Below are 106977 nucleotides of genomic sequence, written 5' to 3' on the forward strand. Positions count from 1 at the left end.
TTTTCCATAAAGTTACAAGATTGGTCATTTAAGAATCCTTTTGCGGGGATATGGGGCAGGGGGCGTTGTTTTTCAAGCTTCTATGCATGTTATGCCGCTGCGATTGCGCTTAAGAGTATCTCATTGATTTTTGGCTGTACCCTTGGAAGGTTGCCGTAATTACAATCGACAAAGCCGCATTTTTGGGTTTTGGGATAATAAATAAACTCGGCATACCATAAAGTGTTCGAGCCATTGTGCCATATGCCGCCATCATCACGCTTAATAACACCCAAGGCATAATTGCCGCCAAATGGTGGGTTTTCAAGCTTTTCCCAGCTTTGGAGGCCCAAAATATTATTGCGCCCCATGCGTGCCTTTAGGTATTTTATCATATCTTGGGCATTCATATTTAAGGTTCCGGCGGGGCCAAGAACCAACGGGTTATCGGAAATTATATCCTGCGGCTCAACGGCGACCCGTTTATTCACGCTGTCATCGAAATAATGCCCCATTGGTTCATCTTTTACATCGCGCCCGCGTGGTGCGCCAAAGTCTGCAGATGTGATATTAAGGGGGCGAAAGATAAATTCTTTTACAAGGGTTTCCCAAGAGCGCCCCATTTTATATTCGGCAATATGCCCCGCGATTACAAAACCACTATTGGAATAAAGAAAAGTTTTGCCCATTTCTCCGGCCGGACTTTGGGCAAAAACATTTGTGACATAATCCTTGCGCTGGCTCATGATGGGGGATTTGTTTTCTTTATATTCAAGCAATTTATCAATATCTAAATTGGCCTGTAACCCCGCGCGGTGGGATAAGAGATGCAAAAGAGTAATATTTTTATAGGCATCGGGAACATCGATATAATTGCCAAAAGTTTTTGAAATTGGCTCATCCCATTTAAGGATATTCTTCTCGACCAATATGGCAATCAAAAGCGCAGTAAAAGATTTGGTGATTGAACCCAAATGCCATTTATCGTCAAGCTCTGCCTTAATATCGTTATTGACCGAACGTATGCCAGAAACCATTGCCTTTGGCTGTGCTTCGGCTGCTGCACTAATGGCGATTATTGCGGGTGCGCCCGATTTTGCGACGGCTTCATCAAGCATGCCTTGTGTAAGTGGGGGCGGTGGCGGTGCGGATTCGGCAGCATTACGACTGAAAACAAGGTCAAATTGTGCGCCTTGGGTGAATTTGCCGATTATCTTTCCATTTTGAAGTTTACCTTCATATTTTGCATTTATCGTTGCAAATTCGGCATAAATATTATCGCCCTTGATTTTAAATTCAGACGCGGGGATTTTGGCGTTTTTTTGGGATATTGAATATAGGTTGGCGCTATCGGATGCCAATATTTCAAGCCGTAGCTTAAGCGTGGTAATACCAACATCAAGATTGCCGTACCAATCGCCAATAATGGCATCTTGCGCCCGTAGCGGAAGCGGTACCATACAAGAGGCAACAAAAATCCCCGCATATTTTGTAAAATCACGACGTTTCATGAATGCCTCCGAAAAATGCTGCATAGTCTAAAAGCACTTATCAATCTGGTCAATATTATATGAAAAAGACAAAATTATGCACGGTCTTATACACGCTGCATTACAATTTTGAAATCCGCAGCCTTGGCAGAGCTTTGCGAGAATATACCAACAATTTTATTGCCTTTTAATTTGCCGACAAAGGTTGCGTTGATTTCATCAAAGCGAAGCATGATTTGATTATTATGGATTTGAAGTTCATTAGAAACAATGGCGCGATTTGCCTGTGAAGTTGAATATAGGCTTGCGCTTTCTGTGCCGATGACAAGTTTTATTGGGTATTTCACATTGCTGGTAACGATTTCGCCAACCCAATCACCATCCAATTTTGTCGCCGCAAATGAAAGGCTAGGGACAAGAGATGAAATAATCAAAGCACCTGAAAGCTGAAATAAACCACGTCTTTGCAAAACCATCTCCTGAAAATTAGGTTCACTTTAATTCAGTCTTCCAACAAATCAACATCATCTTTGATATATTCGAATAAATCAGATGGTTGGCAGTCAAGATGATAACAAATTTTGCAAATTGTTGAAAAACGCACACCTTTTATTTTCCCATTGCGCAATTGCGACATTTGGGTTTCGGAGATTCCGATTGTTTGCGCCAAATCTTTTGCCCGAACTTTACGTTTGGCAAGCATGACATCAAGGGTAACATTGATAGGCATTATACTATTTCATCCAATTCAACTCTAAGTTTCTGCCCAATTTTTCCTATGGTAAATAATAATGCCCCCATAACTCCTGCCAAAAGGTTTTGATTATCAAATCCAATTCGACAGCAATGAAAAACGCCGCGAAATAGGTCAATTAAAAATGGTTGTATGAATGCTGCTGCGATAAAACCAAAGAATAAATTTGAACCAATTGCTTCGAGTTGAATTACCATTGAATTAGTAAATTTTTCGCCAGTTGAGATTTTTTCAAACAAGGTTGCGCAATTGAAAATCGCAATTGCAAAAAAGACCTGTGAGATTAACTCGACCCAATAATTTGGATTTAAAAGTGAAGATATTATGCCATTCTCATTAGGAATTAATTTCAAGTGTATATCTATTAAGCCTAGTTTGTATGCTCTTTCAGTCACCGCGCATAACATGAAATATAGACTTGCAAAAATCGAAAAATATTTTGCAAATTTTGCAAATTTTTTGACACCATATTTTTCCAAAAGTGAATCTAACATTTGAATTGGCACTTTCTTGCTAAATACTAACTTGCGTTATGTGAACTTTGTGAAGGCTTGCATTTTTAAATATCAGACAAAACTTTCAAGTTCGGCATTCAATTTTTTGCCAATATCGGCAATGAAATATAATGCACCGCCAACAATAAGAATTACGAACGCTTCGGTAGATGCGGCAAATTTAATTCCGCCTTTAAAGCTAAACCAGTTTAGTAATGTCGGGGTTATGAAAATCGCCCCACACGCCCCAAATAATAGATTTGCCCCCATTTTTTCCAAACCTTTTAAAAGTGTCGGGCTGAAATCATTTCCTTTATTTATTGCGCGAAATACGGAAACAGCGGCAATAATTGCCATGGCATAAGAGGCGGGCGCAATAATTGATACCCAAAAAACAGGGCTTAAAAGCGACAGGAAGAAAATTGACAATTGTTGTGTCAAATTCATGTCTGGCAATATCCCTGATGTAGCTACAAACCGATCACGAATTAGATAGATAATCAAAAGAAACGCCACCATAGTGCTTAAGGCTTCCCACAGCATGGCTTGCTTTTGCAAATTTGTTTTTGCTTCTTTCATACTATTTGCTCCCTGACAAAATATGTCAAAGGCAAATTAATTTAAGTATTACTTAAAGTCAAGTAGGTTTTAGTTTAACTTTCCAAATCTTCTAATTTTTCCAATGCTTCCAAATATTCCGCCTCAAATTTATCAAGGCGTTTTTGGTGCCAATTTTGCGTTTTGGTTAAATCCATTGCCGCATGATGGTCTTTGTTATAACTGCCGGGGTCGGCAAGTTGGTTTTCAATTTGCGCGATTTTATCTTGTTCAATCGCGATATCTTTTTCACACGCCGCAATTTTGCGTTTAAGGGTTTGAATTTGGTTATTGCCTGCTTTTGGCTTGCCCCATTTTTCTTTGCCGTCTTTTGCGGGTTTGCTATCCGGGCGATCGGCGGTCAAAACCATTTGGCGATAATCGGACAAGTCACCGTCATATTGGCTGGCGCGGCCATTAAATACCAACCACAAACTATCGGCACAGGCCTCCGCCAAATAAACGTCGTGGGTAATAAGCAAAATTGCACCACTAAAATCATTTAGCGCGTGGATTAATGCCTCACGGCTATCGATATCCAAGTGGGATGTCGGCTCATCGAGGATTAAAATATGCGGGCGGGCATAGGCAGTAATGCCAAGAAGTAATCGCACTTTTTCACCACCCGAAAGTTTTTCAACCTTGGTGCCGATTTTATCCTGTCCAAAGCCGATATTGGCGGCAATGGCGCGGTGTTTGGATTCGCCTGCTTCGGGTTCAAGGTCTTTGATATGTTGTAAAACCGTGTCGCCTTCGCGCAATTCATCCATTGAATCTTGGGAGAAATAGCCGATTTTGATTTTATTGCTGGCGCGCCTTTCACCATTCAATAGCTTGAGGCGTTCACCGATTGATTTCACAAGCGTGGTTTTACCCTGACCATTTGGTCCGATAATTACGATGCGGTCCTCATTATCAAGCCTGAAATTGACATTCTTTAGAACCGGTTGCCCCTTGATATAACCCAAATCGGCATCTTCAAGCTGAATGAGGGGGGAGGCAAGTTCGGGTGCATCGTAAAAATGGAATGGCATTGCCCGATCTTCAATCGGAACCTGAATATCCTGCATTTTTTCCATCATTTTGATGCGGGCTTGGGCTTGGCGTGCTTTTGATGCCTTGGCACGGAAACGATCAACAAAGGCCTGAAGGTGCGCCTTGGCGGCATCTTGCTTTGCCTTTTGCCCGGTTAAATTTGCCATACGTTCGGCGCGGCGTTTCAAATAAATATCATAGCCACCGGTCGAAATCTCAAGCTTTTGGTTTTCAAGCGCCAAAACGTGGGTAACTGAACGGTTCAAAACCTCACGGTCGTGGGAAACCACCAAAACCGTGTGCGGGTATTTCACCAAATAGCTTTCAAGCCATGCCGCACCCTCTAAATCCAAATAGTTGGTCGGCTCATCTAGGATTAACAAATCAGGTTGTGAAACCAAAACCCCGGCCAATGCGGCGCGCATCCGCCAACCACCAGAAAATTCACCGGCGGGTTTGTATAAATCATCCTGCTTAAAGCCAAGACCAACCATGATTTCGGCGGCGCGTGCTTCGGCGCTATATGCATCAATATCAAGCAGGCGGGAGTGGATATAGCCAATACGATCGGGGTCGGTTGCGGTTTCGGCCTCGGTCATTAATGCGTGGCGTTCAAGGTCTTGTTCAAGAACCATTTCCATCATTGGCGTTTCGTTGGCGGGAACTTCTTGGGCAACAAAGCCCATGCGCGCGCCACGTTTTAATTTAATGGGGGAATTGGGTTTGCCAACTTCTTCACGGATTAATTTCAAAAGCGTTGATTTGCCCGTGCCATTTTTACCAATGACACCAACTTTCCAGCCATCGGCAATAAATGCACTGGCATTATCAAATAGGATTCGTTTGCCAAAGGCGTGGGATAGTTCGGTGATTTCTAACATGGCGCGCTTTTAGCGGATTTTAGAAACCTAAGTAAACCGTCCCACAGGCAAAAAAGCACTAATTAGGCTTTTTTGGGTTTTAACTTGGCATTTAGCCATTTTCTAACCGGTGCATCATAATATTTATTGGCAAAATACGACAAAATAATCATGAATATTTGCAAGCCAACTTGCCCCCACGGCGCAATTGCATGGGGAACAATATGCATGACCTTAAGCTGATGCATCAACATTGCGATAATCGCATATTGCAAAACATAAATTGTATAAGAAAGATTGGATAGAAACTCCGCAATTTTTGCCAAAGTTCCACCGAAATCAATTTTTGTCGCAATAATTACCAAAACAGGGAAAACCACAATGGTTAAAACCAATGAAATAAGGGCATTGGAGTCGTGATTGATATTTTGGATGCACAGACAAATCGCCAAAATAAGGCTTAGTGAGAACCCAATTAAAGGCTTGTTATATTGCTTTTCAAAAAAGCCATTTCGCATAACACGATATAGTAACATGCCCAAAGTGAATGAGAACCCAAAGCGGCAGAAACCAAATTGCCAATTATAATTGGCATAGCCCAAATCAAGCCCACCCGCAGGGTTCATATGATATGCCGCCCAAACAAGCACAATTGCACTAATGATGCTTATGACCGCCAATGCAATGTTATTGAGATATTTATAAACGAATGAAAGAATAATTACGCCCGCAATATCAACGAATAAATACCATGCCAAGCCGTTGATTTGGAACCAAAACATTGGCGCGGTTAAATTCGGCCCCATAGTCAAGCTGATAAGCCATGCCTGCCAAAATGGCTGATAAGTTATGCCAAATGAGGTTGCAGCACCAGTAAAGAAGCATAATCCCGCCAATAAAACCGACAAAAAGTAAAGCGGATAGAGGCGAATAAAGCGGTTTATAATTGCGCCCTTGGCATCCATTTTGCCACTAACAAGTTTATCACCCGCAGAAGGGACAAAAACAAAGCCACTTATGAGGAAAAATAAATCAACCGCAAGATATGAAACATAGGGGTCAAAGCCCGCGATTGGCACAGAATGGCGCATAAGAATGATTAAAGCCGCAATCCCACGAAACAAATCCAAAGTAATAAAGCGCTTCATCATTCCCCCTAATAGCTTTGCGGAAATATTATTATCATTTGAATTGCGCTCGTAAAACCGCAAAGCGCATGAAGTATGGCACTAAATACACTAAATTACAGTTGGTTTTGGAGGGCGGTGGCTTGTGAATTTCATTTGCGAACCTATATTTTTGTTGTCCCAATAATTCTACTAATCCCTAAGGAGCTTTTATGCCTAATAGCGCGCTTTTCAAACCATTTGAATTTAAATCAATAAAATCAAAAAACCGTATTGCTATGGCGCCAATGACGCGCACCATGGCGCCAAATGGCATCCCTGGTGAGGCCAATGCCGCATATTATGAACGCCGTGCCAAGGGTGGGGTCGGCCTTATTATTACCGAAGGCACGGTTATTGACCGCCCTGGTTCAAAAATGGCGCCTGATGTACCTAATTTCTTTGGCGCGGCAATGGATGGCTGGAAAAATGTTGTTGAAAAGGTTCACGCTGCGGGCGGGCAAATTGTTCCGCAGATTTGGCATGTTGGCAATGTTGGTATGGCAAAGGGGTGGGAGCCATCAAAAATTGATAGCCCATCAGGCTATATCATGCCAGACAAACAAAACACCGAGCCAATGACCGAAGAAGACATTGCCGACACAATCGCAAAATTTGCAGAATCTGCAAAAGCCGCCAAAGATGTTGGCTTTGACGGTATCGAGTTACACGGCGCGCACGGCTATTTGATTGATCAATTCTTCTGGAAAGAATTGAATAAACGCACCGACAAATGGGGCGGCGCAACCATTAAAGAACGCAATGCCTTTGCCGAAGCTGTTATCAAGGCGTGTCGTGCGGCGGTGGGCGATGATTTTGCCATCATTATCCGCATAAGCCAATGGAAACAACAAGATTACGAGGCACGCCTTGCAACAACCCCTGATGAAATGACCGAATGGCTTGGTGGTTTGGTTGATGCCGGTGCGGATATTTTGCATTGTTCGCAACGTCGTTTTTGGACGCCTGAATTTGAAGGGTCTGATTTAAACTTTGCCGGTTGGGCAAAGAAACTATTGGGCGTGCCGACAATTTCGGTTGGCTCGGTTGGTCTTGACGGCGAATTCTTGGGCGCATTCCGTGGCCAAGGTTCAGAGGTTGCACCAATTGACGGCCTTATCAAACGCATTGAAAATGATGAGTTTGACATGATTGCCGTTGGTCGCGCGCTTCTAAGTGATCCTGAATGGGTTGCAAAAATCAAAGAAAACCGCGCAGAAGAACTTCAAGCCTTTGATCGTAGAGACTTGGCAGTATTGAAATAATCTTTTCTTCCCTTTGTGACGGGGGGGTATCTACTTCCCCCGTTGCCAATGAGGCTGTCACCACGCATTTATTGCGGGGTCTCATATTGCCTATAATCCTGCAACAAGTGCTAGATGATATGACTGATTGAAATCATATACTTTGCAACCATTTTAATCTTGTGATAGTAATTTTGATTATGGGGTATTTTTATAGGGTACAAACATGGTTATGAAAACTTTTAGCATTAACATATGTACCGAAGTAAGAATGCAATCGCTACCAGCGTATCCTGGACAACAAGCTCACATGATGCCAATGCCAATAATGACTTCCATCCCATTGAATTCGGGACAGCTTCTTTTTATTGTTGGGGCAAATGGCACTGGTAAATCAACCCTAATGGGTTCAATCGGTCAAATGAATTTTGGCAATTCTAAGCGAGTATTAGCAAACAGGACACTATGTTTTGATAATGAACAAATTGGCATGGCTTCTTCAGAAGTGAAAAACCAATCAGCAAATTTAAAAAACAATGAAAATAATCCTGATTCACGGTGGCAAATTAATAATTTTCAAAATTACCGAGCTAAGATTGATGTCAATGAAGTTATTTTAGCTGAAGCAAATCTTAATAGTGAAATTTCTCAAATTGCTAGAGAAGGAAACGTTGAGGTTCTAAACAATTTCATAAAACAAAACCCCTCATTAATAAAAATAATTAATGAGGTTTTTGAGGCATCTAACTTAAAAATAAAATTAAAACTCAATGGTATTGAGAATATTTCAGCCTTACGTGAAGAAAATTTTGAGTATAGTATAGCAAGAATGTCGGATGGCGAAAGAAATGCTTTTATTATTGCTTCAAATATTTTGACCGCTGAAAAAGACACTTTAATATTATTAGACGAGCCTGAACGGCATTTACATAAATCGATAGTAGTGCCATTGTTAGCTAATTTGATGAATTTACGTAAAGATTGTGCGTTTGTTATTTCAACTCATGAGCTTGACCTTCCACTTGAGTTTGCAGATTCTAAAATATTAATAACAAGGAATTGCAATAGAGTACCTATGGCACTAGGAGGCTATACATTTGAGATTGAAATGCTTGAAACAGCAGAAGAACTACCAGATAGTCTAAAACTTGACATCATTGGAAGCCGAAAAAAGGTGCTATTTATTGAAGGCGAAGTACATAGAAGTTTGGATAGCCCGCTTTATTCACTGCTATTTCCAAATATATCAATAATACCAAAAGGTTCTTCAAAGAATGTTTTTCAGTCAGTTATAGGAATACGAAGTAATCTTAAGCTAAATTGGGTCGAAGCATTTGGATTAATAGATAGAGATGGTTTTGAAGGTGATGACGAAATATCTTCACAAGAAGAAAAGGGCATATTTAGATTAGATGTGTATTCATCAGAAGCAATTTATTATAACCCAAAAATCATGGAAAAAGTAGCCGCACGTAATGATCTCAACTATAAAAAACTAGTTGAAAATGCAATAAAATCTGGATTGACTGCCATAGAAAAACATAAGGAAAATATAGTCAGTTATTCTGTTGAAAGACATATATGGAATCAAATTGATAGAGAAGTTCCCAAACGTTCCTGTTTATTAAAAGATAATGCACTTAAGCTAACCATAGATATAGCCTCTATTAGGGGTGCTGATTTGACTAAACTAAGTGAACTTGTTAGCAAAAATAACTTTGTTGAAATACTTAAATGTTACCCAGTCCGTGAATCATCAGCACTTTCCGAAATTTCGAAAAATCTAGGATTTGCCAGCAGGAAGGCGTATGAGGCTGCTGTTATTAATTTAATAAGCCAAGATGAAGATGCAAAACAAATAGCACTGTCACTCACAGGAAATTTAATGGCTCAGCTATCTTAAAATCAAAGTAGTTAAATTAAATATACATTGTTGTTATAGCTGCCCGTTGTTTCATTTCTGTGCGCCACAATTCTTTCAATCGCTTTGTCACTTAATTTAATGTTATGCAGCATGCGCCCCCTCCGCCGCCTATGGCGACAACTTCCTTAATAACGGGGGAAGCAAAGAGTGCAAAATCTACCCGCCCCTTGCGGGAAGGTCGGGTGCGAAGCACACGGGGTGGGGTTGGCGACGGTTGGTTTTATGGCAAGCGTTGCAGGTAATTATATATTGCTAACCCCCTTCACCCCTTCGGGGAGCTTCCTTAGCAACGGGGGAAGCAAAGATTGACGCAAACCCGCTATCACCGCCCAAGAATTTCCCCTTATAATATCAAAATCCTATTCCTGATGTTCTTTGAAAAATGTCAGGAATTGTCAGGGTTTTTGGCGATGTGCAGGATATTGGTGGAAATTATGCGCCTTTTTAATGTCAACAAATGTCAACATTTTTGGGAAATAGGCAGAATGAACGCCATTATGTGATGCAAGTAGTTGATTAATAATGATTATTTTAAAATTTTTGCAAAAAACATATTGTTACAAACGGTTAAAAGGGGGGGTAAATTGTTACAAAGGTGAATGGGTGCTTGGTTAATAATTTATCCCCATCATAATTTATCGCCCCAATTGCGCAGTATGAATGTTCATGATATGTTCTCATTATTATGAGCTATGCCAATAAATTTATGCACGGCGATAGTGCCGATAAAACAAGCCTTATTCACAGAATTCTTGCCGATAAACGTTGGGAAGATGGGGGCGGGCTTTTGTGGCTTTATGCCGATATGAATTCGTTTTTTGCCTCCTGTGAGCAGCAGGATAATAAGGCGTATCGCTATCGCCCGCTCATTGTTGTGCCGACCATGACCGATTATACCGGCGCAATTGCCGCTTCACGCGAAGCGAAATTATACGGCATCAAAACCGGCACTTCGGTGATTGAGGCCAAACAAAAATACCCCGACGTTATTATCGTCGAGGCGCGACCAAATCGTTATGTCGAATTGCACCACCAAATTATTGCGGCGGTTGATAAGGTCATTCCTATTGATAGCATTTGTTCGGTTGATGAATTTGCCTGCCTCTTGATGGGACCCCAAAGGTTTGAAGCGAATGCACGGCAAATCGGCATGAGTTTACAACGAATTATCCTAAGTGAGGTTGGGGAATATTTAACCGCATCGGTCGGGATTGCACCGTCCAAACTTTTGGCAAAAACTGCGGCCGATATCATAAAGCCGTTGGGGCTTACGGTTTTGCGGGCCGATGAGTTGCCGGGACGCCTACTTGATCTTGAAATTGAAGATTTTGCGGGAATTGGCAAGGCGATGGGATTTCGCCTGCGGCGTGCGGGTATCGCAAATGTAAAACAATTATGGGACCTAAGTCCTGGGCGGATGCGGGCATTATGGGGCGGAATAATGGGGGAAAATTTTTGGTATGCTTTGCACGGTAAAGACCCACCTGAACTTGTGACTACGCGCTCATCAATAAGTCATTCGCATATTTTAGCGCCAGAGCTTCGTCCGCCAGAGGCCGCACATGGTGTGGCGCGCCGCCTTGTTGCCAAATGCGGGTCGCGTTTGCGGCGGATGGAATATAAAACCCCGCGCCTTATGCTTTCGGTGCGTACCGATGATAAGCAAAACGCGGGGGCGGAGGCGCATTTTCCCGCCACCTCAGACAGCTTTAAATTAATGCGCACCACCGATGAATTATGGAAAAAATCTCTGTCTCGTCTTCGCGGTAAACGCATACGTATTAAAAAAGTTTCGGTGGTTTGTATGTCTTTGATAAAAGAAAATAGTGAGGAGGATTTATTTGGTTGGTCGGTTAATCAGCTTGATGACCCTGTTAATATCGGGCTTTTGAAATCGCTTGATAAATTAAACCAACGCTATGGCAAGGATACGATAACCATTGGTCCAAGAACCAAAATTCATAATTTTGTCGGCGCAAAAATTGCCTTTAACCGCGTTCCCGAAAAGAATGAATTTAGGGAATAGGCAATAAAAAAGCGGTGAGGGGGTTCACCGCTTGTTTTAATATCAATGTGGAAAGCAGAAATTACGCTGCTTTTACGTCCTGTGTTGGATCGCGAAGAACATATCCACGTCCCCAAACAGTTTCGATATAATTCGCACCACCCGCAGCAGCAGCAAGTTTTTTGCGCAATTTACAGATGAATACGTCAATGATTTTAAGTTCTGGCTCGTCAAGGCCGCCATAAAGGTGGTTAAGGAACATTTCTTTGGTAAGGGTTGTGCCTTTGCGCAAAGAAAGAAGTTCAAGCATTTGGTACTCTTTGCCAGTAAGGTGAACACGAACTTGGTTAACTTCAACAGTTTTTTGGTCAAGGTTAACAATAACGTCGCCAGTTTGAATAGTTGCTTGAGAGTGACCTTTAGAGCGGCGAACCACAGCGTTAATACGTGCAACAAGTTCGTCTTTGTGGAAAGGTTTTGTAACATAATCATCGGCGCCAACGCCAAAGCCACGAACTTTGGTATCAATATCAGCAGAGCCGGAAAGAATTAGAATAGGTGTGCCAACGCGTGAATTACGAAGTGTGCGAAGAACGTCAAAGCCGTTCATGTCTGGAAGGTTAAGGTCAAGAAGAATGATATCATAATCAAACAATTTACCTAAATCGACACCTTCTTCACCCAAATCAGTAGTATAGACGTTAAAACCTTCTGACTTAAGCATAAGCTCGATCGCCTGTGATGTCGCACGATCATCTTCAATTAAAAGAACACGCATTTATAACCCCCTAGGTACATAAAACGAAAACAAATCAACCCATGACGCAGTCTAAACTGATTTGCTAATAAAAGGTTAACAACATTTTGCAGTTAACCAGATTTTTTTACTTTTTAACGTAATCGGTTTAAGAAAGGTTAATTTTTTCGGCTTAAGTGACAAAAAAATGTTATTTTTTTAAGAATCATGAATTTTATTAAGATTCGTGGCTTATGATATAAGAATCAGGGGGTTTTGCCCCATTTGAAACGGCGAAATTATCAATGCGTCTTAATATTCTTGCTAAAAAAATTAATAATTTAGAGCTTGTCGAATATGAAGGTCGGGTCGCGGCTGTTAACGGTTTGATTATAGAGGCATTTGGTCCACCACAGGCAATGTCACTTGGGGCGCGTGCCTATGTTGAAAACCAGCAAAATACCCGTCTTGAAGTGGTTGGCTATCGTGATGGACGTGCATTATTAATGCCTTTTGACAGTGTGGAAGGTTTGCGCGCCGGTACAAAATTAATTTTTAGACCTTCGCAACCAGTGATTAATCCATCTAATTCGTGGTTGGGGCGGATTATTAATTCATTTGCCGAACCCATTGATAATAAAGGGCCATTAATAGAGGGTACGGATCCGGTTTTTGTAAAAAACACCCCACCACCAGCGCAAGATCGTGTTCGCGTTGGGGATAGGATTGAAACCGGTGTGCGCGCCTTGGATGCGTTTTGCGCGATATGTCGCGGACAAAGGATGGGTATTTTTGCAGGTTCGGGCGTTGGTAAATCGGTTTTAATGTCGATGTTGGCACGCGGCGCGGAATCTGATGTGATTGTTATCGGTCTTATTGGTGAGCGCGGGCGTGAAGTGCGCGAATTTATCGAAGATTCATTGGGCGAAGAAGGTTTGAAACGTTCTGTCCTTGTGGTGGCGACATCTGATGAATCTTCCTTAAAAAGGCGGCAGGCGGCATATACAACAATGGCGGTTGCCGAATATTTCCGTGACCAAGGTAAACAGGTTTTCTGCCTTATGGATAGTGTGACCCGCTTTGCTATGGCGCAACGTGAAATCGGCCTAGCCGCGGGCGAACCCCCAACCACAAAAGGTTATACCCCAACCGTATTTGCCGAATTGCCAAAGCTATTGGAACGCTCTGGCCCTGGTGCGCCGCTTGAGGATGGTTCGGCGGGGGCGATTACCGGTCTTTTTACGGTTCTTGTTGACGGTGGTGACCATGATGAACCCGTTGCCGATGCTGTGCGTGGTATTTTGGATGGTCACTTGGTTTTGGAACGCGCCATTGCCGATAGGGGGCGATATCCGGCAATTAATATTTTGAAGTCTGTTTCACGTCTTATGCCTGAATGCCATTCGCCAGAAGAACAAGTTTTAATTAAAGAAGCCAAAAATGCGATGGCGAACTTTTCGGATATGGAAGAATTAATCAGGCTTGGGGCATACCGTATTGGGGCCGATGCCAAAACAGATCGTGCAATTGCACTTAGTGAACCGCTTGAGGCTTTCCTTTCACAGGGCAAGCATGAGCGTTCAACCTTTCCCGAAACCTTTGAAAAACTGGAAAATATTCTAACTAATTAAAATTTGTACACAAAACTGTAAAGTTTTTTAACTTTCACTTGTTATCATGTCCGAAATTAACGGGAATGGTTTAATGCGTTCAGGTGAAACACTTATAAAATTGGCGAAACACAAGGTTGATAGCGTGCAAAAATTACTTGCTGCTGCCCAAAAGATTCATGCTGATTTGATTAAAAAACAAGAGGATTTGAAAAACAACCTCGATCGTGAACGTGTGATTGCAGAAAATAACCCTGCGATGGCATCTGACTTTGCGCAATATAAAATTTCTATGGATGGGCAACAGGCGAACCTTTTGGCATCATTAACCGGTGTTGAAGAAGAAATTCGTACCCTAGGCGAAGAATTACGTATTGCCTTTGAAGAACAAAAGAAATTCGAAACCCTTGAAGAGCGTCGCCAGGCACATGCCGCCGAACAAAAAAAGGCACGCGAACAAAAGGCAATGGACGAGTTTGCGATAATTCGTTCTAAACGGGCATAAAAGAACATTTAACCGATGCATTAAACCCCGCGATTGCGGGGTTTTTTGTTATTTGGCTTCTTCTTTTGGCGTTACATTCACCACCCGTATTTCATTTTTAGAATAAGGAATATGTATGTTATTCTCTTTGAATTTATGAAGAATACGCAGCATTACATCACTTTGCGGTCCGGCGCGTCCTTCGGTTACGTCATTAACCCAGAAATTAAGGCTTAGCCTAATTGCATTATCGGCAAATTCTTTAACAAATGCAGTTGGTGCAGGTGATTTAAGGCATTTGTCATTTTCCAATGCTGCTTCATACATAATTTTTAGTGCTGTTTCTGCGCTATCCTCGTATGAAATTGCAACGTTAATATCTACCCGTGCTTTGCGGTTGCGGTAAGTCCAGTTGACAACTTGGTTGGTTATGAAACTTTCGTTGGGAACCATAATTTTTTTGCCATTGGTTGCCTCAATAAGAATATATCTTGCCCCCATGCGGCGAACATAACCAAATGTGCCATCACTAAGTTCAATTAAATCATTGGTTTCCAGTGATTTCTCAAATAATAAAATTAAGCCGGAAATAAAATTTGATGTGATTTTTTGTAAACCAAAGCCAAGGCCAATACCTATCGCACCAGAAAATATTGCAAAGGAGGTTAAATCAATCCCAAGGATTTCAATGCCAATCAAAAAGCCAATCGCGTAAACAGCAATACGATATAATTTAATAGTAAGTGCTTTATTTGCGGCTTTTAAGGTTTTGATATTATCAATCCTTGCCGAGCCAAAATCAGAAATTAATCCAGCAAGCCAAAAGAAAACCACCATTATTATTAATGATTTTAAAATCAAATAAAGTGTGATTTTGCTTTTGCCAACTTCAAGAATAAATGGCGGAGAAGTCAAAAGCTCTTTAAAATCAGCATAATATGGTGTGGCCGAAAAATAAAAAAGCCCACCCATTATTGCAATTATTAGGATTATTGAAACGAATGCTTTTGGTTTTAAAAGTGAAGAGATAAATTTACTCATGAAATAAACCTATAAACATTGCGGTTAAAATTAAAAAAGATTGCGCCGTTTAAAAATAAAAAGGCTATAAATTATCAAATGGTTCTAAAATTAAACTTGCAAGGCGTTGCGGCGAAGCCATGACAATTCCACCCGCGATGAACGGGCTTGCAGAGATTAATGATGTTTTCATTCCGTGGTTTAAAAGTCCAACTAATGGGCCGGCACGGCGGTTGGTAATATCAGAACGGGTCAAAATATTTCGGACAACACCAAGTGATTTATATTCGCCAATTAAATCTTCTATATCATCGCTTCTTAGGTCACACGGAAGACATAAAATTGGTTCGGCTTGGGTTTCTTCGATTATGCGTTCTGTAACCCTTAACGATGCCGGTTCGATGTGCGATGCGGCGGCACAATCAATAATTACCACTTTTCCGGCATCAAGCCCGCCACGAACCAAGTGTGCTGCCTCGGTTACATTGTCGGCAAAATTAAATGATGCACCAAGTTTTTTGGCAAAGCCTTTTAATTGTTCAACACCACCTTGTCTTTCCGTGTCGGTTGAAATTAGTAAAACCTCTACACCGGAGCTTAGGGCGCGGGCAGCAAGTTTGGCGGCAGTAATTGTTTTACCGCAACCAGCCGGGCCAATTAATGCAATTGCATGATCTGGTGCGGCTTCTAATGGTTCAAAATCATATTTTTCTTCTAAGATTTTGACCAAAATATCGTGGGGGCTACTTTCGGCACCATATTCAAGGAAACTTGCAAATGGTTTTATTTCTTTAAGGTTAAGACCGGCCTTTACTAATAATGGCACAAGTGGATGAAGGGACGGCTTTTTCTTTTCTTCAACTTGTTCGGTTGGCGTTGGCGCAGTTGCCTCGGTATTAGCATTAACATTTTGCGCTTTAACGGCTTTTTGTTTTGTGCCAACTAAAACGCCGACCCCGCCTTTGTCGGATTTTGTCTCTTTGGTTGCCTTGCCGCCATAGGCACGTAAAGCACGCTGCCGCTCCGCGAGTTCTTTTTGGCGCAACGCTTCTTCATGTTCAAAAACATCGTAACGCGGTGCGGTTCCGCCTTTGGTTTGAAATTCACCAAGTGGCTGCGCGGGTTGCTGGTTTTGTGGCTTTCCGGCATGGGCAACAACTTCGATAGCATCACCAAGGTTATTCCATGAAATAATGGTCGCATTCTCCCCAAGCTCGGCCTTAACTTTTGCCATAGCATCCTGAAGGTTAGGGGCGATAATGCGAACGTTTTCCATTCAGTCTATATAATACTTTCTTTATACAGTTACCAATTATACGGTACAGAGTTTATACGGTACCAAGTGTTTTAAGTTTTGCTTTGGGGTGGATTTCATTTTGGCTCATAACAACAGTTTGCGCGCGGAATCTTTCAACCAATGAGCGCACAAACGGTCTGATACCTCCCGAAGTCAGAACAACCGGAACTTCACCCAATTGCGCCGCTTTATCCAAGGCAACCCTTATATCATTTACAAATTCATGCACTTGAGATGGCGCAAGCGCAAGTTGTTTGTCACCTTTTTCGCCGATAATTGCCTCTGCAAATGCAGTTTCCCAACGCGGTGAAAGGGCAACAAGTGGCAATGAGCCATCAACGCCACGATTTTGCCAGCATAATTGGCGGGCAAGGCGGGCGCGAACATGTTCCACAAGTGAAATAGCATCAAGACCTGCGCCTTCCATAATGGCTTCAACAATTGTTGAAAGGTCACGAATAGAAACACGTTCTTTAAGAAGTGATTGCAATACGCGTTGGAACAATGCCCAAGAAACTTGCGATGGAACCATTTCTTCAACCAATTTTTGGTTTTCAGCTGATAATTGTTTAACCAATTTCTGAACTTCTGAAATCGACAATAGTTCGGCCATATTGTCTTTGATAACTTCAGTAAGGTGTGTGGTAAGCACGGTTGCAGGATCAACCACGGTAAAGCCTTTGAATAATGCTTCTTCGCGCAAATCTTCAGTAATCCATTTTGCGACCAAACCAAATGCAGGTTCAGTTGTGTTTTCGCCGTGAATTGATGGGGTATTACCGGTTGGATCCATAACCAATAGATGGCTTAGGCGTAATTCACCTTCGCCGGCATCCATTTCCTTAACGCGGATTGCATAGCCATTATTTGGTAATGCCATATTGTCAAGGATACGTACGCTTGGCATGATAAAGCCCAATTCCTGTGCCATCTGGCGGCGAAGTGCCTTGATCTGATCGGTTACACGTTTGCCGTGAACATCATTCACCATGCTTAGAAGGCCGTAGCCAAGCTCGATTTTAAGTTCATCAATTGCAAGGGTTTCATTAATTGGTTCTTCAACCTCTTTGGTTTCGGCGGCCATCTCAGCTTGATGAACTTTGTCTGCGGCATCGAGCAGTTTTTGTTGATTATTGCGCCAAGTTTTATAGGCAAGATATCCAACTCCACCACCAATCGCCCAGAATGCAATAATTGGCATCCCTGGTAAAAGACCGGCGATGATTGCTGTTGCTGAAACCATGCCTAAAGCTTGTGGTGAGCCCGCCATTTGGCGAACAAGTGCGTCTTCAACTGGCTCGTCAACGCCCGCTTTTGAAACCAATAAACCTGCGGCAACTGAAATGATGAGTGCGGGGATTTGTGAAACAAGACCATCACCGACGGTTAATTGTGTATATGATGCGCCCGCTTCGCCAAGTGATAAATGGTTTTGTGCCACACCGATAATGATGCCGCCAATAACGTTAATTGCAGTAATCAAAAGCCCGGCGATTGCATCACCGCGTACGAATTTAGACGCACCGTCCATTGCGCCGTAAAAATTGCTTTCGCCTTCTAATTCTTTACGTTTTGCGCGGGCCTGATCTTCATTGATTAGACCAGATGACAAATCGGCATCAATTGCCATTTGTTTCCCCGGCATGGCATCCAAGCTGAAACGTGCGGCAACTTCTGCGATACGAGTTGAACCTTTGGTGATAACGACAAAGTTAACGATAATCAAAATGATAAATACAATCAAACCGATTACGAAATTACCCTGCATGATGAAATTACCAAAAGCTTGGATAATTTCACCGGCCGCATTTAAACCTTCGTGTCCGTGACCTAAAATTAGGCGGGTTGAGGCAATGTTAAGGCCAAGGCGGAAAAGGGTTGCTACCAACAAAATTGACGGGAATGCAGAAAACTCAAGTGGCTTTTTAATAAAAAGCGCCGTCATCAAGATTAAAACTGATGATGTAACTGAAATCGCCAGAAAGAAATCAAGCATAAAAGGTGGTAATGGCACGATAAGCAGTACGATAAGTAATACCACGCCAATACCCACGGCAATATCACCGCGCATCATACCTTTTAAAACATCATTTAGTTTTAATACCGGCACATTCTGTGCCACTTGTTCAGTCATTTATTTAACCTAGTGCAAATTTGCCTTCAGAAGCATGTGGGGCAGGGATGTCGATACCGGCATCCTGATACTGTTTTAGTTTATTGCGTAATGTACGGATTGAAATTCCCAAAATCACTGCAGCATGGGTACGATTACCAAGACAATGTTTAAGGGTTTCCAAAATCATTTCCTGTTCAACGTTTTCAATTGTTCTTCCGACTAATGAAACCGAGGCATTTGAAACCGCAATTTGTGCGTTGGTTAGGGCATCTTGTGAAATTCCGCCGCCAGTAACTGGGCTTGCGGTATTGACCACTTGTGAACCTAAATCCACTGCTTCAATTTGATTTTCACGCGATAAAAGTACGGCACGGTGAATGGTATTTTCAAGTTCGCGAACGTTTCCACGCCAGCCGTTTTGTAACAATGCGTCTTTGGCGTTTTGCGAAAATGCTTTTGGAGGCTGACCATTGGCAACCGCAAATTTTTTGGCAAAAAATTCAGCTAATGGAACAATATCAGATTGTCTTGTTCTAAGTGGCGGAATTTCAAGATTGATAACGTTCAAACGGTAATACAAGTCTTCGCGGAAATTGCCTTCATTAACTTCTTTGATTAATTCGCGGTTGGTTGTGGCAATTATGCGAATGTCAACCGGAACCGGTTTTGAACCACCAACTCGGTCAATTACACGTTCTTGGATAGCGCGTAAAAGTTTTGCCTGAAGCTTTAGATCCATTTCTGAAATCTCGTCCAGAAGTAGGGTTCCGCCATTAGCTTCTTCAAATTTACCGATACGACGGGCAATAGCGCCAGTAAACGCACCTTTTTCATGACCAAACAATTCGCTTTCAAGAAGATTATCTGGAATAGCGGCACAGTTTACTGAAATGAATGGCTTATCCGCACGGCGTGATTTAGAATGAAGAAAGCGTGCCATAACCTCTTTACCCACGCCAGATTCACCTGAAATCATGATTGATGCGTCTGATGGGGCAACCTGTTCGGCAAGTTTCAATGCGGCAATCATTGCAGGATCTTTGGCAATCATTGGCTTGCTGTCATCGGATACGGCGGCAATAACAGCGGCAATCAACTCAGGATCAGGAGGTAAAGGAATGAATTCTTTTGCGCCTGCACGAATTGCCATTGCGGCGGTGCGGGCGTCGGTTGAAATACCACAAGCAACCACGGGAACAAAAATATGCTCAACTTCATTTTGGCGAATAAGTGCTTCAATGTCATGGCTAACTTCAACCATAAGCAAATCTGCACCGCGTCCAGAACGCAAAGCATTGGTCGCAGCGTCAATATTATCAACCTGCATCACTTTTGCGCCGCGATCCATGGCAATTTTTGATGCCATTGCCAAGGGACCGGTAATAGATCCAACAATCATTAAACGCATATTATTCTCCTAATTACCCGTATCGCCGTCTTTGATGATTTCAGTCATGGTTACACCCAAATGATCCTCAACCACCACTAATTCGCCCCGCGCAACAAGGCGGTTATTAATATAAATGTCGATTGCTTCACCAACCTTACGGTCAAGTTCAATTACCGAGCCAGCATTAAGTTCCAAAATTGAACTAACATTCATTGAAGCGCGTCCTAAAACGGCTTTAACATGGACCGGAACATCGAAAACCGGTGCAAGTTCGCTTGCAGAGCGCTCTATTCCTGAAACATCGCCAAGCGTAAGTTCGTTATTGACACTTTGCTCATTGGTAAGGTCAGGAAGATCTAAATTGTCATTTTCGTCTGTCATGCTTTTGTCCAATTTGGTTTAATTTTTAAATTGTGTCGAACAAATTTAATTGTACTTCAGTTTGTTCGGCACTTTTTAGCCAGCTGTTTGCAGCTGCCTCAATTTTTTCAATGGTTTCATCATGGTTGTAGCTAATTGATCCGTCTTGCCATTCGATTGAACAATCGCCAAGGCGGGCGTTATCATCGCCACGAACTTCGATTTGTCCATCAAAACCGGTATCGCGGGCGGTGGTGTATATTGGTTCTTCAACGGCACTAATTAGGTCGTGCGGAACTTTGATGATAATGCGTGGCACATTACGTAAATTTGCGGTGGCTTCTTTGATATAATCAAGGATGGTTTCTTTACCGCATTTTTCAAGCGCAGCGCCAGCAATCGCTTTGGCAGCAGCCATAGAGACCTCTACGGCATCTTCACGCAATTGTTTTGATTCAGTGTTTAATTTACCCAAAATCATTTGCATCATTGATGCAATTGCTCGTAGGCTTTCAGCGGTTTGTTTTTGTGAAATCGCGATTTGTGAAACTTCGCCTTCTTTAAAACCTTCATTACGGGCGATATTCAAATCCTGCTCGTTTAAAACTTTTTTACGTTTTATCGGCGTGAAATCACCATTAGGGTCGTGAATTGGGCTAAAGTCAAATTTTTGATATGCGCTCATGATATAGCCCCTAATAAATTAGTTCATCGTCAGAGCTTCCAGAAGCAAGGACGATTTCACCGCTTTGGGCAAGGTCTTTCGCAACCTGCACCATAGACATTTGCGCTGTATCAACGTCTTTAAGACGTACGGGCCCCATTGCTGCCATATCCTCTTTAAGGATTTTAGAAGCACGTTCGGACATATTAGAGAAGAATAAGTTGCGTAATTCATCAGAGGCACCCTTAAGCGCCAAGCCAAGTTGATCTTTATCAATAGCGCGTAACAAGGTTTGCACGCCGCCCGGATCAAGTTTTTTGAGGTCTTCAAACACAAACATTAATGCACGAATACGTTCGGCAGATTCACGATTTCTTTCTTCCAGCGATGACAAGAAACGGTTTTCCGTTGCGCGGTCAAAGTTGTTGAAAATATCTGCCATTAATTCGTGGCTATCGCGTTTTGAAGTTCTGGCAAGGTTCGACATAAACTCAACACGCAAGGTATCTTCAATTTTTTCCAAGATTTCGCGTTGGATTGGTTCCATGTTCAACATGCGGTTAATGCATTCAAGCGCAAATTCTTCTGGTAAAGTTGATAAAACCCGTGACGCATGGTCTGCCTTGATTTTGGTAAGTACAACGGCAACAGTTTGCGGGTATTCATTTTTAAGATAGTTTGCTAATGTTTGTTCAGAGACGTTGCCCAATTTATCCCACATGGTACGACCGGCAGGGCCGCGAATTTCTTCCATGATGGAATTCACTTTGTCGGGAGGTAGTATTGACGACAATAGTCTTTGGGTTTGTTCATAAGAACCCATAACTGCGCCAGTGGTTGACATTTTCCCAATGAATTCAACAACTAATTCTTCTACCATAGAGGCGTTTACTGTGCCAAGGGTGGACATAGCGGCAGAAATTTCTTTAATTTCTTCCTCGTCAAGATGTTCCCAAATGCTGGCATGATCTTCCCCCAAGGCCAGAAGGAAAATTGCGGCTTTTTCGGCACCATTTAATTCATTTAGCGAAGCAGGCATTTGTTATTTTTTCTCCTGAAGCCAATTTCTTATTACGCTTACGGTTTGTTCTGGATGATCATTCACAACATCGGAAACTTGTTTCATTGCATTTGCGTTCACAGAGCCTGAAATGCGGGCTATATCGACAGTTTCCACAGAGGTCGTATGTCCCTGATCACCAGATGTTGGAAGACCTGCAACCATATTCTCACCTGATGGCATGCCGGCAACCATTGGCGGCATAGAGCCACCACCAGCAAGTGCAGGTTTTCTACCACCCGCCGCAGGTACGCCTTCTGAAAAGATGCCAGTTATAAGAGGACGGGCAACAAAGAAGATCATGGCAATTGCAATTAGGCTCATGGCAAGAATTTCAACGCCGCGCATAATTTCATTTTTACCAAAATCAAATTTGCTAGGTGCTTTTGAGCCGGTATCTGTGGCAGAGCGGGCGAATTTTACGTTGGCAACCTCAAGTTTGTCGCCACGTGTATCGTCAATGCCTGCTGCTGAACGTACAAGAGTTGTGATTTTGTCTATATCTTCTTGTGAACGCGGTGCCCATTTTGGTTGCTCGCCAGCTTTTGCGGCAGGTGTGGTAATGCCATCAACCGCAACAGCAACCGATAATTTGGTAACTGTTCCCGGTGATGAAACCTGAACTTTAGTGGTTTTTGAAATTTCGTTGTTTACGGTTTCTTCGGTGCGGCTAGTTGCGTTTGATGAACCATTTGCATTAGTTTGCGAATTGGTTCCATCGGGAACATTTTGACCTTGGGTAACGGCACCACCATCTGATGATTTTTCATTGCCACTTTCTTCAACGGTTTGGGTAGAGCGTGGAACAACTTTATCAGGGTCAAAGTCTTCGGTGGTAGTGTTGGTTTGCGAAAAGTCCATATCAGCAGAAACCTGTACGCGAACCGCACCAGGGCCAGTAACACCTTCTACAATATCTTGAATTCTTTTACGCAGGCGCTCTTCATATTGTGCTTTGCGGTCATCCGCCGCGCTTGCAGATGCATCAGCAGAGTTTTGCGCACTTGCCAAAAGCTCACCGCGCTCATCAAGAATTGTGATTTTATCGGGGCTTAGACCTTTTACGGCAGAGGCAACAAGATTGCGGATTGCGTTTACTTCTTTATCTGAAAGCGAACCTTTTTCAAGGCCAACAACAATTGATGCAGTTGGCGGGTCATTATCAGTCTCGAATAGTTGTTTTTCAGGGATAACCAAATGCACGCGGGTGTTTTTAACAGTATCAAGACTGTCGATAGAACGTGCAAGTTCGCCTTCTAAGGCGCGTAATTTATTTATGTTTTGAACAAAACTAGTTTGTCCCATTGCATCTTGTTTATCAAAGATTTCATAGCCGATGGAGCCTTGTCCAGGAAGTCCTTCTGATGCAAGTTGCATACGTGCTTCTGCAACTTTTGAACGCGGTACGAAAACCGAGCTGCCATCAGATGAAACCTCATATTTTACTTTGGATTTTTCAAGCTGTTGCGTGATAGATGATGCGTCTTTCGGAGAAAGACCTGAATAGAGCAATGCTTTGTCTTCAGTACCAACGCGGAACATGATTGCAAACAAGGTTGCAGCAACCAAGCCAGTTACACCCAAGGCGGCAATAAGTCTTCCTGGGCCAGCCTGAGCTAAAGTTTGTAAAAAGCGATCCAAAACAAAAAATCTCCCTACCGGAAACAAATCACATGTGATTCATCCCCGCTAGGCAGATTTTTCCCAGTAAAGCGTAAACTTTCTTTTAATTTTTGCCTCAGGTGTGCAAAAATTACCTATATGATTGCAGTCGGGTGACTCTTAGACCGCGAAGTCCGTGTTTATCAACCTGACGCTGCCATGAAAGAAACTCTTCCATCGTAAGTTTGTAGCGGTTGCAAACGTCTTCAAGACTTAATAGACCGCCCCGTACGGCTGCTACTAATTCTGCTTTACGTCTTGCGACCCAGCGTTCAGTTTCAGGAGGGGGGAGGGTTGCCAATGTTAATGGAATTCCTTCCGGTCCGATTACTGATGGTTCTTTTATTAGTGGTTGTACCATTTTTCCCATTCTCCATATCCTCATGAAAGGATAATAGAAACACTTTAAACTCACGCTAAATTTTATGTTTAATAACTCATTAGTAACACCGAGAAGATTGAAACTAATTTTTGTATAAACTTTTAGAATTTAGCCCCTTAACGCTTCATGCTGATTAGCTCATCGAGCATTTGGTCAGCGGTTGTGATAATTTTTGAAGACGCGCTATAAGCACGCTGGGTAATTATCATGTTTGAAAATTCACGTGCTAAATCCACTGTGGATGCTTCTAGTGCAGAAGATGTAAGTGTACCTGCACGCCCAGAACCTGCCTGCTGCAAAGTTGGGTCACCAGATTGTTGTGTGGTTTTGTAAACCCCACCAGAATATTTCTTTAAACCGTCAGGGTTGGTGAAAGTTACCAATGGAATTTGGAAAATTTTCTTTTTTGCACCTGATTTAAATGTTGCGGTTACAAATCCTTCCTCATCGATAGACAGTGTATCAAGTTTGCTTGCAGTTGTGCCATCAGTTGTGGTTGAGGTAAGTGTGGTGTTATCAGCGTGTTGTGTAACTGCACCAGTACTAGTCGGTGTTTGGCCTAATTCAAGCTGAATAGATTGTGATGCAAGGCCAGTTGAAGCCGCCCACGGGATATTGATTGCAGATAAAAGCCCGGCAGAAGTATTTGTAGTGTCTATTTCGCCACTTGTGGTAAAGGCCAAAGTGCCAGAAGTAATAAGACCGTTTGCACCGGTAACATTTGATGCGGGAGATGAATATACTTCAACGTTCCATTGGTTTGCTGTTGCAGATTTTAACAATGCGATATTTAGGGTTTTTGTTCCACCTAATGAATCGACAATCTGAACTGGCCAAGTTGCATCGGCGGTTACTGTTCCTGCTGCCATGTTACCAGCGGTATATGTACCAGAAGACGCTGCGGCAGAGATTGTGGTATCGGAATTTAGGTTACCGGTAAGTGCAACGTTGGTACTTGCGGTAACGCTATCAGATATACCATTAATGTTAACCGGAACCAAAGCAGGAATGCTTGCGGTAGGTCCAGAAATAGCACCATTTGCATCAAGTGGCCATCCGCGCAAAACGTTTCTTGCGCTATTAACAAGATAGCCTTCTTCATCCGGATAAAAAGTTCCGTTTCGTGTATATGCAATTTCTGGAGTGGTTGAATCAATATTTGAAATGGGCGAAACCACAAAAAAACCATCGCCCTGAATTGCCAAGTCAGTGGTTGCAGTTGTGCTCGCAATATTGCCTTGCGAACTAATAAGTTGTCTTGTCACAGCCCGTGTGCCGCCCGCATTATAGGTGGTTCTTGAACTTTGTGAGTTCACTAAATCTTCAAAATCAGATCTATCTGCTTTATACGCAGTTGTATTAACATTGGCGATGTTATCAGAAATCACCGCCATTGCAGATGAGTTCGCATTTAGCCCAGATACGCCCGCCAGCATTGCGCTATATATTGACATTTTAAGCTCCTAATTATTTGTATTTTTTGTTGAAGCATTCTGCCTGACACCACACCCTTCTTCGAAAGGTAATTTATTGGATAATTATTTTATCCTTGGTCTCAACTACCTGATGATTGCGCAAGATACGTAATAGCAGACAAAGAGACATATGTGCCTCCAATGAGGACTTTTGGTTCAGAACCAGACATATCAACTGCTGATATTGTTCCGGATCTGGTAACTTTTGCATCAAGGTCGGTACCACTTGAATTTTTTGCTTCGACCTCAAGTTTAAAATTGCCACTGGTTAGTTTAACACCATTTGATTTTGTGCCGTCCCAGTTCAATTCGTGCGTGCCAGCGGTTTTTGTACCGTCAATTGTCTGCACGAGATTGTCGTTTTCGTCATATATTTTAAGGGATACGCTGCTTGCGCCTGATGGAATATTATAATTCCAATTTGCACTGCCATTTGAAAGTGCGGCAGTGGGGTCGGTTGTAGTTGCGGTTTTTCCCAAATATGAAACTGCATATGAGCCACTGCTTGCTGTGACTAATTTATTTAACCCTTCAAGCAAGCTGTTGGTTTTCATGCTTTGCTCAACTTCTGAATATTGCACCAATTGATTAGTGAATTCGGTTGAATCCATTGGTGAAAGCGGGTCTTGGTTCTTTAATTGCGCAGTTAGAAGCGTCATGAACGTCTCAAAATTCGCAGTAAGAGTTTTATACGAACTCGAAGTTGTACCAGAGTTTGTATTTGTGGATGTTGACGAGTTTACTGTGGTCATGTCACTCTCACGCTATTAAAGACACACGGACATTATGCCAAACTTGGGTCCGGTTTATGTCACGATTAATTTGATTTATAACTTCGGGTTGAACCTCTTCTGATGTATTTTTATCTGAAGATTTGTCGTTGCTTTGCGATTTTGCATTTTGTGCAAATTCGTTATCATTGGATTGCTGATTAAGGTTAAATTCAAAATCTTCTTCGTTAATATCCACGCCGCCATCTTTTAGTGATTGGGCGAGTTCTTTTACAGATTTTGTCAAATCGCCTAATGCCTCGTGGTTTGAAGCAGATATTACGGCCTTTGCCCTTTTATCTTTGTCAATCTTTAACTCAACCTTGATTTCGCCCAATTCTGGTGGATCAAGGCGAATAGTAAAGGTTTTTTCACCACTAAAATGTTTGCGAACCATAATCGCAGCAAGTGATTGGATGTTATCAAGATTAATGCGGAGGCCAGTGTTTTGATCTACAGGGCTTTTATTAATGTCTGTGGTTGTTTGGCTATTTGATGTTGTACTATTTTCGGCAACTGCAAGAGTATTTGTATTGGCCGAAGATAAATCCTGTGTTTTTATACCCGCATCAAAGGTTTGCGCTGTTTGGTGCGCGTTATTGGTTTTAATCAAAGGATTATTTAAATTTTGATCATGATTTTGGTTTGCAACATTATTTGCAGGATTATTATTTTGGGTTCCATCATTTGGAATAATATTTGGGTTAGATGTTTTTAATGAAAAATCTAATTTCCCATTTTTGCCATCGTCGGTTTTGCCGTTTTCTTTTGGTGGCATAGCAATTTTTAATTCGGTGGCGGCATTATCACCATTTTGTGCAAGTGCCGCAAGCAACGCAGGATTATTATTGCCCTGTTTGTTATCAATTAAGGCTGCTACATCATTTGCGCTTACTGTGGAGGCATCACTTGTTAAGTTAGTTGTAGCATTTTCAACAGGCTGCTGCCCCTGATTTAATATCAAGGCCAACATTGCTTGTTGGGCGTCAATCAATGGATTTTTTTCACCATCTATATTTTCTGCATTTTTGACGCCATTGTTTTCAATATTGGCATTAGAATTTTCAATCGCAGTATCGTCATCTGCTACAACAGTTGGTGCTGCATCTTGGGAAGTTACGTTTTTAATATTAGCGCTATCTTGGGCATCACTATTTTGAACGTCTTTAGTGGCACTATTATCTGAATTAGAGGCAGACTTTTTTGCGCTAGTTGTGTCTTGTAGATTGTTTTTATTTGAATTTTTGTCGGTAACGGTGGAGAGCAGGTCGGCAAAATTGTCCACCTTGGCGTCTTTGCCATAAGCGGTATTATCCACTTTAGGGATACTTTTTGCGCTGTAACTGCTATTAATTTCCATAGTTATTTTTATTTCCCGATTGCAATACTAGGTTTGCAATTTTATTGAGCAATAATCGTGCCGCGATTTTCTTGTGGTTAACTTATTGAAAATATTATGAAAAATTAAATTGATGCACCGTGCAGCCTCTGCCGATAGGAATCGATTGCCCATCAACAAGGTAAAGATTGCAGCATAAAATTCGTTAAGTTTTAACCAATCTAAAAATTACGCCATCTCGAAAATTTTGAAGGTGATAAGTTTGGCAAGCGCTTTGCATTAATAATTATATGTAAAGTAAAGCTGAAATTTTGTGTTTGAATAAATGCAATAAATTCAGTTGGTTATTAATAAAATGCGAGAATGAAGCAAATAAAATAATAATAATTAAGGCAATTATTTCCATTTAATCGGTAATTATTGCCTATTTGGATATGGTTTAAAAAGAACGGTATAAGAATATGTCATCTTTAAGTTCGATTATGAATATTGCCACTTCTGGATTGTATACAGCGCAATCTGGTCTGAATGTCGTTTCGAAGAATGTCGCAAACGCAAATACAGAAGGCTATGTGCGGCTTGAACAACAACAATCAAACCTAAACTATGGTGGAATTAACGGTGGTGTTACTGTTGATGCAATAAGACGCGCAACAAATACATTTCTTGAAGCGACTGCATTGAACGCAAACTCTGCTGAAGCTGGCGCTAGTGTAAAATCCCAATATCTTGATTCATTGCAATCAATATTTGGCGACCCGTCTGAAGATACTTCTATATTCTCGACCCTTAATAATGCATTGGCAAGTTTTGAAACCGCGGCGTCAAATCCAACTTCAACAATTATAAAAAGCCAGATTATCGCAAATTTACAAAGCGCCTTAAGTCAATTAGGGCAGGCGTCCCAACAGATAAAAAACACCCAAAACCAAGTTGATAAAGATATTTCAAGTAAAGTTGACACTGTAAACAATTTACTGAAAAATATTGTTGAAGCCAACTCAAAAGTGGTTAGTGCATCAATCACAGGTGATGCAACAGGGGCACAAGAAACCCTATCAGGATTTATCAACCAACTTTCTGATCTTGTTGATATTAATGTTGATTATGGCAATGATGGCTCGGCAAAAATTTATACAACCAATGGCATGTTCCTTGCCGGTACAACTGCGTCAACGTTAAGTTATTCATCGCTTGATGGAAATTCTGATCCAAGCATAAATATAAAGATTACCCCAAATTCCACCCCTATGAACATCGAAAGCTCGGTTCAAAGTGGATCTTTGCGTGGCTTACTTGACTTACGTAATGTTGATTTGCCAAAAATTTCTGAAGCAGTGAACCAATTTGCCGGAAAGTATGCTGATGCGGTGAATAGTGTTTATAACCTTAATTCAACACTTCCGGCATTATCATCAACAACTGGCAGTGATACTGGATTGTTGGCAACAGATTCACTTGGCTTTACCGGAAATACTTCAATCGGTATTGTTGATTCATCTGGCACATTGGTTTCAAAGATTGCAATTGATTTTGATAATTTGACAATGTCTGTAAATGGCGGCGCTGCAACTTCGTTTGCAAATACTGTTGGTGGATTCACTTCAGCGCTTAATACTGCGCTTGGTGCAAATGGGACAGCAAGTTTTGCAAATGGTAAACTTAGTTTAACTGCATCAACAAGCGGAAATGGTTTAGTTTTTGACGAACCAGCTGCTGGCGGCTCTTTACGTGGTGACAAGGCTTTTGCCCATTTCTTTGGCTTGAATAATCTTATCAGCTCAACAACACCTACTTCCCCTGCGAGTGGAATTAAAGGAACTGATGCGAATGGCTTTACCGCAGGTGATACTTTTACCCTTGCACTAAGTGATGGCAACGGAAAACCGCTTTCAACAAAAACCATATCCATACCTTCTGGCACTTTTGACGATATCATTAGCGCAATGAATGATAATTCTACAGGTTTTGGTATTTATGGAACTTTCGCATTAAATTCTGATGGCTCATTAAAATTTACCCAGTCAAACGGCGGAACTGATTATAGTTTTAATATGATTGATGACAGTGAAAACCGTGGTACTACATCGGTTTCATTAGGAGAAATGTTGGGCTTTTCAGATGAGGCAAGGAATTCAATTGCGCAAAGCCTTAGCGTTAATTCAAAAATTGCAACAAACCCATCAGCGCTTGCACTTGCTACAACTGATTTGACCTCCACCAATGTTGGATCAATTGCATTAGGAAAAAGCGATTCAAGTGGTGCACAAGCACTATTTAATGCAAGTGCGGTTAAATTAAACTTTTCAACGTCACCGCTTTCTGGCTCAAAAAGCACTATGACATTGTCTGATTATATGTCATCGGTGGCAGGTGACATTGGTACACGGGCATCAAATGCCGAGACTGCGGCAACTGCGGCGGCCAGTTTTAAAACTGATGCTAAAACCCGTCTTGCTAATACAGTAGGCGTCAATCTTGATGAAGAGTTGGTAAAAATGACGCAATTCCAACAAGCATATTCGGCATCGGCAAGAATGCTAAAAGCCGCAGATGAAATGTTTCAAACTTTATTAGATGCAGCAGGGTAGGGAGATTAATAAATGACAAGAATTTCTACTTTAACCATGCTAAACAGCAATACTAGTGGGCTTATTAATGCCCAAAATGCTGTATATGAAGCACAAACACAACAATCGAGTGAGAAAGTCGCAACTGATTTAAAAGGTTATGGCAATTCAGCTGGGATTTTGGTTGATTCAAAATCATTATTGCAAAAATTAGATGTGCGTAATGATAATCTTAAGACCCTTTCTTCGCGCTCTGATATTGAATCTATCGCTTATGAGGGTTTTACGGATGCGATTTCATCAGTTCGTGATGCCTTGACTAATGCGCTTGCAAATAAAAACGGTTCAGGACTTTCAACCGCGATTGAGGGTGCATTAGCAGATGCTATGTCCGCCGCAAATACACAATTTGATGGACAATATATTTTCGGTGGCGTTCGTGGTGATACCCAACCGGTTACAACTGCAACACTTGATGCGCTTGCTGCCCAACCAAATACTGATGCCAATTGGACCGCAACCGGCGATACACGTAAAATCACCCTAAGCGATGGTAATACAATAGAGCTTAGCAAAAATGCAGAGGAAGTTTTCCGACCATTTGTTGATTTCCTTCGCGGAATTCGTGCATGGGAAAACTCTAATACTTCTCTTGAGGGCAAGCTTGACGATACATCCTCGGCATATATTTCAAGCCTATTGACCAATATAAAAACTATTCAATCGGATGCGATTAATTATCAATCTGGTGCAGGTTTGGTGCAAAAGCAAATTGAAAACAAAATGACCGAAAACAGTAATCAACAAACTGTGATAAAAACTGCAATCGGTAATGTTGTTGATGTTAATTTAGCAGAAGTGGCGGCAAAGCTTGTTGCAGCACAAACTCAATACCAAGCAATGGCATCAATTTTTGCACAGGTAAAAGGGCTTAACTTATTACCATATTTAAGCTAAAGAGCATTTTTAAATTTTGCTGTGGACCTTGACTCCACTGGAGAATAAAATGTTATCAAGTTTTAATGACCCCGTTGTTTTGGGGGATGTTTCTTCTATTCCAGATATTGATTTAGGCTTTGATAAGCCAAGAGATAAAACCCGCGTTGTTGTTGCAATGTCGGGTGGCGTGGATTCGTCTGTTTGTGCGGCATTGGTAAAGCTTGCCGGATATGAAACCATTGGCATAACTTTGCAATTATACGATCATGGTGCCGCAATAAAAAAGAAAAATGCCTGCTGCGCTGGACAAGATATTTATGATGCAAAAATAATTGCCGATAAAATGGGTTTCCCGCATTATACACTTGATTACGAAAGCCGCTTTAAACAATCCGTTATCGAAGATTTTGCAGATACATATGTTTCTGGGGCAACGCCAATTCCATGTGTACGGTGCAATCAATCAGTTAAATTCCAAGACTTATTAAAAACTGCGAAGGCACTTGGTGCCGATTGTATGGTTACCGGGCACTATGTTGCGCGGGTTGGTGGAATTGTTGATGCGAAAATGTATCGCGCAAAAGATAGGGGGCGCGATCAATCATATTTCCTGTTTGCAACAACCCAAGACCAACTTGATTATTTGCGTTTTCCTTTGATGGATATTGATAAAGACGAAGTGCGTCGCATTGCAAATATAATCGGCCTTGATGTAGCAAATAAGCCAGACTCCCAAGATATTTGCTTTGTTCCTGAGGGGAAATATCAAGATATTGTTCTTGGCCTTCGTCCACAAGCCGGTCGTGGTGGCGATGTGGTTCATATTGATGGGCGCGTGCTTGGTAAACATAATGGTATAATTAATTACACGGTTGGTCAAAGGCGTGGTCTTGGCATTGCAACCGGTGAGCCAATTTATGTGGTTGCGCTTGATGCCAAAAATGCGCGCGTAATTGTTGGCCCGCCAGAGGCATTGGCCGTTAAATCATTGACCTTGAAAGAAGTAAATTGGTTGGGTGAAAAGCCAGAAACTGAAGATTCGCTTGATGGTCTAAAAGTTCTTGCCCGTGTGCGTTCAACCCGCCCACCTATTCCTGCTACACTTTCTACTAAAGAGGGATGGAAGATAATTTTTGAAAACCCCGAAACCGGTGTTGCGCCGGGGCAGGCTTGTGTTTTCTATGAACCCAATAGTTCAATTGGCGAATTGGGTGAACGTGTCCTTGGTGGCGGGTTTATTGCCCAAACCATAAAAGTTTGGGAATAAAAAAGGCGGCTTAAAAGCCGCCTTTTCAAATTATTTCTTTTTCGGAGTTGTTGTCTTTTTGACAGGTGCTGCCGGTTTTGAATCTTTGAATTTAATTGGAATAGTAACCGAAGTTGCACTCTTTTCTTTTTTAACAAGTGGTTTTGGATAACCAACAGCTTCGGCAAAGCAATTTTTCATTTCGTTTTGACCATGCTCAGAAATACAGAATGCGTGTTCAAATGGGAATTTGGTTGCCGCCATACACATTCTTGAGTTTAAATAGGCGCGGTATGCACATGATTGGCCCGAGCCAATTTTCATAGTTGAAAGCACTTCACGATCCGCGCGCAAGATGCGCAAAGCCGCAGCAGCCATAATATCATCATTAACTTCGGCAATTGGTGTTGCAGTAACAACATCACCAGCAGCATTTGCGGTTTGTGTTGGATTATAGCTTATAGTTTTTGGATCAAAATCAGATTGTGCGAGTGGAACTTCCCAATTTGAAGCCATTTTATTTAGATGGATTTGTTTGTCTTGTGGAACTTTTGCCCATGAAGTCAGCTGCAAATCATAAGCGGCTTTTTTTACAATTGCTGATGCACTATCAATTTTTGCGAACTGCTCACCAACTGCGGCACCAGCATAGGTTTTTGCCTCTGAGTAACCAGGTATAGAGCGAACCATTGATGGGTTGGCAGTGATTTTGGCAATCATGCCATCGCGGCCATAAGATGCACCAATTTGTTCAATACCATTACGGAACGCTTGTGAATTTGCGGCAGCAAGAATTGCATATGCTTTTGCGCCGTCAATTGTTTCGGTGCGGCCTAGAAGAGGTGCGTTATCAATTGAATTACCAATATTTACAGCTGTTGAAAGATTAGGCGAAGTTGCTGAATTGGTTGCGGCATTGGCAAATTTTGGCAAATAGCCAGCAATATTAACCAAGCTAGTTGAAGATGGTGTTTCAGGCATATTTGCAGGAATAACACTTGGTTTTTCGACCACTTTTGGCGGTGGGGCAGGAGACGCGCCATCATCACATCCCGTAAGCGCCGCAACAGATACTGTTAAAACTAAACCAATTAACTTCTTCATTACAATACCTTCCAAATGTGATTCAAAGCAGACCACAAGTAAAACTCAAATCAACCTATAAAATAATTCTTCATAAATGATAATATTAAAAATTCACTACGCTTTTTCATTACTTTTTGCTAATAATGCAATTCCAATAATACCTGAAATGATTGAGCCTAAGAATACACCCATTTTCAATTCATTGCTTATTATTTCTCCTTTATCAGCATAACTAAGACCACCTAAAAATAGGCTCATGGTAAAGCCGATGCCGCATAATGCCCCGACACCTAATAATTGCCTCATGGTGATATTTTCCGGAATGCGTGCAATCCCAATTATTTTTGAAAAATAAACCATGCCCAAAACCCCCAAAGGCTTGCCGATAGAAAGGCCGCAAACAATTGCCACAACTAACGGGCTTAGAATTGTTGAAATTCCCATACCGCTGAATGAAAATCCAGCGTGGGTTAATGCGAATAAAGGCATAATTGCATATTTTACCCATGCAGAAAAATCATCATGCAAATCTTCTAATGGGCTTTCAAAAGCATCGCTGTTTGATTTTAGGGGAACGGTAATTGCTGTCATTACCCCTGCTAAGGTTGGGTGAAAACCACTTTGTAACATGAATGCCCACATCACAAGCCCACCCATAACAAAAACCCAAGGACGGCGAATGCCAAGACGTGGTAGTGCTAGTAAAACAACAAAAATCCCCAAAGACCATGAAAGCGCAACATAATCGATATTGCTGCTATATAATGCCGCAATTAGAACTACGGCCCCCAAATCATCAACAACGGCAAGTGTTAATAGGAATATTTTAAGGCTTGAGGGAATGTTTTTTGCCACGACGGCAATTGCCGCAACGGCAAAGGCGATATCTGTTGCAACCGGGATTGTCCATCCTTTTATTAAATCCTGATGACCTTCAAGCATTATAACTGCAATGAAGATAAGTGCCGGCATAATCATTCCGCCCAATGCACCAAAGACGGGTAACGCTAGTTTTTTGGCATCCGATAATTCGCCTTCCATAATTTCTTTTTTAATTTCCAACCCGACATGAAAAAAGAAAATCGCCATTAGGCCGTCTTTAACCCAATGCTTAACATCCGCAGTATGCGACCATGTGCCGATTTGTACAGGTATTTCATAATGCAACCAATTATCAAATGCCCCAGAAAGTGGGGAGTTGGCAATGATAATTGCAATCAGCGCGCTAATGCCAAGTGTAATACCGGCGGCGGCTTCTAGTTCAAAAAAATTACGGATTTTTTGTAAAGGCATAATATCTCTTTGGCATGAACATAACTCAATTAGCCAAAGAATTATTATAGCTTGCGGTCAACTAATGCAACCAAAACCGAACGCAATTTTATGCTATTTTAATGCCTCGATTGAACACGCATTGGTTTCGCTATATGCATGTTTTGCAAGGCAATAAGTGTGTTCATATGGATAACGACTTGCTGCAAGACACATTTTTACATTTAAAAATGCACGCTTTGCACATGGTTTACCAGACCCCAATGAAAGGGTTTCAAGCGCGCTTGAATTGTCTTTCAATTGCATCATAACTGCCGAAGCCATAATTCTATCATTAATGATAATTTTATCGCTGCCGCTATTATTGAACATATCACCGTTTATATCAGAATATACCAATGGCTTTTCTAAACTGGCATCAACTTCTAAAAGATGGCGTTCTTTATCTTGCGGCAATTGTGACCATTTATACTTTTGGATATCGTATGACGATTGCAAGATAGTCTGGCTTGAGGTGTCAATTTTATTGAATACAGTTTCCAGTGAATTTGCCGCATAAGACTTGGCTTCAGCATAGCCTTCAATATTACGTACCCATGATGGATTATACTTTAAGATTTGTACAAGGTTATTTGCGCCAACCTCTTGTGCCATTTTTGAAATACCAAACACAAAATTTTGATTTCTTGTGGCAACAATTGCGGCAAAAGCTTTTGAGCCATCAATAATTTCTGGACGGGTATAATATGATGAATGGTCAATTGATGTGGCTATGGTTTCGGGTGAAGAAAGATTTTCAGAACGTGCAGCCCGACTGGTTTCGGCAAAAAATGCGGCAAAATTACCTGCAAGGCTATATATAGCGTCTTGTGTGACATTATTTTGTTCAATTGGCGAAGAATTAACGGAATTGGCGATGATATTCATAGGTTTTTGCACATTTGTAAGTGCGGCCATTTGCGTAGTGGTTGGCGAAAAAATATCGGAAGTTTGATTTACATTCTGCGCGATTGTGAGTTGTGACATAGCAGTTGCAACAGCCAAGGTTCCGAAGAAGTAAAATATATTCTTGCCCATCCCAACAATCCCCCAAATAATCCAAATGTTGTTGAATGATTGAAAAAGACTAGCCGCAAAGATTTGCCACGAATTTAAATAAAATCATGAAAATTTATGATAATTTTATTAAATTTTACAGAGCCAAAAATGCCTTTGTATTTAGTGCTATTTTTGAAAATATATTTGAATAAAAAGGCCAAAGGAGTTTATCCTTTGGCCATTGTATTTGGGTGGTATTTTGGGTTTTATGAATTATGAAGCCCGCAAGAATTGCGTGAAGCTTGCAACTTCTTTGTTAAGTTCATCGGTTTGCCTTGACAAGTGATCCGCCAATTGCATCATATCTGCTGAAGCGGCGCCTGTTAGTTCTGCAGCGCGGCCAACCCCGGAAATGTTTTCGGTAACTTCTTGGGTTCCATTTGCGGCCATTGACGTATTGCTGGCAATTTCACTGGTCGCAGTTCCTTGTTGTTCAACAGATGCGGCAACACTTGAAGATACGCTTCTGATTTCACCAATGGTTCTAACAATCTTTTCAATAGATGCCACAGAGCGATTGGTTGCATTTTGAATGCTTGTAATTGCCGTGCTAATTTCTTCGGTTGCCTTGGTGGTTTGTCCCGCGAGGGTTTTAACCTCTTGGGCAACAACAGCAAAACCTTTCCCAGCTTCACCGGCACGCGCCGCCTCAATTGTTGCGTTAAGGGCAAGAAGGTTGGTTTGTTCTGCAATCTGATTAATCAAGCTAATTACATCACCGATTTTTGTTGCAAGTTTTGCAAGTTCTGTAATTTCGCGTTCTGAAATATCGGCCTCCATGGAGGCTTCATCAGATACTTTTGCAGCAAGTCGCATTTGCTCTGAAATTTCTTTAACCGAGATTGATAATTCTTCGGTTGCAGACGCAACATTTTGAACATTTTGCGACGATTCTTCTGCTGCAGAAGAAACCGCCATTGACTGTCTTGAGGTTTCTTCTGCGGTGGCAGATAGATTGTTTGATGCTTCGGTAAGTTCTGCAGAAGACTTCACAAATGCTTCGGTAATTCTTCCCATTTTGGCTTGGAACTGGTCAGCGATTGCATGGCGTTCTTGAATAATTTTTTGTGCGTTTAACTCTTCTTGACGCGCCGCATCTTTACGAAGTTGTTCTGCTTCTTTTAAATTGTCGCGGAAAACCAATAATGTTTTCGCCATGTCGCCAATTTCATTATTATTTTCAGTATATTCAACCTTGGTATCAAGTTCACCACTGGAAATCTTTTGCATAGAATTCTTGGTAACATCCAACGCATTGATAACTTGTTTATTGACGAATATGATTGAAATAATTGTTAATAACGCGCCAACAATTGATACACCCAAGACAGTAATTATTGCCGTAATGAATGATTTTTGCGCAGTTTTATAATCGTCAGCGGCGCCTTCTTTATTTAAGTTTACGAGTTTCAACAAGGTTGCAGAATAATTGTCAAATTCATTGCGTAATTGGGTTTTATATTGTGCCGCTGCTTGTTCGTTCATGTTTTGGCGTGAAAGAACCAAAACTTGTTGTTCTGCTTTAAGATAATTTGAATAATCTTTTTTAAATGAATTATATAATTCGCGTTCTTTATCAGATGAAATCAAAGGCTCATATTTTTCCATCAATGTTTTGATATCAGCTTTTCTGGCCTTTATGTCGTCTTCTGCACGCTGCATATCTTCTGCTGTTGTGCTCATGATATGGGTGCTTTCCGCAATTCTGAGGTCAGAGGTTGCGGTATTTATTTCTTCTGTAAGTTGGATTGATGGCAACCAGTTATTTGAAATATTTTTAACGTTATTATTAGTATTATTAACCAAATAAAGGCCAACGGCGCCCGTGATTATAATCATCATCAGTAGCGCCGACATGATGGTGAAAAGTGTTTTCTTAATTGTGAAACTCATAATTCTGCCCTTGTACAAAATAATGGACAAAAGTGAGTATATAAGAAACATTTAATAATAGATGAAATACATACGTAAAAATCGTAATATATACTATAAAATATAGTTTTTTGTCAGATTTTATACTTTTGTATATATATGGTTACCAATGAGAAACTATAAACTCATGGTAAATGAATTAATTAAAATTGTGGTTCAAAATATTCGTATAAATATCTTTGTTAATATTCCCACCTGACAGGATCACTCCGCACTTTTTGCCTTTGTTTTTGTCTTTGTGTTTTATTGCAGCAGCAAGTGGGGCAGCCCCTGCGCCTTCCGCAACATTATGGGTCGTTGAAAAATAAAGACGGATTGCATCGGCAATTTCTGTTTCGGAAACCGATACCACATCTTCTGCACCATTTTGTATAATTGCAAAGGCTTCTTCATGTGGCGTACCAACTGCCAAGCCGTCAGCAAAAGTATCGGTGGTTTTTGTGGGAATTATTTTACCAGATTTATAACTTTGTTCATAGGCATTGGCTTTTTCGGCCACGACCCCAATAATTTTGGTCTTTAGGCCCAACATGTCGCGCACCAAAATATTGGCACAAATGCCACTGCCAAGGCCGATTGGAACATAGACAACGTCAAGCCCTTCAACAGTTTTCATAAATTCATAGGCATAGGTTGCAACGCCAATTACCAAATCATCGTGATAGGATGGCACAAAGTGATAATTATTCTCGCACGAATGGCGCGCACAGTTTGCCTTGGCTTCATCAAACGTTTTGCCAGATTTAAAAACCGCAGCGCCAAAACCTTCCATTGCAGCGTTTTTATCCGGGCAATTACATTCTGGCACAAAAATATGCGCCTTTTTACCGAAAATGCGGCTGGCAAAGGCGATTGATTGCCCATGATTGCCGCGAGTAGCAGAAATAAAATCTTCAGCGTCTTTTTTATGGTTGTTTAAATATACAATCCCACCACGAATTTTAAACGCGCCAGTGGGTGTATGGTTTTCATGCTTTACCCAAATTTCATTGCCTGCCGCCTCATTCAAAAGCGACCAAGAATATTGTGGGGTAGGGGACATGAATTTATAGATTAAATCTTGCGCCGAATTTATGTGATGTTCTTGTATTCTGTTCATTGTGCTAACCAAATCAATGATTAAACGTAACAGAATATTATTACTGTTGTAAAGTTAGTAAATGGAACTGTATTCTATTTTAACTGGCGATTAAAGAACAAAAATCTATTTTTCGATTTTGCTCTTTGTTTTTGCTGGCAAGGGCTTTTCGTCAAATAGATCAGCCAATTGGTCAACCATTGCACCACCTAATTGTTCTGCATCGGTGATGGTTACGGCACGTTTATAATAGCGTGTTACATCATGCCCGATACCAATTGCAATAAGTTCAACATCTTTACGCTTTTCAATCATGGCAATCACTTCTTTAAGGTGATTTTCAAGATATGGGCCAGAGTTTACAGAAAGTGTAGAATCATCGACCGGCGCACCATCGGAAATAACCATTAAGATTCGCCGTTGTTCAGGGCGATGGCGAAGGCGTGAATATGCCCATTCCAACGCCTCACCATCAATGTTTTCTTTTAACAAGCCTTCACGCATCATAAGGCCTAGGTTGCGTTTTGCACGACGCCATGGGGCATCTGCGGCTTTGTAAATTATGTGACGAAGATCATTTAAGCGACCTGGTTGAGGCGGTTTGTTTTCGGCAAGCCACTTTTCGCGTGATTGCCCGCCTTTCCAAGCCTTTGTAGTAAAGCCCAAGATTTCAGTTTTAACTGCACAGCGTTCTAGGGTGCGCGCCAAAATATCGCCACACGTTGCCGCAATCATAATTGGACGACCACGCATAGAACCCGAATTATCAATCAAAATCGTGACCACAGTATCACGGAATTCAATATCGCTTTCCATTTTAAAAGATAATGGTGCAGATGGATCTGTAACAACGCGTGAAAGTTTTGCGGCGTCAAGCATACCTTCTTCAAGGTCAAACATCCATGACCGGCTTTGTTGTGCCATTAATTTACGTTGCAAACGGTTGGCAAGTTTTCCAACCGCCCCTTGAAGCCGTGAAAGTTGTTGATCAAGATACATACGAAGACGTTCAAGCTCATCATGCTCGCATAATTCTTCCGCCCCGATTATTTCGTCAAACTCACGAGTGAAAACCCTGTATTCATTGGCTTTACCTGCTTGTGGAACAGGCGGTTGTGAAAATGGGCTTTCAGCATTTTCAAGTTCATCATCAGAAACCTCATTGGGGTCATAATCGGTTTCTCCAGTGGTGGTTTCTTCGGTTGAATCTTCACCTTCAGGAGTTTCAGATTTATCGGGCTCTTGTTCTTCCTGTTCCTGATTATCCTGTTGCTCGTTGTCGCCTTCGGGCGGGGCCTCTTGATTTTCATTGCCGTTTTCTTGGTCTTCAGGGTCGTCGCCAAGTTCATCGGCATAATCAAGGTCGCGGATTACATCACGGATTTTTTTTGCAAAGGCATCCTGATTGTCAAGATTGTCCAAAAGCCCATCAATATCTTTGCCGGCCTTGGTAATGATTTCACCACGCCAGAAGTCGGCAACATGTTTTGTGCCATCTGGTGGTGCTTTACCTTGTAAAATCTCTCGCAATACCAAACCCAACCCCTCAACCATTGGGGTGGTTTCTTTGGAAAGCATACGGTTGTAACCCTTGCGGGCAGCTTTTTCGACTAATAAATGCTCAAGATTCTGTCCAACGCCATCCATATTGCGTGCGCCAATGGCGGCAACGCGGGCATCTTCGGCAATGTCGTAAATTGCCTGAGCATTTGGGCCAATTGGTCGATGCTTTTGGTGGGCAATTTCATTGTGATGTGCAAGTTTTAAGCCCGCAAAATCCGATTGCCCGCGAACTTTTGAAACTTCTTCAAAGTTTAAAAGCCTTGCGGGGTGGGGCAGGTTTACATTTTTCCCATCGACAGATGGATCATTAGCGGTAAAATTAACCTCGACACCTTCTTCACGTGCAAATGCACGGGTGACATTTGAAATCGCCCGTTTGAAAATATCTGCCTGTGTCGCTTTTTGTGTCAATTAATTTTACCAAATATTTTGCAAAGCAAAAAAACTAAAATGTAAAAGAAAATCGTCGAAATGCTTCATGATTTTCTTTTCCTTCATTGTTCACATTGCTAAGTGAGCCCGAAGGGCGAAGGTGCAATGTGATATACTATGTCACCTTCAACAAATGTGCCGCTTCTGGTAAGTCTTCACCAAAGCAACGCTGATAGAATTCGGCAATTGTTGGGCGTTCCAATTCATCACATTTATTTAGGAATGAAAGGCGGAATGCCAAACCAACATCTTCAAAAATCTCGGCATTTTGCGCCCATGAAATCACGGTTCTTGGTGACATTACGGTTGAAATATCGCCATTAATAAAAGCGTTACGCGTCATATCGGCAACGCGCACCATTTTCGCAAGAACTTGTTTTTCTTCTGGGGCCGATACTTCCATTTTTGCGGCAACAATGTCGGTTTCGGTGTCATGGTCAAGATAGTTAAGGGTGGTTACGATTGACCATCTATCCATTTGCCCTTGGTTGATTTGTTGTGTGCCGTGATAAAGACCAGTTGTGTCGCCAAGACCAATGGTATTGGTTGTTGCAAACAGGCGGAAATAATCATGTGGTTTAATAACACGGTTTTGGTCAAGCAGGGTCAAATTACCCGATGCCTCCAAAACCCTTTGGATAACAAACATAACGTCAGGGCGACCTGCGTCATATTCATCAAACAAAAGCGCCACAGAGCGTTGTAATGCCCATGGCAAAATCCCTTCACGGAATTCTGTGATTTGTTTGCCATCTTTTAAAACAATCGCGTCTTTGCCTACCAAATCAATCCGCGAAATGTGACCATCAAGGTTTACGCGGATAAGTGGGTAATTTAGGCGTGCCGCAATCTGTTCGATGTGCGTTGATTTACCAGTGCCGTGATAACCTTGTACAATAACGCGGCGGTTAAATTCAAAACCCGCAAGCACGGCGCGTGTTGTAAGAGGATCGAATTTATAGGTGCTGTCAATCTCTGGCACGTATGAATTTGCTTGTGAGAATGCTTTTACTTTGCGGGTTGATGCAAAGCCAAAAGTTTCTTCAACAGAGATTTCTTTATCTGGTGCGGCGGATAATAATTGTTCTGATAAATCGGTCATTTTCGTTTTCTAAAATTTTGCGGCGCAATAAGCCCGTAAATACCTACTATTAGCGAGGGGCGAAAACGTCAATCATTTTCGAGTGTGGGTTGCAGTTTGGTAAATTATGATTTGGCTTCACCATTTAATTTGCAAAATGTATAAGTCGCGACATATCCAGAAATAAAATATACCAGTATCATGTTAAAATGAATTTCTGGAATCAATTTATTATTGAAACGAACAATTTGTGAAAAGAAAACAATTGGTGTTATTGTTAAGTATAAATTTATTGCACTAACCCGCTTCAATGCTTTCATTAAAAGGTTTAGGTTAAGAATATTGCGTATGATGCTAATTTCAAGCCAAGCGCCCAATATACCAATTGAAATAAAAATAATTGCAATAAAAAATGACGAATAACCCTGAAGTTTCGCAGTCAATCCATAGCTGTTTTCAGCAATTATCGGGGCTTTGAAAAAAGTGTAAATCCCTGCAAGGAAAACCAGAAAATATATAGCTGCTAGGGATAAATGGAACGCAAGTGTTACCCATTTTGCGGCATTAGAAATGGACTGCCTTTTTAAAAATGGATTTACCTTGAAAATGCTATTCATGAATGCCCTAGTTTAATATTTAAGTAAATCACTTTACAAAATAATTTGCTTATAGCAATTGAATTTTGACACTTTTTGCATTTGCAATGCTAAGGTTGTGTATATTGAAGCAAGGAAAAATTATGACCGAACATTATATCGCCCCCGATGGTCAGCCGCGTTGCAAGTGGTGTGGTTTTGCGCCGGAATTTTTGGATTATCATGACAAGGAATGGGGCTTTCCAGTACGCGATGATTTAAGGCTATTTGAGAAGCTTTGCCTAGAGGGCTTTCAATCAGGGCTTAGTTGGCGGATAATTTTAAACAAACGTGAAAATTTCCGCGCCGCCTTTGCTGGCTTTGATTTTGAAAAAGTTGCTAAATTTGATGAAAAAGATATCGAACGGCTTGTAAATGATGCGGGCATTGTACGCCACCGCGGCAAAATCGAAGCCGTGATAAACAACGCCAAACGTGCGGTTGAGATGGTTACGGAACATGGCTCACTTGCCGAATTTTTTTGGCAATATGAACCCAAAGAAGAAAATACCAAACCGCAAACCCGCTCAACATCGGACATTTCAATACAGATTTCAAAAGCCCTAAAGAAAAAGGGGTGGAAATTCGTTGGCCCTACGACAATTTATGCTTTTATGCAGGCAATGGGGCTTATAAACGACCACTCAGAAGGGTGTGTAATCCGTGCAGAGGTTGAAAAGGCAAGAAGTGCATGATTTGACGGCAGAGCATTAAAAAGATCTATTACTGTGGAGATAATGTTTTAATTATTACAATTTATGATACTGTTACGCCTTGTATTCAATCGAGGCGGTCGTGAAGTATAATTCATTACTTAATTTCCTTTTATTGGCATTTATTCTGAACTCAAACTTCGCTTTTGCCAAAACCAGTAGCTTGACCAAAACGGGCGCGGGGGATTTGCCGGGTTGCGCTGATTTCAAATGGGCAAAAGGACCAGGTGGCGAAGATAAGGCGGGAATTCTCGTTCCTGTAAAAATAAATGGTAAACAGGAAATGTTTCAGCTCGATACCGGTGCGCCGTCTGTTTATCTATACTCCACAAAGCCGCACGATAAAAAAGAAGCTTTAGTAAATATTGAAATTGGCGGCATCAAAATTAATAAATTTCAGGCACAGTTTCACAGTCAAAACGGTGATGAAGGCGGGACAATCGGTCTTGATCCATTCTTGGGAAATATTTTGGTGATTGATTTTGTACAAACCAAAATTTGCGCCTTTAAACCAAGCGAAGCACCGGAAAATTTTGGCAAAGGTTCAAACCGAATTAGCGGAAATATGCTCAATAATAAATTCTATGTTCCTGTAAATATTAACGGACAAGTCGAACAACATATATTTTATGACACTGGCTCAAGCCTTTTGCCATTGTTGGTTTATTTGCCGCTTTGGCAACAATTAACAGGGTTACAAAAGGTTGAGGATGCTACAAAAGTAATAAAAGGAAATTCATGGGGTACTGAAGTTTCCATTTATGGCGCGCCAATTAAAGGCAGTTTTGCAATTGGGAAAATAAATCTTGAAAATGATTTGGTTTATTATACCCCTAATTTGGGTCTTTATGAAGTTGAACAACATGGTCTATTTGGTAATCAGCCATTCTTTGACAAAACTATTGCCCTTGATTTGACATCAAATATGCAGCTTTTAATTTTTCACAAATAAAAATGGAAAATCCCAAAAACAGATTCATAAAAATAAATGCTCTTGATTAATTGCAATAAATGGTGATGCTGTCCATCAAAAAGGGATGGAAATGAAAAAGAGTATAATCGCACTTGGGATATGCGGGATTATTTTAATCGGTGCCGGTGCATTTTGGTTTGGTCTTGATGATGAGACGCGTGGCGTTTTAAAAACCCTTCCTACCAATAAAGATGTATTATTGTGGTCGCAGCAACAGCGTGACGCAACCTTTCGTGCCTTTGACCGCCTTACCATACTTGCCGACCACCACACCATGAAGGCATCAAGCGCGCCAATGCCTTTGCCAATCGGCAAGCCGCTTAATATCCCCAATATTGACGAATATATGAAGGAACAGCGCACGGCGGGAATTGTAATTATCCAAGACGGCAAAATAAGATTTGAAAAATATGGTCTTGGTTTTGATGCAAAAGGGCGTTGGACCAGTTTTTCGGTTGCGAAATCCTTTACATCCACCCTTGTCGGGGCGGCAATTAAGGATGGCTATATCAAAAGCCTTGATGATAATATTACCGATTATATGCCTGATTTAAAAGGCTCTGCCTATGAAGGTGTAAGTGTGCGCCAATTATTGACCATGTCATCAGGTGCGGCATGGAATGAGGATTATGAGGATAAAAACTCGGACGTAAATAAATTCAATAATGCCAAACCACAAAAGGGTGTTGATGCAACCATATCTTATCTAAAAACCCTAAAACGCGCGCATGAACCAGGGACAGTTTGGCATTATAACACGGGTGAAACCAATCTGATTGGAGTTTTAGTGGCTTCGGCGACCCATAAAAACCTAGCAGACTATTTGCACGAAAAAATCTGGCAACCATATGGCATGGAAGCCGATGGAACATGGCTTTTGGGGGCAACGGGACGCGAAATCGCAGGGTGTTGTATCCAAGCTGCTACGCGTGATTTTGCCCGCTTTGGGCAATTCGTTATGGGCAATGGTGTGGCGGGCGGCAAACAAGTCGTACCCGAAGATTGGTTTAAGCAAGCAACCGTCAAGCAAATGGATATTGGCAAAGCTGGGCATGGTTATGGTTTTCAGTGGTGGACATACGATGACGGATCATTCGCCGCCAAAGGCATTTTTGGGCAAGGCATTTTTATTGACCCCAAACGCAAATTGGTAATTGCCAGCAATTCATCATGGCCCCGCGCAAGCCTTGGTGAACAACCCAAAGCCCGCGAAGAATTTTATAAACAGATACAGGAATTGGTGGATAGGGGAGAGTAATATTACGCCCTTATGTAAACCCATGCATTTTTGCCGGATTTAAGCGTGGTTTCGACACGCTTATAATCTGATACTTCATATTCATCGGCGGCAAGTAATTCTTGATGGGTGATTTTAAACACCATGCCTTTGACCTCGTCTGAAATATCATCCGATTGGGTGACTATGGGGTGAAAACGTTCGCCACTTTTGGCAATTACATCGGGATCGGTAATTTCAATTTTGTCGTTTTTAAAGCCAACAAGAAAATCTTCTTCACCTTCTAACAGGCGACCGAATGAAGCCAACTGAACTTCGTCAAATTGCAAAGTGCCATATGAAAACAAATAAATATCAGACATAATTTACTCCAATAAAAAAGCCCACATAAAGTGGGCTTTGTTTTAATTATGCACGTTTTCCGGTCTTAAGGACTTTGTATGCCTTGACCACGGCTTGTAACCTTGCCTCCGCAGAGCGATCACCATCGTTGCTATCGGGGTGATAACGGCGAACAAGTTCGGCATATGCCTTGCGCACTTCTGCCGGGCTTGCGGTATGGTCAAGCCCCAAATCCTCATAGGCGCGGCGAATAGGGTGGTTGGAGTTTGATGGAACCTCCATCGGGCCAACGCGACGCGTGCGTCCGGTACGGGTTTTGAAACTTTGTCCAACTTTTTCTTTGTTGCGGAAAGTCGCAGACTCACGAGAGCCACCTTTTGCGCCAAAGTTCCAAGTTGGGCGGTGCCCGTGCTTTTCAGCAAGCTGGAAAGCGGCATATTCGGCGGCCGTCATATTGCCAAAAAAGTCCCAATTTTTGTTATATTCTGCGGCATGCTTTTGGCAAAACCACCAGAATTCATTGGGCGTATGCGGCGATTTTGGTGCCTTGCATTTACCTTCTTCGGTGCAACCTTCTGCCTCACAGATTTTTGGTTCTTCTTTTGCGGCAGAAATTGACATTGGTTTGCGAATACGAATGTCGGTAAATTTAGGTCGGTAATTATAATTATCGGTCATTCGGCACTAAATAATATTATTTTGGAAAAAATCAAAGCGGAATGTGAAAAAACTATCCAAAATTTAACAAGTATTTGTACACAATTCTTGAAAACTATTGTTTATCAACTTGTTCTAGCGCTGCTTTAAAATCGCCGATAATAAGATAATCCATTGAATGTATAAGCATTAAGTTAAGCGAGTGCCCAAAGTCTTCGATAATCATGCCATTTTCATCACGGTCGATGTTTTTACCGTCTGCAATTTTTTCAAGCATGGATTTGCCATCATTGCGATAGCCAATTATCCTTTTGCCAAGTGCATGGGCAAAGCCAACTTCCCACGCAGTTCCTGAATCAGGTTCATGACCCCTGAAATCATCAAGATTGGCAAGAACAACATCACATTCTTTTATCATCGCGACATTGGCATCAAAAATTTGTTTTGATAAGTCAGGTGCATTTTCTGGGAATTTATTGTCGGATGGAAAAAGTGGTACATGCCCCGCCGCGCGCACCATATCGGAAAGGCTTTTGCCATATTCCACGGCATCGGGACGAAATACATCTGGCCCAGCGAGATAGATTTTATAGATTTTTTTATTCATTATATCCGTTCCATTCGGCATTGAATTTGGGGGAGTGAGTGCCTATTATCCTAATAAATTTAGAAAGATAATAAAAAATGCGCCCAATCGAACAAAAATTGCACGACAAATTGACGCAAGCATTCGCACCATCTTCGCTTGAAATCATCAACGAAAGCCATAAACACGCCAAACACAAGGGCTTTAAGGAAATGGATGCCGCCAATCCTGAAACCGCAAATAATTCGGAAGAAAGCCATTTCAGGATTTTTATTCAATCAGATAAATTTGACGGTGTGTCCCGCCTTAATCGTCAAAGAATGGTTTTAGATGTTATCGCCGATGAAATGAAAGTAATTCATGCCATGGCAATGAATGTGCGTGGAAGCGGGGAATAAGGATTAAGTGCGTAATTTTCGTAAACGTGCCTTTATTGCTGGACTGCTTGTTTCAGCTAAAGTTTCCGCCACATGTTTGAATAAATCTTTTGCCTTTTCGTTGTTTTTCGAAAATTGAAACAGGGCATCAATAGTAAATGCCACCACAATTTTGCTTCTGTCGCTAAGATAATTTTGCAAGATTGGAACAATCACTTCGATTTGCTTTTTATTTAATTTAAGGCGTGGAAGAATTTGAACTATATGCCACCGAACTTCCTTTTGTGTTGCTCTTTTGGCGAAGGCAATAAAATTATCGGTATATGGCATTAAAATCTCTGGTTCCGCGGCAGAAATTTTTTCGAGCGCATCAGATGAACGCATTTGAAAAACTTTATTTCCTGATTCAACCAGTGTCATTAACTGTGTGATAGTAGTTGGGTTTTTTAAAACAAAATCTGCCGCTTCTGCCGCGCCTTTGGGCGAACGCATATCAGAACCAGAAAATAAAGCCCTAAAATCCATATAAAAAAGTTAGAAGAAATTTTATTTCTGTCAATAAAAATCGGAAACCGTGTTTTTCGATTTTTAATGTCCTTATGGAACTAAATTCCTGAGTGACGAACGAAGTGAGGAGGGGGGTAGAGGGGGCGATGAGATAGGAAAAGTTGCAGACTTTTCCGTAGAATCGAAGAGTAAATTTGTTATGGCAAATTTTTAAATAATGGAGCGGGTAGACGGGATCGAACCGACATCCTCAGCTTGGAAGGCTGCTGCACTACCATTGTGCTATACCCGCGCAATAAATATGTCCGCCTTTGTTAAAACTATGGCGAGACATTTTTGCCAAATTGGCAAAAATGGTGGTGAGGGCTGGATTCGAACCAGCGTACGCTCTCGCGGGCAGATTTACAGTCTGCTGCCATTAACCACTCGGCCACCTCACCACTGAGATTTCAGTAAATTACACAAAGTAATTTTACCCGAGGGCGCATCCTTTAAATCCCATTTTGCAAATTGGCAATATGCCAAGCGCAACCAATTGCACAAGGAACTGAAAAATAATTAGCGACAAGGTGCTAATATTGGTCTATGAGGGCGTATGAAAATCACAAAACCTAGAAATACTAAGAAATCCGAGTTTAATGCCGACAAAACCGCCGGCAGACCAAACGCAAAATCATTTAACCGCTCCTTTGGAAAATCTGAAGGCAAATCAGAGGGTAAATTCTCTGGCAAGCCAGATGGAAAATTCTCAAATCGCACAGATGGACGTTCTGAGGGGCGTTCGGGTGGACGTTCCGAAGGGCGCTTTGAAAGTCGTGGCGAAGGCCGTAGCGATGCAAAGCCTGAAAGAAAATATGCACCAAAAGGCGAAAGAAGATACGTTCCAAAGCCTGAAAATCAATACCCACCAAGAACCGAAGGTCAATTTTCACCGCGCTCAGAAGGTAGAAGTGAAGGAAGATCAGAGGGAAGATCAGAGGGAAGATCAGAGGGCAGATTCCCTCCACGTTCAGAAGGCAGAAGCGAAGGAAGATTCCCACCACGTTCAGAGGGTAGATTTAACTCAAGACCAGAAGGTCGTGGCAATTCACGCCCATTTGATAGAGATAGAGATTCTAATTCAGAAAGATCTTTTGGTTCAGAAAGATCTTTTGGCAAAAAACCTTTCCACCGTGGTGAAAAACGTCACAGTGAGAAAAATACAACCCGTCCTGATGGCAATTCAATGTGGCTTTGGGGTATCCATGCGGTTGAGGCGGCGATTAATAACCCAAATCGTGAGATTTATGAAGTTATCGCGACCAAAAACTCGGCTTCTCACCTTCCTGAAGGTGTAAAGGTTCGTGTAGTAGAGCCAGAAGATTTGACCTATATCTTGCCGCCAAACAGCGTGCATCAAGGGCTTGCGGCGCGGGTAAAACCTTTGCCAGAGCCTGATTATGATGCGGTATTAAAAGACGGAAAACTTGTATTCATTCTTGATCAATTGACCGACCCACAAAATATCGGTTCAATTTTCCGTACTGCGGCGGCGTTTGGCGCAAGTGCGATTATCCAGCAAGACCGTAAAGCCCCAACCATCACTGGCGCACTTGCCAAGGCGGCACAGGGTGGCGTTGAAATCGTGCCTGATTTGCGCGTGGTCAATATCTCACAAACTTTGGTTGAATTATCTGAACAAGGCTGGCTTTGTGTTGGCCTTGATATGGAAGGTTCTGCGGGGCCATTGTCCAAAGTTCTTGAGGGTGAAACCCGCCCAGTAGCAATTGTTTTGGGTGCAGAAGGCAAGGGCATACGTTCACTGGTTGCCGAACGTTGCGACACCATCGCCCACATCCCAATGCCTGGTAATATGGAAAGCCTTAATGTCTCTAATGCGGCGGCAATCGCGGCATACGAGGTTATTCGGGGTAAATAAGCCTGATAAAAATTATCTTATGACCAAAAATAAAGCCCGTAGAATTTTTCTGCGGGCTTTATTTATGAAAAATGAAATTTAAAACCATCGCGGTATTTTCTCTAAATATTCCTCATAAACCGTGCCAAATTTTGCCCGCAATATTTCTTCTTCGGGTTTGATTTGAAAGGTTTCGATATATTTTATAAAGGCAGGAACAAGGATAAAACCATAACAAGACAGGTTTATCACACACCATCCTACAAGATTAAGGCATAGACCAAGATATTGTGGGTTGCGGGTGTATTTATAAATTCCGTCCGTAACAATCGCCGAAGCATTTTTTGGCGCCATTGGATTCATGGTTGTGTGGTGCTTTTGAAATGCCAAAAGCCCCATTAAATCAAGCGATAAACCAAGAAAAATAAACCCGCCGCCGATTAAAGCCTTAAAAGTATAATTAAGTGGCAGACGTGGCTCGAACCCGCGCAAAAGGAAAATCGCAATTGCGCAAGTAATCAACACCACGGGCGGCGGTATCTTAAGTTCCAAAAACTTCATGATGTGGTTTCATTAAACTTTTCGATTTTTTCGCTGGTTTCGGTGTCTAATTGCCCCTCTAATTTGGCAATAACCGCACTGGCAACGCTATTGCCAACGACGTTGGTTGCAGAACGACCCATATCAAGCAATTGATCAACCCCGATTACAAGGGCAATCCATTCAGTTGGTAGGCCAAAATATGCCAGTGTCGCCATAATAACCACCAATGATGCACGCGGCACGCCAGCAATCCCTTTTGACGTAATCAAAAGCAGGAATAGCATCATAACTTTTTGCATCAATGTAAACTCAACGCCATATGCCTGCGCAATGAAGAGAGTTGCAAAGGTGCAATAAAGCATTGAGCCATCAAGGTTAAAAGAATAGCCAAGCGGCAAAACAAATGACGTGATTTTACGTGAAATACCAATGGTTGGCAGGCCGGCAAGAAGCTTTGGATATGCGGCCTCTGATGATGCGGTTGAGAATGAAAGTAAAAGCGGGTCGGCAATAACTTTCAAAAGTTTTTTAATCATATCTTTGCCAAGGAAGGCAAGACCAGCCAAAAGAATGATTACCCATAAAATCACCATTGCCAAATAGAATTCCAGCATGAATTCGCCGTATTTTATAAGGATTGGCGCGCCCTGTTGCGAAACCACTTTTGCCAAGGCACCAAAAATTGCGAATGGCGCAAATTGCATAACCATTTCAGTAACTTTTAGCATGATACTTGCGGCTTCTTCGGCAAGCTCCATAACCTTTGGTGATTTGTCGTCAAGTGCCGCAATCGCAGTGCCCACAAATACCGAGAATACAACGATTTGCAGGATTTCATTTTCCGCCATTGCTTTGATAATCGAGGTTGGGATTACGTGTTCAATGAATTTTTCAAAGGTAAAGCCATCGGTTGATGGTGCTTTGGCGGCTTCGCCCGCTAAAAGGTGCAAATCCATGCCAACGCCGGGTTTGAAAAATTCCACCATAACCATACCAAGGGTAAGAGAGATTATAGAGGCCGAAATAAACCAAATCATCGCTTTTACGCCAACACGCCCAACCTGCGCGGCATCTTCCATGTGACCGATACCGGCAATTAGTGTGAATAACACCAATGGCGCGATAATCATTTTAATCAACATAATAAAGATTTTTGGCAACAAGCCAAAGAATGTAATTGCGCCTTTGATTTGATCTGGCTCAAAAAAGCTATTGCAAATAAGGCCAACTATAACCCCAAGAACCATGGCTGCGGTAATAAAATAAGCAAATTTTTTATTCATTCTTGCCCCGAGTTAAAAAATAATTGTTATGACAATAAGGCATTTATTCCAAAACAAAAGATATTTTGGTGATAAAAATAAAATATTGTAAAATTAAAGCTGCAAGATGCGAAAAGGGGCGGAATTTTCCGCCCCCTTGATTGCCATAATTACATTCCCGGTGGTGGACCACCGCCGCCGCCCGGGCCATGTGGTGGACGTGGGAATACATCATCCGATTGCCCTTTTGGTCTTGCCCCCATCATCATGCGGAAACCGACATAGAATACACGTGGCTCAGTGTTCATGACTGTAGTGCTGTTGAATGTCGATGAATTAATCACGCTTTTGGTTTTTTCCATATCGAATGGATTGGTGACATTAGCCATTAAGGTGATTGCAGGGTTTATTTGGTGGCTATATGAAATCATGCTCATGGAACGGCCACCATTATAGCCCTGCGCAGTATAGGTTTTGCCCATGCCGCCCATCATGAATTGTAGCTTGTCAGCTTTGGTGATGTCATAGCTAACACGCATACGCCCTTGCATAGTTGTGCCAGAGATTTTGCTTTTGGTGCTATTGATTGCGTCCAATTCAACATAAGACAAATTAGTGTTTAGGTTGACCGCCAATTTATTATCAAGGAATTTCTTATCAAGATTAACCTCAAGTCCACCTGATTGCCCGTTGCCAGAGTTTATTTTGGTGGTTTGCAAAATGTTTCCGGTCAAATATTCGCTATAGGATGTGATTACATTGTCATTATAGCGATAATATCCGCGAACTTGATATGAAACGGGACCTTTTGCATATTCATAACCAACTTCTAGTGAATCAGTGGTTTGTGGACGTAGGTTTGGATTACCAACCTTTACATTCTCAGCATCAGAATAAACCGGTGTTGCGTTCAAATCCTGCGCATTTGGGCGCTGGATACGACGAGAATATGAAAAGCGTAATTTGCCATTATCAGAAACATCATATGTCAAAAACGCAGATGGGCTGACATTGGTGTAAATTGATGAAGATGCAATATTTGATGTTGGGTTAAAGGTGTTTACATCAGTATTTTCGACACGAACGCCCAATTGCCCCGCCCATTTATCACCCAGATATTGTTGATAGGTAAAATATGCGGCATTCACAATTTGATATGAATCAAAGGTATTAGTGCGGTTTGGATTGGGAACCACAATACCATCTGCATCATTTATACGTACCGCATAGTTTTTAATACTATTGTCATTCACTTCAATTTGCAAACCAGAAGTAACTTTACCTTGCCCGACCGGTTGTTCAACATCGATTGAATAAAGGTAGTTTTTCAAATCCGATTTTGTATCAAGAACATCGTGATAGTGATTAATGCTTGGCAAATCATATTGATAATAATCATCGGCATCGCCATTGCCATCCGAAACGCTGTAACGCAAATCAGTTTTAAATTTGCCGCCATTGCCATTATTATGATCATAGCTTAGGGCAATTCCATAATCGTCACGATTATCGGTTTTAAGTGAATTTAGATTGTAATTAGTGATTATGTTTCCCGCGCTATCAAGGCCGATATATTTACGGTTTGATAATGACGTGGTGTCACGCGTTGCGTAATTTGCCTGAAAGCCAAGTGTATCCTTATCGCTAAGGAAATATTCAAGACCAATGTTGCCGCCAACACTTTTACGATTTGTATTTGCATTTCCACTTTGTTCGGAATGGGCAAGTGCGCCGCTTAATGGATTAATGGTATCACGCGTCATTCTTGATGTAGAGCTTCTGCCATCATCACGATAATTTAGCCCACCAGTAAGGCTGAATTTGCTGGTAGTATAAGAACCAGTCATATTGCCATTAAGGCGACCTTTTTCGCCCGCGCTCATCATAAGGGTGCCGAATTTACCTGGTTTACGGTTCTTTTTCATAACCAAATTAATGATGCCAGAGCTTCCTTCAGAAGAGAAACCCGCGCCAGGGTTATTCATAACTTCGATAGATTCAATATCGGATCCCGCGATTGATAATATACTAGCTGCACGATTATCGCCCTTCAGCATTGCAGAATCACGACCGTTCATAAGAACCTTAACATTCGATTGCCCGCGCAGAGTGATATTGCCTTCACTGTCAACATTTACAGATGGGACTTGGTTTAATGCGTCGGCCGCGGTTCCGGTTTGGGCGGCAATGTTATCTTTTAAATTATAAGACTGACGGTCAATTTGGTTTTGTGGCTTGGTGCCGGTGACGACAACGGTGTTTTTATCAGTTGCTGGTGAGTCATCTTTTTTTGTTTGTTCATCCGCTGGTTTTGCATCTTGTGCAAATGAAAGAGATGGTAATGCCAATACTGCTGCTAGAACCAATATAGATATACTATTTTTGGTTTTTAAGTTCGCATTTTTCATAATTTGGTAGGCCTCTGTATATTATTTTAAACCTTATACGGTAGAGAATCTTAATTCCGTCACAATCATGGCATGAATTAGCTGCAAATTTAAATTACATATTTTTCACGACGGAAACCAAAAATTATAGCGTAGAATTAATTGGTTGAGGCGGATGGGCAAAAGAGTGGTAACACCACAAAAGGTGGATTATATGATTATAAACACACAAGACACCAATTTTATAAAACGATTTGGCTATGGCAAAGGGCTTAATAATTTAAATTTTGCCAATAATACCAAGCCATATTTACCAGAAATTGATGAAAGCTATTCATCTGATTTTCCCAATATGATTGCCAATTATTTTGCGGCACAAAAAGCAAATGACAAAGATAAAATTGGCGAAATTGTAAAAACATCTTATGGCAATTTCATTGCCAAAAGGGTGGGGCTTGCGCTTGCAGCACCAATTGGTTTTCACGAAAGATTGGTTCATTTTTGGTCAAACCATTTTGCAATATCGGTTGACAAAAGGGTTGTGACATTTTTGGCTGGTGATTACGAATTTTCGGCAATTCGCCACAATATTAATGGAAATTTTTATCAATTATTGATGGCGGCAATTACCCATCCGGCAATGCTTGAATATCTTGATCAGGAAAAATCAATTGGTCCGGATTCAATTGCTGCGGCACGAGCCGCTGATAAGGGTAAGAAAATTGGTCTGAATGAAAATTTGGCGCGTGAAATTCTTGAACTCCATACTTTGGGGGTTGATGGTGGGTATAGCCAAAAAGACGTAACCGAATTTGCCAAGGCATTAACTGGCTTTGCGTATATAAAGCCCAAACAAGATACGACTGATTTTTCTAATGTTGGCAAATTCAATTTTATCCCGCAATGGCATCAAAAAGGTAGTGTGGTTTTTATGGGCCGCGAATATTCGCAAAATGGCTATAATCAACCTGATGCAATATTAAAATATATCGCAAGCCACCCTGCAACCGCAAAACATATTGCAACCAAATTGGCGCGCCACTTTTGTGCGGATGATCCACCCCAAGCATTGGTTGAGAGGCTGAAAAACACATTTTTAACAACAAATGGCGATTTGAACCAAATGTATGAGGTTCTATTAAACTCGCCGGAGTGTATGGACGCAAAATACACCAAATTTAAGACACCTTGGGATTGGTTTATTTCTAGTTTGCGGGCCATTGGCGTTGAAAATTTGGATGCAAGATTAATCAACCGTGCCATGAAAACATTGGGGCAAGAAATTTTAAAGCCCGAAGCCCCCAAAGGTTATGATGATATTCAAAGTGCATGGGCGGCACCAGATGCCATTGAAAAGCGTGCCGAGATTTCATCATTGATGGTGGCGAAATTTATGCCGCCAGCCACACCAGTAGATATTGCAAAAGCGATTTTTGGCGACACCCTAAGCGAGAATACGCTTAAAATTGTTTCGCGTGCCGAAAGTAAACAATCCGCACTCGCATTATTATTAATTTCACCAGAAAATATGAGGCGCTAAGAAAATGAAAATTCAAAGACGCGATTTCATAAAATACGCTGGCGGTCTTGGGCTGTCTGGCTTTATTCCTTCCATAAGTTTTGCCAATGCCGCAACCGAAACCCGTTTTATATTCATTATCCAACGTGGTGCGGCAGATGGGCTTGATATTATAAACCCGCGATTTGACAAGAATTACTTTTCTTTGCGTGGTGATATGGCCTTGAAAGATGATGAAGTAACCATGCTTGATAATGGCTTTGCGCTTCACAATTCTTTGACAAATATTGGGCAATTATACAAAGACAAACAGGCCGCGTTTATTCACGCCATTGCAACACCATATCGTGAAAGGTCGCATTTTGACGCCCAAAACATCCTAGAGCTTGGTTCGGGGAGGGCATATGAATTTAATGCCGGTTGGATGAACCGTTTGATGGGGCTTTTGCCACAAAATAAATCAACCGAAGCAATCGCAATTTCCGAGACAATACCTGCGGCATTACGTGGTAATAATAAGGTTACAAGCTATTATCCATCTAATATCAAAGCACCTTCTGATGATTTGATGGTGCGGGTGGCAAGCCTTTATGAAAACGACCCGCTTTTGTATGATTTGTGGCTTCAGGCACAGCAGACAAGCAAACTTGCAACCGGTGATGAAATGGAAAATGCAAAAGAGATTGGCAAAATCACTGCCAAGCTTTTGAATGCGCCAAATGGACCACGCATTGCCATGCTTGAGACGACGGGTTGGGATACACACTCGGCGCAAACCGCACGACTTAAAAACAATTTGAAACAGATTGATGCCCTTGTGGGGCAAATAAAAGATGGCCTGGGTGATAATTGGTCAAACACTGTTGTGGTTGTTGCCACTGAATTTGGCCGAACCGCTGCTGCCAATGGCACACAAGGAACAGATCATGGCACGGCATCTTGTGCTATGGTTCTTGGTGGCAAGGTAAAGGGTGGCAGAATTATTGCCGATTGGGCAGGGTTATCACAAGCCAATCTTTATCAAAACCGCGATTTAATGCCGACCGCACAAATGTACGGATTATTATCAGGGGTTTTGGGTGAAACATATGGAATTGAACCCGAAAAAGTCGCGGCAAATTTATTTGCGGCTGCAAAACCTGATAAAATTATAAAGGGAATTATGATTTAACCCCAATATGCAGAATCGAACCCCCAAAAAGCAAAACTTGCTAAAAAATTTGTTTTTCATAACCGTCGCAATCGCCATGATTGCGGCGGTATTTGCCTTTATAATTGAACCCTCGCGGACAATTGTCAGAGAGGTAGATGTTGAAAGCCCATATTGGAATGGTGCGCCCATTAAAATTGCCCTTATATCTGATGTGCATGTCGATAATTTGCAGGTTCCGATTTCACGAATTGAAAAAACAGGAAAACTAATTCAAGGTCTTTCGCCCGATATAATCTTTATTGGTGGCGATTATGCAGGAGGTTATTTATCAAAAACACGCATGCCAAAGGCGGCATTTGAAAACCGTAGCCATGATGAAAACAAGCTTGAGATTGCGGCAATGCATGCCTTGGGTGATTATAATAAATATGCGCCATTGGGTGCGGTTGCCATTATGGGCAACCATGATAGGTGGTGGTCGGCGGACGAAACCCGCAAGGCATTTGCCCAAACCCAAGCTACATTCTTGGAAGATAAACTCCTTCATATAAAGAACGATAAATATGATTTTTGGATTTGTGGCGTTGGTGACAGGAACAACTGGCGCAAAGATAAGCCAAAAATTTGTGAAACTGCGCCATCTGGTGTTGATGTCCTTACCTTTGTTCATAATCCTGCATATTTTATTCCATATTTGGGCCAGGCAAAAATCCAATTTTCGGGGCATTTGCATGGCGGACAAATACGTTTTCCATTCATTGGCGCACCAAGAACTTCTGGCCCATATACCGAAGAAACTATAAAGGGTTATATGGTGGATGGGGATAGGGTGCTTGTCGTAAGTTCTGGCCTTGGTATGGTTGGTTTGCCCGCGCGTTTTAATGTGCCTCCAGAGGTGATGATCATAAACTTAAAAAGCGGCAGTAAAGCTGCCGCTAGTTCAAAGACAATAAAAAACTACTGGTTCATTCGTTAAATTGGATATGAGCCAGATGGGTTAAGCCCAGATGCACGAATTAAAATTTTATCGCCAGGCTTTGCAGCACGGTCATATTCGTGGGTTCCAGTGACTGGCTTCCCGTTAAACGGTGAAGTATATTTGAAAGTTACATTCGATTTATGGGCAACATTTCCGCCAACCCATTTTGCATCGGCTTGCAAGCTTTGTTCGGCTTTTACACAATCCATTTTTGCCGATTCTATATAGCCGTGACGTTTGCGATATTTGCGGGGCAAGAAGTTTTTGATGGCGCTCCAAACGCTATTATTATCAACTTCTTTCATGATTGTGCAGTAATTATTTGCTGAAACAACCTGTCCTTGTACCTGTTTCCAGCCCATTTGTTGATAATAACCAAAGCCAACCCCACCAACAATAACAACACCAATTACAATTGGCGTGAATTTTCCGAATATTTTGTTTAGAAGTTTTGTGATTAAATTCATGTTTCCCCCCGTCTTTGCAGAAAAATTTGAATAAAAATTGCGTTGGATTTAATTGATTTATCCGGTCATTGGTTGTGAATTTTATACGCCAAGCAAAAACATTTCCGTCGTGTAATGTTGAAATTTTAACAGCAATTCAGAAGGTTACAGGGTTTACATTCGGCTATGGGTAAATTATTACCCCCAAATCATTTGGGGAGTAGCCGTCACCGTCATCGGTGAAGATTATGTCAACATACTTGTGCGGCATGCACATGGCATATTCATCAGCAAGTCTGAATTGGCAAGACCATTGGTAAAGAGTGCACACCTTGACCGGGTGGGCTGTATTCTTTGCCTTTGGATGTTTGCCCGCCCGGTCACAAATGAAATAATGCTTGTAACTTTAATTTTATTTTTCGCCTCGGCAATTGCAATTTATTTGGCATGCGAGTTTTTCGTAAATGGTGTTGAATGGGTCGGTAAACGGCTTAATTTCGGGCAGACAGCAGTTGGAACGGTTTTGGCAGCATTCGGAACCGCATTGCCCGAAAGTGCGGTTACATTTTTTGCCGCAGTTTTTGGCAAAGACGCCCACCAAAAAGATATTGGCGTTGGTGCGGCAATGGGCGGGCCATTGGTTTTGGCAACCATTGCTTATGGCATTGTCGGCTTTTCCCTTTGGTACAAAAGATACCGCGAAAAAAGCCCTGATTATTTAATTCAAGGTAATTATAATCACCTTGCCAAAGATCAATTATCATTTCTTGTAATTTTCGCATTTAAAGTGGCTTTAGGTCTGGTTGCATTCACGATTAAACCTTGGCTTGGGGTTTTATTCCTTATAGCATACGGTTTTTATGTCTGGCGGGAAATCAATTCCGAAGAAGAAGATGAGGGCGAGGAATTAGAAGATTTAAAAATTCGCCCCCATAACCCAACACTTTTTTGGTCAGGTTTTCAGACATTGGCGGCCCTTGTGGTTATTGCGATTGCGTCCCAAACCTTTGTCCACCAGCTTGAAAGCATAGGTGAACTTGCGGGGCTTCCGCCACATATTATCGCCCTTCTTTTAAGTCCTGTTGCAACCGAATTACCAGAAACCATGAATGCAATCATTTGGGTCAGACAGGGTAAAGAGCGCCTCGCACTCGCCAATATTTCCGGTTCAATGATGATACAGGCCACCATTCCATCGGCAATCGGTATTATGGCGACCAAATGGATGTTTGATACAACATTGGTCGTTGCAGCCGGTGTTACATTTGTTGCGATGACATTGCTATATTTCATGTTCAAACGTGGCAAGGTCGATAGCAGGTTATTAGGCGGCATCGGGCTTTTATACGCGGTGTTTGGCGGTTGGATGCTGTTTCATTGATTTATACATTCTCCTTATTGTTAATTCATTGCTTCCCCTAAAATGTTGACATTTGTTGACATTGCTAAGTTCAGGTCGTCATTAAGACGGCCTGCACAACGCCAAAAAACCCTGACATTTCCTGATAATTATTAGGTAATCATCGGACTTTTGGTTCTTGCCTAAGATATTATAAGGGTAAATTTTTCGGCGATGATAGTGTCCTTACTTCCCCTTGCGAGAAAGCTTCCGCGCAGTATATGAAGGAGGTGGCAAGGGGTAATTGCCCGCAAGGTTTGTTATAAAATACCTGTCGCCGACCATCTTTCAATTGTTATTATTTTTTTAATCCTGCTTGGTGGCGCTTTTTATATGGATGCGTTTGGGGTAATATTTCCAAACCTCTATATTCAACATCTGCCCCGGATAGGCTTCACCACCAATTTCACGGGTTTTATCATAAGTTTTGCCATCAATCGGTGAAGTGTATTTAAAGCTTACTGTGCTATATTCATTTAAATCTGAATCGTGCCATTTTTCTTTGACTTTGCGCAAATTTCTTGCGGCATCGCAGTCCATGTGTTTTGTTACAATGGTTTTGTAGTCATCGCGTGAAATTATTTTTTCTATAAAGTTTTTCTCAACGCGATTTTCCAATGCACAGCTAAAAACCGAACTATTAATTTCGGCAGTTGTTGGCACAAAATTATTATAATAATCAAACATATAGGCAAAGCCGCCAACAACAGTAATTATTATTGGCGGTATGAAATAATCAATATTTTTGCGATAAAATTCCCATTCCATTTGATTGGTATAAGAATTGAAAATATTGCCTAATATGCTGCTGAGAAAATTCATTATATGATAATAACTATAAATAGTTAAAATCCATATAATTCCTTAAGGCTTGGATCTTTTTCGGCAACCTGTTTTGCGGTATCGACCATTACTTTGGCCTGTTTCCAGGTTGCGTCATCCTGCATCTTGCCATCAATCATGGCAACACCAGAACCATCTGGCATGGCTTCAAGGATTTTTTTGGCGAACAAGACTTCGTTAACATCTGGGCTAAAGACCTTTTTGGCAATTGCCACCTGATTAGGGTGCAATGACCATGCACCGGCACAGCCAAGCAAAAAGGCATTGCGGAATTGTTGTTCGCACGCATCCAAATCGGCAATGTCACCAAATGGGCCATAAAATGCCTTGATACCCGCACTTTGGCAGGCATCAACCATTTTGGCGATTGTATAATGCCATAAATCTTGTTGCACGCTTTCACGTGCAACGTCACCATTAACATCACCCAAAACGCGGTAACCCGGATGCCCACCGCCCACACGGGTGGTTTTCATGGCGCGCGATGCCGCCAAATCCGCAGGACCCAAAGAAATCCCTTGCATACGCGGGCTTGCAAGGGCGATTTTTTCAACATTGGCCACACCTTCGGCGGTTTCCAAAATCGCGTGAATTAGGATTGGCTTGGTTACACCTGCTTTGGCCTCTAGCTGGGCAAGAAGTTGATCGACATAATGAATGTCCCAAACGCCTTCGACCTTTGGAATCATAACCACATCAATTTTATTGCCAACTTGGGTCACGATTTCGGTTAAATCATCAAGCAACCAAGGGGAGTTAAGGCAGTTAACCCGTGTCCAAAGTCCTGTGCCAAGGGCGGCAAAATCGGTTTCTTTCGCCATTTTGATAAAGCCCGCACGTGCGTTTTCTTTTTCTGTGGCGGGAATGGCATCTTCAAGATTGCCAAGAATAACATCAACGGTTTTTGCAATTTCTGGCACTTTGGCGACAACTTTTTCAAGATGCGGCGGCACAAAATGAATCATACGCTCAACCCGAACTGGAAGTTCGCGGTATGGCATTGGTGCGCCGATTGCCAAAGGTTTATAAAAGCTGCGTGGTGTTTTCATTTTTTCCCCCAGAATTTCCCCTAGAAAATTTTTTAAAATAGTTCGGGGGTGAAAATATGCTTGTAAATATTTTTTTGCAAGTGCGAAATTAACCGACTTAAGTTTAATTTTTATTCTTTTCTTGGCTAAGCGATTTTAGAAATTCTACAATATCTTTTGCATCATCATCGCTTAGATATTTTGGTTTGTTGCAGGTGCTAAAGGAATTGTTATTAATGCAATCTGGAGACACGTTTTTGGTTGCCATTCCCAATTGGGAAACCGCCATAATTTTCACGGCTTCTTCAAGATTATTGACCTTACCATTATGGAAATAGGGTGCTGTTTCGGTAATATTGCGAAGGGATGGAATGCGGAATGTGCGGCTTTTGCTATTTTTCTCAATCAAATCATATTGCCGCGAATAGTTTGAGGTATAGACAGGAAAAATCCGCAAACCATCCGAACCATTATAAAGTGAGTTTACGCCGGCACGCGAAAAATCTGGGCCATCATGGCAATTCTTGCAGCCAATTGAATAAAATTTCTTCATTCCTTTAATCTGCTGGGGTGAAAGTGCCTTTAAATCGCCGGCAACATATTTGTCATACGGCGTATCAGAGGTGATAAGGGTTCTTTCATAGGTGGCAATTGCATTTAATAAATTTGTTTCGGTAATGCCCGTTTTGCCGTAAACCTGATTAAATGCTTTTGCGTAATATTCGTCTTGTTTTAGACGTGAAACAACATCGCCAAGACTTTGTTTGCCCATTTCAATGGGGTTGGTCATTGGCCCTTTTGCCTGTTCTTCTAAAGATTTTGCACGACCATCCCAAAATTGGGTTTTCATAAAGGCGGCATTTTTCACACTGGGCGAATTGCGTGGCCCGATTTGCCCAAAAACGCCGGTTGCGGTGGGTTTACCGTCCGTACCGCCAAATTTAACAATATCGTGGCAGGTTGCACACGAAACCTCCCCATTTATTGATAAGGCCTTGTCATAAAATAATTCTTTGCCCAATTCGGCGGCGCTTAGATTGGTTTTTAAATTGGCAACAGGTTGTGCAAGAGATTGCCAATTTGCCCCGCGTAAGTTGGGATTGATTTTGATGGCGGTGGTGGGGGGGATGGAATAATTCTGCTCGGCTAGAAAGCGTTTATGAAATTCGGCGGCGCGCCTTTTGGTGCTTTCTTCTACCGTAATGAATATAAAATATTTTAACATAAAGGCAAAAACCCCGGAACCAAGTGCAATTCCAAAAACAATCCGCCCCAAAAGCGGAAGTTTCAAACCTTTGCTTAGATCCGAGCCGACAATAAACCATATGCCTAATAAACCACATAGGATTACAATCAGACCCACAATGTGGAAGCCTGCTAACGAAGTCATTTAAATCACCAGATTAGGAAATATATTGTTTTAATTTTTCAAGTTTCGTGACTTTGATACTTCCGGTTTCAACCTTGATAAGACCCGCATCGACAAGCCGCTTTAAAAGCCGTGACACTACCTCGCGCGAAGTTGCCAAATGGCGGCTTATTTGTGCCTGTGTGATTTTTATAACGGGTGATGATACCGCGCGGCGGTAAATGAAACGGGCAATTCGTGTCTCAAGTGCCGAGGTGGCGGTTTCTTCAACCATTGCCATTAAATCAAACAGTCGCGACGAGAGGGCGTCAAACGCAAATTTCTGCACGCTTGCCTCGGAGCCAAATAATTCCTTGAAAAATGCGTTGGGGATGACCGTAATTTCAACGTCCCCTTCGGTTTCCACCCATGCCGGATATTCAATTCCCGAAAATGTGCAATTAAGTGCAAGGATACAGGTCTGACCAGGTTCAATCCAGTATAAAGTCCCTTCGCGACCTTGCGCATTGATATAATAAATGCGCAAGGCGCCTTTGGTTACAAGATAGACACCCTCAACTAAATCACCGCGCTTTATCAATTGCAGGGCGTTTGCGAATTTATAGGTTTTGATATTTTCATAAAACTTCGCAATCGACCGCTCGCTTAGGGCGTTGATAAAGGGGAATAATTCGGCTTGAGGTGTCATTACATTTGCCCTCAGATTTTATTGAAGAAAATATCCGTCGGTGTGGATGAATTTATTTCAACAATTGTATCATATGGCAAGCCAACTTTTTCATGGGCGCGCTTTACTGCCTCAACATTTGGGGCAAGGTTAAGGCAGAAGGCGCGTGCCGCATCAAAGCCAACCAAGATGTTGAGATTAACCACCCCTTCTTCGCGACAGGCTTTTTCATATTGGCTATGAAAGCCTGCAAAGTCTTGTTTTGAAATGCCTTTTGGGAAAGTTTGGTTTTCCGCATCATGCAGGTCAATAAATAGTTTCAGTTTTTCCATTTTCGTCTCCTTTGATGTTCAAAGGATAAAATGGGATGGTTTTTTAGGCTGTGACAAAGGTCACACCTGCGACCTTATGTCATTTATTTCGGCCTAATGGATGTTTATCTTCAAGCATGGTTTTTAGCTTTTCATAGGCGACATGGGTATAAATTTGGGTGGTGGAAATATCCGAATGCCCAAGCATGACCTGAACCGCGCGCAAATCCGCCCCACCTTCAAGCAGATGTGTGGCAAAGGCGTGGCGCAAGGTGTGGGGTGATAATTTGGCAATATCAACGCCCGCAATAAGCCCCAATTTATCCAAAAGCCGTGCATATTGCCGGCGCCCAAAATGCCCCTCTGCAGTATTGGCGGGGAACATATATTTCTGTGCCTTTTCTTTTATATTTAATTCTTTGGGCAAGGTTACTTCGCGCACGGATAGCCAGTCTTTGATTGCATTTAATGTTGCGGGACTAAGGGGGACAAGGCGCTCTTTAGAGCCTTTACCACGAATAATAATTGCCTGAATATCGTGGTTTTGTAGTGCCGATAATGGAATGGCGGTAAATGGTAATTCCACCAATTCAGATACCCTAAGGCCCGAACCATACATTAATTCAACCATGCAAATAGCACGCGTTTTTTCAATTGGTTTTAGCTTTTCACATGCGGCGATTAATTTATCGATTTCGCCGACTTCGACAATTTTCGGCAAGGGGCGGGTGGTTTTTGCCCCCTCCCACCGTGAAGTCGGGTCAATATCAATCATTTTTTCAAGTAAAAGGAATGAGAAAAACTGTCGTAATGCTGCGCGCCGTCGCAAAAGTGTGGCATTCTTAAGCCCACGATTATCCAAATCGACCGAGTATTTTTCAATTACTTTATGATCAATTTCTTTGGGTGCTATGGGGTGATTGTGACTAGATAAAAATTCAAAAAAATCGTTCAAATCGCGTTCATAGGCGGCAATAGTATTCTTGCTTGCGCCACGTTCCGCGCTTAACATTTCTAGGAATGTTGAGGTTTCCTCAATCATGTTTTTTTCTTACTAGGCATAGTTTTTTTCCAAATAGGCACTATTTCCCCCAATCAGGTAGCTTTTTTTCATCTTTCTTTGGCGCATCTTTAGAGGCTTCGGGCTTTTTCTCTACTTTGTCGCTTGCTTTTGATAATGATGATGTGATGGGCTTAGAAGCCGTAGTTTTTGGCGCAGGTGCTGGCGCGGTTGTTTTTTGTGCCGCCGGTTTTGCGTCTGTGGTGGTTTTTGTTGCCGGTTTCACATTTTCATTTTTTGTTTGCGATGAAGTATTTTTTGCGACGGGTGCCGCATTTTTATTTACATCGGTGGCTTTAACAGCTGGGGCAGGGGTTTTGAAAACAAGTGATTTCGCCATAATGGTATAAACCGCAAGCTCTTTGGCATCTTGGGTCAATCCAACCTGTTTCAAATTTCCAATAATTCGCGCCATTACGACATTATCAACCGACTTTGGTTCTTGCCCTTGTAATGACAATGCCGCCAATAATGCGGTTTCTGCCATTGCATTGCGATTTGCCGCCAAATCCATGGCGAATAATATATTTTCGTTATTAACAGCGCCAGAATTCAAATTGCCGGAAACCAAATAATCGGTTGAACGCGCCTTTAGTCCGGTTGCATTGGCAATTATCGCATCCCCATAATAGTTTTGTGGTGATTGCGCCAAATCAATGCCGCTTTGAATGCGTGCCGAAACCGCATTTGCATCATTTGCCAATATCCCAAGCGCAAGTTTTGACGATGCCCCAAGACTGGGGGCAAGCGCCAAAAATCTTTTCGCCGATTTGACATCAGAGGCTAAGATTGCGGCATTGGCAAAAACTTCTGCCTGCGCCGACGATATATTGTCAATTTCATTGAATTTGGGCGCGATACGTTTGGCAATGGCGGCGAACGATTGAATATCACGCGCATTGCTTAATTCATCATAATAGTTTTCACCCTTTATAGGTGGTTGTTCAACCGGGGTAACAATTACATTTCCGGCGCTATCAAAACTTTGCTTTTCAATTGGTGGAACCGGCGTAATGCTTGTGACATCGTTTTTGTATTTTGCATATTCGGCGGGCGAAATTGCCCCCTTTATCGCCGCATTAAGATAGATTTCATCCTTTAGATTGCTGTTTTCCAATGATAGCGCGCTCAAAGTCATTGCCGAAAGTTTTGGCAATTGTGCCGCAGTTGGAAAAAGCCCTAATTTTCGAGAAAGTGCGTAGGTGCGGCCATTATCGGCACGGAATGGGATTTTGGCGGCGTCACCATTTAAACCATTGCCAAGGGCGGCAATCGCGCGTGAAAGCCAAACGTCATATTCGCTTGGGTTGGTATTTTGCCCAATGGCGAGATCAAGTGATAATTGCGCTGCATCAACCTCATTATTCAGGGCATAGCAGGTTGCACGTAATTCCAACAATTCACGTTGTGGCACTTGTGGTTTGGTGGCTTCGACAACGTTGCAGGCATCTTCACTACGGTTTTGGTAAAACCAAACATCGGCGGCAATAATCAATAAATCCTGATTGGCAATGATATTGGGATAATTGTTCAATAAATTTGCCGCAGGCAGTGGCCCAAGTTTTGCCGCAAGGCGGAATCTTTCGGTTGCAACTTTTGTGTCTGAATTGGGGGCAAGGCCGCCCGATAAAATCACGCGGCGGGTTAAAAATTGTAATGGCGTGAATTTTTGATTTTCTGAAAGCTTTGAAAAAATTGCGCCCAATGCCGGAACATCGCTATTTAGCCAAAGATTAGATGGCAAGCTGTCATAGCCATCAACGCTTTCATAATAGCCCCAAAGGCCGACATCTTTAAGGCTTGAACCTTCAACCGAAATCGGCGCGGCAACATATTGCACCGCCGCAGGCATTTCATCAATTTCGGGTGCTGTCTGCCCAAACGCAATTGAGGCAAATACAATATTTAAACCCAGAGAATAAATTAGCGCGTTTTTCATTGATTTTTTTGGTTTCAAGGCTCTTCCTTTGAAGGTTAAGTCATAATTATTGGCAGTTTTAAATAATTTTGCGGCAATGGTATGGCGTATAATATTACTTACTGCTTTATCTTTTCAAACTATATAGACTAAATGCACTGAAAAAATTAATTACTTATTTAAGAAGTATTTTAATGCCAAACAGTTTTGAAAATGAAATGAATGCCGCAAATATAGGCGGTGATGTTTATGCGGGTGGAATTCTGCCGCGCACGATTGCGCTTGTCGGCCTTATGGGTGCTGGTAAGTCAACCGTTGGTAAACGTTTGGCACATACTTTGGGTGTCGCATTTTGTGATGCCGATGATGAGATTGAGGTGGCAGCAGGTCGCCCCATCGCAGATATTTTTAAAGAACATGGTGAGGTTGAGTTTCGTGCCGGTGAACGCCGCGTAATTGCCCGCCTTTTGCAACGCCCACCGCATATTCTTGCCACTGGGGGCGGGGCATTTATGAACGAACTTACGCGCGAATTAATGCGTGAAAAAGCAATTACAATCTGGCTAAAGGCGGATCTTGATACATTGATGAACCGTGTGCAGCGTCGCAATGACCGTCCGCTTTTGCAAAACGGCAATCCGCGCGCAACCATGGAAAGTTTGATGGAAAAGCGCTATCCCATTTATGCTAGTGCCGACATAATGGTAGAGAGTGTTGATGGACCACATTCAGCGACTGTTGATAAAATCATTGCGGCTTTACAGGAACGATCAATCCTGCCGAAAGATTTGGTTTTAAACCACGGGAATAGTCATGAGCATTAATAAAATAAACGTTGATCTTGCAGAGCGTCAGTATGACATCTTTGTTGGCGGCGGGGTTTTATCGGGTGCATCTGATAAAATATTACCACTTTTAAAACGCAAAAGAATTGCAATCATTGCCGATGAAAATGCCTATAAGTTTCATGGTGATAAATTGATTTCTTCACTTGAAAGCCAAGGTGTCGAAATCAAAACTATTATCACCAAATCGGGTGAAGGCACCAAAAGCTTTTCAAGCTTTGAAAACGTCATTGAGGAATTACTAGAATTTGGTATCGAGCGGTCGGATATAATCATCGCCTTTGGCGGTGGTGTGGTTGGCGATTTAACCGGATTTGTGGCGGGTGTTGTTAATCGTGGTGTTGATTTTGTACAAATTCCAACCACGCTTTTGTCCCAGGTTGATTCATCCGTGGGCGGCAAAACCGCAATCAATGCCCGTGCCGGAAAAAACCTTGTTGGTATTTTTTGGCAACCAAAATTGGTGCTTGCTGATACCTCTGTTTTAGATACGCTTGATAGGCGTGATATAATGGCGGGCTTTGCCGAAATATTTAAAATCGGTCTTATTCTTTATCCGCAATTCTTTGATTATGTAGAAGAAAATGCGGCAAAGATTTTGGATGAAAATGGGCAAGCGCGTCAATATGCGATTGAAAAATCTATCGAAGCCAAAGCCAAAGTTGTTGCCGAAGATGAACGCGAAGCCGGCGTGCGGGCATTGTTAAACCTTGGTCACACTTTTGGGCACGCCATAGAGGCGGCGGTTAATTATGACGAAACCAAATGGCGACATGGCGAAGCGGTGGCATGTGGTATTGCCATGGCGGCGCGTTATTCAAAACGAATTGGCGCACTTGCAGCAGACAAATGCGAACGGATAGAAAATTTTATTCGTGATTGTGGTTATCGCTATCTTATTAAGGGTGACAAGACATTTGACGCCAACGCAATGTTAAAAGTAATGTCACATGATAAGAAAAATTCAGGCGGAAAAATCAATCTCGTGCTTTTAAAAGACATTGGTAATGCCTATGTTCACAAAAATGCCGATGTGGCTGATTTATTGGAATTTTTAAAAGAGGAATGTTCTTAAACCTATGGACCCGCAATTAAACGCGCTTTTCACAACCATCGCCATCGTTTTGGTTTTGATTGGTCTTAATGCCTTTTTCTCATTGGCGGAAACCGCGCTTACGGCAGCATCCAAAGCAAAAATGACAAGCCTTGAAAAAGACGGTGACAAAAAGGCCGCCCGCGTCAACAAACTTCTTGAAGAGCGTGCATCAATGATTGGTGCAATTCTTTTGGGTTCTAACCTTGTCACAATTGCGGCATCGGCAATTGCCACCACAATTTTAACCAAGGAATATGGCCCTGCGGGCGCGGCGATTTCTACAGTGGTTTTAACCCCATTGCTTTTGATTTTTGGTGAGGTTTTGCCAAAATCAATGGCGATTAATGATGCCGATGAAATTTCGCGTAATGTTTCTTTCCCAGTGAAAATAATGGTGAAACTACTTTCGCCAATCATGTATCTTTTGACCGGATTTGTTGCGCTTTTGATGAAGCTTATGGGCATTCAGGGTGAGGTTTATACAACTGAACAAGCGCTTGCAGAAATTCGCGGTGTTGTGGAATTGGGGCGCCAATCAGGGCATTTGGAAAAATCTGACCAAGATCGTCTTGGCGGTGTGCTTGATCTAAAGGATTTGGATGTTTCTGATGTTATGGTTCACCGTAAAAGCCTTAAAACCCTTGATATTGATTTGCCGCCGCGCGAAATCATAAATCAAATAATTGGCACGGTGCATTCACGTATTCCACTTTATCAGGATGAGCCTGAAAATATCGTTGGCGTTTTACATACCAAAGACGTTTTAAAAGCGGTTGCCGAAAACAATGGTAACCTTGATGTGGTGGATATAAAAGCCATCATGACAAAACCATGGTTTGTGCCAGACACGACACCACTTCAAGAACAGCTTGAGGCATTCCAGAAAAAACGCAACCACTTTGCAATCGTGGTTGATGAATATGGTATGTTACAAGGGCTTGTAACCCTAGAAGATGTTTTGGAAGAAATTGTTGGCGAGATATCGGACGAACACGACATTGCCAAACAGGGTATTCGTCCACAGCCGGATGGCTCGATTAATGTTGATGGCTGGGTTCCAATTCGCGATGTAAACCGCGCAATGGATTGGGAGTTACCGGATGAAGATGCGGTTACTGTGGCGGGGCTGGTAATCCATGAGGCGCAGACAATTCCCAATGTTGGGCAGTCATTCTCTTTTCATGGTTACCGCTTTTTGGTTCTTCGCCGCCAGCGTAACCAAGTGCTTGCACTTCGGGTTACGCCAGAGGTTAAGAAAGAAGGCGGCGATTAATCGCCTATGCAACCATTTTGAATGCCATATCGGCAAATTGCAGCATATATGCGCTTACCAATACTAATGCCACCATAGTTCCAGAAAGGCGGGTAAAGAATTTATTGTTTACTAGATTTTTCATTTTTAACTCCATTTGTTTGTGCTATGGTGTGTTAGTAGCGTAACACACTAATGAAGTCAAGCACTAAAATGCACTTTTTTTAAAATAAACATTAATTCTCTTGAAAATCCCGCATTTAATGCAAATATATCTGGAACTATTTCTCTTGAGAGGGTGGATAAATGAATATTTCGAGACGTTTTTTGGCAATTGGTGCGCTTGCTGTTGCGGCAACATCTTTGGGCGGTTGTGGCTATAACACTATTCCTACCAAGGAAGAGGCGGCAAAAGCCGCATGGGCGGAGGTGCAAAACCAATATCAACGCCGCGCAGACTTGGTTCCGAATCTTGTTGCCACCGTTCAGGGTGCCGCAAAACAGGAAAAAGATGTTCTAACTGCGGTGGTTGAGGCACGTGCAAGCGCAACTTCACCAAAATTTGATGCATCAACCATTACAGATGAGGCAAAATTTAAAGAGTTCCAAGCATCACAAGACAAATTATCGGGTGCTTTGGGCCGTTTGATGATGGTTACGGAAAATTACCCGCAATTAAAATCACTTGATAGCTTTAATACATTGCAAAGCCAACTTGAAGGCACTGAAAACCGTATTGCGATTGCGCGCCGCGATTATAATGCAGCGGTTCAGGACTATAACACCACATTGAAAACCTTCCCATCAATTATATGGGCGTCAACTTTCCAATCTGGTTCAAAGCCAATGCAGATGTTTACCGCAACTGCGGGCGCGGAAAAAGCACCAGAAGTTAAGTTTTAAAACATGACCGCTGCACACGGTGCGGTAAAAACTTATTTTGCCGCACTATTTTCCCTTTTTGTGCTGTTAACTGCTGGGTTTGCACATGCAGCCCCGACATTCCCGCCTCTAACTGGGCGGGTGGTTGATGATGCCCATCTTTTGCAGCCGCAGACCGCGGCAGCATTGGATCAACGTCTTGCACAAATCGAGGCGGAATCATCGGATCAATTGGTTGTTGTTACCCTGCCATCGCTGCAAGGCTATGAGATTGAGGAATATGGCTATCAATTGGGGCGCGCATGGGGAATTGGGCAGGCAAAACTTAATAATGGTGTACTGCTTATTATTGCACCAAATGAGCGCAAGGTCCGTATCGAGGTTGGGTATGGCCTTGAAGGGGTTTTAACCGATGCCCTATCGCATCAAATTATCACCGATAAGATATTGCCACAATTCAAAGCCGGCAATATGGAACAGGGGATAGTTGATGGCGTAAACGGCATTGATGAAATCTTAAAACTTAGCCCGGAAGAGCGTGCAGACCGCGCCGCAAAAGCGGGTATATCATCACAAAATACGCAGGTGCAGGCCGGACCGGCTGATGTGTTTGGGATTATAATATTTATAATAATCCTTATTTTCATATGGGTGGTGTTCAAAATTAGCCCGCTTGATTTACTTTTCATCATTCTTAGCAGTTCGGGTCGCGGCGGCGGTGGCGGCTTTGGCGGTGGCGGAGGAGGTGGCTTTTCCGGCGGCGGTGGTAGTTTTGGCGGCGGCGGCTCGTCGGGAAGCTGGTAGAATAATATGGCAATTGGCTTTACACACGAACAAAAACACGAAATCTCACAGGCAATTAAAGCTGCCGAAAGCAAAACTTCGGGTGAGATTTATTGTGTTGTTGCCCGCAAATCAGATGATTATAGCGTGTTTGCAATTGTGCTTGCGGTGATTTTGGCGATTATTATTCCGCTTTTACTTGCCGTTTTTGACATTGATTTAGGGCGGTTGGTTGCCGAGGCATTTGGTGGTTGGCAATCGGCGCAAATTAATGCTGTTAATAGCACCAATATTTATTGGATTTTAGGCCTGCAATTATTGATTTTTATAATTACTGCATTGGTTGCAAAGGCAAATTTCTATACCGCAATTGTGCCAAAGTTTTTCAAACATCAAAGTGTTCATAAACGCGCAATGGAACAATTTCTTGCGCACGGTATTCAACAAACCGCAGATCGAACCGGCGTTTTGATTTATATCAGCCTAAAAGAGCATATTGTCGAAATCGTTGCCGATAGCGGTATTCATTACAAGGTTGGCACTGATTTTTGGGATAAATCGGTTAAGATTATCCTTGCTAAAATCAAACAAGGGGATTTGGCGGGTGGATTGAAAGACGGCATTCAAGAGGTTGGTAATGCCCTTGCCGAACATTTCCCACAAAAAGAAAATGACGAAAACGAATTATCAGATTCCGTCATATTCATTTGATTAGCCTTATTTGATTATCGATATGGGTTTTCCCAAATTTCCTCAAGCGGCTTGTTAAATAGTGCCGCAATTTTATATGCAAGGTCGAGTGATGGAATGTGTTTGGAGGTTTCAAGCGCGATAATTGCCTGGCGTGAAACCCCCAATTTATCGCCCAATTCAGCCTGCGTAAATCCGTGTTCGGTGCGAAGTTCTTTTAGGATTTGCTTCATAACATAAACTCACTATCCGCATAGGCCGGTATCAAGGCTTTTGAAAACATATTTTCCCAAAAGTGTAATAACACCATAAGAAAACCAAAAAATCACATACACAATCCATAATTCAATATGGCCAACGAGATTGAAATTTTCCAAAAAGCCCCAGAAACTACATAGAAAAAGTGTGACGCCAGTTGAAATAATAAATAGCTTTGCCATTGCGGCTTTTAAAAATTCATCGCAATGATTGATGAAGCGTAGATAAGCGATAATTTGCCCACCAATTGCAAGGCTTGGAATAATTGCAATTATATATTTAATTAATAATGGCGGATTGAACTTATTAATCAATAATGCTCCGCCAATAATTGAAATCACATAAATTGACATGCTGATACCAAATTCAATATTATAGGCTTTTTTTGTGTCTTTATAGCTTTTCATTGCACTCTCCTGATGTTAGGCATACCTTACATTGGGCGATATGTAAGGTCAACATGACATGCTGCAAAAAGTTAGGTTTACCTTACATTTTTCTTGATTGCGCAATCAATTCACGAATTTTATCAGGCGTAATCCCTGAGTTTCGCAAATATTTCAATCCCTGCGCTTTATCGCGTTTGGCAAAGCGTTTGCCATCTGCGCCCACTAATAATTTATGAAATTGATAAAGTGGGACGGGAAGGGAAAGAAAGTGTTGCAAAACCCGATGGATATGAGTGCTTTGGCGTAAATCCTCGCCGCGGATAATATGGGTTATGTTTTGGCGGGCATCATCATGCACCACGCAAAGGTGATATGATGCGGGCGTGTCTTTGCGGGCAAGGATAGCATCGCCAAGTAATAATGGGTCAATTTTTGTAGAATTGCCATTGGTTTCGGTGAAAAATAATTCCTCATCACCCAATAATTCTTTGGCACGGTGCGCCCAAAACCGCCAAGCAAATGGAATGTTGCCATTGGTTTTGGCTATTGTTTCATTATCAATTTCTTTGCCCGCATCGCGCAAAACCAGAAAATTGTCGGGGCCATGCGGCGCATTCATGGCGTCATAGGCAATTTCGGCACGGGTTTTAAAACATGGGTATAACAGACCCATTGTTTTTAATTTATCCAAATCTTTTTGATAATCAGCAAAATGATCAGATTGCCTAATTGGCTTCTCGTCCCATTTTATCCCAAGCCACTCAAGGTCAATTTCAATATCGCGATAAAATTGTGGGCGGACACGGGTTTGATCAATATCCTCAAAACGCAGGATGAATTTGCCATCATTTGCCCGTGCAAAATCATGTGCCAATAATGCCGAATATGCATGCCCAAGGTGCAAATCACCGGTGGGGGAAGGGGCAAAACGGGTAATAATTGGCGTTAAAACTGCTTTTGTCATTTTTGTTTCAAGAGAATCGATTAACTTTATATTCATTCAAAGGAGATTTGTCTTCAATAATTTATTCACGAGACAAATAATCAAAATAGATGGGGGCTGTGATGTCATCTAACCCCGGTGGGGCGTTCGACCCGTTTAATCATGCACAATTCAAAACAAACTTTCGTAAAAACGATTATCCCGTTTTGGTGCTTAATGCCGATTATATGCCATTATCATATTTTCCATTGTCGCTTTGGTCGTGGCAGGATGCGATAAAGGCGGTTTATCTGCAACGAGTTGTTGTCCTTTCGACCTATGACGAATGTGTCCATAGCCCAAATATGGAAATGCGCATCCCAAGCGTGATTTCATTAAAAGAATATGTCAAACAAGACCGAAGCCTTGCTTTTACGCGTTTTAACCTCTTTTTGCGTGATGGGTTTTCGTGTGTTTATTGCGGTTCAAAAAAGGATTTGACCTTTGATCACGTAATTCCGCGTTCGATGGGTGGCAAAACTAATTGGGAAAATATTGTAACCGCATGCTCAAAATGTAATGCCAAAAAGGGTGGCAGAACACCAGAACAGGCAAGTATGCCAATTCCGTATAAACCACAAAGACCATCACTTTACGCAATCCAAGAAACTGGTCGTCGTTTTCCGCCAAACTATCTTCATGAAACATGGCTTGATTGGCTTTATTGGGACATTGAATTGGACGAATAATCCACCTATATTCAACTGATGGAAAATAAGTTTCTTTCACGTTTGTCAAAAGCATCTTTGGGTGGTGGCATAACCTTTATTTCAAGCGTGGGACAAATTGCGGCTCTGCTATTAAAGCTCGTACTTGGATTGATAGTTTTAATAACAAATGCAATTAATCAAAAAAATGCAAAAAAACCACTGCTGAAAACCAAAAGCAGAGAGCAAGCGTTGGACGAATTTTTTATGGCAAAGAATAATTTTAATTTTGACCCCAAAGTTGACCCCAAATTAAACCTTGCGCGGATTCGGTTTGAAAAAGAGGTTAGTGCGGTTCGCGAACAAGAACGTGAGAAAAAGCGTAAATTTAACCGTATTGATGGTGCGTGGAAACTTATCAGCGTTGGCACAGGGATATTTCTTGGCGGGGTAACGTTTGATGCATTGCATGTTGGCGGAATTGGCCTTGGTATTTTATCGGGTGCTTTTGTTGGCTGGATTGGTGCGGTAATCAATAATTTCATCGTCAAACAATCAAAAGACGATAAATACACGATTGTCCCAAAGCGGGAGGCCGTAACCGCGCCGGCAATTGCATCCAATGATTTGCCACAATCGCGTAATGAGCTTGTACAAAATGTTTTATTAGAAGCCGCAACCAATCTTCAAAAAATTGACGATACTATTGTAACTTTAAAACACCCTGATTCAATCAATATCGTGACGCAAATTGTCAATACTGGCAAACGAATTATGGGCAAAGTTGCCGATGACCCCGATAAATTCAGCATTGCACAGCGTGTATTTACTTATTATTTCAAAGAGGCGGTTGCCGTTGCCGCAAGCCTTGGCAAAATGGAAAATGATACCAAGCCCGATGTTGCACGTATCCTAAGCACGCAATCAGTTTTACAAAAGCTGGTATTATTGTTTGAAAGCACCGAATTGGAGCTTAAGGATGATGATAATAAGGCGCTTGATATTGATTTGAAGCTTCTCGACCAATCTTTAAAAGCTGATTTGAAAATCAATAATTAGATGAATACAATCCACCAAACAGAAAACTTATTATTTTCGGTTATCGTCCAAATCATAATTATGATTTGTGCGGCACGGCTTATGAACAATGTGTTTCGCAAGATGCATCAGCCGGGCGTAATTGGTGAAATTGTTGCCGGATTATTGCTTGGTCCATCGTTGTTTGGTCATTTTTTTCCAGAGGTTTCAATTGCAATATTTGGTGCCAAGCCAAACCCTGCCATAAGTGTGCTAAGCCAAATTGGGCTTTTGTTTTTGATGTTTCAAATCGGCCTTGATTTTGAATATAAAAATCTAAAAGATAAAAAAAATAGAAACCTTGTAACGACTATTTCTGTAGTTTCTGTCGTTGTTCCTTTTATTTCTGGTGGCTTGATTGGTTATTTTTCGCATTCTTATTTTGCACCAAATATACCTTTGCTCCATTATATTTTATTTATCGGAACGGCGGTTTCAATCACCGCTGTCCCTATCATGGGTCGCATTTTAAAACAGTTTAAACTTGAAAAAACTGATATGGGGTTGGTTGCTATTTCCTCTGCGGCGGCAAATGATGTGGTGGGTTGGATTATATTGGCGACAATTTCGGCAATAAGCATAAATGAATTTGCCATTGGTCATTTGGCGTTACAAATTTTGGGATTGTTAATATTAATCCCACTTGCCAAATTTGTCATAATCACTTTTGCAAATAATTTAACAAAAACAATTGATGAAAATAATCACGATATAACGCCAAACATGATGGCAATAATTATTATCATGATTTTGGCATTCGGCTTATATACACAAAAATTAGGTATTTTTACCATTTTTGGTGGCTTTATCATGGGCTTGTTTTTCCATTATAATCACCAATTCTCGATTGCGTGGCGTAAGAATGTAACCAATTTTATAATGGTGTTTTTATTGCCAATCTTCTTTACATTTACTGGCTTGCGAACCAATGTTTTGGGGCTTGTTACGCCAACCGAAATAATGTGGCTTGTGATTATTCTTTTGGCATCAATTTTATCGAAAATTGTTCCAGTATATTTTGTTGCACGTTCATATGGCTATGAGGATGCACAGGCAAAGATTGTCGCAACATTAATGAATACCCGTGCATTGATGGAATTAATTGTGCTTAATGTCGGTTATGATTTGGGAATTTTGCCGCAAAATATTTTCACCATGCTTACGATTATGGCGATTGTAACCACATTAATTACCGGCCCATTACTAAAAGTTTTCTTGCACAAAATGGGTCATGCCATTGATACAAAATTTGAAAGCTAATCTTTTATTTGGGCGTCAGAAAATTGATTGGCATCTTTTAACGGCTTGAATAATTTCATCCATGCGCCGGCAACCGCGATTGCACCAAAGCCACCCAAAATAACTGCCATAACGGGCCCTAAAAAGCGCGCCGCAAGCCCTGATTGAAACTCACCCAATTCGTTGGATGCAGAGATGAAAAGGGTTGAAACAGCACCAACCCGTCCACGCATGTTATCAGGTGTCGCAAGTTGCATAAGGCTTTGACGAACATAAACCGAAATCATATCCGCTGCACCGGCAATCGCCAAAAAGAATGCGGATAAATAAAGCACCCGTGATGCACCAAAGCCAATGGTGGCAAGCCCGAAAACACAAACCGCACCAAACATCCAAAGCCCAACTTTTTCACGAATTGGGTTTATCGCAAGTATTAATGCAACAAGTGCGGCACCAACCGAAGGTGCGGCACGTAAAATACCCAATGCCTTGGCATTTTCATGTAGGATATCGCGGGCAAAAACTGGCATCAATGCGGTTGCACCGGCAAGCAATACGACCGCTAGATCAAGTGAAATTGCACCCAATACAATTTTATTATTCCAAACAAACCCCAATCCTTCTTTGATTAATACAATGAATTTTTCTTGGGTTTTGGAATAATCTTGTGGTGGTGTTTGGGTTAAAATTATTACCAAGACCGCAATGATTTGTAATATTAAACAGGTTAGATAAACATTTACCGCACCGCTAATATATAAAAAACCGGCGATTGACGGGCCAATAATACTTGCCCCCTGAAATCCCAAAGAGTTCCATGCAATCGCTTGTGGTAATTCTTCACGTGGGACAAGATTGGGGCCAAGCGCGCTCATGGCGGGGGGTAAGAAGGCACGTATTACCCCAAAACCAGCCGCCACCGAGAAAATCATTATAAATGCCATATGGGTTGGTGATTTGGTCGATAGCATCAAGGTCGCAGACAAAACCACCTCAAGCAATAAGGCAAGAATGATTATTATCTTGCGATTATATTTATCGACTGCCTGACCACCAATTAATGACAAGAAAAATAAAGGTACAAATTGCGCCAAACCAACCATACCCAAAAGGAACGCACTTTTTTCGATATTCATGCTGTCACGGGCAAGGTTATAAATCTGCCAACCAATCGCGACCGCTTGCATTTGCAGGCCCATAGACGCGATTACGCGCATAAACCAGAATTGGGCATACGAGCGGTGTCTAAAGACACCAAGCGGGGGGAGGCGGGGGGCTTTAATATTACTCACTAGTTTTCTATCTGCCTGCTGCGACATTTTGGCAAGTATGGTAAGCCGAAAAATACAGCATTTCTGCATAAGTTGCTTTTAAAACCGCTGATTTTATACCAAAGCGGCGCAATGATTTGGAGGCTATCATAACAGACCTAACGCCATATTATTTTCAAGACAATGCAGACAATGATATTATTGTGGGCGAACTATACGCACGCGCATTTGGTCCTGCACGTTTTGTCAAGGCGGCGCATTTTTTGCGTTTGGGTAATGTTTGTGATTATGACCTTTCGTATGTTGCGAAAATTGATGGTAAAATCGTTGCCGCATGTCGTATGTGGCATATCAAGGATGAGGCGGGGAATACGGCGGTTTTTCTTGGCCCGATTGCGGTAGAGCGCCAATATAGACACCTGCGCATTGGCCATGAATTGATGAAATTATGCCTTAACGCTTGCGATGCAACGGGTGTGAAAATCGTGCTTTTGGTCGGCGATTATTCATATTTTGCGCAATTTGGTTTTGAGAGAGTTGCAAATAATCTCGTGTTTCCGCTTCCGGTTATGGATGGGCGGGTTTTGTGGCGCAAAACCGAGGGTGACGCTAATTTAAAGGGGCGGATTTTTCCCTTCCCGCCACCACATAAATAAACCAGTAAGTGCGAGCAAAAACGCAGCAAAAACAGGGTTTATTATCGGGTGTTTTTCAATTGCGTTGGTCGATAATATTTTATTATCAATTAAATATAACCCATTATCAAAGGCCAAAGTATTGCGCGGTTTAAGGGCGATTTTTGGCATTGCACCATTTGCCGAACGCCCAATAAAGAACGCAGACGATGCGGTTTTCAAGATTTTATTATTCAAATAATCACGACTTGCCCGCAAATCATTTTCGGTAATTTCATCACCGCCGCCTTTGATATTAAATGCACTTAAATCGCCATATGACGCGTGATAAAGACCGTCAGAAATATTGGAAATCCCAATTGTGAAAGCACGATTTTCATCAAAATCAGGTTTTAAAGTTTGCTTTTGTGTTTCGCCATCAAAGTTTAAAATATCGTCTTTATCGCTTTGCAAATTAATGGTTATTTGTGAAAAATCGCTTTGCATGGTCAGAAGGTTATTTTCCAAGGCAGGTTCGCCCAAAAGCCAGCCAGTTGTATTGCGGAATAATTCACGGAATGGTCCGCCACCTTCATACCCACGCTGCCACAGCCAGGATTTATCAGATAAAAGTGCCGCCACCCGTCCTTTACCAAAATATGAAGTTATCAAAAGTGGCGCGCCATCACCACTCATGAGGACGTTGCCTTTTGGCGTTGCCTCAATAATTCGTGTCCAATTTCCCCACATGTTTTGGGAATCTTTTAATGGTGCAGTAATGGGGTTTGCCAAGCCTTGCCCAGTAATTTGTGGCTTATATTCTTTATCAACTGCTTTGGTTTTACCAGTAAATGGAAGAACTTGTGCCAATGGTGTTGATAAAAGCCCCTCATTCTCGGCCTCGGAAGAACCGGCAAGCATTAAAAACGCGCCGCCATTATCAACCCAATCAACAATATTTTGTAGATATTCATCGGGCAATGCCTCGATGCGTGTGAATTTATCAAAGACAATCAGGTCAAAATCGCCAAGTCGTTCATTAAATAATTCATAGGTTGGAAAAGGAATAAGTGATAATTCATCGTCACTAGCATTCAAATCCTTATCCAGAGAGCGCATGATGGTGAAATGCACCAAATCAACATTGGGATCAGATTTTAAAAGATTGCGCCATGCCCGTAACCCTTCATAGGGATCCCCACTTACTAACAATACCCGCAGTCTTTCACGTACCCCTTCGATATCTGTGGTGATATAATTGTTATTATTGCTTATTTCACCATTTAGCGGGGTAACGCTAATTGCAATCGGGGTTTTACCGCGTTTAAGAACCGGGAATTTTAAATCGATTTCTTTATTAAACGCGGCCATCACTTTTTGCGGTGGTTGATTGCCAATATTTACAATTAATTCAGTGTGCTGCAGGTCAAAGCCGTGTTCAATTATTTTTAGTTTTAGATGGGCGATTTGCCCAACTTCGGTCGCGACAGGGTTTTGGGTAATCTTTAGATAGATATCTTTTTCATCATTTGCGCCCACCAAAATTTGATGCACAGGAAAGTCATAATTCATACGTACGGCGTTTTTAACCAAGCCATCTGTTATGATAATTGCACCAGCAATTTGTTTAGGGTTGATATTGGCCTTTGCCTGTTCAAGGGCGCGAACAAGATTTGCGCCATCGCTTTTATTAATTGCAGTTTCAATAATTTTTAGATTGGGAATTTTACCCAATTCATCAAGCAGCCTTTTATGCGCAACATCGACCCCATCTAGCCGATTTGTAGCGCGCATCGACGGGGAATTATCTGTTACCACAATCACATAATTGGGTTGTGAAAAAGACTGATTTTTAATTATTTGCGGATTTAAAAGAATGATTGCAAGTAAAGTGAAAAATACCCCACGTATAATTTTCGCCTTGCCATTTTTTACAATATAAAACCCCAAGCTAAGCGCAAGGGCAATAATAATCCCAATCACATATGGGGTTTTGAATACCGGATCAAAGGCAATTTGGTGCATGCTATCCATCAATGCCCCCGACCCAAGCGTTCAAGCAATAACGGCAGATGAACCTGATCATTCTTATATTGCCCCGTAAGGGCATAAAGATAGATATTTATACCGACCCGAAACGCGATTTCTTTTTGCAATTCTGGTCCATTAATTACCGCGATTGGTGATGGATTTGCACCACTTGCCCAAACATAGGCAAAGTCACCATCGGTAATTATTATTGGTGATACCCCATCATTGGCGGTTAAATCAGTTGCAGTGCGCGATTCTACCCAAATATTGGCATTGCCAAAACGGGCGGGGTAAAAACGTAACAGGTAAAAAGTTTTATTTAAAACATGTTCGGCAGGCACTTTTTCAAGCGGTGGGATTTTCAAACCGCCCAAGGCAATTTGCGTTATATTTTGCGCTGTCTTTGTATCACGTCCACCGCCGCGTGTATCAATGAAAAGCATGCCACCATTTTCCATGAAAATATTCAATTTTTGCTTGGCAATTGGCGAAAGTGGTTGTGGCTTGTCAGGTAAAAGCCAGTATAAAACCGGATAAAGCGCCAAATCATCCTTTTCGGGGTCAATTGCTTTTACGCCCGCCGGCTCAACATTGGTGCGACGGGTGAGGGCGGCTCTTAAACCCTCTAAACCTGCCTTGGCTTTTTGATTGGTTGCCGCATCAGGGGTGTTTATATAGCCCATAACCATGTCATCGGTTTTTGTTGCTTGTGCGTTGGCATCATGCGGCGCAAATGGCGCGCAAAATGCGAATATTATGATTGCAACAATCTTGCCAATGCTTCTATTGCGTCCAATCAAGAAACTTAGGAGCATTTCAACAAGCAAAAGCAATATCCCACCCAATAGCAATAAGGGTTTAATAAGTGCTTGTTTGGCATCTTTTTCAATAATTGGTGCAAAGCTATTATCAAATCTATATGGCTTTAAAATAAAGTCATCACCAATCATATTGAGGATAAGAGTAGAGCCACCCCCAGAATAAATACCCGGTGGGTGGTTAATATCAGCTTTGATATTTTGCCACTCATCAGGCAGGATTGATTTTTGCCCCATTGGGTTTTGATTGATTTTACCATCACCATCAATTGTTGCGATTGGCTGCATGGCTTGGGTTGGTGGAAGGCTGGTTGCAGGAAGCCCAATATTTTGTGCGCGCAATAAAACCCGTTCCAATATTTCATAAAGATGCTTGGTTAGGCCAAGATTTGACCAGCCGCCCATTAAACCAGTATGCACCAAAACCACATAGCCATTGCCAAGTTTTTTCGCGCTTACTAATGGGCTTTTATCTTTCATTTGCGCCCAGATTTCTGGCTGCTCGCCGCCCATTTCAAATACTGCAAGGCGATTTATTTGCACATCATCACCGAGTTCAAGCCCATAAAACGGGCTGTTGGTATCAAATGTGCCAACGCCTTTATCATTCCATGTAAAATTGCCAGATAATATTTTGGCCTCGGGACGAATATTTTGCGGCAAAAGGCGGTTTTCACTACTATTCAACAATAATGGACCGGAAAAGCGAATAATCATGCCGCCGCCACGGACATATTTTTGCAATTCTTCAAATTCATTATCAGTGAATTTACCACGATCGGCAAAAACAATTGCCGAAGGGTTTTTGGATATTATCTTGTCCAAATTGTCGGAAAATACTTCACCTTTTATATTTGCGGCGGTTTCAATATAGGTCTCATCGGCCAAAAGCGGGCTATCGAATGAATGTTTCTCAAAACCAATTAAAGGGCGACTATTGAAAATATTTATTATCCTTGTTGCACCCGCATTTTCTTGGCCCCGAATGCGTGCAAAATAAATTTCCCTCCGCATAAAAGAAGGCACTTGAATAATTGAATTTGCGCCAACATTTTGGGTGGTGATGATTTTTCCGTCCCTATCGTAAAAATCCAATATTGCTTTTGGTGTGCCACCAACGCCAGAAAGGCTTATATTATAGCCATTATCATCTTCTTTAATGTCTTTGATAATCAATAAATCACGCGCGGGCGGGATAAGGGTGATTTGACCATTGGCAATTGATTTCAGGCGGTTGATGAATTCCTCTTGCCCTTCATGATAGGAATTATCGCACAGGCAAATCACATTCGCCTTACCGCTAAAACGCATAAGTGCCTGATTAACGCCTTTATAGTCATTAAAAACAGAAATTGGGGTTATGTTATCAAGCTCTGTCAAAAGGGAGATATCGCTTTTTACCGAAAAATCCTGCGCCAAGCCTAAAGAAGTTTTTATGAGTGTGAATTGCGATGATGCACCGGTTTTTGCGGCCTGTGACTTGATGAAATTGGATAATTTTTGTTTGGCATTATTAAAATCATTGGCATTGCTAAACCCATCTTCGACAATGATTAAATAGTTTTGTGTCTGAATATTACTCGTTTTTTGCGAGCTGAAATACGGTGATGCCAACCCCAAAACCAAAAGCAATATACCCAATGCCCGCAATAGCTTTAGCCAGATTGGCGCATCATTTACCACGCTTTTTTGTGCATTTAACCCGCGCAAAAAATCAAAAGCTGGCAAGGTTTGCGGTTTTGGGTTTGGGGGGATTATTTTTGAAATTATAAAAATTATGGGCAGTGAAACCAATGCCAATAATGCAAATGGGTAAAGTAAATTCATAGCTTTACCTCATCAAGCAAGAGCGCATTTTGCCAGATTGGCATAATTTGGTTTAAAATATCTTTTCCACAATAAATGTTATTAATCAGGACATTGTTATTCTTTGCCAATTCATCAAGTTGTGCAAAATGCCTTTGATAATTGGCAATATATTGGTTGCGAATTTCATCGCAGTTTTCGATGAGGATTTTTTCATCACTATCAATATTTTGAAATTCAATGCGGCCTTTGAAGTTAAAATTCGCCTCATTCTCATCCTTTATGATGCCAAGGATGATTTTATTTCCGGACGAATTTGCCCGTTTAAAAGCGGCTTCGAAAAGCGACAAATCACAAAGCCCATCGTGAAAAATAAGAGAAACACCTTGGTTGAATTCTTGCGGTAATTCACCAATTATGGCCCCAAGGCTTTGGGCGATTGTGTTTTTGGATTTTGTGGTTTTTTGTTGCCCCGCCACCAATACGCTTTCGCCAATATCAATCATCGCAAAGCCAAGTGCAAGTGCGATAATATTGGCAATATTACGCTTGTTGGGGCTTTCGGGCGAAAATTGCCAATTTATACGCGGATTTTGTAAAGCAAAAATTTGAAAACGTCTTGGGCTTTGTTGTTCTTTTTGTTTTACAAATGCCTTGTCCGATTTTGCCGATTGCCGCCAATCAATATTGGCAACACTTTCACCATTGGAATAGGGACGGAATTGGAAAAATTCATCCGAAGATCCCGCCTGTTTTTTGGCATGAAAACCAATAAGTTGTGATGCAATATTTTGTGCAGGTTTGACCAATATTGGGATTTCGCCCGCAATCGTGTCGGCAATAATATTCGCCTGATTATAAAGGCTTTCCTGCAAAACCTTGCCCCCTAATCGTCAAATACCATATCAATTAGTTCGGATTTGCTTGCCCCCGATGAACGTCCATTCCAATTAAGTGACATACGGTGATTAAGTGCGGATTTGGCAACAAAATTCACGTCTTCTAAGGTTGGCGCAAGATGACCACGCAATAAAGCATGCGATTTGGCGGCAAGAATAATTGCCTGACCGGCACGCGGCGATGGACCCCATTCAAGGCTTGTTTTAACTTTTTCAAATTTTGTGGTTTGTGGGCGCAAATTGCGTACAATGTTTAAAACCTTGTCGATAATCTTCTCGCTTGTTGGCATGGAACGAACCAATGCCTGAAGCGCCAATAATTCATCGCTATCCAATGGGTTGAAAGCCTTGTCAGATTGTGTGCCAGTGGTGTTGATTAAAACCTGCTTTTCGGCTTCTTCATCGGGATAGGGAACATTGATTTCAAGCAAAAACCTATCAAGTTGCGCTTCGGGCAATGGGTATGCTCCCTCATGCTCGATGGGGTTTTGGGTGGCAAGAACGTGGAATGGTTTTGGCAAATCATGGTTTATGCCATTGATTGCGACTTTTCTTTCCTGCATTGCCTGTAACAATGCCGCCTGAGTTTTGGGTGATGCGCGGTTAATTTCGTCGGCCATTAAAATTTGGGTGAAGATTGGGCCGTTAATAAAGCGGAAATTGCGCCCGCCTTTATCATCGGTTTCCAAAACTTCGGATCCCAAAATATCGCTTGGCATCAAATCGGGGGTGAATTGCACACGGTTAAAGCCAAGGCCGCATGATTTGGCAATGGTTTCCACAAGCAATGTCTTGGCAAGGCCGGGCATACCCACCAAAAGCGCATGAGAACCACCCAAAAGCGCGCAAAGACAAAGGTCAATCACATTTTCTTGTCCAAAAATAACGCCTTGGACAGAGGTTTTAAGTTTTTCTATTGAGGCAATGGCGCTATCGACGCTTTGATTTGTTGCGGCGATGTTTTTATTTTCCAAAGCGGCATCAATTGCCATTTTTCACCTTTAATATTAAGAGACTTATGTATATTGCTATCAATAAGCTGAATTTTTTGCAATTACAATGTTTGGAACATGAATAATCATCTGTCACATATCTTAAAAGAAATTGCCGATAATTATGGCTTTGATAATGGGCAAAAACCACTGCCACCTGTTCATTTATGGCATCCCGAACATTGTGGTGATATTGGCATGGAAATCCGCAAAGATGGTTCATGGTGGCATGATGGCGTGCGAATAAGCCGTGAGAAATTGGTTTTCTTATTCTCACGCATTTTGCGAAAAGATGATGATGGTAATACCTATCTTGTTACCCCACATGAAAAAGTTATCGTTCGCCTAGAAGATGCGCATTTCATTATAATTCGCGCTGATAAAGTGGATGAAAAAATCATCTTTACGACGAATCTTGGTGAGATGTTTGAACTTGATAAAGAGCATCCGCTTTGGGTGGAATTTAACCCCGAAACCAATGAACCACGACCATATGTTATGGTGCGAAATGGGCTTTTTGCGCTTATAAACCGAAGTGTGTTTTACGAACTTGTTGATTGGGCGGAGAGTGAGGGGGATAAATTATTCATCACCTCAAACGGGCAGAAATTTGAATTGGGTAATTTTTAATGCGGCTAGAGGAATGGAAAAATCTATTACAAGCCAATCTTTTGCAGGATTTTACCCCTGATACGCAAAAGAACACCAAATTTGATATGCCAATCTATGTTGATTTCAAACATGATGAATTGAAGCCTGCGGCTGTGCTTATCCCATTGGTTTGGCGGCGTGGGGATTTGAATGCAATTTTGACCATGCGCACTGCACATCTTACCAATCATGCGGGGCAGATTGCTTTCCCTGGTGGGCGCATGGATAAAGAAGACATTGATTTGAAACATACGGCACTACGTGAAGCCGATGAGGAAATCGGCCTAAAAGGTGAATATGTAAAAATCTTGGGTTCCGGTGATACATATCAAACCAATACGGGATTTTTGGTAAGGCCGGTTTTGGGTTTGGTTGCACCCGAAGTAAGTTTGCAAAAAAACGACTTTGAAGTTGAGGAGATTTTTGAAATCCCATTCTCCTTCCTTTTGGATAAAAACAACCATCGTGAAGAATTTTTTGAACGCGGAGGCATGCGCCGCAGCTATTTCGTGATTGAATATGGTAGGCATTATGTTTGGGGCGTTACTGCGGCAATAATAAGGATGTTGGGCGCAAGAATTTTGGGGGAAATAAAATGAAAATCCCACCAGACGCCAATTTTTTGCATGATGAAAATGCACAAAAATTAATGCGAATTTTGAATGACCATGAGCAAGATTCAACGCGCTTTGTCGGCGGGTGTGTCCGTGATGCAATATTGGGGCGTAAAATAAAAGATATTGATATTGCAACCAAAATTCGCCCTGAAACGGTTGCAAAACTGCTTGATGAAAAAAAAATCCGCTTTGTACCAACTGGGCTTGAACATGGCACAATAAGTGCGATTTTGGGTGGGCGCGCTTTTGAAATTACCACATTGCGTAAAGATGTTGCCACCGATGGGCGGCGGGCGGTGGTTGAATTTACAAATAACTTTGTAGAAGACGCAATGCGCCGCGATTTTACTATAAATGCGCTATATTGCGATGAATGCGGCAATGTCTATGATCCATTGGGGCAGGGCGTGGATGACATTAATTCACATCTATTGAAATTTGCTGGCATTGCCCACGAAAGAATTGCTGAAGACTATTTGCGGATTTTACGATTTTTCAGATTCTATGCGCAATTGGGTAATTTCACGATTGATTTGGATGGTTTAAATGCCTGTCAGGATTTGTGCGCAGGTATCAAAAGTCTTTCGCGTGAACGGGTTTGGATGGAATTAAAGAAGATATTGGGCGCACCATTACCACATCCAACATTGAATTTGATGGATGAATACCATTGTTTGCAGACGGTATTGCCATTTGAATATCAATTGGAAAATTTAATAAGACTTGCTGAAATTGAAGAGGGTGCAGATTTCACACTTCGTTTGATTGCGATATTGCCCAAAAGTATCCGCATTATTGATGAACTTGCCGAAAATCTGCGTTTTTCTAATGCCGAAAAAAAGCGCTTTTCTGAATGGGCAAAGTTTGATGAAACAATCAATGCCCAAAATATTCACGCCAATATTTATTATCATTGCAATCAGGCGATTTATGATAACCTCATCAGTCAATATCTCATGGGCGATGGGGCAATAAATGATTTAATTAATATTGCAAAAAACTTTAAAGCCCCAAATTTTCCAATTAATGGCAATGATTTGAAGATTGCAGGTCTTCAAGATGGTCCAGAGCTTGGCAAAAAACTAAAAGAGCTTGAGAAGAAATGGGTTAAAAGCGGCTTTGAATTAACCAAAGCCGAATTATTGGGTGCGTGATTTATTCGCCCAATCTTGCCAATAATCCATTTTTCAGATCACCCCATTCATCATCAATAATCGCATAATAAGCGGTATTGCGGATAATGCCGTTCGACCGTAGCATATGTTTACGGAAAACCCCCTCAAACTTTGCGCCTAATTTCAAAATTGCAGTGCGTGAATGCAGGTTATTCTCATCGGTTTTTAATTCAACGCGCATCGCCCCGCAATCAAAGGCATTCTGCAATAATGCAAGTTTTGCCGCCGGATTGATTTTTGTGCCATGAAATTTGGGCGCATACCATGTGCCACCAATTTCACAACCCTTATGCTCCGGGTGGATTGCCATATAACAGCTTTGACCAACATATTCGCCATCAGGTGTCAAAATAGTATGGGCAATCCAATTGCCGCTTTGGTGGCGTTTAAGCACGCTTTCAAGATATGTTTTAACCGATGAAGCTTCGCCATCAATGGCATCGACATAATGCGTCCAAATTTTGGGATTTGCACCCGCATTTGCAAGCCCATCAATATCATTGGCGTCAAAAGGGCGGATTAAAACAAATTCATTTGCAGTTTTTACAGGTAAGAGCTTCATAATTCTTCATTAAAGCCTTATTCATGTTATTGAAAGGTTTGATTTGCTAAAAGGCATTGTGGACGTATGTTTCCATATGCGATTTTCGGGGTAAAAATGAAAAAGTTTGAATTAAAATATTTTTCTGGTTTGATTTTAACAAGTGTCGTGCTTGGTGCTTGCGCAACCACTAGCAATTCTGTGGCGCAAACGGCGGAAACTACGCCACCTGTGGCGGCCCAAACCACAACCCCACCTGCTGAAACAGCGCCTGCTGAAACCAATGTCACCGCGCCAAGCTTGGGCGGAAAAATCAATTTTAATGCGGGGCGGGTTTCAACCGATACGGTTTTGCCGCCGGTTGATGATCCATTATTGCAAACCACGCCAACCTCACCAATTGCCGAACCGCAAGCACCACCTGCGCCAACACGCCCATTAACGCCTGATGAGATTGCCAAAGAAATCGCGCCAAATTTTGACGTTGCCAAGGATTATACTCGTTTGGTGCAATGTTACGGCACGCTTGATTTCACAGCCGCCTTTATGCAGGTTCGTGCATCAAAACCGGGTGCTGCGCCACAATTAAAAGCGCTTGCCGCGCAGCTTGACGGTCTTAAAAAAGGCATGCAGCCATTTGTTTTGGCGGCATCAACTGTAAGGTCAGAGGCAAAATTCCGCGCCGATTATAGTGCGGTATCAACCAAGGCACAAAACCAATTCTTTGCCGCCCCAAACCCTGATGCCTTTATGCAAAGCAAATTGCAAATGGCAAACGCTTGCCAAAACGATGCCCGCACTTGGGCCGGGGTGAAGTGATTTAATCCCTAATCATCTCTACCCATTCGGCCTCGGTCAAAACTTTTACCCCAAGGCTTTGGGCTTTGGTTAGTTTTGATCCGGCCTCGGCACCCGCCACAACATAATCGGTTTTGGCGGAAACAGAACCCGAAACCTTTGCACCCAAATTAATTGCTTGTTGTTTTGCTTCTTCGCGGGAAAGGGTTTGTAATGTGCCGGTGAAAACTACGGTTTTTCCTGCAATTGCGGTGTCTTGTTTGGCGGCGACGATTTCGGTGATTATAACTTCTGATAAGAGATCATTTAGGCCCGACATGGCGCGTTCACTTTGGAAGAATTCGATTAATGCGTCGGTTGCTACTTCGCCCATGCCATCTTGGGAAAAGAAATCTATATAGGCTTGTTTGGGTTTGCCATTTGCGGCGGATTTAACAATTTCAACAAATTCTTTGGCATCATGAAAATGTGCCAAAAGTGCCTGTTTGGCCTTGGTATTAAGACCTTGAACGGGGCGTATAACTTCTAATAAATCGCTACCAAATAAATCATCGGGCGGGGATATTTTATCCGATGCTTCAAGTAATTTATCACGCATTACGGGGCCAAGACCATCTATTACCGAAAGCCTTTGGAAATCATCATTTGGTCGGGCATTTGCGGCATCTGTAACCGCTTGTTTAAACCTATCCCAAGAGCCAAAATTACGTGCCAAAAGCCCCGATGTGGTTTGCCCAATATGACGAACCCCAAGGGCGTAAATAAACCTATCAAGCCCAATATTACGACGTGCCTCAATGGCATTTAGAAGATTATTGATGGAGGTTTCGCCAAACCCTTCAAGCCCTTCAAGCGCATTGCGTTTGTCTTTTAAGCGGAAAATATCGGCAGGTGCGGATATTAGACCCTTTTCAAGGAAAATTTCAATTTGTCTTGGGCCAAGCCCGTCAATATCATAGGCGGTGCGCGAAACAAAATGTTCCAAATGGCGTTTCTTTTGATGTGGGCAATCATATTCGCCAGAACATCTCGCCGCAACCTCGGTCTCACCGCTTTCTTTATCGGTGATGCGTGAAACCACGGTTTTAAGCGGGCAGGGGCAGATGTGGGGGAAGTGGAAAACCGCCGCATCATGGGGTCGTAAATCCTTATCAATGCCGATAATTTGCGGGATAACGTCGCCGGCCCGTTGTACAAAAACCGTATCGCCAATACGAATATCAAGTTCGTGGATATAATCTTCATTGTGAAGGGTCGCGTTTGAAACCATAACCCCGCCAACGGCAACCGGTTCAAGACGTGCCACAGGGGTCAAAACGCCCGTGCGCCCAATTTGAATATCAATATCCAACAATTTGGTTTTTGATGGTTTTGCCGGGAATTTATGCGCGATTGCCCAACGTGGGAAGCGTGTCACAATCCCCAATCTATCTTGCAATGCCAACTCATTGACTTTGTAAACCACGCCGTCAATTTCATAGCCCAAATTCTCGCGTAATTCACCAATATGATTATAATGGGCAACCAATCCATCGGCATCGTTGAAAATTTTGGTCAATGGATTAGTTTTAAATCCCCATTTTTCAAGGGTTTCAATCAATTCCATTTGGGTTTTGGCAATAGGGGCGGTTTCATACCCTGTTGCATAGGCAAAGAATTTTAATGGGCGGGTTGCGGTAACTTGGGCATCAATTTGGCGCAACGAGCCCGCCGCCGCATTGCGGGCATTGGCATAAATTTGCGCGCCCTTGGCAATTTGATTTTGGTTTAATTCGTTAAAGCCCTCATCATCCATATAGACTTCGCCACGGATTTCGATTTCTTCGGGCGGATTTTCGCAATGCAAAGTGCGCGGTATTTCAGGAATTTGCAGAACGTTTGCGGTTACATCCTCCCCCTCTTTACCATCGCCACGGGTTGAAGCGGTTTTCAAAACCCCGCTCAAATAGGTGATTGATAATGAAAGTCCGTCAATTTTCGGTTCGGCAGTGAAGGGAAGGGGTGCGGCCTTATCAAGCCCCAAAAATTTGCGCGCACGATCCACAAATGCGGTAACATCCTCTTTTGAAAACGCATTATCGAGCGATAACATTGGCACGTGGTGTGTATGTTTTTTGAATTTGGTGGATGCTTTGGCGCCAACATATTTTGATGGGCTGTCATCACGTATTAGTTTTGGGAATTTTTGTTCAATAAGGGCGTTACGGCGCTCTAGTGCATCAAATTCGGCATCGGAAAGGGTTGGGTTATCATCGACATAATAGGCGTCGCGGTGCATACGAATTTCATTTGCCAATGCTGCAAGCTCTGCGCGTGCCATATCATGGGTTAGATTTTCAACGGGGGTGTTGCGATATTCGCTCATTGATTTTCCATTAATGATTTTGCCGCCTTGCGTGCTTCATCAGTTATTATTTCACCTGCCAACATTCGCGCCACTTCTTCGACACGTTCTTTATCTGAAAGGCGAACCACGGTGGTGCGGGTAATGCCATTTTCAACCCGCTTTTCAATACGTAAATGATGATTGGCCCGCGCCGCCACTTGGGGGGAGTGGGTGACACACAAAACCTGTGCATTTTTGGCAAGCTCTTTTAGGCGTTTACCAACCGCATCGGCGGTTGCGCCACCAATACCTTGATCAACCTCATCAAAAACCAGTGCCAATGTGCCAGATGTTGCCGATAAAATCACCTTTAATGCAAGTGAAAGCCGCGATAATTCCCCACCCGAAGCAATTTGGCTTAGGGGGCCAAAACCTGCACCAGGGTTCGGCGCGATTTCAAAGCGAACTTTATCAATACCCTTTGCCGCAATTCGTGTAGCATCACTTTCGAACGATGTATTAAAGCGCATTTTTTCAAGTTTTAAGGGTGGTAATTCACCCATAACTTTTTCGTCAAAAATTTTGGCACCAGATTGGCGTTTTTGCGATAGTGATAATGCAAGATTATCATATTCTTCCTTAGCAATTTTAAAGGCTTTTTCGGCCTTTAATAATTCCTCATCGCAATTATCGATTAGGGATAATTTCTCGGCGATTTCGTCCCTTTTACGTGGTAAATCATTGGCGATAACGCCATGTTTACGCGCCGCCCCACGAATTGCAAATAAACGCTCTTCGATACGTTCAAGCTCTTTGGGGTCAAGGTCGATGGAATAGCCAAGGCTTTGCAAATTACCCAAGGCATCGGCAATGTTATTTTGCGCATTTTCAAGTGAATTAACCGCCGCTTCAACCAGGCTATTTAGTTTTTTGCCGTTTTCACCCTCTATTGCACCAATTTTTGACATCGCACGCGATGCAACACCAAGGTAATTTTCAACCTTGCCGCCCTCAATGGCTTCTACGGCTTCTTTAATGGTTTCGGTAATCCGTTCCGACCCCATCAAAAAGCGGCGCGTAGTATCCAATTCTTCTTCTTCACCAATTTGCGGGTTTAAATCGTTTAATTCTTTTAGGATATGGGCAAGGTATTCACGCTCAGCCCCCGATTGACCCATGCGATCCTGTGCGGTCTTTAGATTTTGGCGCGCGGTTTCAAAAGTTTTGTAAGCGCCACTTACCGCAGATAGAGTTTGTGTGAAGTCATCGCCCAATTCATGCGATAAAAAGGCATCAAGCATTTCAAGATGCTTGCTTTCATCCATTAAACCAATTGCTGAATGTTGCCCGTGCACTTCTAAAAGTGCGTTACCAACCCGTTTTAAAAGCGCAGCAGAGACTGGGACATCATTAATAAATGCCTTGCTCTTGCCATCGGTGTTTAGGGTGCGGCGTAATATTACCTCACCGTCCACCTCAACATCGGCCTCGTGCAAGATTTCATTGATTGTGTGATTTGAACTAATGCTAAATTCGGCGCTTATGATTGATTTATCTGCACCAGCGCGCACCAAGCCTTTTTCGGCGCGTTCACCAAGTGCCAAGCCAAGGCCATCAAGCAATATTGATTTACCCGCACCGGTTTCACCAGTCAAAGCAGTAAAACCCGACCCGATTTCAAGGTCAAGCACATCAATCAAAACCACATCACGAATCGATATTTCACGCAGCATTTATGTTAATTAGCCTAATTTATTAATTTAAAAAATATTGAAACTGCCACAAAACAGGGTTTTTATTTTTTATATATTCCAGGTAGTTTCAAGATTTCGGAATATAAAAAATCAATCAATGCCCGCACTCGCTTTAAATTATTTCTCTCAGGGACAATTAGCATATTAATTTCAACTGGCGAAACTTTATATTCGGGTAAGATTTGGATTAGCTTGTTTTGCTTTAATAAATCATCGATTAGCCAAATGTGCGATATTCCTATACTGCGCCCGTTTTCAATTATTTTCCGTGCCGCTAAACCATTATCAATAGAAATATTGCCTTTTATCCCTATTTCATGAGTTTTACCTTCGGGGTTAGTGATTTGTAATATGTTGTAATTAAGCAAATTAGACATGCTTGCAAACTGATGATTTTGAAGATCATTAATGGTTTTAGGCAGGCCAAATTTATTAATGTATTCAGGTGACGCCACCAATAGGCGCTGGCTTTTACCAATTGGTTTTAGTTTTAGGCTACTGTCAACTATGCCACCAATTCTGATGGAGAAATCAACACCTTCTTCGATTAGATTTATTTTTTCGTCGGTAAAGTTAATGTCGATTTCAATGTCGGGATAAAATTCTTGAAATTTTAGAATCATTTCCGTTATGTGTGCGACACCAATTGCGACACTGCATGAAAACCTTATTTTGCCAGAATTTGCATGCTTTTTCAGTCCAACTTCTTCATTTGCTTGTTCCAGTAGTTTTAGGATTTGTAGGCATCTATGATAATATATCATGCCTTCATTAGTGATGGTCAGATTTCTTGTGTTACGACTTAATAATGAAACGCCAAGTGCTTTTTCAATGTCTTGCAAATGCCTGCTTATGGTTGCCTGTCCGGTTTTGAATTCACGGGCAACCGCGCTTAGATTCCCGCGCTCGACTATGCGAACATAGGTTTTCATTTTATCGATCGTAACATCTGGCGCTAGATTTAATTTATCCATTTTATGAAACAATAATATCCATTATGTTGATATTATAAAATAATCAAACTCGCCTTAAATAGCAATCTCCAATTCAAGGAGAAGATAATGAAAATATTAATCGTTTTTGCGCATCCAGAAGAATTATCGCTTAACGCATCGCTTCGAGATATTGCCATCAATCAGTTAGAAATGGATGGGCATGAGGTAAAGGTAAGCAACCTTTATAGGCAAAAGTTTAAACCCATAATTGATAGGGATGATTTCAAAAATCATACTGAAGGTCGTTTGAAAATCCCATCTGCCTCAAGCAAGGCATTTCAAGAAAACGCACTTACAGAAGACGTCTTATCAGAGCAGGAAAAATTATTATGGGCCGATGCCGTGATTTTACAATTTCCGCTTTGGTGGTTTTCTATGCCTGCAATATTAAAAGGTTGGGTAGATCGGGTTTTTTCTTTTGGCTTTGCCTATGGTGTTGGTGAGCATAGTGACAAAAAATGGGGGAATCGTTATGGCGAGGGGGTTATGGCTGGTAAGCGTGCTATGCTGTTGCTAACTATTGGTGGATGGGCTGAACATTATTCAGAATTTGGAATAAATGGGCAGATTGATGATTTATTGTTTCCAATTAATCATGGTATTTTGTTCTATCCTGGTTTTGATGTGTTGCCGCAATTCGTGATACATCGTGCCGATAGAATAGATGAAGAAACTTTTGAAAAAACTGCGTCAGAGCTACGTTTGCGTATGGCTGGGCTTTTTACACAAAAACCAATTGCATACCACAAACAAAATTTTGGCGATTACACAATACCAGACATGCAACTAAAACTAAGTTTAAGAAAAGATGGTTTTAGTGGCATAAGAGCCCATATTAAAGACAATTAAAAGGCGGCTATTCCGGTTTTAATGCTTTACCCTTAACATCTTTTATCTTTTGTTTTTTCTCATGCTTGTCACCAAATAAACCTTTTTTATTTGGTTTAATTTTTGGTGCATGACCCTTTGAAGTCAAAAGTTTGTAAGAACGTTCATACCATTCAGAGCCAGGGTAGTTATAACCAAGAACTGCGCCGGCTTTGGTGGCCTCATCAACAAGACCCATAGCAAGGTAAGATTCAACAAGACGGTGAAGAGCCTCTGGCACGTGGGTGGTGGTTTGGTATAAATCAACCACGCGGCGGAAGCGGCCAATTGCGGCAATTGGATTATCATCATTTTCAAGATAATAACGGCCAATTTCCATTTCTTTGCCTGCAAGCTGGTCACGCGTCATATCCATTTTCATACGCGCATCTTTTGCATATGCGGTGTTTGGATAACGCTGCGCAACTTCGTTTAAAGAGGCAAGTGCAAGTTCGGTCATACGCTGATCACGGCCAACGTCAGTAATTTGTTCAAAATAACAAATCGCAATCAGGTAATAAGCATATGCCGAATTATCTTGGTTTGATTGATACATTGAAATAAAGCGGTTTGCGGCAGCAATCGCATCCTCATACTTATTTTGTTTGTAATAAGTATAGGCCGACATCAAAATCGCGCGGCGCGCCCATTCTGAATATGGGTGTTGACGGTCAACTTCTTCAAAGCCCTGAATTGCTTCTTCGTAGTTTTTCCTATCAAGTTGATCGCGGGCGTTATTATAAAGGTTTTCAACCGGACGCTCAACATACACAGGGGCGCGATTCTTTTTTGAACCGACAGACTGACAACCTGTAAGGGCGGTTGAAGCAATCAAAATAGCAGTAATTAAAAGGGTAGCTTTATTTTTCATTATTAAATCGCGCAATTTGAACCAAATCTTTTTAAACTTGAAACGGTTTACATAAGATTTTGCAATTAAAAAAGTCACAAACTCATTATTTTACGTAAAATGGCGGATTTTTAATGATAATTAAAGACCAGCAGCCGCAAACAAGCGTGTGTTAACAGGCTGTGTAACAACGCGATATGCTTTTTGATTTGCCATCAATGCCTTAACGAGCGCTACATTCATTGCATGGCCTGATTGGCTTGCAACATATTTGCCAAGAATCGGGTAGCCAGCAAGCGCCAAATCGCCAACCGCATCGAGTGCCTTATGGCGAACAAATTCATCATCAAAGCGCAGACCGCCTTCATTCATGATTTTATCACCGTCAATAACAACGGCATTATCAAGAGAGCCGCCACGGCTTAGGCCCATTGCGCGCAATGCCTCAACTTGGTGTAAGAAGCCAAAAGTACGGGCAGGGGCGATGTCACGAACAAAGCCGTTTTTAGTGCCATCAAAAACCGCGCGTTGTAGACCGATTGCCTCGCTGTCAAAGTCAATGCTTACGTCAAGTGTAAAACCTTCAGAAGGTTCCAAACGTGCGATTTTTGCACCGTCTTTTACTTCGATTGGTTCAAGAATTTCAATAAAATTGCGTGGTGCATCTTGTGATGCCAAACCAACGGTTTGAATAAGTTCGATAAATGGTTCGGCTGAACCATCAAGAATTGGAACTTCTGGGCCATCAATTTCGATAAAGGCATTATCGACACCCATTCCAGTAAGCGCAGAAAGTACGTGTTCAATTGTGGCAACTGAATGACCAAATTCATTGGCAATCGAGGTGCCAAGTTGGGTTGCGGTTACATTTGAACCAAGGGCAGAGATGCGGCTCTCGCGTGGCAAAACGTCGGTGCGAATAAATACAAAGCCAGTATCCGCCGGCGCAGGCGCCAAAGTAAGCGTTGCACGCACACCAGTATGAACACCGACACCGATGCATGATGCGCTTTTCTTTAAGGTTTTTTGCAACTGGCAAATATTTTCGTGTTTCACTTTGTTTCCCCTGCCATAAAATGGACAGTTATCGCCCGCATCTCGCGGACACAATTCAATATAATAGCCACTGCCTGAATATTCGTTAAACATCAAAACAAAGACTGTTTCTAAATGTTACGGTTTTTAGACGAACCTTATGGAATAAGGCATCCTACGGATTTTAGTGGCTTTTATGGGTTAAACACGCTGCAAAAACTTTCGGTGCGTGTGATTTTTTCCTCTGCTGCAAAATAATCAAAAATAATCGATTGCGACAGCTTGTCACTATTGCAAACTATTAGCAATAGCAATAAGGATAGGTGGTTGAAAATTTGGAGAGGGACTTGAGAAATAAATCGAAACTTATGGCGTCTGCCTGTGTGTTTATGTTTGTAGGGGCTGCGGGAAATTCATATGCGCAAGAAGTAAGTCAAACTGATGATGCGGTAATAAAAACCCGAAGTGTAAAAGTAACTTCAACACAAATTGTAAGCCCATATGTTGCTGAAACTGGTGTAAACTCCGGAAAAAGTACTATTGAGGGTGAGGCAGTTTCAGATAACTCGCGTTCAAGCGGCGATGCCAACGCAATATTGAGAATTTTGCCACAATTGCAGTTTGATAATTCACGTAATGATGCATCACGTGAAAAGTTGCAGGATATTCACCCACTAGATATTTCTATAAGTGGCGGCAAATATTATGAAAATAATATTTCAATAGATGGTATCGGTGTAAATACCCGCCTCGATACCACCGATCCAAACCCTGCTTCGGTTAATGAGGTTGCCGGAAGCCGCGCGCAGACGCAATGGGTTGACACTAGTCAAATCGAAAAAATTGAAGTTTTGGACAGTAATGTTAGTGCTGAACACGGGCAGTTTACCGGTGGGGTTTTAAACATAACTACGCGTGACCCAATTGGTATTTTTGGCGTTCGATTAAGTTCTTCATGTACCGGTGATGATTTAACCTCGTTCAAAATTAGTAAAGCGACAAAAGAAGCATTTGGCGCGAATGCTGCATTTGGTGCAAAACCAGAATATAGCCGTTGTAATATCGGTGGGTCGGTTGACTTGCCAGAAATTTATGGAACTAAAATCTCCATAACCCACAATGAAGCTTTTTCAAAAGTGACTAATTATAAAGCGGCATCATATGGCGGTGGGGAATATCGCCAGACCAGTGAATCCAAATCAACCACTATAAAAGCATTGCGAAATTTTGGTGATTTATTTGCTTTAAGTACAACTTTTACCCATTCACCATATAGCAGTGAGTTTCAGGTTGCAAACCAAGTACAAAACCAAATTATTTCATATGGTGGAGGTGATAGGGCGGTAATTTCGATCAAAAATCTTGGAACCCCATTTTTGGGCGCAAAAGATTGGTCCTTTAATCTTTCATATTCAGATGATGACACAAGCCGAAGGGCTGCTGAAAATCATTATTCATGGCCAAGCGCAGTTCCAGAGTTCAAGGTATGTAGTGGTGCAAATTGCTCGTTTGGTGGGTTTGGTAATATCGACCAAAATGAAAAGGAGCTTAATCTAAACACCAAAATGGCATGGAATGTTCCATTTGGTACATTGAATGTTGGTGCGGGGTATGAAAAAATTGATGCAACAAAAAAACGCGCCATGGACGGTTATGCCTATCTAACGTCTGATGTTGCTTCAACAATTGTGTGTGCGACAGATGGCGACAAGGCATGCAGGACAGGTAATGTCGCCCTTATAAACCGATTAGTTTACAAAGCCTATGATATTGATGTTTCGCTTGAGACTGCAAACCTATGGTCGGAATATCAAGCAAAAATCGGCAATTTAACCCTTCGCCCTGGTGTGCGGGTTGAATATGATAGCTTTCTTGAAAATACCGATATTGCGCCGCGTTTTACGGCATCATATGACTTTGGAAAATTTGAAATATTTGCCGGCGCAAACCGTTATTATTCCAAATCATTCCTTAGCTTTGCTATACGGGAGCAAATGCCAGATACATATCGCTATGCACGTAGTCCTATAATTTCTAGTGGCAAAAGAACATATAGCGATGAAAATTGGAATTTAACATTACATTCCAAAGCAACAACTTATAAAAATGCCAATCTTAATACGCCTTATTCTGATGAAATTGCATTCGGCATTAATGCGCACTTGCCATGGGAAATTGATGCGCGGGTAAAATATATCAATCGCAAAGGCAAAGATATTATTGTCGCGGGTGACGATGTTACGGCTACTTATATTAATACTGTAACTGGTAAAGCAACATCATATCGAACAAGGTCTGCGACAAATGATGGGCATTCTGATTATGAAAATATCAGCATCGAATTATTCAAAAATATTGGCAATAACCACAGGCTTTCATTCAATACTGCATGGTCTGATATTAAATCTTATGGCAATACCTATTTTGATTCAGATATTTATGCCGAAGATATGGTTTATTACCAAGGTAATGTTATCTCGTTTGAAGAATTATATAACATAAAGCAACAATCAAATTTCAACACGCCATTAATGGCAAATCTTAGCCTAAATTCAAAATGGCTTGGCGGTAAATTAAAATCAAACCTAAGTGTAAGATGGCGCGATAAATATGACACGATTGCCGATTCATTGGTCGATATAAAAGTTAATAACGTAACCTACGATGTCTATAAAAAAATTACTTATAAGGCATCAACGGAATTGGACTTAAAACTCGATTATGAATTTATCAATGTGGGGCGCAATAAAATTATGCTTACCGCAGATGTCACCAATCTTCTTGATAATACACAATATCCTGAAGCACTTACCTTAGACGAACCATATGAAAAGGGGCGCGTAATATGGCTTGGCGCAAGTTACAAATTTTAAAAGTTGGTGGTTTTTTGCTTGCCGGTGCTTTGACTTTGCTTTCGGCAACGTTTGTATTGGCAGATGAAGGTTTCACAATGCCGTCAATTGTCGAATTGCGGAAAATGTATGCAGGTAAACCCGAAACCTGGCCCAAGCCTTGGCTTGAAAAAGGGGCAAAATACCGCGAACTTGGTCCTTTGCCAGCGGTAAAATACCCTGAAAATAATCAACCATCGAAAGAGCGTGCGGATTTAGGGCAGAAATTGTTTGATAGCCCGATTTTATCCGAATCTGGCCAATTCGCATGTTCATCATGCCATAATCCAGAACTTGACTTTGGTGACGGTATAAAAACCGCCTTCGGACACGATAGGCAGCGCGGAAACCGTAATAGTCCGCATTTATTTGCAGTTGCATGGCAAGAAAATTTCTTTTGGGATGGGCGTGCCAAAAGCCTTGAAGAACAAGCGATGGGGCCAATTCAAAATCCAATTGAAATGGCGGCACAACGCAAAACTATTGAAAATCGTCTCAATAAAAACCCTGAATGGAAGGCGGGATTTAAATCAGCATATGGCATTGATAAAATTCGTCTTGAAGATGTTGCCCGCGCACTTGCAAATTATGAGCGCACATTAAAGCCACGTCGCAATAAATGGGATTTGGTTTTTGAAAAACAGGGTATCGACGCACTTAATGATGATGAACTAAAAGGGTTGCATTTATTTCGTACCAAGGCGCGCTGCATGTCCTGCCACAACGGGCCTTTATTTACGGACGATAGTTTTCACAACCTTGGTTTAACTTATTATGGTCGTAAATTTGAAGACAAGGGACGCTTTAACGTAACATCACAAAAAGAAGATATGGGGCGTTTTAAAACCCCGTCATTGCGCGGTGTTTCACGCACCGGACCTTATATGCATAATGGCTTATTCCCAAGTCTTGAGGGTGTAATAAATATCTATGATGCCGGAGCATTTCACCCGCAACCAACAGAGAAACAGGCTAATGATCCGTTGTTTCCAGTTACTGATGAGATGTTGGTCAAATTAAATTTATCGGATGATGAGAAACAACAAATATTGGCATATTTAAAAACGTTATGATGTCTATTTCGCAAATTAATCCAACAATAATTGTAAAGCAAAGGGTGGCGAATTTTTTAATCGCTGCCTTATGCTATCTTTTGCTTTTTGTATTCATATTTAATGTTAAAGCCGCCGTAATTGATATTAAAGAAAGCGGAAGTGTTCTATTTGTTTCTTCTGAAATATTAAATAATAACAATGAATTAAATCCAAAAATTGAAACACGTAATATGGTTGAGAAACTCACCCCCCATATTCAGGATAATAAAGTGTTGCCGCCAAAACCAAAAATCATGCCAAGGCTTAAACCTGTCCCTGTCTTAATGAATGATTTTACGCCACAGCAGCAATCCATTAGTGTTTTGACATCTTTAAATATTCCCAATAACTTAGAAATAGGCATACCAACAATGGATAATAATTTCACCAATGTAGCAGCAACATCGGTGAATTCTAAGCCAGGCCCGCCAAATGGCGCTATTCACTCACATGAAAATAGTAAAAATGAAGTTGAGGCTGCTAAGTCGCAATATATTGAGAGAATTATTACTAGGATTGAGCGTAAAAAAACTTATCCATCAAGGGCAAGAGAACTAATGATGGAAGGGGTAGTGGTTATTAGCATGAAAATATCGCGTAATGGCGTTTTATCGGCGGTTCGTGTTGTTAAATCTTCAAAAATTCAAATGCTTGATGATGCTGCATTGAATGCCGTAAAAAATGCCGCTCCCTTTGAAAAATTCCCCGAAATAATTGATAATGACAGCCTAAGTATTGAAACCCCGATTGAATTTGAAATTAAGGTGTGATAGTTGCTGAAATTCATCAAGAGTTAGGCACAATGATTTGACGCCTGACACCAACCTGCTTTCCCGCAAGGTGGTGCCCCAAATGGGGGATGTGGTCGTACCGACAAAAAGGGGGCACTTTCACGTCAAATCATAATAAATATAAAGGAATTAGACGTGACAGCACAGGATCTTAAATCATTAACCCCAAAATTTACCGGACAACAATTTGCATCCGATAATTATTCTGGCATTTGCCCCGAAGCATTGCAGGCAATGATTGATGCTAATTCGGGTTCTTGTGCCGCATATGGGCAAGACATTTGGACGGAAAGGGCGGCAAACGGCTTTCGTAAATTGTTTGAAACCGATGGGGAAATGTTCTTTGTATTTAATGGCACGTCGGCAAACTCATTGGCATTGGCGTCAATGTGCCAGTCTTATCATGGCGTGATTTGTACTTCATTTGCCCATATAGCGACCGATGAATGCGGTGCGCCAGAGTTTTTCTCTAATGGTTCAAAATTATTGGTGGCACAGACCGAAAACGGAAAATTGACACCTGATGATGTGCGTTCGATTGCATGTTCACGTACGGACATACATTTCCCAAAGCCACGCGTCGTCACAATTACCCAGCCCACTGAAACCGGTGAAGTTTATACTATCGATGAAATTAAGGCGATTTCGGACGTATGCAAGGAATTGGGCCTAAAACTTCATATGGATGGGGCACGATTTGCCAATGCCTGTGCGGCACTTGGTTGTGAGCCGGCCGATATAACATGGAAAGTCGGGGTTGACGTCCTTTGCTTTGGTGGCACAAAAAATGGCATGGCAGTGGGTGAGGCGGTTATATTCTTTGACCACAAACTTGCCGAAGATTTTGATTACCGCTGCAAACAGGCGGGGCAATTGGCATCGAAAATGCGTTTTCTTGCAGCACCTTGGGTCGGAATGCTCGAAAGTGGGGCGTGGCTTTCAAATGCTCGCCATGCAAATGAATGTGCCAAAAGATTAGAGGCGGGGATTAAGGGCCTAAAGGATGTAAAGCCAATGTTTTCGGTTGATGCCAATGCTTTATTTCTTCATGCGCCCGATGCGGTATTTACGGCATTGCGTGCAAAGGGGTGGCATTTTTATACCTTTATTGGCGGTGGTGCACGTTTCATGTTCGCATGGGACAGCGACACAAAACGGGTTGATGAATTGGTGGCGGATATTCGCGAAGCAGCAGGTGCCTAATTCACGCCATTCTGTAAAAATACCACATAGCCTTTAAAATTCGGGTTTTGGGAAAGACCGATTGGCTCTTCCCATTCCCCATTTTGGATTATGCCAATGTGGAACGGAATTTTTATGCGGTTTATATTGGTGAAATAATTTTGATAATTGGGAATGGTATGCCGCCCTTGGTAGGTTTGGATGATTAATTCATCCACTACGCCAGAAAGCATTATCAAATCTTCGGCATTGGCATTTGCGCCCCAATCCATAAGGCCAGTTACACCAAGCTTACAATTGGCAGGAAGGTGCGTGCGTAACCCTTTTAAAAACCTTGCATATTCGCCAAGGCGGGCGGTTTTGGCATCGAAATCAATTTGTATTCCCACGACATCATTGCCCGCCGCGCGCCATTTTTTTATGTGGGCGTTGATTTGGTCATAGATTTTTGGCGTCCAGGTAAGGGTTGCCACGCGGTAAACAATCCAAACCTTGGCATTTTTGACATGCGGCGTTGCCGGGCGTTGTGCGGTTAAAACTACATTACGTCCTGCCTCAATCTGCCCATTTAAAAGATAAACGGTCTTTGCCTTTTGCAAAACTTTTTGGGTTTTAACGCCGGACCAAAGCCAAAAACTATCATAATTATTTGCATTCACGGGTGCGGCAATTACCAAATTTGGCAATGCCAACCATGTCATGCACAACACTATAATTTTGCGAATTTTACCAATAATAGCGTAAATCCTTTGCCCAAGGCGTGTTTTTATATTGGGTTTTTAAAATATTGAACCATGCTTTACGTTGTGACTTTGGTACCTCTATGCCGCCACATGTATTGCTTCCGGTTGGGGCATAACAATTAATTGCACGGTATAATGAATATGCCTTGTCATTAACATCGGCTTTGGGGTCGGCAATAGTGGTTTTATACGCCTCCAATCTTGAAAAAGGCTTGCCCTTGAATTGCGATGGAGATCCGCCAATTTCACCTTTTTCAGCCCCATAAGAACCATAGTCATCAAAGCCATTAATCCGCAAAAACTCACCAAGGCAAATATTGTATCGTGTGCTATTTGGGTTTTTATTTAAATTGGTGGCAATAATATTTAAGGAGGGACAAGAATATTCAGCATCAACTCCTTTCCAATTGAAAACACCTAATGAAACCTCATCACCTAAATACCAATATGATGCTTCGGCAACTTTGGCATCTTGGGGAACTATTTTATAATCATCTAAAAAGTCACTATATTTTCCAGTAGTTAGGTCTTTGTATAGCAAGGTAAAGAGGGCAACGTCCCGCTCATGCTTTTTAAGGGATTGATTATTGGTTACCTGGCGTAACAATTTCGCATCGGCAATGTTTGTAAGCAAAGTTTCACGAATATAAGTGTCTTTGATTAGTGAATCGGATGCGAAAATCTTATCAATATTATTATGGTTTTCATCATGTAAAGCCAATGCAATTTCTAATTCATCGCGTTGAGCAGGGGCATTGGCAGGTTTAAACATGCTTATCCAAAAGCCGCGTGCATTAACGTCATTCAGCTTTTCTAGTGCCTGTCCACGCAAAATTTGGCGGCTAAAAGTCAATGAGTTGAAATTTTTAACATTCGTCTCATCGGGTATTAATTTGGTTACTAATGCCGGATTGTTTTGAACATAATAGGCATGATTGGCAAGAAGAAAATCGAATAAGTCTTTGTCTTTATTGTAAATATCACGTTGAGATTCTAGTTCTTTAATTGATATAAGATTGGTATTGTTTTTATCATTTGCATTGCGCATACGGTATAAATCAATTGTCGCAAGTATTATTGGGTCTGTGACTTTTACCCCATCGGTATCGCGCAATATCTTGGAATCAATTTCGGTAGCTAGATCCAGGTCGTTTAGATTTCGCTCATTTGGCTTGGCGTTTCTAATTTGCCATGTGTATGCAGCCAATAGCTTTTCACGATTTCCTTTAAGCCAATAAACACGACGTAAAAGCCCGCGTGCCGATGAAACATATTGCCCATTTGGATAGGTTGAAATGTATTGGTTTAGATATTTTTCAGTCGTATCAAGTGATGCGGTATCAAGTTTTTCTTTTTCAAGATTGCCCCAATCGTCAAACGCGTTAATTTGCGCACGGTTTAAAGCCACACGCGATTGCATATATAATGACGCCTCGGCAAGCCATTTATCTTTGCTTTTCAATAATGTCGAAAACCCGCTTTGGGCAAAATCGAAATTTCCATCATAAAATGCCGCTGCTGACAAAAGGTAATATGAAAACTCTTGCCCAGATTTTGATTTAATTTGCAGTGGTAAATCATTCAAACTAGGAAATATTTTTGAGGTTTCATCGCAAGTTGGATTCAATTGCGCGCGATATTTTTTTAATGTTTCACGCTCTTCATCTGGAATAGACTTATTGGCAATTAATGCCAATTCAAAATCGGCCTGACCTTGATCAGAGCTTACACAACGTGAACCATCGCCATACCCAAAAATTGAAACCGATTCATGCGCATCATCTTCACCATTTTCGGTTTTAGGGGTTGGAATATAGGTATAGCTATACCATTCAAAAGGCGCGGCACCGGGTTCGCCAGGAAGTTTTAATTGTATTGGCGGAGGTATTTCTGATGCATGTAAATCGCCAAGTAATAAAACCAAATTTATCCGCGTATCATTTCCCGGGCTTAGGATAATTAGATTGTTGCAACGTTCATTATCAGGGCGTTCAAGGTTCCATTTGGTTGAACAATCTTCCGAGCTAGCGAATGATGGGGTCGCGAAAATCAAAGCACACGCAGAAACCCCAAAACCAAAAGCTTTTAATAGCTTAACCTTTGACATCTTAAACATCACAACCAGTCTTTCATGTATAATTTGAATAGAATTTTCGTGAATTTAGTATGCTTCGAAAGATTGTCCAGCTTAATTTTAAGGTAGAAAAAACGGCTTTAAAAATGGTAGTAAAATTGGTTATTTTGCGTGATTTTTTATTTTTGCCACAGGCTATCAAAGCGTAAGAACTATAAAGCCATACCGCCAAATTATGATTTTAATAATATTGGATTAAAAGAAGATTTTATAAACCAGAAACCAAAACAGTGCAGAAAGTACAACCACACCAATCAATGTCCATTTAAATGGATATTTACCTTCGCCATCTAAACCAGATGTGACGTCTTTGTTTGATTTGTTTGAATGTGACTTATTCTGATTACTTTTAATGTCGTAAAAAAGTGCGTAGGAAGCATGACTAGAGTTTTGCTCTAATACAGCTTTTACGGTATTTATGATCAAAATCATATAATAATTATAATACACAGCCCTTACTTATGCCCCAACCTTGTACTTTTTCATAATTATAACACAATCTTTTAGAATTTGTAGAAAATTATGCTTAACAAAGTATGTTTTTGTTTATTCTATTATTTCAGATTTGTTAATTGAAATAATTGTCGCAGGCATAAGTTTTTGACTGTATATTTGTAGTTGTATTTATTAAAGCATTTCTTTGAGAATTGACCTTATGGTTTCACCATTTTCGGCATCTTTTAAAGCATAAGCTAAGAAAGCTTCGGTATAACCAGCGCGTGAGCCGCAGTCGAAATCAGTTCCTTCAAACTCAAAGCCATAGAATGGTTGGGTTTGGTGAAGGGTGTGCATCGCATCGGTTAGCTGAATTTCGCCACCGGCACCGCGCTCTTGGGTTTCCAAAATTTCAAATATTTCTGGCTGAAGGATATAACGACCAGTAATTTTCAAATTGCTTGGCGCTTCTTCTTGTTTTGGTTTCTCAACCATATTGGTGATTGGCA

Annotated in this window: 97 protein-coding genes, 2 tRNA genes and 2 riboswitches (1 of these 101 only partly in view); of the genes, 36 read left to right on the forward strand and 63 right to left on the reverse strand. The window is 41.7% G+C overall.

The genetic code is table 11. The features are described from left to right. From prmC to KXV15_RS05210, 8 genes are all read right to left on the reverse strand, one after another. Positions 1-28, reverse strand: partial view of a peptide chain release factor N(5)-glutamine methyltransferase gene (gene prmC, locus KXV15_RS05175; RefSeq protein WP_240007088.1) — the 5' end (the start) only. The gene continues 818 nt to the left of window position 1, outside the view; 28 of the gene's 846 nt are visible here — the first part of the coding sequence; it begins with the start codon at positions 26-28; its stop codon lies off the left edge, out of view. Positions 29-89: 61 nt separating this feature from the next. After that, positions 90-1490 carry a serine hydrolase domain-containing protein gene (locus KXV15_RS05180; protein ID WP_240007089.1) on the reverse strand — a complete coding sequence of 467 codons (1401 nt, stop codon included), beginning with the start codon at positions 1488-1490 and terminating at the stop codon, positions 90-92. Between the two features lie 86 nt (positions 1491-1576). Continuing rightward, positions 1577-1939 carry a hypothetical protein gene (locus tag KXV15_RS05185; RefSeq protein ID WP_240007090.1) on the reverse strand — a complete coding sequence of 121 codons (363 nt, stop codon included), beginning with the start codon at positions 1937-1939 and terminating at the stop codon, positions 1577-1579. Between the two features lie 32 nt (positions 1940-1971). After that, the gene (locus KXV15_RS05190) at positions 1972-2199 is read right to left on the reverse strand and encodes a helix-turn-helix domain-containing protein (protein ID WP_240007091.1); all 228 of its coding nucleotides are present in this window, start codon (positions 2197-2199) and stop codon (positions 1972-1974) included. Continuing rightward, positions 2199-2717: a hypothetical protein gene (locus tag KXV15_RS05195; protein WP_240007092.1), complete on the reverse strand. Its 519-nt coding sequence runs from the start codon at positions 2715-2717 to the stop codon at positions 2199-2201. Before KXV15_RS05195 ends, KXV15_RS05190 begins: the two co-directional genes overlap by 1 nt. Before the next feature lie 72 nt (positions 2718-2789). Next, positions 2790-3296 carry a hypothetical protein gene (locus tag KXV15_RS05200; RefSeq protein ID WP_240007093.1) on the reverse strand — a complete coding sequence of 169 codons (507 nt, stop codon included), beginning with the start codon at positions 3294-3296 and terminating at the stop codon, positions 2790-2792. Positions 3297-3370: 74 nt separating this feature from the next. After that, on the reverse strand, positions 3371-5230 hold the full coding sequence (locus KXV15_RS05205) for an ABC-F family ATP-binding cassette domain-containing protein (RefSeq protein ID WP_240007094.1): 1860 nt from the start codon (positions 5228-5230) through the stop codon (positions 3371-3373). A 62-nt stretch (positions 5231-5292) separates the two neighbouring features. Then, complete coding sequence (locus KXV15_RS05210; protein WP_240007095.1) at positions 5293-6357, reverse strand: acyltransferase family protein; 1065 nt, start codon at positions 6355-6357, stop codon at positions 5293-5295. 191 nt (positions 6358-6548) lie between these two features. Here KXV15_RS05210 and KXV15_RS05215 point away from each other — a divergent pair, with 191 nt between their 5' ends. The 3 genes from KXV15_RS05215 (at position 6549) to KXV15_RS05225 (ending at position 11569) form a co-directional block, all read left to right on the forward strand. Further along, on the forward strand, positions 6549-7640 hold the full coding sequence (locus KXV15_RS05215; protein ID WP_240007096.1) for an NADH:flavin oxidoreductase: 1092 nt from the start codon (positions 6549-6551) through the stop codon (positions 7638-7640). Positions 7641-7845: 205 nt separating this feature from the next. Beyond that, positions 7846-9522 (forward strand): AAA family ATPase, encoded by a 1677-nt coding sequence (locus KXV15_RS05220; protein ID WP_240007097.1) that lies wholly within the window; start codon positions 7846-7848, stop codon positions 9520-9522. 706 nt (positions 9523-10228) lie between these two features. After that, positions 10229-11569 carry a Y-family DNA polymerase gene (locus tag KXV15_RS05225; RefSeq protein ID WP_240007098.1) on the forward strand — a complete coding sequence of 447 codons (1341 nt, stop codon included), beginning with the start codon at positions 10229-10231 and terminating at the stop codon, positions 11567-11569. Between the two features lie 61 nt (positions 11570-11630). On the opposite strand, the gene ctrA is transcribed toward KXV15_RS05225, so the two are convergent. Continuing rightward, positions 11631-12326 (reverse strand): response regulator transcription factor CtrA, encoded by a 696-nt coding sequence (gene ctrA, locus KXV15_RS05230; protein ID WP_240007099.1) that lies wholly within the window; start codon positions 12324-12326, stop codon positions 11631-11633. A 263-nt stretch (positions 12327-12589) separates the two neighbouring features. Between ctrA and fliI the strand changes: the two genes are divergently transcribed. Beyond that, positions 12590-13915 (forward strand): flagellar protein export ATPase FliI, encoded by a 1326-nt coding sequence (gene fliI, locus KXV15_RS05235; RefSeq protein WP_240007100.1) that lies wholly within the window; start codon positions 12590-12592, stop codon positions 13913-13915. A gap of 46 nt (positions 13916-13961) precedes the next feature. Further along, positions 13962-14399 (forward strand): flagellar export protein FliJ, encoded by a 438-nt coding sequence (locus KXV15_RS05240; RefSeq protein ID WP_240007101.1) that lies wholly within the window; start codon positions 13962-13964, stop codon positions 14397-14399. Positions 14400-14447: 48 nt separating this feature from the next. On the opposite strand, the gene KXV15_RS05245 is transcribed toward KXV15_RS05240, so the two are convergent. The 12 genes from KXV15_RS05245 to KXV15_RS13505 all read right to left on the reverse strand — a co-directional run bounded on the left by KXV15_RS05245 (position 14448) and on the right by KXV15_RS13505 (position 27892). Then, positions 14448-15419 carry a mechanosensitive ion channel family protein gene (locus tag KXV15_RS05245; protein WP_240007102.1) on the reverse strand — a complete coding sequence of 324 codons (972 nt, stop codon included), beginning with the start codon at positions 15417-15419 and terminating at the stop codon, positions 14448-14450. 64 nt (positions 15420-15483) lie between these two features. Next, positions 15484-16674, reverse strand: coding sequence for a flagellar biosynthesis protein FlhF (locus tag KXV15_RS05250; RefSeq protein ID WP_240007103.1), 1191 nt, complete (start codon positions 16672-16674; stop codon positions 15484-15486). 52 nt (positions 16675-16726) lie between these two features. Next, positions 16727-18829, reverse strand: coding sequence for a flagellar biosynthesis protein FlhA (flhA, locus tag KXV15_RS05255; RefSeq protein WP_240007104.1), 2103 nt, complete (start codon positions 18827-18829; stop codon positions 16727-16729). Positions 18830-18833: 4 nt separating this feature from the next. Beyond that, positions 18834-20219: a sigma-54-dependent transcriptional regulator gene (locus KXV15_RS05260; protein ID WP_240007105.1), complete on the reverse strand. Its 1386-nt coding sequence runs from the start codon at positions 20217-20219 to the stop codon at positions 18834-18836. Positions 20220-20228: 9 nt separating this feature from the next. Further along, positions 20229-20582, reverse strand: coding sequence for a flagellar motor switch protein FliN (gene fliN, locus KXV15_RS05265; protein ID WP_240007106.1), 354 nt, complete (start codon positions 20580-20582; stop codon positions 20229-20231). 25 nt (positions 20583-20607) lie between these two features. After that, entirely contained in the window at positions 20608-21246 is a 639-nt protein-coding gene (locus KXV15_RS05270; RefSeq protein ID WP_240007107.1) for a FliH/SctL family protein, read from the reverse strand. Between the two features lie 10 nt (positions 21247-21256). Next, the gene (gene fliG, locus KXV15_RS05275; protein ID WP_240007108.1) at positions 21257-22264 is read right to left on the reverse strand and encodes a flagellar motor switch protein FliG; all 1008 of its coding nucleotides are present in this window, start codon (positions 22262-22264) and stop codon (positions 21257-21259) included. Positions 22265-22267: 3 nt separating this feature from the next. Beyond that, the gene (gene fliF, locus KXV15_RS05280; protein ID WP_240007109.1) at positions 22268-23926 is read right to left on the reverse strand and encodes a flagellar basal-body MS-ring/collar protein FliF; all 1659 of its coding nucleotides are present in this window, start codon (positions 23924-23926) and stop codon (positions 22268-22270) included. Between the two features lie 112 nt (positions 23927-24038). After that, positions 24039-24308, reverse strand: coding sequence for a CtrA inhibitor SciP (gene sciP, locus KXV15_RS05285; protein WP_420830566.1), 270 nt, complete (start codon positions 24306-24308; stop codon positions 24039-24041). Positions 24309-24445: 137 nt separating this feature from the next. Further along, a complete protein-coding gene (locus tag KXV15_RS05290) occupies positions 24446-25783 on the reverse strand; it encodes a flagellar hook protein FlgE (protein WP_240007110.1) in 1338 nt (445 codons plus the stop codon). Between the two features lie 101 nt (positions 25784-25884). Next, a complete protein-coding gene (locus tag KXV15_RS05295; RefSeq protein ID WP_240007111.1) occupies positions 25885-26556 on the reverse strand; it encodes a flagellar hook assembly protein FlgD in 672 nt (223 codons plus the stop codon). Positions 26557-26563: 7 nt separating this feature from the next. Continuing rightward, a complete protein-coding gene (locus KXV15_RS13505) occupies positions 26564-27892 on the reverse strand; it encodes a flagellar hook-length control protein FliK (protein ID WP_240007112.1) in 1329 nt (442 codons plus the stop codon). Positions 27893-28374: 482 nt separating this feature from the next. Here KXV15_RS13505 and flgK point away from each other — a divergent pair, with 482 nt between their 5' ends. From flgK to mnmA, 3 genes are read left to right on the forward strand one after another with little or no spacing between them, the layout of a single operon-like run. Beyond that, a complete protein-coding gene (flgK, locus tag KXV15_RS05305) occupies positions 28375-30504 on the forward strand; it encodes a flagellar hook-associated protein FlgK (RefSeq protein WP_240007113.1) in 2130 nt (709 codons plus the stop codon). Positions 30505-30516: 12 nt separating this feature from the next. Then, positions 30517-31440, forward strand: a complete 924-nt coding sequence (locus KXV15_RS05310) for a flagellin (RefSeq protein WP_240007114.1) — start codon at positions 30517-30519, stop codon at positions 31438-31440. 49 nt (positions 31441-31489) lie between these two features. Then, complete coding sequence (gene mnmA / locus KXV15_RS05315; RefSeq protein WP_275671549.1) at positions 31490-32689, forward strand: tRNA 2-thiouridine(34) synthase MnmA; 1200 nt, start codon at positions 31490-31492, stop codon at positions 32687-32689. A 30-nt stretch (positions 32690-32719) separates the two neighbouring features. Here the strand turns inward: mnmA and KXV15_RS05320 are convergent, their stop codons facing one another. The 7 genes from KXV15_RS05320 to cobS all read right to left on the reverse strand — a co-directional run bounded on the left by KXV15_RS05320 (position 32720) and on the right by cobS (position 42231). Continuing rightward, positions 32720-33772, reverse strand: a complete 1053-nt coding sequence (locus KXV15_RS05320) for a hypothetical protein (RefSeq protein WP_240007115.1) — start codon at positions 33770-33772, stop codon at positions 32720-32722. Between the two features lie 96 nt (positions 33773-33868). Continuing rightward, entirely contained in the window at positions 33869-35047 is a 1179-nt protein-coding gene (gene nhaA, locus KXV15_RS05325) for a Na+/H+ antiporter NhaA (protein WP_240007116.1), read from the reverse strand. 93 nt (positions 35048-35140) lie between these two features. After that, positions 35141-36103 carry a hypothetical protein gene (locus tag KXV15_RS05330; RefSeq protein ID WP_240007117.1) on the reverse strand — a complete coding sequence of 321 codons (963 nt, stop codon included), beginning with the start codon at positions 36101-36103 and terminating at the stop codon, positions 35141-35143. 234 nt (positions 36104-36337) lie between these two features. After that, positions 36338-38017 (reverse strand): methyl-accepting chemotaxis protein, encoded by a 1680-nt coding sequence (locus tag KXV15_RS05335; protein WP_240007118.1) that lies wholly within the window; start codon positions 38015-38017, stop codon positions 36338-36340. Positions 38018-38195: 178 nt separating this feature from the next. After that, entirely contained in the window at positions 38196-39155 is a 960-nt protein-coding gene (locus KXV15_RS05340) for a threonine dehydratase (protein ID WP_240007119.1), read from the reverse strand. 105 nt (positions 39156-39260) lie between these two features. Then, positions 39261-41108, reverse strand: coding sequence for a cobaltochelatase subunit CobT (cobT, locus tag KXV15_RS05345; RefSeq protein WP_240007120.1), 1848 nt, complete (start codon positions 41106-41108; stop codon positions 39261-39263). A gap of 136 nt (positions 41109-41244) precedes the next feature. Further along, complete coding sequence (cobS, locus tag KXV15_RS05350) at positions 41245-42231, reverse strand: cobaltochelatase subunit CobS (protein WP_240007121.1); 987 nt, start codon at positions 42229-42231, stop codon at positions 41245-41247. Between the two features lie 718 nt (positions 42232-42949). Between cobS and KXV15_RS05355 the strand changes: the two genes are divergently transcribed. The 3 genes from KXV15_RS05355 to KXV15_RS05365 all read left to right on the forward strand — a co-directional run bounded on the left by KXV15_RS05355 (position 42950) and on the right by KXV15_RS05365 (position 45789). Continuing rightward, positions 42950-43540, forward strand: coding sequence for a DNA-3-methyladenine glycosylase I (locus KXV15_RS05355; RefSeq protein WP_240007122.1), 591 nt, complete (start codon positions 42950-42952; stop codon positions 43538-43540). Positions 43541-43721: 181 nt separating this feature from the next. Further along, on the forward strand, positions 43722-44510 hold the full coding sequence (locus tag KXV15_RS05360; RefSeq protein WP_240007123.1) for a pepsin/retropepsin-like aspartic protease family protein: 789 nt from the start codon (positions 43722-43724) through the stop codon (positions 44508-44510). 91 nt (positions 44511-44601) lie between these two features. Further along, positions 44602-45789: a serine hydrolase domain-containing protein gene (locus KXV15_RS05365; RefSeq protein ID WP_240007124.1), complete on the forward strand. Its 1188-nt coding sequence runs from the start codon at positions 44602-44604 to the stop codon at positions 45787-45789. A gap of 2 nt (positions 45790-45791) precedes the next feature. On the opposite strand, the gene KXV15_RS05370 is transcribed toward KXV15_RS05365, so the two are convergent. The 3 genes from KXV15_RS05370 to KXV15_RS05380 form a co-directional block, all read right to left on the reverse strand. Next, on the reverse strand, positions 45792-46130 hold the full coding sequence (locus tag KXV15_RS05370) for a gamma-glutamylcyclotransferase family protein (RefSeq protein WP_240007125.1): 339 nt from the start codon (positions 46128-46130) through the stop codon (positions 45792-45794). 46 nt (positions 46131-46176) lie between these two features. Beyond that, entirely contained in the window at positions 46177-46788 is a 612-nt protein-coding gene (locus KXV15_RS05375) for a J domain-containing protein (RefSeq protein WP_240007126.1), read from the reverse strand. 94 nt (positions 46789-46882) lie between these two features. Beyond that, positions 46883-47374: a nucleoside 2-deoxyribosyltransferase gene (locus KXV15_RS05380; RefSeq protein ID WP_240007127.1), complete on the reverse strand. Its 492-nt coding sequence runs from the start codon at positions 47372-47374 to the stop codon at positions 46883-46885. Positions 47375-47451: 77 nt separating this feature from the next. Here KXV15_RS05380 and KXV15_RS05385 point away from each other — a divergent pair, with 77 nt between their 5' ends. Then, the gene (locus KXV15_RS05385; RefSeq protein ID WP_240007128.1) at positions 47452-47751 is read left to right on the forward strand and encodes a BolA family protein; all 300 of its coding nucleotides are present in this window, start codon (positions 47452-47454) and stop codon (positions 47749-47751) included. Positions 47752-47754: 3 nt separating this feature from the next. Here KXV15_RS05385 and KXV15_RS05390 read toward each other — a convergent pair whose 3' ends face one another. The 3 genes from KXV15_RS05390 to KXV15_RS05400 all read right to left on the reverse strand — a co-directional run bounded on the left by KXV15_RS05390 (position 47755) and on the right by KXV15_RS05400 (position 48677). Continuing rightward, entirely contained in the window at positions 47755-48255 is a 501-nt protein-coding gene (locus tag KXV15_RS05390; RefSeq protein ID WP_240007129.1) for a hypothetical protein, read from the reverse strand. A gap of 200 nt (positions 48256-48455) precedes the next feature. Beyond that, positions 48456-48529: transfer RNA gene (locus tag KXV15_RS05395), tRNA-Gly, on the reverse strand. Positions 48530-48591: 62 nt separating this feature from the next. Continuing rightward, a tRNA-Tyr gene (locus KXV15_RS05400) sits at positions 48592-48677 on the reverse strand. A gap of 155 nt (positions 48678-48832) precedes the next feature. On the opposite strand from KXV15_RS05400, the gene KXV15_RS05405 reads away from it, so the two are divergent. After that, positions 48833-50155, forward strand: a complete 1323-nt coding sequence (locus KXV15_RS05405) for a TrmH family RNA methyltransferase (RefSeq protein ID WP_240007130.1) — start codon at positions 48833-48835, stop codon at positions 50153-50155. A gap of 78 nt (positions 50156-50233) precedes the next feature. On the opposite strand, the gene KXV15_RS05410 is transcribed toward KXV15_RS05405, so the two are convergent. The 3 genes from KXV15_RS05410 to KXV15_RS05420 form a co-directional block, all read right to left on the reverse strand. Beyond that, a complete protein-coding gene (locus tag KXV15_RS05410; RefSeq protein ID WP_240007131.1) occupies positions 50234-50695 on the reverse strand; it encodes a methyltransferase family protein in 462 nt (153 codons plus the stop codon). Continuing rightward, complete coding sequence (locus tag KXV15_RS05415; protein WP_240007132.1) at positions 50692-51960, reverse strand: dicarboxylate/amino acid:cation symporter; 1269 nt, start codon at positions 51958-51960, stop codon at positions 50692-50694. The genes KXV15_RS05410 and KXV15_RS05415 overlap by 4 nt, the downstream gene beginning before the upstream one ends. A 149-nt stretch (positions 51961-52109) precedes the next feature. Beyond that, the gene (locus tag KXV15_RS05420; RefSeq protein WP_240007133.1) at positions 52110-54347 is read right to left on the reverse strand and encodes a TonB-dependent receptor; all 2238 of its coding nucleotides are present in this window, start codon (positions 54345-54347) and stop codon (positions 52110-52112) included. Positions 54348-54540: 193 nt separating this feature from the next. Between KXV15_RS05420 and KXV15_RS05425 the strand changes: the two genes are divergently transcribed. The 3 genes from KXV15_RS05425 to KXV15_RS05435 are packed head-to-tail and all read left to right on the forward strand — an operon-like array spanning position 54541 to position 57974. Beyond that, on the forward strand, positions 54541-55866 hold the full coding sequence (locus KXV15_RS05425) for a DUF1800 domain-containing protein (RefSeq protein ID WP_240007134.1): 1326 nt from the start codon (positions 54541-54543) through the stop codon (positions 55864-55866). A gap of 4 nt (positions 55867-55870) precedes the next feature. Beyond that, positions 55871-57016 (forward strand): DUF1501 domain-containing protein, encoded by a 1146-nt coding sequence (locus KXV15_RS05430; RefSeq protein WP_240007135.1) that lies wholly within the window; start codon positions 55871-55873, stop codon positions 57014-57016. A 49-nt stretch (positions 57017-57065) separates the two neighbouring features. After that, positions 57066-57974 carry a metallophosphoesterase gene (locus KXV15_RS05435; RefSeq protein ID WP_240007136.1) on the forward strand — a complete coding sequence of 303 codons (909 nt, stop codon included), beginning with the start codon at positions 57066-57068 and terminating at the stop codon, positions 57972-57974. Here the strand turns inward: KXV15_RS05435 and KXV15_RS05440 are convergent. After that, positions 57971-58444 carry a hypothetical protein gene (locus tag KXV15_RS05440; RefSeq protein WP_240007137.1) on the reverse strand — a complete coding sequence of 158 codons (474 nt, stop codon included), beginning with the start codon at positions 58442-58444 and terminating at the stop codon, positions 57971-57973. The genes KXV15_RS05435 and KXV15_RS05440 overlap by 4 nt on opposite strands. Positions 58445-58625: 181 nt before the next feature. Continuing rightward, a riboswitch (yybP-ykoY riboswitch) is annotated at positions 58626-58792 on the forward strand. A gap of 25 nt (positions 58793-58817) precedes the next feature. Here KXV15_RS05440 and KXV15_RS05445 point away from each other — a divergent pair. After that, the gene (locus KXV15_RS05445) at positions 58818-59804 is read left to right on the forward strand and encodes a sodium:calcium antiporter (RefSeq protein WP_275671551.1); all 987 of its coding nucleotides are present in this window, start codon (positions 58818-58820) and stop codon (positions 59802-59804) included. A gap of 324 nt (positions 59805-60128) precedes the next feature. On the opposite strand, the gene KXV15_RS05450 is transcribed toward KXV15_RS05445, so the two are convergent. The 7 genes from KXV15_RS05450 to KXV15_RS05480 form a co-directional block, all read right to left on the reverse strand. After that, positions 60129-60644, reverse strand: a complete 516-nt coding sequence (locus KXV15_RS05450) for a hypothetical protein (protein ID WP_240007139.1) — start codon at positions 60642-60644, stop codon at positions 60129-60131. Positions 60645-60667: 23 nt separating this feature from the next. Continuing rightward, a complete protein-coding gene (locus KXV15_RS05455) occupies positions 60668-61714 on the reverse strand; it encodes an HpcH/HpaI aldolase/citrate lyase family protein (RefSeq protein WP_240007140.1) in 1047 nt (348 codons plus the stop codon). Positions 61715-61817: 103 nt separating this feature from the next. Beyond that, positions 61818-63083 (reverse strand): cytochrome-c peroxidase, encoded by a 1266-nt coding sequence (locus KXV15_RS05460; RefSeq protein ID WP_240007141.1) that lies wholly within the window; start codon positions 63081-63083, stop codon positions 61818-61820. 13 nt (positions 63084-63096) lie between these two features. After that, positions 63097-63750: a Crp/Fnr family transcriptional regulator gene (locus KXV15_RS05465; protein ID WP_240007142.1), complete on the reverse strand. Its 654-nt coding sequence runs from the start codon at positions 63748-63750 to the stop codon at positions 63097-63099. 11 nt (positions 63751-63761) lie between these two features. Beyond that, a complete protein-coding gene (locus tag KXV15_RS05470) occupies positions 63762-64061 on the reverse strand; it encodes a DUF4242 domain-containing protein (RefSeq protein WP_240007143.1) in 300 nt (99 codons plus the stop codon). A 79-nt stretch (positions 64062-64140) separates the two neighbouring features. Then, positions 64141-65082, reverse strand: a complete 942-nt coding sequence (locus KXV15_RS05475; protein ID WP_240007144.1) for a tyrosine recombinase — start codon at positions 65080-65082, stop codon at positions 64141-64143. Between the two features lie 40 nt (positions 65083-65122). After that, positions 65123-67039, reverse strand: a complete 1917-nt coding sequence (locus KXV15_RS05480) for a hypothetical protein (protein WP_240007145.1) — start codon at positions 67037-67039, stop codon at positions 65123-65125. Positions 67040-67212: 173 nt separating this feature from the next. Between KXV15_RS05480 and KXV15_RS05485 the strand changes: the two genes are divergently transcribed. The 6 genes from KXV15_RS05485 (at position 67213) to KXV15_RS05510 (ending at position 72587) form a co-directional block, all read left to right on the forward strand. Next, positions 67213-67842 carry a shikimate kinase gene (locus tag KXV15_RS05485; protein ID WP_240007146.1) on the forward strand — a complete coding sequence of 210 codons (630 nt, stop codon included), beginning with the start codon at positions 67213-67215 and terminating at the stop codon, positions 67840-67842. After that, on the forward strand, positions 67832-68938 hold the full coding sequence (aroB, locus tag KXV15_RS05490) for a 3-dehydroquinate synthase (RefSeq protein ID WP_240007147.1): 1107 nt from the start codon (positions 67832-67834) through the stop codon (positions 68936-68938). Before KXV15_RS05485 ends, aroB begins: the two co-directional genes overlap by 11 nt. Positions 68939-68942: 4 nt before the next feature. Further along, positions 68943-70232: an HlyC/CorC family transporter gene (locus tag KXV15_RS05495; RefSeq protein WP_240007148.1), complete on the forward strand. Its 1290-nt coding sequence runs from the start codon at positions 68943-68945 to the stop codon at positions 70230-70232. Between the two features lie 285 nt (positions 70233-70517). Beyond that, on the forward strand, positions 70518-71114 hold the full coding sequence (locus KXV15_RS05500; RefSeq protein WP_240007149.1) for a LemA family protein: 597 nt from the start codon (positions 70518-70520) through the stop codon (positions 71112-71114). 3 nt (positions 71115-71117) lie between these two features. Next, entirely contained in the window at positions 71118-71897 is a 780-nt protein-coding gene (locus tag KXV15_RS05505; RefSeq protein WP_240007150.1) for a TPM domain-containing protein, read from the forward strand. Between the two features lie 6 nt (positions 71898-71903). Further along, on the forward strand, positions 71904-72587 hold the full coding sequence (locus tag KXV15_RS05510) for a TPM domain-containing protein (RefSeq protein WP_240007151.1): 684 nt from the start codon (positions 71904-71906) through the stop codon (positions 72585-72587). 14 nt (positions 72588-72601) lie between these two features. On the opposite strand, the gene KXV15_RS05515 is transcribed toward KXV15_RS05510, so the two are convergent. The 3 genes from KXV15_RS05515 to gluQRS form a co-directional block, all read right to left on the reverse strand. Next, positions 72602-72799: a helix-turn-helix transcriptional regulator gene (locus KXV15_RS05515; protein WP_240007152.1), complete on the reverse strand. Its 198-nt coding sequence runs from the start codon at positions 72797-72799 to the stop codon at positions 72602-72604. 12 nt (positions 72800-72811) lie between these two features. Then, positions 72812-73231 (reverse strand): hypothetical protein, encoded by a 420-nt coding sequence (locus tag KXV15_RS05520; RefSeq protein ID WP_240007153.1) that lies wholly within the window; start codon positions 73229-73231, stop codon positions 72812-72814. A gap of 82 nt (positions 73232-73313) precedes the next feature. After that, a complete protein-coding gene (gene gluQRS / locus KXV15_RS05525) occupies positions 73314-74177 on the reverse strand; it encodes a tRNA glutamyl-Q(34) synthetase GluQRS (RefSeq protein ID WP_240007154.1) in 864 nt (287 codons plus the stop codon). A 206-nt stretch (positions 74178-74383) separates the two neighbouring features. Between gluQRS and KXV15_RS05530 the strand changes: the two genes are divergently transcribed. From KXV15_RS05530 to KXV15_RS05540, 3 genes are read left to right on the forward strand one after another with little or no spacing between them, the layout of a single operon-like run. Further along, positions 74384-74884, forward strand: coding sequence for an HNH endonuclease (locus KXV15_RS05530; RefSeq protein WP_240007211.1), 501 nt, complete (start codon positions 74384-74386; stop codon positions 74882-74884). A gap of 18 nt (positions 74885-74902) precedes the next feature. Next, positions 74903-75901 carry a 5-bromo-4-chloroindolyl phosphate hydrolysis family protein gene (locus KXV15_RS05535; RefSeq protein WP_240007155.1) on the forward strand — a complete coding sequence of 333 codons (999 nt, stop codon included), beginning with the start codon at positions 74903-74905 and terminating at the stop codon, positions 75899-75901. After that, positions 75902-77179 carry a cation:proton antiporter gene (locus KXV15_RS05540; RefSeq protein WP_240007156.1) on the forward strand — a complete coding sequence of 426 codons (1278 nt, stop codon included), beginning with the start codon at positions 75902-75904 and terminating at the stop codon, positions 77177-77179. On the opposite strand, the gene KXV15_RS05545 is transcribed toward KXV15_RS05540, so the two are convergent. Continuing rightward, the gene (locus tag KXV15_RS05545; RefSeq protein WP_240007157.1) at positions 77176-78450 is read right to left on the reverse strand and encodes an MFS transporter; all 1275 of its coding nucleotides are present in this window, start codon (positions 78448-78450) and stop codon (positions 77176-77178) included. The two genes, KXV15_RS05540 and KXV15_RS05545, sit on opposite strands and share 4 nt — an antisense overlap. Before the next feature lie 116 nt (positions 78451-78566). Here KXV15_RS05545 and KXV15_RS05550 point away from each other — a divergent pair, with 116 nt between their 5' ends. Continuing rightward, complete coding sequence (locus tag KXV15_RS05550) at positions 78567-79085, forward strand: GNAT family N-acetyltransferase (protein ID WP_240007158.1); 519 nt, start codon at positions 78567-78569, stop codon at positions 79083-79085. Here KXV15_RS05550 and KXV15_RS05555 read toward each other — a convergent pair. The 4 genes from KXV15_RS05555 to KXV15_RS05570 are packed head-to-tail and all read right to left on the reverse strand — an operon-like array spanning position 79044 to position 85589. After that, positions 79044-81077, reverse strand: coding sequence for a glutamine amidotransferase (locus tag KXV15_RS05555; RefSeq protein ID WP_240007159.1), 2034 nt, complete (start codon positions 81075-81077; stop codon positions 79044-79046). The two genes, KXV15_RS05550 and KXV15_RS05555, sit on opposite strands and share 42 nt — an antisense overlap. Continuing rightward, positions 81077-83719 carry a DUF4159 domain-containing protein gene (locus tag KXV15_RS05560; protein ID WP_240007160.1) on the reverse strand — a complete coding sequence of 881 codons (2643 nt, stop codon included), beginning with the start codon at positions 83717-83719 and terminating at the stop codon, positions 81077-81079. The genes KXV15_RS05555 and KXV15_RS05560 overlap by 1 nt, the downstream gene beginning before the upstream one ends. Further along, a complete protein-coding gene (locus KXV15_RS05565; RefSeq protein ID WP_240007161.1) occupies positions 83716-84573 on the reverse strand; it encodes a DUF58 domain-containing protein in 858 nt (285 codons plus the stop codon). The genes KXV15_RS05560 and KXV15_RS05565 overlap by 4 nt, the downstream gene beginning before the upstream one ends. Before the next feature lie 11 nt (positions 84574-84584). Beyond that, positions 84585-85589 carry an AAA family ATPase gene (locus KXV15_RS05570; RefSeq protein ID WP_240007162.1) on the reverse strand — a complete coding sequence of 335 codons (1005 nt, stop codon included), beginning with the start codon at positions 85587-85589 and terminating at the stop codon, positions 84585-84587. Positions 85590-85667: 78 nt separating this feature from the next. On the opposite strand from KXV15_RS05570, the gene KXV15_RS05575 reads away from it, so the two are divergent. Genes KXV15_RS05575 through KXV15_RS05585 form a run of 3 tightly spaced genes read left to right on the forward strand, consistent with a single transcriptional unit; the run spans position 85668 to position 88011 of the window. Then, entirely contained in the window at positions 85668-86219 is a 552-nt protein-coding gene (locus KXV15_RS05575) for a DUF1285 domain-containing protein (protein WP_240007163.1), read from the forward strand. Further along, positions 86219-86839: a CoA pyrophosphatase gene (locus KXV15_RS05580; RefSeq protein ID WP_240007164.1), complete on the forward strand. Its 621-nt coding sequence runs from the start codon at positions 86219-86221 to the stop codon at positions 86837-86839. The genes KXV15_RS05575 and KXV15_RS05580 overlap by 1 nt, the downstream gene beginning before the upstream one ends. After that, entirely contained in the window at positions 86836-88011 is a 1176-nt protein-coding gene (locus KXV15_RS05585) for a CCA tRNA nucleotidyltransferase (protein WP_240007165.1), read from the forward strand. The genes KXV15_RS05580 and KXV15_RS05585 overlap by 4 nt, the downstream gene beginning before the upstream one ends. Before the next feature lies 1 nt (position 88012). Here the strand turns inward: KXV15_RS05585 and KXV15_RS05590 are convergent, their stop codons facing one another. Then, entirely contained in the window at positions 88013-88594 is a 582-nt protein-coding gene (locus tag KXV15_RS05590; protein ID WP_240007166.1) for a GNAT family N-acetyltransferase, read from the reverse strand. Between the two features lie 96 nt (positions 88595-88690). Here KXV15_RS05590 and KXV15_RS05595 point away from each other — a divergent pair, with 96 nt between their 5' ends. Further along, positions 88691-89392 (forward strand): superantigen-like protein SSL4, encoded by a 702-nt coding sequence (locus tag KXV15_RS05595; protein ID WP_240007167.1) that lies wholly within the window; start codon positions 88691-88693, stop codon positions 89390-89392. Position 89393: 1 nt separating this feature from the next. Here the strand turns inward: KXV15_RS05595 and ligA are convergent, their stop codons facing one another. From ligA to KXV15_RS05610, 3 genes are all read right to left on the reverse strand, one after another. Further along, positions 89394-91736: an NAD-dependent DNA ligase LigA gene (gene ligA, locus KXV15_RS05600; RefSeq protein WP_240007168.1), complete on the reverse strand. Its 2343-nt coding sequence runs from the start codon at positions 91734-91736 to the stop codon at positions 89394-89396. Further along, positions 91733-93430, reverse strand: a complete 1698-nt coding sequence (recN, locus tag KXV15_RS05605; protein ID WP_240007169.1) for a DNA repair protein RecN — start codon at positions 93428-93430, stop codon at positions 91733-91735. The genes ligA and recN overlap by 4 nt, the downstream gene beginning before the upstream one ends. Positions 93431-93492: 62 nt before the next feature. After that, entirely contained in the window at positions 93493-94425 is a 933-nt protein-coding gene (locus KXV15_RS05610) for a LysR family transcriptional regulator (protein WP_240007170.1), read from the reverse strand. Between the two features lie 87 nt (positions 94426-94512). On the opposite strand from KXV15_RS05610, the gene KXV15_RS05615 reads away from it, so the two are divergent. Beyond that, positions 94513-95295 carry an NAD(P)H-dependent oxidoreductase gene (locus tag KXV15_RS05615; RefSeq protein ID WP_240007171.1) on the forward strand — a complete coding sequence of 261 codons (783 nt, stop codon included), beginning with the start codon at positions 94513-94515 and terminating at the stop codon, positions 95293-95295. Positions 95296-95302: 7 nt separating this feature from the next. Here the strand turns inward: KXV15_RS05615 and KXV15_RS05620 are convergent, their stop codons facing one another. Next, positions 95303-96184 carry an outer membrane protein assembly factor BamD gene (locus KXV15_RS05620; protein WP_240007172.1) on the reverse strand — a complete coding sequence of 294 codons (882 nt, stop codon included), beginning with the start codon at positions 96182-96184 and terminating at the stop codon, positions 95303-95305. 120 nt (positions 96185-96304) lie between these two features. Beyond that, positions 96305-97219: a UDP-3-O-acyl-N-acetylglucosamine deacetylase gene (gene lpxC, locus KXV15_RS05625; RefSeq protein ID WP_240007173.1), complete on the reverse strand. Its 915-nt coding sequence runs from the start codon at positions 97217-97219 to the stop codon at positions 96305-96307. A 326-nt stretch (positions 97220-97545) separates the two neighbouring features. Here lpxC and KXV15_RS05630 point away from each other — a divergent pair, with 326 nt between their 5' ends. The 4 genes from KXV15_RS05630 (at position 97546) to KXV15_RS05645 (ending at position 103177) form a co-directional block, all read left to right on the forward strand. Then, positions 97546-100071 (forward strand): TonB-dependent receptor, encoded by a 2526-nt coding sequence (locus KXV15_RS05630; RefSeq protein ID WP_240007174.1) that lies wholly within the window; start codon positions 97546-97548, stop codon positions 100069-100071. Continuing rightward, positions 100044-101162, forward strand: coding sequence for a cytochrome-c peroxidase (locus tag KXV15_RS05635; protein WP_240007175.1), 1119 nt, complete (start codon positions 100044-100046; stop codon positions 101160-101162). Before KXV15_RS05630 ends, KXV15_RS05635 begins: the two co-directional genes overlap by 28 nt. After that, a complete protein-coding gene (locus KXV15_RS05640) occupies positions 101162-101953 on the forward strand; it encodes an energy transducer TonB (RefSeq protein WP_240007176.1) in 792 nt (263 codons plus the stop codon). The genes KXV15_RS05635 and KXV15_RS05640 overlap by 1 nt, the downstream gene beginning before the upstream one ends. 8 nt (positions 101954-101961) lie before the next feature. Further along, positions 101962-102074: riboswitch (SAM-I-IV-variant riboswitch) on the forward strand. Between the two features lie 35 nt (positions 102075-102109). Continuing rightward, a complete protein-coding gene (locus KXV15_RS05645; RefSeq protein ID WP_240007177.1) occupies positions 102110-103177 on the forward strand; it encodes a threonine aldolase family protein in 1068 nt (355 codons plus the stop codon). Here the strand turns inward: KXV15_RS05645 and KXV15_RS05650 are convergent. The 4 genes from KXV15_RS05650 to KXV15_RS05665 all read right to left on the reverse strand — a co-directional run. After that, complete coding sequence (locus KXV15_RS05650) at positions 103174-103857, reverse strand: DUF3142 domain-containing protein (protein WP_240007178.1); 684 nt, start codon at positions 103855-103857, stop codon at positions 103174-103176. The genes KXV15_RS05645 and KXV15_RS05650 overlap by 4 nt on opposite strands. 25 nt (positions 103858-103882) lie before the next feature. Beyond that, positions 103883-106015: a PA5441 family protein gene (locus tag KXV15_RS05655; RefSeq protein ID WP_240007179.1), complete on the reverse strand. Its 2133-nt coding sequence runs from the start codon at positions 106013-106015 to the stop codon at positions 103883-103885. 213 nt (positions 106016-106228) lie between these two features. Then, positions 106229-106465, reverse strand: a complete 237-nt coding sequence (locus KXV15_RS05660; protein WP_240007180.1) for a hypothetical protein — start codon at positions 106463-106465, stop codon at positions 106229-106231. A 195-nt stretch (positions 106466-106660) separates the two neighbouring features. Then, a partial coding sequence (locus KXV15_RS05665; RefSeq protein ID WP_275671553.1) for a sugar phosphate nucleotidyltransferase occupies positions 106661-106977 on the reverse strand: 317 nt, incomplete at its 5' end.

Source organism: Pseudaquidulcibacter saccharophilus, from assembly GCF_019455445.1.
Taxonomy (GTDB): domain Bacteria; phylum Pseudomonadota; class Alphaproteobacteria; order Caulobacterales; family Aquidulcibacteraceae; genus Pseudaquidulcibacter; species Pseudaquidulcibacter saccharophilus.

Bases quoted from the DNA above. Each gene is read 5' to 3' on its own strand.
- KXV15_RS05180 (WP_240007089.1), bottom strand. From the start codon at position 1,490: ATGAAACGTCGTGATTTTACAAAATATGCGGGGATTTTTGTTGCCTCT.
- KXV15_RS05190 (WP_240007091.1), bottom strand. From the start codon at position 2,199: ATGCCTATCAATGTTACCCTTGATGTCATGCTTGCCAAACGTAAAGTT.
- KXV15_RS05195 (WP_240007092.1), bottom strand. From the start codon at position 2,717: ATGTTAGATTCACTTTTGGAAAAATATGGTGTCAAAAAATTTGCAAAA.
- KXV15_RS05200 (WP_240007093.1), bottom strand. From the start codon at position 3,296: ATGAAAGAAGCAAAAACAAATTTGCAAAAGCAAGCCATGCTGTGGGAA.
- KXV15_RS05205 (WP_240007094.1), bottom strand. From the start codon at position 5,230: ATGTTAGAAATCACCGAACTATCCCACGCCTTTGGCAAACGAATCCTA.
- KXV15_RS05210 (WP_240007095.1), bottom strand. From the start codon at position 6,357: ATGAAGCGCTTTATTACTTTGGATTTGTTTCGTGGGATTGCGGCTTTA.
- KXV15_RS05215 (WP_240007096.1), top strand. From the start codon at position 6,549: ATGCCTAATAGCGCGCTTTTCAAACCATTTGAATTTAAATCAATAAAA.
- KXV15_RS05220 (WP_240007097.1), top strand. From the start codon at position 7,846: ATGGTTATGAAAACTTTTAGCATTAACATATGTACCGAAGTAAGAATG.
- KXV15_RS05225 (WP_240007098.1), top strand. From the start codon at position 10,229: ATGAGCTATGCCAATAAATTTATGCACGGCGATAGTGCCGATAAAACA.
- ctrA (WP_240007099.1), bottom strand. From the start codon at position 12,326: ATGCGTGTTCTTTTAATTGAAGATGATCGTGCGACATCACAGGCGATC.
- fliI (WP_240007100.1), top strand. From the start codon at position 12,590: ATGCGTCTTAATATTCTTGCTAAAAAAATTAATAATTTAGAGCTTGTC.
- KXV15_RS05240 (WP_240007101.1), top strand. From the start codon at position 13,962: ATGTCCGAAATTAACGGGAATGGTTTAATGCGTTCAGGTGAAACACTT.
- KXV15_RS05245 (WP_240007102.1), bottom strand. From the start codon at position 15,419: ATGAGTAAATTTATCTCTTCACTTTTAAAACCAAAAGCATTCGTTTCA.
- KXV15_RS05250 (WP_240007103.1), bottom strand. From the start codon at position 16,674: ATGGAAAACGTTCGCATTATCGCCCCTAACCTTCAGGATGCTATGGCA.
- flhA (WP_240007104.1), bottom strand. From the start codon at position 18,829: ATGACTGAACAAGTGGCACAGAATGTGCCGGTATTAAAACTAAATGAT.
- KXV15_RS05260 (WP_240007105.1), bottom strand. From the start codon at position 20,219: ATGCGTTTAATGATTGTTGGATCTATTACCGGTCCCTTGGCAATGGCA.
- fliN (WP_240007106.1), bottom strand. From the start codon at position 20,582: ATGACAGACGAAAATGACAATTTAGATCTTCCTGACCTTACCAATGAG.
- KXV15_RS05270 (WP_240007107.1), bottom strand. From the start codon at position 21,246: ATGAGCGCATATCAAAAATTTGACTTTAGCCCAATTCACGACCCTAAT.
- fliG (WP_240007108.1), bottom strand. From the start codon at position 22,264: ATGCCTGCTTCGCTAAATGAATTAAATGGTGCCGAAAAAGCCGCAATT.
- sciP (WP_420830566.1), bottom strand. From the start codon at position 24,308: ATGGTACAACCACTAATAAAAGAACCATCAGTAATCGGACCGGAAGGA.
- KXV15_RS05290 (WP_240007110.1), bottom strand. From the start codon at position 25,783: ATGTCAATATATAGCGCAATGCTGGCGGGCGTATCTGGGCTAAATGCG.
- KXV15_RS05295 (WP_240007111.1), bottom strand. From the start codon at position 26,556: ATGACCACAGTAAACTCGTCAACATCCACAAATACAAACTCTGGTACA.
- flgK (WP_240007113.1), top strand. From the start codon at position 28,375: ATGTCATCTTTAAGTTCGATTATGAATATTGCCACTTCTGGATTGTAT.
- KXV15_RS05310 (WP_240007114.1), top strand. From the start codon at position 30,517: ATGACAAGAATTTCTACTTTAACCATGCTAAACAGCAATACTAGTGGG.
- mnmA (WP_275671549.1), top strand. From the start codon at position 31,490: ATGTTATCAAGTTTTAATGACCCCGTTGTTTTGGGGGATGTTTCTTCT.
- KXV15_RS05320 (WP_240007115.1), bottom strand. From the start codon at position 33,772: ATGAAGAAGTTAATTGGTTTAGTTTTAACAGTATCTGTTGCGGCGCTT.
- nhaA (WP_240007116.1), bottom strand. From the start codon at position 35,047: ATGCCTTTACAAAAAATCCGTAATTTTTTTGAACTAGAAGCCGCCGCC.
- KXV15_RS05330 (WP_240007117.1), bottom strand. From the start codon at position 36,103: ATGGGCAAGAATATATTTTACTTCTTCGGAACCTTGGCTGTTGCAACT.
- KXV15_RS05335 (WP_240007118.1), bottom strand. From the start codon at position 38,017: ATGAGTTTCACAATTAAGAAAACACTTTTCACCATCATGTCGGCGCTA.
- KXV15_RS05340 (WP_240007119.1), bottom strand. From the start codon at position 39,155: ATGAACAGAATACAAGAACATCACATAAATTCGGCGCAAGATTTAATC.
- cobS (WP_240007121.1), bottom strand. From the start codon at position 42,231: ATGACCGATTTATCAGAACAATTATTATCCGCCGCACCAGATAAAGAA.
- KXV15_RS05355 (WP_240007122.1), top strand. From the start codon at position 42,950: ATGACCGAACATTATATCGCCCCCGATGGTCAGCCGCGTTGCAAGTGG.
- KXV15_RS05365 (WP_240007124.1), top strand. From the start codon at position 44,602: ATGAAAAAGAGTATAATCGCACTTGGGATATGCGGGATTATTTTAATC.
- KXV15_RS05370 (WP_240007125.1), bottom strand. From the start codon at position 46,130: ATGTCTGATATTTATTTGTTTTCATATGGCACTTTGCAATTTGACGAA.
- KXV15_RS05375 (WP_240007126.1), bottom strand. From the start codon at position 46,788: ATGACCGATAATTATAATTACCGACCTAAATTTACCGACATTCGTATT.
- KXV15_RS05380 (WP_240007127.1), bottom strand. From the start codon at position 47,374: ATGAATAAAAAAATCTATAAAATCTATCTCGCTGGGCCAGATGTATTT.
- KXV15_RS05385 (WP_240007128.1), top strand. From the start codon at position 47,452: ATGCGCCCAATCGAACAAAAATTGCACGACAAATTGACGCAAGCATTC.
- KXV15_RS05390 (WP_240007129.1), bottom strand. From the start codon at position 48,255: ATGGATTTTAGGGCTTTATTTTCTGGTTCTGATATGCGTTCGCCCAAA.
- KXV15_RS05405 (WP_240007130.1), top strand. From the start codon at position 48,833: ATGAAAATCACAAAACCTAGAAATACTAAGAAATCCGAGTTTAATGCC.
- KXV15_RS05410 (WP_240007131.1), bottom strand. From the start codon at position 50,695: ATGAAGTTTTTGGAACTTAAGATACCGCCGCCCGTGGTGTTGATTACT.
- KXV15_RS05415 (WP_240007132.1), bottom strand. From the start codon at position 51,960: ATGAATAAAAAATTTGCTTATTTTATTACCGCAGCCATGGTTCTTGGG.
- KXV15_RS05420 (WP_240007133.1), bottom strand. From the start codon at position 54,347: ATGAAAAATGCGAACTTAAAAACCAAAAATAGTATATCTATATTGGTT.
- KXV15_RS05425 (WP_240007134.1), top strand. From the start codon at position 54,541: ATGATTATAAACACACAAGACACCAATTTTATAAAACGATTTGGCTAT.
- KXV15_RS05430 (WP_240007135.1), top strand. From the start codon at position 55,871: ATGAAAATTCAAAGACGCGATTTCATAAAATACGCTGGCGGTCTTGGG.
- KXV15_RS05440 (WP_240007137.1), bottom strand. From the start codon at position 58,444: ATGAATTTAATCACAAAACTTCTAAACAAAATATTCGGAAAATTCACG.
- KXV15_RS05445 (WP_275671551.1), top strand. From the start codon at position 58,818: ATGCTTGTAACTTTAATTTTATTTTTCGCCTCGGCAATTGCAATTTAT.
- KXV15_RS05450 (WP_240007139.1), bottom strand. From the start codon at position 60,644: ATGAATTTTCTCAGCAGCATATTAGGCAATATTTTCAATTCTTATACC.
- KXV15_RS05455 (WP_240007140.1), bottom strand. From the start codon at position 61,714: ATGAAAACACCACGCAGCTTTTATAAACCTTTGGCAATCGGCGCACCA.
- KXV15_RS05460 (WP_240007141.1), bottom strand. From the start codon at position 63,083: ATGACTTCGTTAGCAGGCTTCCACATTGTGGGTCTGATTGTAATCCTA.
- KXV15_RS05465 (WP_240007142.1), bottom strand. From the start codon at position 63,750: ATGACACCTCAAGCCGAATTATTCCCCTTTATCAACGCCCTAAGCGAG.
- KXV15_RS05470 (WP_240007143.1), bottom strand. From the start codon at position 64,061: ATGGAAAAACTGAAACTATTTATTGACCTGCATGATGCGGAAAACCAA.
- KXV15_RS05475 (WP_240007144.1), bottom strand. From the start codon at position 65,082: ATGATTGAGGAAACCTCAACATTCCTAGAAATGTTAAGCGCGGAACGT.
- KXV15_RS05480 (WP_240007145.1), bottom strand. From the start codon at position 67,039: ATGAAAAACGCGCTAATTTATTCTCTGGGTTTAAATATTGTATTTGCC.
- KXV15_RS05485 (WP_240007146.1), top strand. From the start codon at position 67,213: ATGCCAAACAGTTTTGAAAATGAAATGAATGCCGCAAATATAGGCGGT.
- aroB (WP_240007147.1), top strand. From the start codon at position 67,832: ATGAGCATTAATAAAATAAACGTTGATCTTGCAGAGCGTCAGTATGAC.
- KXV15_RS05495 (WP_240007148.1), top strand. From the start codon at position 68,943: ATGGACCCGCAATTAAACGCGCTTTTCACAACCATCGCCATCGTTTTG.
- KXV15_RS05500 (WP_240007149.1), top strand. From the start codon at position 70,518: ATGAATATTTCGAGACGTTTTTTGGCAATTGGTGCGCTTGCTGTTGCG.
- KXV15_RS05505 (WP_240007150.1), top strand. From the start codon at position 71,118: ATGACCGCTGCACACGGTGCGGTAAAAACTTATTTTGCCGCACTATTT.
- KXV15_RS05510 (WP_240007151.1), top strand. From the start codon at position 71,904: ATGGCAATTGGCTTTACACACGAACAAAAACACGAAATCTCACAGGCA.
- KXV15_RS05515 (WP_240007152.1), bottom strand. From the start codon at position 72,799: ATGAAGCAAATCCTAAAAGAACTTCGCACCGAACACGGATTTACGCAG.
- KXV15_RS05520 (WP_240007153.1), bottom strand. From the start codon at position 73,231: ATGAAAAGCTATAAAGACACAAAAAAAGCCTATAATATTGAATTTGGT.
- gluQRS (WP_240007154.1), bottom strand. From the start codon at position 74,177: ATGACAAAAGCAGTTTTAACGCCAATTATTACCCGTTTTGCCCCTTCC.
- KXV15_RS05530 (WP_240007211.1), top strand. From the start codon at position 74,384: ATGCCATTATCATATTTTCCATTGTCGCTTTGGTCGTGGCAGGATGCG.
- KXV15_RS05535 (WP_240007155.1), top strand. From the start codon at position 74,903: ATGGAAAATAAGTTTCTTTCACGTTTGTCAAAAGCATCTTTGGGTGGT.
- KXV15_RS05540 (WP_240007156.1), top strand. From the start codon at position 75,902: ATGAATACAATCCACCAAACAGAAAACTTATTATTTTCGGTTATCGTC.
- KXV15_RS05555 (WP_240007159.1), bottom strand. From the start codon at position 81,077: ATGGATAGCATGCACCAAATTGCCTTTGATCCGGTATTCAAAACCCCA.
- KXV15_RS05560 (WP_240007160.1), bottom strand. From the start codon at position 83,719: ATGAATTTACTTTACCCATTTGCATTATTGGCATTGGTTTCACTGCCC.
- KXV15_RS05570 (WP_240007162.1), bottom strand. From the start codon at position 85,589: ATGGCAATTGATGCCGCTTTGGAAAATAAAAACATCGCCGCAACAAAT.
- KXV15_RS05575 (WP_240007163.1), top strand. From the start codon at position 85,668: ATGAATAATCATCTGTCACATATCTTAAAAGAAATTGCCGATAATTAT.
- KXV15_RS05580 (WP_240007164.1), top strand. From the start codon at position 86,219: ATGCGGCTAGAGGAATGGAAAAATCTATTACAAGCCAATCTTTTGCAG.
- KXV15_RS05585 (WP_240007165.1), top strand. From the start codon at position 86,836: ATGAAAATCCCACCAGACGCCAATTTTTTGCATGATGAAAATGCACAA.
- KXV15_RS05590 (WP_240007166.1), bottom strand. From the start codon at position 88,594: ATGAAGCTCTTACCTGTAAAAACTGCAAATGAATTTGTTTTAATCCGC.
- KXV15_RS05595 (WP_240007167.1), top strand. From the start codon at position 88,691: ATGAAAAAGTTTGAATTAAAATATTTTTCTGGTTTGATTTTAACAAGT.
- ligA (WP_240007168.1), bottom strand. From the start codon at position 91,736: ATGAGCGAATATCGCAACACCCCCGTTGAAAATCTAACCCATGATATG.
- recN (WP_240007169.1), bottom strand. From the start codon at position 93,430: ATGCTGCGTGAAATATCGATTCGTGATGTGGTTTTGATTGATGTGCTT.
- KXV15_RS05610 (WP_240007170.1), bottom strand. From the start codon at position 94,425: ATGGATAAATTAAATCTAGCGCCAGATGTTACGATCGATAAAATGAAA.
- KXV15_RS05615 (WP_240007171.1), top strand. From the start codon at position 94,513: ATGAAAATATTAATCGTTTTTGCGCATCCAGAAGAATTATCGCTTAAC.
- KXV15_RS05620 (WP_240007172.1), bottom strand. From the start codon at position 96,184: ATGAAAAATAAAGCTACCCTTTTAATTACTGCTATTTTGATTGCTTCA.
- KXV15_RS05635 (WP_240007175.1), top strand. From the start codon at position 100,044: ATGGCTTGGCGCAAGTTACAAATTTTAAAAGTTGGTGGTTTTTTGCTT.
- KXV15_RS05640 (WP_240007176.1), top strand. From the start codon at position 101,162: ATGTCTATTTCGCAAATTAATCCAACAATAATTGTAAAGCAAAGGGTG.
- KXV15_RS05650 (WP_240007178.1), bottom strand. From the start codon at position 103,857: ATGACATGGTTGGCATTGCCAAATTTGGTAATTGCCGCACCCGTGAAT.
- KXV15_RS05655 (WP_240007179.1), bottom strand. From the start codon at position 106,015: ATGTTTAAGATGTCAAAGGTTAAGCTATTAAAAGCTTTTGGTTTTGGG.
- KXV15_RS05660 (WP_240007180.1), bottom strand. From the start codon at position 106,465: ATGATTTTGATCATAAATACCGTAAAAGCTGTATTAGAGCAAAACTCT.